Source organism: Leptotrichia buccalis C-1013-b, assembly GCF_000023905.1.
Taxonomy (GTDB): domain Bacteria; phylum Fusobacteriota; class Fusobacteriia; order Fusobacteriales; family Leptotrichiaceae; genus Leptotrichia; species Leptotrichia buccalis.
In genome coordinates, this window is the sequence record NC_013192.1 from 632,675 (window position 1) to 748,017 (window position 115,343).

Below are 115,343 nucleotides of genomic sequence, written 5' to 3' on the forward strand. Positions count from 1 at the left end.
CTATCTATGGATATAACATAAAAACTGGTGCAAAACTTGATGGAACTGAAGTTGTATACAAAATTAATAGAAACAGCAACGGTATCTACTCTGGAGATGGAAACGTTGATATTCAAAAAGGAACAGTACTTAAAGTCGGAAATGACACAGTTTTAGGACATGTTAGACCTACACAAGTGGTTAATGGAATTACAATGCCATCTAGACAACCAGATACTACAGGAACAGGCTATGCTGACCCTGATGACTTATTATCAGGTTTAGATAATCCAAGAGAAAGAGATTCTGCAGTTGGGGTTTATATTAATAACAACAGAGGATTGTCGGATGAAGCAAGAACTATTAATGTAGCTGCTGATATGGATATTGATAGATTCTCACATGGAATTGTGCTTGCTGAAAAAGATGGTGGAGCAGTAACAACTGTAAATATGGGAACTTCAGCTGCAACTGCACCAAGAATTAAACTTGCATATTCAACAGCTAATAATCCAGGTGGACAAGTTCATTCAACTAAACCGTATGAACCAGAAATCTTCTCTGAAGAAGTTAATGAACAAGGAAATGCAGTTTACTACTACTCAGCTGATACTAACTCAAAAGCTAAATCATATGCAAATGTAACAATGGACGGAGATTACAATACAGCTTACTTCACAAAAGGTAGTGTTACTAACTATGGAAATATCGATCTAAGATCTCAATATGATCTTGAACTTCGTAATAATGATCCTGACCATATACCAGTTGGATATGGAAGTGTAGGTATTATCTCAGAAAATACTACTGATCCTTCAATCAATGAAGGAAAAATTATAACAGGATTATCTGATACTCAAAATATGATGTATTCAGTAGGAATGGGAGCAGGACGTAACTTCTACAGAATAGATCCTAGTACTAGAGAAAGAGTTTATGATAGAACTGAAGGACAAGGATACGTTGTTAATAACGGAGAAATTGTTGTACAAGAAGAAAACGGAATCGGTATGTTAGCAACTGGTAGAGGTTCGAGAGCTATCAATAACGGAACAATCAGATTAGTAGGTAAGAATGGTGTTGGTATGTACATCGATAGAGAAGCTATCGGGGAAAACCATGGAACAATTACAGGAGATGCTGAAAATCTTAAAGGGGTAGTTGCAATTAATGGTGGATACATTAAGAACTACGGAACTATTAAGGTAGAAGGTACAGGATCATACGGAATTGTAACAGACAGCTCTAAATTTACTTTAGATGCTAATGGAAATCCTATAGCTTATCATACTGATACAAGTTCAGCTGAATACAGAAATGGAACAACAGCTGGACAAGCTAATGGACATGGTGGAACAGATCTTTACGGTGGTACAGAAACTTCAATTGAAGAAGGAACAACTGGAAATCCTAAGACAACTGGAGTTGGAACAACTATTACAAGACCTAACATTGTACCATTAACTTCAGTAACAATTGATGGAGTTGAACAACCAATCTTTAACTTCAACAACGATGCTGATGTAGTTGGAAAACAAGCTGAAAATATTCTAGTAACAAGCAGTATTCAAACTGTTGCAACTGGTGCAACTGAATTACAAATTCCAATTTGGTTACGTGCTAAAGACGAATATGGAAATCCTGCTTGGCCAAGATATAACAGTCCACAAATGTCTGAAGTTACACGTATAGGAATGTATGTAGATACATCAGGAGTTAGATACACTAATCCTATTGATGGAATTGAAAAATTAACTAACTTAGGAAAAGTTAACTTATACTTCGGACCTGAAATTACAGAATACACAAATTCTAAAGCAATTAGAATAGCAAACAATAAAAAAGAAGTTGCACCTGGTCAATATGTAGTTGAAGAAAATAATATTCTTAAACCATTTAACGATGCTTTAAGAAGATTGCCAGGAGGAGCAACAATTAATCCATTATCTTCAAGCTTGACTTGGCAAGTTTCAGCAAACATTGATGATAATAACCAAATCACTGAACTTGTAATGAGTAAAGTACCTTACCACTCATTCGCATTTGATGGTGATAAACGATTAATTAACTTCACAAACAACTTGGATAACATTTATGAAATCGCAAGACCTGGAAGTGAAGAAAAGATGATCTTCAACAAACTTAATAGCATAGGAAATGGAGAAGGACATATATTAGCTCAAGCATTCGATCAAATGAGAGGACACATTTATGGTGGAATCCAACAAAGAACAAATGCTACATCTAACCTTCTTACAGATGAATTAGCTCAATTAAGAAGTGAAAATAATGCTTCTAAAGATTCTAACAAGATTAAAGCATTCGGAAGAAGAGAAGAATACAAGACTGATACAGCAGGATTACCTGACTGGCATAGTAATGCAGGAGGATTTGTATATCTTCACGAAGACGAAACTGTTAAACTTGGTGACCGTTCTGGATGGTATGCTGGTGTTGTAAATAACTACTTCACATTCAAAGACTTAGCAAGATCATATGAAAATCAAGCTATGTTGAAAACAGGAATATTCAAACAAACACCATTAGATGAAGATGGAACATTCACATTCACAATCGGTGGAGACGCATTCTTTGGTAAAACTAATACTAAACGTAGATTCTGGGTAGTTGACAAAGAGTTCAGAGCTAAATCTGATTACTACACTTATGGTGCAGATATTAATGCCAAACTTGAAAAAGAATTCAGACTTACAGAAGGATTCAGCATTGTTCCTAACGTAGGATTAGATCTTCAATACGGAAGATTCTCTACTGTAAATGAAGATGGAGATATGGCATTGAAGATTAAGAGCGATGACTACTATTCTGTTAAACCAAGAGCTGGTGTTGACTTCAGATATTCACAACCAGTATTCAAGAAATCTAACTTCGTAGCTAGCGTAGGATTAGCTTATGAAACTGAATTAGGAAGATTGAATGATGTTGATAATGAAGCTAAGATTAAAGGTGCTTGGACAGATTATTACTCAATCAAAGGTGATAAGGAAGACAGAAAAGGAAACTTCAAATCAGATCTTAAATTAGGATTAGATAATGGAAGATTAGGATTCACAGTAAACACAGGATACGATACAAAAGGACATAACTTCAGAGCAGGTTTAGGATTAAGAGCATTATTCTAATAACAGTTAGTTGAAGCAATTAATTTTAAAACTTAAAGAAGAAAAATGTTATAACGGGTTACACAAATAGCTTAAGAATGGAAGGCTGCCAGAAATGGCAGTCTTTCTTTTTGTATAAATTTTCATAAAAATTCTCTCTTTTTAAAAAATCAAATGGAAAAATTTAGAAAAAATTGTTATAATCTAATTAACTTAAAGAATAAAGGAGTATTTGGTGTGAATAAAAAAATTATTTTTTCATTTATATTTTTATTGGGAGTTTTTTCATGTACCCCGCTTTCAAAAGGGCTTTCAATGAAAAGTGAAGTTTATAATGCTGACAATGTAGAGTTTTACTATGATTTGACTTATAAGAAGGATGGGGAGACACAGTATGAGAGGCAGATTTGGGATCAGGCTTATGATATTTTAGATAAAGCACAAGATTTTTTTCTAATGGATATTTTTGTGTTTAATGATTATGTTGGAAAAGGTGTCAAAGAGAAGTTGCAGCCGTTACCAATTGCAGAAGAATTTGCTCAAAAAATATTGGAAAAAAGGGAAAAAGATCCGAATGTGGAAATTTATTTGATACTTGATGAAAGTAATACTTTTTATGGAGCATTTGATAATAAGACGCATAAAAAATTAGAACAGGCTGGTGTAAAAATTGGATACGTAGATTTGACAAAATTAAGGGATCCAATGCTTATTTATTCGACACCATGGCGTCTTTTCATACAACCTTTCGGAAATCCAAAAAATCGTGGAAAACTTAAAAACCCCATTTACGAAGGAACTGATAAAATAACAATCCGTAGTCTTTTAAGGGCATTAAATGCAAAAGCAAACCACAGAAAATTAATTATGAATGAAAATACCGCAATGCTGACCTCGGCAAATCCACATGCGGAAGGTTCAAAACATTCAAATGTAGCATTTAAATTCTCGTCACCAATAATAAAAGAAATTTATGAAGCCGAAAAACCTGTTGCCCAGATTACTAAAAAAGACGGAAGTTTAAAGAAAAAATTGCCAAATAAGGATTTCAGTAAAATTCCAGTTTCTAAAAATGAGAAGATAAAACTCCAATATTTCACTAATGATGTAACAGTAAAAGATATTTCACAAGAGTTAAAAAATGCACAATTTGGTGAAAAAGTAATAATTGCTCAATTTTTCTTATCTGACAGAGGAATAATCAACGATATTAGAAAAGCCGCAAGACGTGGAGTAAAATTTGAAATAATCCTAAATAATTCAACTGCAGGATTTCCTAACAAAGCTGCCGCTGGAGAACTTATGAAATATGCAAGAAAGCACAATTATGATATAAACGTCAAATTTTATAATAAAGGAGAAGAAATGTATCACGTGAAAATGCTTTCTATTTTGAAAAAAGACTATTTGATAACTTATGGAGGCTCAACAAATTTTACGAGAAGAAATATGCGAAACTTTAATCTGGAAAATGAACTGAAAATTATATCAGCTTATGACCAAAAAATTTCAAAAGATATTTTGGATTATTATGACAGATTATGGACAAATAGAGACGGAGAGTTCACACTTCCTTATGATGAGCATAAAAATGAAAAATTGATGAATGATTTATTGTTTAGATTTATGGAAATAAATGGTTTTGGAATATTTTAAAAAATAATTTGTTAAATTTGTAGAAAATGAGTGATTTTTATGGAAGGTAAACTTAAAGAAGAAAAGATTAAAATAGAAAAAATAAATGAAAATGATTATAATAAAATTTTTGTTATTTCTGATCTTCATGGACAATATGATTTATTTTTAAAATTATTGGAAAAAATCAATTTGAAAAGGGAAGATTTACTTGTAATTATGGGGGATATTTGTGATAGAGGTGAAAAATCATATGAGATTTATATGAAATGTATGAAAATGATAAAACTTGGGTATAATTTAAAGTTTATTTTGGGAAATCATGAGGATATGTTGTTGGAAGATTTAGAAAATGATTATCCATTAAGATATGAAACAGAATTTTCAATTTATAGAAATTCTAAATATTTCAATAAAAAAAGTATGGAAGAGTGGTACGAAGAAAATTTTTTTAAAGAAATAAAATGGCTTGTAAAATGGCTGAAAAATTGTCCATTAATAATTTCTGGGAATGAAAGTATATTTGTGCACGCGGGACTTGATTTACAGACGAAGCTAGAGAAGCAGGAGAGAGAAACTGTACTTTGGACAAGAGAGGAATTTTGGATAGATGAAGAAAGTGTGCTTGAAGAATATAGAAGTAAAAACATATATTTTGGGCATACTCCTAATATAAATGGAAGAATTTCTGAAAAAACTGATAAAATTTGGGATATTGACTGTGGAGCTTTCTTTACTCATTTTTTGGGCTGCGTGGAAGTGAAAAGTAAAGAGAAAATTTATGTTTTTGAGAATGAGTTTATCCAGTTTAGTGAAGTTTCGGGCAAGGTATTTTTGGAACTTTGGAATGAGGAAGTGGCGGAGTTTATAAATTCTGAAAAGTATAAGATTAAAAGTGGGAAAGGGGAAGTAATAATTTTAGAAAAATTAGATAAAAATGAAAAAAAATTTTTAACAAATTTTTGGAAAAAATATGAAAAATTATTCGGAAAGAATATTGCAAATTATATTAGGGCATGTCTGAAAACTCTTTAAATGATGAATTTTTAACAAATTTTTCTAAAATCAAAAATAATAAACACTGCTTTTATCGTGATTTGTATAATTTATAAAATCAAAAAAACATTAAATATAACATAGATTTTGAGTTTTCAGACACAGCCTAAAAAGAAAAAATTATAAGTTAAAAAATTTTTGGGGATTGACATTTTTATAAAATATGCTATAATAAAAGTGTAAAAGTCCCTAAGGGTAACTTTGTATAATATTTAAAAAAAATGTGCTATAAATTAGACTGGAAAAATCCAGTCTTTTTTGTTATAATATTTTAGGTGAGTTTTAGCACAACTTACAAAATATTATACAAAGGAGGTAGTGAGATGGTAGATTTCATTGCGATATTTATTCTTTTTGTAATTATTTATTACAGCTTGAATAGATAGAGCATGAATTTCATCTCTACTTCTCGCCCTTAGGGAGACATTTTAAAATTTAAGGAGGAAATATTAACAATAAATTTGTTAAAACAAAAAATGAACAAAATTAAAAACATTGCAATTATTGCACACGTAGATCATGGGAAAACAACTCTTGTCGATGCTTTATTAAAGCAGGCAGGAACATTTGGGGAACATGAAAAAGTAGATGAAAGAATAATGGATAGTAATGATTTAGAAAGAGAAAGAGGAATTACAATTTTTTCTAAAAATGCTTCATTTCATTATAATGGTTATAAAATAAATATTGTAGACACTCCGGGCCATGCGGATTTTGGTGGGGAAGTGCAGAGAATCTTGAAAATGGTGGATTCGGTTTTACTTCTGGTAGACGCATTTGAGGGTGTTATGCCGCAAACTAAATATGTATTGAAACAGGCACTGGAGCATGGGCTTCGTCCAATTGTGGTAGTTAATAAGATTGACAGGCCAAATTCAGATCCTGATGCAGTTGTGGATTCTGTTTTTGATTTATTTGTGGATTTAGGGGCAAATGATATTCAGCTTGATTTTCCAGTAGTTTATGCGTCTGCAAAAAATGGATTTGCTAAACTGGAACTGGAAGATGAAGATAAGGATATGAAACCGCTTTATGATAAAATTATGGAGCATGTAGAAGATCCTGAAGGAGATGTGAATGAGCCGCTTCAAATGCTTGTTACAAATACTGAATATGACGAATATGTAGGAAAATTAGGAACTGGAAGAATTTATAACGGGAAAATCGAAAAAAATCAGGAAATTACATTGATTAAGAGAAATGGTGACTTGGTAAATGGTAAAATTACTAGAATTTATGGATATGATGGACTGAAAAAAGTTGAAATGGAAGTAGCGTTTGCTGGAGACATTGTAACAGTTGCGGGAATTGAACAAATTGATATAGGAGAAACTGTGGCAAGTAAAGAAAATCCTAAGCCATTACCATTAATTGATATTGATGAGCCAACCCTTGCGATGACTTTTATGGTAAATGATTCGCCATTTGCAGGGCAAGATGGAAAATTTGTAACTTCGAGAAATATTTTGGAAAGATTGCAAAAGGAAGTAAATCATAACGTGAGCATGAGGCTTGAAATGACAGATTCGCCAGATGCATTTATTGTAAAGGGAAGAGGAGAGCTTCAATTATCTATTTTGCTTGAAAATATGAGAAGAGAAGGCTACGAAGTAGCAGTTTCAAAACCTGAAGTTATTTTTAAAGAAGAAAATGGACAGAAACTAGAGCCAATCGAACTTGCAATTATCGATGTTGCTGATGAGTTTGTAGGAGTTGTAATTGAAAAATTAGGGCTTAGAAAAGGTGAGATGGTAAACATGAATCAAGGAAGCGACGGCTATACAAGACTTGAATTTAAAGTGCCATCACGTGGATTAATCGGATTTAGAAATGAATTCTTGACGGAAACAAGAGGAACAGGAATTATAAACCACTCATTCTTTGAATACGGACCTTTCAAGGGAGAAGTTACAGGACGAAGAAGAGGAGTTTTAATCGCAATGGAGCCTGGAACAAGTCTAGGTTACTCATTAAATAACTTACAGCCACGTGGAATCCTATTTATAGGACCAGGAGTAGAAGTTTACGAGGGAATGATAGTTGGAGAGCATTCAAGAGAAAACGACTTAGTTGTAAATGTATGTAAAGGTAAAAAACTTACAAATATGAGGGCCGCTGGAAGTGATGATGCTGTAAAATTAGCACCTCCAAAGGAATTTACACTGGAATTGGCACTTGAATATATTGAAAATGATGAATTAGTGGAAATTACGCCTAACTTTATCAGACTTAGAAAAAAATATTTGAATGCTAATGATAGAAAGAAATTTGAAAATTCTAAAAATTAAATATTAATATAAATAAATTAATAGTGATGTGATTTTTATGGATAATATAAAACTGGAAGAAAAGTTAAAAGCTGAGTTATCAGAAGAAAAAATAAAATTTATTGAAAAATATAGCTTGGAAATAAATTCTAAAAGGCAATGGATAACTAGAAGAAATAATACACCTGAACGATTGTATTTTTCACATAAATTTATTTTAAGAAATAATATCTTAGAAATAGTTTTTAGAAAATATCAGCTTTGTTTTGCAAAATTAAAATATTTTAGAGCGAATATTGAAAAATATGATTTTTATAAATATACTCCCAAAGAAGGTTTTATAAAGACACAATTGTGGGATGTAGAATTTTTTTATCATAAAAAATCAGAAAAAATAATAGATTTAAGATATTTGCAGCAAATAAGAAAAGTGGAAGATTTTTTGGAACTTATCGAATGGCTTGATAGTTTTGAAAAAGAATAAAAATAAATTATTTAAAACTTTATTTTAAATTATAAAAAAATTGCTATAAAAATAAAATTCAAGTTATCTTTTATATTTGAAATCTTAAATTTTATAGCAAATCTTTTCTTAATTTTTCTTCCCACTTTTTTTTACATAAATATTACATTTGTATACCTAATGTTACTACTTTTTGAAATTTAGCATTCTTTTCAGAGTTTAATTCCCAAGTATTACCTTTTTTCGTATAGATTACATCAAATGTTTCCTCATTGTATTTCAAATCAGGGCTGTTCAATTTTTGTGAAATTACTTCTGATAACATTTTTTTACTTTCTTCTTCTAATTCTTTTCCAGATTTTCCCATCAAGTTTTTGGCATTTTGCATAGATTTTTTTTGCACTTTCTGCATTACTCCTGTTAAGACAGGAGATTTCATTGTAACATTTAAAATGGATTCATTGTCATTTACAGTAACTTTATTTATTTTATATGTTATTTTTTTGTATGCGTCAGAAAAAATTTTCAGTGCTTCTGCTGTTTCACTGTCGTTTCCTGCCAATATTGAAGTATCTCCTCTCTGTAATACATTCATTGAATTTTCAAAATCTTTTTGAGTAATGTGTTTTCCACCACAGCTTACAATTGTCAAAAAAATTAAAATTAATACTGATAATATTTTTTTCATAAAAACCATCTCCTTCAAATTTTTTTTAATGTTTTAGTAATACCCTCCAATTATATGATACCTTGAAAAATATAAAAAACTTATCATAAATTGTAAAAACTTAATTTTTATAAAAAATTTTTTATTATTAACTTAAAAATAAAAAAACATGCTAATTTTATGTGGTATAATAATAGGAGAATAAAATATGTTAATTAAAATTTTAAGCGTATATTATTGTTAAAATAAAAAATTTAAAAGAAATGAGCTGATAAAATGAAAATAGAAGAGATTGCCGAGTATATGAGGAAGAATATTGAAAAAAATTGTACTGTTGAAGGTATAGCAAAAGAATTTGGGTACAGTAAATTTGAATTTAGTAAAAAATTTAAGAGAAAAACAGGATTTTCGGCAAGTCGTTTTCTTTCATTTCTAAAAATTGAAAAAGCTTTGGATATAATAATTAACGAGAATGAGGATATTATCACTTCTCAAATAAGGACAGGTTACAATAGTTCAGGTACTTTTTCAAATATTTTTAAAAAATATACTGGAATTTCACCATCAAATTATAAAAAAACTATAAAAGAATTTTATAAAATTATAAGAGAATATGTAAATTCAAGTGGAATAGAAGAAATTTCTTATGGTCGAGGTTTAAAAATAAATGGAAATAATACTAGAAATTTTTTGTGCGTAAATTTAGTTTATCCAGAAAATTATGAAAGTGAAATTACATTTTTAGGACTTTTTAAAAATTGTATTCCTGATGATTTGCCTGATTTTGGAAAAGTTTTAATTTCGGATAAAACAAAAAGTAGGTGTATTTTTGAAAATATTCCTGAGAGAAAATATTGGCTTATGGGCTGTTCGATAAAAAAAGGAAGTGATCTGAAAGAATTTTTTTATCTCAAAGATTCTATACGGGCAAAAGAAAATAAAGCCATTGTTTTACCAACGGATAATGAATACACATTAAAGTTTAGAAAACCAGTGTCTTCTGATTTTCCAGTTCTAATAAATATTCCAAAACTTGTAAAAGAAGTAACTGAAATTAATACAGATTCAATTTTATCAGTTTCGGATAATGAATAATTTTTAGTAGTTCTATTTTTTATGGATTCGAGTACATTTAGAATTTAATAAATTAAATATTCTGAAACAAAAGATCTCGTCACTTGTAAAAATAAAAAACTGAAGCCTCATAAATTTTTGAAGCTACAGTTTTTTTCTTTAAATTTATAAAATTTATTAATTATTTTTTAGTTTCTACCATTTTAGCCTGTTTTAAGATGCTATCTGGTATTTTTATTCCCAATAATTCCATATTTTGCTTGTTAATTTCAATTTGCAGGTTTTTAACTGTTTCTATTGGAATTTCACTTGGTTTTTTACCTTTTAGTAAAATTTCTGCTGCGATTTCTCCAGAACGATAACCGATATTGTAATCTGTAGTTCCTTGTGAAATTAGCCCTCCTGCATTTGAGTAAACGTCATTTGTGGCTAAAACAGGGATTTTTGATTTATTAAATACATCTAGCAATGCTGCGAAGTATGATGCCACTGTATTGTCTTGAATAGCGTAATAAATATCAATATCTTTTGCTATCAAGTTTGCTGCTGCAACCATTTCCGTTCCGTTTGTAACAGCTTTTTCAACTACTGTAAATCCATATTGTCCTGCGAGTTTTTTCAAATTATTTACTTCAGAAACTGAATTTTGTTCAGATGAATTATAAATTATTCCTATTTTTTTAGCTTCTGGTAATAATTCTCTCATTAATTTCAAGTTTTCATTTACTGGTGCCGCTCCGCTTGTCCCTGTAACATTGGGAATTCCCTCAAGTCCTGCACTTTTTGGATCCGTAACTGATGCAAATACAACAGGTGTATTCCCCGTAACCTGATTTTTAGCCGCCTGTGCTGTCGGTGTCGTAACCGCAAATACCAAATCTTTCTTATCTGCTTCAAACTGCTGCATAATCAATGTTTGATTACTCATGTCATTATTTGCAATTTTATCATCATAATCAGCCTTTATCCCAGCCTTTGCCAAAGCATCCTTAAAACCTTGTTTTGCTGCATTTAATGCTGGATGATCCACAATTTGTGACAATCCAATTTTATAAATCTTTTCACTAACTTGAGAATCTTTTTTTCCGTCTTGAGAATTATTACTTTTTTTATTTCCACAAGACAAAAGCATTCCTCCTAACATACCAAATAACAGTACACCTCTCATAATTTTTTTCATCTGTTTTCCTCCTAAAATAAATAATTTTGAATTTTTATAGTAAAATTTTTAAAGACAAATTTCAAGCTATGTCACTAATATAAAATTGATAAAGATTAAACGCATATAGAGTTTAGTTCCAACTTTGAGTTTGATTTTAAACTGATTTTACTATGTCAGTATTTTACCATATTTTTGTAAAATTTTCAGTAATATTTTGAAATAAAATTAAAAAATTGAGTTATAGTTATTATAAAATTTTTTTTATTAAATTATTAAATGATTTATAAAATTGAAAAATTTGCATTAAAAAAAAGTTTAGTAAAAATTTTTATAATTTTACTAAAAAAACTAAAAAATTATATCATAAAACAAATCAAACATTAAGAAAAGTATAGTATAAGAAAGTAAATTTTAAGTTTTCAAAGAGAGGAAAAAAATGTCTACAATTAGAGATGTTGCAAAGCATGCGGGAGTTTCTATTGCTACTGTTTCCAGAATTTTAAATAATGATGAATATTTTGGTGTAACGCGGGAAACAAAACAGAAAGTATTGGAAGCGGTTAAGAAGTTAAACTACAAGAAAAAAAATACAAAAAGAAAAAATGCACAGTCAAATGTTTCAATTATAAAGTCATTTGATGAAAAGATAGAAAGCGAAGATCCATATTTTGTGTCATTACGGCTGGATTTGGAATATGCATTGAAAAAAAAGGGGATAAAAAGCAAGGTTTTTGAGTTGCAGATGTTTGAAAAAGATGAGGAAATTTTAATGAATTTTATTGTTTGCAATGCAATTATTGTGATTGGAGAAACAAAAAGAAGCCAGTTGGATTTTTTAAAGTCATTGAATGATAATATTATTTGTGTGGATGCTTATAATTTTGATAATTCCATTGATTATATAAAATTTGATATGAAACATTCAGTAAAAATTGTAATCGATTATTTACTGAAATTAGGACATAAAAAAATTGGATTGTTAGTGGGAAGAAATCAGATTGTTAGAAATCTTGTAGATTTTCGGGAGAAGTATTTTATTGAAATTATGAAGGAACTTGAATTGTATGATGAAAGATTTGTAAAAGTAGATGAATTTTCGCCTGAATCAGGATATGAAATGATGAAGGAAATACTAAAACTGGAAGATAGGCCAACTGCGATATTTTGTGCAAATGATTCGATTGCAATGGGTGCTTATAAAGCAATAAGAGAGCATAATTTAAAAATATTTGACGATATTTCAATTATCGGATTTAATGATTTAAAAATTTCTCAATATATGATACCTCCTTTAACAACACTTAGAATAGATACTAAAATTATTGCACAAGAAACAATAAATGTACTTATGGAACTGTTAGAACATAACAGAAGTTACAGGAAAAAAGTTTATTTGCCTGTGGAATTAATCGAAAGAGAAAGCTGTGGAAGCATTTGATGGGGACAAAAAGCGTCCTCATTTTTTAATTCATAAATTAATTTAAATAATTTTGGAGTTTGAAAAAAATAGTTATATCTTTATATTTTATTTAAAAAATACAATAAAAAATATTAAATTTTAAGTCAAAAAAAATATCTTTATTTACTTAAAATAATTTTTTTAATAAATATAAAATCAAGACAAAAAAAGTTTGTTTACTAAACAGTGGTTATTTTTAGCCAGTTTGATGTATTGTAATTTCAGTATTTTGAGGGTATATTTCAATTGTGAGATAAATAATATATTATTTGAAAATTTGTAACTACGTAGTAAAACGAATTAAAAAATGGAGGAAAAATAATGAAAATTATATTAGGTTCTGATGTGGATGGTAATGAATTAAAAGATTATATTAAAAATTATTTGCTGGAAAATGGATATGATGTAATTGATAAATCAGAAAATAAGGATTTTGTTGAAACAACGTATTCTGTCGCTCAAACTGTGTTAGCTGATGATGACAGTCTGGGGATAGTGTTTGATGCGTATGGTGCGGGAAGTTTTATGGTCGCTACGAAAATAAAAGGAATGATTGCGGCGGAAGTTTCGGATGAAAGATCAGCATATATGACTAGAAGACATAATAATTCTAGAATTATTACAATAGGTTCTGAAATTGTTGGAAAAGGACTTGCTAAAAATATCGTAAAAGATTTTTTAAGCGCTCCTTATGACGGTGGAAGACATCAAATTAGAGTGGATATGTTAAATAAGATGTGTTAGTTTATTTAGTTTAAAAATAATAAAAAAATGATGAAGGATGGGAAAAAATATGAAAATTGCAATTGGATGTGATCACATAGTAACCGATGTGAAAATGGCATTATCGGATTTTTTGAAATCAAAAGGTTATGAAGTTTTAGATTGTGGAACTTATGATTTTACAAGAACACATTATCCAATTTATGGTAGAAGAGTTGGAGAAGCTGTAGTAACTGGAAAAGCTGACTTGGGTGTTTGTATTTGTGGAACAGGAGTTGGAATTAATAATAGTGTAAATAAAGTTCCAGGAATCCGTTCAGCTCTAGTAAGAGATATGACTTCAGCACTTTATGCAAAAGAACATTTGAATGCAAATGTAATTGGATTTGGTGGTGCAATAACTGGAAAATTATTACTATTTGATATTGTGGAAGCCTTTATAAAAGCAAAATACAAAAAAACTGAAGAAAGTGAAAAATTAATTGAAAAAATTAAAGCGGTGGAAACTGTGAATCCTGAACAAAAAAATGAAGATTTCTTTGATGAATTTTTGGAAAAATGGGACAGAGGGGAATATAAAGACTAGAAAAATTTAAAATTTATTTTCAAAATTTTTTGATTGTATAATGAAGTTTAAAATCGGACTTAAAAAAAACCTGTTAATTTATAATATTTTCTCTTCTTAAGTTCGATTTTAAGAAAGGAGCTAGTTAAATGATTTTGACGGTAACGATGAATCCGTCTGTGGATATTTCATATCCCTTGGAGAAATTTAATTTAGATACTGTAAATAGAGTAGTTAAAGTTAGCAAAACACCTGGTGGAAAAGGGTTAAATGTTACAAGAGTGCTAAAACAGTTAAATGATGAAGTTGTTGCAACTGGACTTATAGGTGGTGCTTTAGGAACAGATATTCAAAAGAAATTATTAGAAAAAGGGATTAAAAATAATTTTTTTGAAATTTCAGGGGAAACTAGAAATTGTATTGCAATTCTGCACGAGGGAAATCAAACTGAAATTTTAGAAAAAGGACCGACTATAACAAAATCTGAAAGTGATAATTTTTTGGAGCATTTTGAGAAATTAGTGAAGAGTAAAGAAATTAAAATTATCGCTATTTCAGGAAGTTTACCAGATGGATTGGAAATCAACTATTATTCAAAAATGATTGAAATTTGTGAAAAGTATAAAAAATCAGTTGTATTGGACTGTTCTGGAAAAGCACTGTTAGAAGTTTTAAAAAATGAATATAAACCAAAAGTAATAAAACCTAATACAGAAGAGTTATCACAATTAATTGGAAAAGACGTATCTAAAAATCCAGATGAATTAAAAAAAGTTTTAAAAGATAAATTATTTGAAAAAATTGAGTGGATAATCGTTTCGCTCGGAGCAGATGGAGCTTTTGCGAAACACAATGATAAATTTTATAAAGTAAATGTGCCTAACATAAAAGTTGTAAATCCTGTAGGTTCTGGAGATTCAACTGTTGCAGGAATAACATCTGCAATTCATGAAAATGCGAGTGACCAAGATTTATTGAGAAAAGCAAATGTCCTTGGAATGTTGAATGCAATGGAAAAATTGACAGGATTTGTAAATTTGGAAAATTATGACAAATTATTTAATGAAGTAGAAATTTTAGAAATATAATTTCAAAAATAAAAAGCAATTAACAAAAATATTTATAGAGCAAGGAAGAAAAATCTCTTTGTGAAAAAGTATAAAAAAACGGAGGAAAAAATAATGAAATTATCAGCACAAAAAAGAAAATATTTAGAAAATTTAAGTGATAAAAATGGCTTTATATCGGCACTAGCAATTGATCAAAGAGGTGCCTTGAAAAAAATGATAAATAAAAATCAGGAAAAAGAAGCAACTGCTGAACAGATAAAAGAATTTAAAGTATTAGTTTCAAAACATTTAACAAAATATTCTTCTTCAATCTTGTTAGATCCTGAATATGGATTGGATGCAGCAAAAGCTAGAGATAAAAATGCGGGATTATTGCTAGCTTATGAAAAAACAGGATATGATGCGAATGCAGTTGGAAGATTGCCAGACTGCCTTGTTGAATGGTCAGCTAAAAGGCTAAAAGAAGAAGGGGCAGATGCAGTAAAATTTTTATTGTATTATGATGTAGATGAAAGTGAAGAAATTAATATTCAGAAAAAAGCATATATGGAAAGAGTAGGAGCTGAATGTGTTGCAGAAGACATACCTTTCTTTTTGGAAATTTTAAGTTACGACTGTAAAATTGACGACAACAGCACAGCAGAATTTGCAAAACTAAAACCAAGAAAAGTTATTGAAGCAATGAAGGTGTTTTCAGATCCGAGATACAATGTTGATGTTTTAAAAGTGGAAGTTCCTGTAAATATGAAATTTGTAGAAGGGTTTAGCGATGGAGAAACTGTTTATACAAAAGAAGAGGCTGCAAATTACTTTAAACTTCAGGAAGAAGCAACATCATTGCCATATATTTACCTAAGCGCTGGAGTAAGTGCAAAACTTTTTCAGGATACATTAAAATTTGCTCATGATTCAGGTGCTAAATTTAATGGAGTATTGTGTGGAAGAGCGACTTGGGCTAATGGAGTGGAAGTGTTTGCCAAGGAAGGTGAAAAGGCGACTGTGGAATGGTTGAATACAATTGGAAGAAAGAATATTGAAGAACTGAATGAAGTGGTTGAAAAAACAGCAACATCTTGGAAGGAAAAATAGATTAAAAAATAGTAAATTTAAAAAACAAAATCAGGAATTGAAAAAATATAGTTAGAAAAATAAAAATATTATGTAAAAAGGGAGAGAATTATGACTAAAGAAGATGTTACAATGATTGGATTTGAAATAGTAGCTTATGCAGGAGATGCAAGATCTAAATTAATGATTGCATTAAATAAAGCTCAAAATGGAGAGTTTGAGGAAGCAGAAAAGTTAGTAAAAGAAGCTGAGGAATGTCTGGTTGGTGCTCATAATTCACAAACAGATATTTTAGCTAAAGAAGCGGCTGGAGAAGATTTAGAAATGAGTTTTATTATGATTCATGGACAAGATCATTTGATGACAACAATATTATTGAAAGAATTAATGAAACATTTAATAGAATTATATAAAAGAGGAGCAAAGTAAATGAAAAAACTGATTGAATTTATAGAAAAAGGAAAGCCTTTTTTTGAAAAATTATCTCGGAATATATATTTAAGAGCAATTCGTGATGGTTTTATAGCTGGTATGCCAGTTATACTATTTTCTAGTATTTTTATCTTAATTGCTTATGTTCCAAATGCTTTTGGATTTTTTTGGCCAAAAAATATAGAAGCTTTATTAATGAAACCATACAGTTACTCTATGGGAATCTTAGCATTTTTAGTAGCAGGAACAACAGCTAAATCATTAACAGATTCTGTAAATCGTTCTATGCCAGCAACTAATCAGATTAATTATCTTTCTACACTGTTAGCCTCAATGGTTGGATTGCTGTTATTAGCGGCAGATCCAACTAAAGATGGAATTTCAACTGGATTCTTAGGTACAAAAGGACTTTTAACTGCATTTTTAGCAGCATTTATAACTGTAACAATTTATAAATTCTGTGTAAAGAATGAAGTAACTATAAAAATGCCATCAGAGGTTCCGCCTAATATTTCACAAGTTTTTAAAGATGTAATACCGTTTACTTTATCAATAGTGTTGCTTTATGTTCTTGAGATTCTTGTGCGTCACTTTATTGGAACAGGAGTTGCAGAAGCAGTAGGTAAACTTTTTGGACCGTTATTTTCAGCGGCAGATGGATATGTAGGAATTACTATTATATTTGGAGCTTATGCTTTCTTCTGGTTTGTCGGAATTCATGGGCCTTCAATTGTAGAACCTGCTATTGCAGTTGTTACTTATGCTAATATAGATGCAAATTTAAACCTTATGAGAGCTGGACAGCATGCAGATAAAATTTTGACTTCAGGAACACAAATGTTCATAGTTACAATGGGAGGAACTGGAGCTACTTTAATTGTGCCATTTATGTTTATGTGGCTTTGTAAATCTAAGAGAAATAAAGCTATTGGACGTGCTTCAGCTGTACCGACATTCTTTGGGGTAAATGAACCAATTCTATTTGGTGCTCCAATTGTATTAAACCCGGTATTCTTTATACCATTTATCTTTGCACCAGTAGTGAATGTGTGGATTTTTAAAATATTTATAGATGTACTTGGAATGAACAGTTTTACTGCTAATCTTCCATGGACAACTCCAGGACCATTGGGAATAATACTGGGAACCAATCTTCAGGTATTATCGTTTATTTTAGCGGCACTTTTAATTGTTGTGGACTTTATTATTTATTATCCATTTATAAAAGTATACGATAAACAAATTCTCGAAGAAGAACGTCTAGGAACTACAAATAACGAATTAAAAGAAAAAGTCGCCGCAAATTTCAACACTAAAAAAGCAGATAACATTCTTGAAAAAGCTGGTGTTGAAAAAACTGGTGCCGTTAAAAATAATATAACAAAAGAAACAAATGTGCTTGTATTATGTGCTGGTGGAGGAACAAGTGGACTTTTAGCAAATGCTTTAAATAAGGCAGCAAAGGAATTTGATGTTCCTGTTAAAGCCGCAGCAGGTGGATATGGTGCACATCGTGAAATACTTCCTGAATTTGATTTAGTTATTCTTGCGCCACAAGTTGCATCAAATTTTGAAGATATGAAAGCAGAAACTGATAAGTTAGGAATTAAATTAGCAAAAACCGAAGGGGCTCAATATATTAGTTTGACCCGTGACGGTAAAGGTGCATTAGACTTTGTGCAAGCACAATTTCAAGATTAATTAATATATTTAATACTAAGTAATAGTTTTATATAATTATGGAGGTTTAATTATGTCAAAAAAATTACCAGAAGATTTTATCTTTGGAGGAGCAACAGCGGCATATCAGGCTGAAGGCGCAATCAAAATTGATGGGAAGGGACCAGTTGCATGGGATAAATTTTTAGAAGAAAATTATTGGTATACGGCAGAACCTGCGAGTGATTTTTATCATCAATATCCAGTCGATTTGAAACTTTGCGAAGAATTCGGTATAAATGGAATAAGAATTTCAATAGCATGGTCAAGAATTTTTCCAAATGGCTATGGAGAAGTAAATCCAAAAGGAGTAGAATTTTATCATAAATTATTTGCAGAATGTAAAAAAAGAAAAGTAGAACCTTTTGTAACTCTTCACCATTTTGATACACCAGAAGTTTTGCACTCCAACGGAGATTTTTTAAATCGTGAAAATATAGAGCACTTTGTAAATTATGCGAAATTCTGTTTTGAAGAATTTAGTGAAGTAAACTATTGGACAACATTTAATGAAATAGGACCAATTGGAGATGGTCAATATCTTGTTGGGAAATTTCCTCCAGGAATAAAATATGATTTTGAAAAATTGTTTCAGTCACATCATAATATGGTTTTAGCACACGCAAAAGCAGTTAATTTATTTAAGAAAAATGGCTATCACGGAGAAATAGGAATGGTTTGTGCTTTGCCAACAAAATATCCCTATGATCCAAATAATCCAAAAGATGTTAGAGCCGCTGAACTGGACGATATTATCCATAATAAATTTATTTTAGATGCAACTTTTAAAGGTGAATATTCAAAGAATACAATGGAAGGTGTAAATCATATTTTGCAAGTTAATGGCGGAAAATTAGATTTAAGAGAAGAAGACTTTGAAGAATTGAAAGCTGCAAAAGATTTGAATGATTTTCTTGGAATAAACTATTATATGAGTGACTGGATGGCTGAATATGATGGCGAAACTGAAATTATTCACAATGCAACAGGAAATAAAGGAAGTTCCAAATATCAGATAAAAGGGGTAGGGCAAAGAAAAGCCAATGAAAGTATTCCAAGAACTGACTGGGACTGGATAATTTATCCGCAAGGTCTTTATGATCAAATCTCAAGAGTTAAAAAAGATTATCCAAATTACAAAAAAATCTATATTACTGAAAATGGTTTAGGCTATAAAGATGTTTTTGAAGATAATACAGTATATGATGATGCAAGAATAGATTACATAAGACAACATTTGGAAGTAATTTCAGATGCAATAAAAGATGGAGCGAATGTAAAAGGATATTTCTTATGGTCATTAATGGATGTATTTTCTTGGTCTAATGGTTATGAAAAAAGATATGGATTATTTTATGTTGACTTTGAAACACAAAAACGTTATCCGAAGAAAAGTGCTTACTGGTATAAAAAAGTATCAGAAACAAAAGAAGTCTAAAAAATTTATATATTTGAATTTTTGTGAGAGTGTAAAAGCTCTCACATTTTAATTTATTTTTGGGTGGTGAAACCCGTAAAATTATTATAACAAAAAAATACTTGACAAAAAACGATTACTATTGTAAACTATATAATATAAAAAAAGATTACAAACGTAAACATTTAAAGGAGGTAAGAATGTGAAAGAAAACTGCAAAATTGATAAAAAACAGCATATAACCGATGCAGAATGGGAAGTAATGCGAGTTGTGTGGGCAAATAGCGAAGTTACGAGCAAGTTTGTGACAGAGGTGCTTTGTGAGAAAATGAACTGGAAACAGGCTACAATAAAGACGCTGTTGAATCGGCTGCTGGAAAAGAATATTTTGAAAAAGAGGGAAATTGGGAACAAGTATATTTATTCGACGGATTTTACGGAAAAAGAAGTTGCTAACAATTATATATTGGGAACTTTTGATAAAATTTGTAAAACGAAAGTTGGAGAAATGATTGGGAAAGTTATTGAGAACAGTGAACTGAGTTTTGACGACTTGGATTTGATTTTAAAGGCTGTAGAGGAAAAGAGGAAAACGGCTGTGGAAGAAGTTTTGTGTGATTGTGTTGAAGGGCAGTGTAATTGTGAACATAATGGGCATAAGCATATTTAAAGATATATTGTACTAAATGAAGGAGGAAAAGATTATGACAGAGAAAAATTATACAGTAACTGGAATGAGCTGTGCAGCTTGTGCTAATGCTGTGGAAAAGGCACTTAATAAAAATAATGATATTAACGCTTCGGTTAATATTGCAACTGAAAAATTGAATATTGAATATGATGAGAAAAAATATGATTTTGATAAAATTAGGGAAATAGTGAAGTCGGCTGGGTATGGGCTGGTTGAGGATATGACGGAAGATAAAAAGTTGGAACTTTATCAAGAAAAAATAACAAGTTTGAAAAATCGATTAATTTTGGCAATTATTTTTGTTGTTCCGCTTTTGTATATTTCGATGGGGCATATGCTTGGGGCAACACTTCCTGAATTTTTGAATCCCAAGGTAAATCCGCTTAACTTTGCGTTGGCACAGTTTGTGTTGACTTTGCCTATTATTTATGCTGGGAGAGATTTTTTTTCGCATGGATTTAAAAATTTAGTAAGAAAATCTCCAACAATGGATTCGTTAATTGCGATTGGAGCGACAGCGGCAGTACTCTATGGAATTTACGCCACTTTTAGAATTGTAACTGTAGATCCTGAAGCACATATGGATTTATATTATGAATCGGCTGGTACAATCATTACGTTAATCTTGTTTGGAAAACTGCTGGAGGCGAAAACAAAAGGGCAAACTTCATCGGCGATAAAAAAACTTATCGGACTTCAGCCTAAAAAAGCTAAAATCATTGAAAATGGAGCGGAAAAGGAAGTTCTGATTGAAAAATTGAAAGTTGGAGATATTGTAATTGTGAAGCCGGGAGAAAAAATTGCGGTGGATGGAAGGATTGTGGAAGGGGCGACTTCTGTTGATGAGTCAATGTTGACAGGAGAAAGTTTGCCGGTAAGCAAAAAAATTGGGGACAAGGTTGTTGGAGGAAGTATTAATAAAAATGGAAGTATCAGATTTGAGGCGACTGAAATTGGTAAAAATACAGTTTTGTCGCAAATTATAAAACTGGTTGAGGAGGCACAGGGATCAAAGGCTCCGATTTCTCGAATGGCAGATATTGTGGCGGCATATTTTGTACCAATTGTTATTGGGATTGCGATAATTACAGGAATTGCTTGGTTTCTGAGTGGAAGTGGATTGGTTACTGCGTTGTCGTTTTTCATTGCTGTACTTGTAATTGCGTGTCCGTGTGCATTGGGACTTGCAACACCTACATCGATAATGGTTGGAACTGGAAAAGGGGCTGAGAACGGTATTCTTATAAAAAGCGGGGAAGCTCTTGAAACAGCACATAAAATTAAAACTATTGTCTTTGACAAGACTGGTACGATTACGAAAGGAAAGCCTGTACTGACTGATTTGATTGCTTATGGAAATTATAACGAGAATGAATTGTTAAAAATTACTGCAAGTGTAGAAAATGATTCAGAGCATCCATTGGCAGAAGCAATCGTAAATGAAGCAAAAGAGAAAAATATTGAAATTAAGCCGTATGAAAAATTTAGGGCAATGCCAGGTTATGGTATTCGTGCTACATTTGAAGGCAAAGAAGTGCAAATTGGAAATAGAAAACTTATGGAAAATCGAAAAATTAATGTGGAAATTTCTCAAAAAGATTATGATATTCTGTCGAATGAAGGAAAAACACCAATGTATATTTCAATTGATAACGAATTGGCGGGACTTGTTGCAGTTGCAGATGTTATCAAGGAAACAAGTAAGGAAGCTATAGAAAAACTGAAAAAAATGGGAATTAAGACAATAATGCTAACTGGAGATAACGAAAAAACTGCGAAATTTATCGCAAAACAAGTGGGAATAGATGATGTGATTTCAGAAGTACTGCCTTATCAGAAATCTCAAAAAGTAAAGGAACTTCAAGAAAAAGATGAATTTGTTGCAATGGTTGGAGACGGAATTAACGATTCACCAGCACTGGCTCAGGCAAACGTTGGAATTGCGATAGGAAATGGAACGGATGTTGCGATAGAATCGGCTGATATTGTCTTAATTAGAAACGATTTGAGAGATGTTGCAGGTGCAATAGCATTAAGTAAAGTGACAATCACAAATATAAAGGAAAATCTGTTTTGGGCATTCTTTTATAATGTACTGGGAATTCCATTTGCCGCTGGAATATTTTATGCATTTTTCAATGGACCAAAATTGGATCCGATGATAGCGGCTTTTGCAATGTCATTTAGTTCAGTGTCTGTTTTGGGAAATGCTTTGAGATTGAAATTTTTTAAAGTGAAGTAATATTTCGAAAAATAGGTTGAATTTATCCTATATTTATGATATTATACTTTACAAGAGGTGAGTAATATGAAAGTAGAATTAGACAACTTAGTTTCGATGAAGGAAGCTAATCAAAATTTTTCTAAAGTAGCAAGAATGGTCGATAAAGATGGAGCTGTTGTTATTTTAAAGAATAATATTCCAAAATATATTTTAGTCGATTACAATTTAACAAAAGAAGTTGAGAAAAAGCCAGTAAAATTTGCGGAAGATAATGAACTGGAAATGGTTTCTTCTAAGATTTTAAAAAAATATAAAAAAACATTTGAGGAATTGGCGAAATGATTCTTTTGTCCAAGAAACAAATAATAAAACTTCATTCTGAATTAGTAAAAGAGTTTGGAGGAATTGACGGTATTAGGGATAAAGGTTTAATTGAGAGTTCGATAAGTAATGTTTATCAATCTTACTTTGGAGTTGAGAAATATCCAACAATAGAAGAAAAAGCTGCAAGATTATGTTATAGTTTTATCAAAAATCATGCTTTTTTAGATGGAAATAAGAGAATCGGAATTTATGTTATGATGGTTCTCCTTGAATTAAATGGAATTAGTTTAAGTTGTTCTGATGATGAACTTACAGAATTGGGATTAAAAATAGCAGATTCTAGTATAGGATATTCTGAAATTCTTGAATTTATCTATAGATTTCAATGATGATGATAAATAATATTAAGTATTTTTAAATAAGGCTGTTCTGAAATGAGCAGTCTTTTTATTAAATTGAAAATTTACTATTGACAATTTTGAAAATTTATATTAAAATAAATTGTAATGATTACAAAATTAAATATATTATTATAAAATTAAATAAAATTTGGAGGTAGGAAAATGGATTTTAGCTTGAATCTTGGTGCTTTGGATGAAGGGAAACTGGTAAAAATTGATGAAAATAAACTTTATGATGTGACTGTGATTGGTTCTGGACCTGCGGCTGTTTCTGCGGCAATTTATGCAGCTAGAAAGGGTCTTAATGTGGCAATGGTTGGAGTGAAAATTGGAGGACAAGTTCTTGATACAAATGAAATTGAGAATATTATTGGAACTGTTTCGACAACTGGAGCTAAATTTGCAGAAACATTGGAAAAACATTTAAAAGAACATGAAATTGCATTTAAAGAAGGGCATCTAGTAAAAGAGATTAAGGAAGATGGAAAAGATAAACTTTTGATGACTGATGATGGAAAAAGTTATAAAACAAAAACAGTTATTGTAGCAACTGGAGCAAAACCTAGAAGTTTGAACATTCCAGGAGAAGCTGAATATGTTGAAAGGGAGTTCATTACTGCTCGACTTCGCGACGGACCTTTTTATAAAGGATTGAATGTAGCTGTAATTGGTGGAGGAAATTCAGGTGTGGAAGCGGCACTTGACTTGTCTGGAATCGCAAAATCAGTTACATTAATTGAATTTATGCCTGAATTAAAGGCGGATAAAGTTTTACAGGAAAAATTGGCTGAACAATCAAATATAAAAACTATTTTAAATTCCGCAACAGTTAAAGTAAATGGAAATGAATTTGTGGAAAGTATTGTTTATAAAAGTAGAGAAACTGATGAAGAGAAAACATTGAATGTGGAAGGGATGTTTGTAGAGATTGGACTGTCGCCAAGAAGCGAAGTTGTAAAAGACTTGGTTGAAACAAATAAAATTGGAGAAATTGTAATTAATCCTGAAAATAATTCAACTTCTGTAGCTGGAATCTTCGCAGCTGGAGATGTTACTAGTATCAGACAAAAACAAATAATTATCGCAATGGGGGAAGGTGCAAAAGCAGCACTTGGAGCGTTTGAATATTTAATAACAAAGTACTAATAAAATAACATAGATAAAATATTTTAAAAATGAATAAAAAAAGAAGTTACTTTTATAATAGCTTCTTTTTTTGTTTTTATTAAAATAGGCTGTGTCTGAAAACTCGAAATCTATGTTATTTTTAATGTTTTTTTGATTTTATAAATTATACAAATCACGATAAAATCAGTGTTTATTATTTTTGATTTTGAAAAAATTTATTAAAAATTCATCATTTTGAGAGTTTTCAGACACGCCCTAATTTAAAACTTAAAAATCTTAGACTTGAATTATTTTTTAAAGTTTTAAAAATGTTGTAGCAAATTTAAAGTAAATAACAAGTGTTACAGCATCTGAAATAGTCGTTATTAAAGGAGTTGCCATAACAGCTGGATCTGATTTTAAAATTTTTGCACCAAGTGGAAGCAATGCTCCTACTATTTTTGAGATTATTATTGTAAATACAAGAGTTATTGAGACTATAAAAGCGATTGTCGGATTTATTTTTTCTAAAGTAATTAGTCTTATAAAGTTCAAGATTGACAAAACTATTGAAACCATTATACCAATTGAAATCTCTTTTCTAAGTACTTTGAAGGCATCTTTTGGAGAAATTTCTCCTAGTGCTAATGAACGGATTACAACTGTTGACGATTGTGATCCTACATTTCCTCCGCTTGACATTAGCATTGGAATAAATGCTGTCAGGATAATTGATTTTGCAAGTACCTTTTCATAGCCTTGTATTATATTTCCTGAAATTGTGTCAGAAATCATAAGAACTGCAAGCCATCCAATTCTTTGTCTTGCCATTGTGAAAATATTTGTCTTTAAGTAAGAGTCATCAGTGGGGGAAGTAATCCCTGCCATTTTATGAAAATCTTCTGTAACTTCCTGATCTACTACATCCATTACGTCATCTATTGTAATGATTCCTAAAATTCTGCCTTCATGATCCACAACTGGCATAACGATAAAATCATACTTTTTGAACAAATCTGCAACAACTTCCTGATCATCATCAGTATGAACACTTATAAAATTTTTGTTCATAATATCTTCAATTGCTATATTATCTTTTTTTGCAATTAATTCTTTGAGTGAAAGTACTCCCTCAAGTTTTCCATTTTCGCTTGTAACATAGCATGTATATATATTTTCTTTATCTTTTCCTGTTTTTCTCAATAATTCAATTGCTTCTGAAACAGTCATGTTTTTTTGAAAATCAACGTATTCAGTTGTCATAATGCTTCCTGCTGAATTGTCAGGATATTTTAATAGCTGATTTATTAGATGCCGATCTTTTTTGTCAGTATTTTTCAATATTTTTTTTACAACATCAAAAGGCATTTCCTCAATAATGTCAACAATATCGTCAAAGTACAGCTTATCAAATATTTCACGTGTCTCAATATCAGTTGATGTATGAATAATCATTTCTTGATGTTCTGAATCCAAATAAGGAAACACATCTGCCGCTTTATCTTTCTTTAGCAGTCTAAAAATCATTATTACAAGTTCAGGTATTTTGAACTGGTTTAATATATCAGAAATTTCAACTGCATTTAATTCGTTTAACTGTTTTTTTATTTCAAAATATTTTTTTTCTTTTAAAAGAGTTTCAATTATTTCTTTCATTATTCCCTCCTTACTTAATCATATTGCTTAAAAATATAGTTGCAAACTTAAAATAAATAGAAAGAGTCAAAGCGTCTAAAATTGTAGTTATTAGAGGGCCTGCCATAATTGCGGGATCCATTTTAAACGTTTTTGCAACAACAGGTAAAAATGCGCCTATTATTTTGGAAATCATAACTACAAAAATGAGGGTAATTGAAACAGTTAAAGCAACATTTAAAGGTGTTTTTGTCAAGGTCATAATTCTTAGAAAATTAATTGCTGCCAGAACGACGGCTACTATAAACGAAATAAAAAACTCTTTTCTTAATATCCTAAAAGTATCTTTTGCATTAACTTCTCCTAATGCTAAAGCACGTATTACAATAGTTGAAGATTGCGCTCCTGCATTTCCTCCAGTATCCATGAGCATTGGGATGAATGAAGATAAGATAACTACTGATTGCAGCACATCTTCATAGCTTTTTATAATTCTTCCTGTAAAAGTTGCAGAAATCATAAGTATAATAAGCCAGCTAATTCTTTGTCTTGCCATGGTAAAAGCGCTTGTTTTGAGGTAAGATTCCTCAACTGGTGTAATTCCCGCCATTTTGTGGAAATCTTCTGTCGCTTCTTGTTCTACAACGTCCATTATATCGTCAATCGTAATTATTCCGAGAAGCCTATTTTCTATATCTGTAACTGGAAGTACAATCAAATTATATTTTTTAATTATTTCAGCAACATTTTCCTGATCATCATTTGTATGAACACTTACAAAATTACGATTCATAATATTTCCCACAATTGTATCATCTTCGTTTGTAATTAATTCTTTTAGGGAAATTACTCCTTCCAGTTTTCTGTCCTCGCTAATTACGTAACAAGTATAGATATTTTCCATATTTTCCACAGTATCCCTAATTTTAGCAATCGCTTGAGATACTTTCATATCCTTTTTCAAATCCATATATTCAGTTGTCATAATACTTCCAGCTGAATTGTCAGGATATTTTAACAAAAGATTTATTGTATGTCTATCTTTCGCATCAGTATTTTTCAAAATCTTTTTTACTACATTTGATGGCATTTCTTCAATAATATCAACAATATCGTCAAAATAAAGCTCATCAAATATATTTTTTGTTTCCACATCAGTCATAGTGTTAATAATCATTTCCTGATGCTCTGTATCTAGATATGAAAATACATCCGCTGCCCTATTTTTAGAAAGTAGTCTAAAAATCATTATTAATTCAGAAGATTCAAACTGATTTAACAGTTCCGAAACTTCAACAGTATTTAAATTGTTCAAATATTTTCTAATTTCAAAATATTTTTTTTCATTTATAAGTTTTTGAATGGTGTTGTTTTCCACTGTTATCTCCTTTCTTTTATACTTTTTTATTTTATGCAATTTCAAAATAAGAAGAATAACAGTAACGAAGATATTCCCCTCATCCATTGCATATATTTGTACAATCCAATTTTTTTAGTTTCTGACTCGGGACTTCCTCGTTCAAAACATTCACCTCCATAAAATACAAAATTAGCATAAATTTAAAATTTTAGTTCAAAGCCAAAGATACCTGACTAAAAAACAATTTTATGCCTATAAAATTTTATCAAACAAAGCAGTTATTGTCAATAAATTTCTTAGAATAGACTTTTTAAGTTTTTATGAAAATTTTTGAAAAATACAAAAAGACTTCTCGAAACTAAAATTAAATCTCAATTTCAAAGAAATCTACTGTAAATTTTTTTTTATGCAACTACATAGATTTTTCCATCAGGATTTCCAGTCCATAGTGGCTGTAATCCTACAAATACGTGATTTTGAAATAAATATGCTTTTGCATTTTTCTAAAAGTATGTATATTTTTTGTCTATCTCGATAGAAAGATTTTTCATACAGTTGTTTCGTTTGAATAGAATTATTTATGAAAATAATTAATAAATGTAATATTTAAAAATATTATACTCTAAAAAAATTAAAATTCTAGTTTAAATAAAAAAAATACCAAAATTTCTTTTTATACGATAAAGTGTATAATTTGAATCCTCATAAAAATACAGGTAAAATAGGTCATAAAATTTTTGAAAGTATGATAAAAATGTATAATTTTGATGAAATAAATAGATAGACAAGGAACAAATGCCTCTTGAGTACAGATGGATTTCGAGGGTATATTTTTCATGCTGTTGAAAATATAAAATTTCCTCATAAAAATGAAGAATTAACAATGTTTTTGGTAAATAATGCCGGTATATTGCTGAAAGCTGAAAATATGTTTATTCAAAATGCAGACTGCTTTATTAAGGTTGAATTTGGCTTATTTAAAAGGTGTATTATCGGAAGGACTGAAAAAGATTTGGGAAGCTATGAATAAAAAATAAAATATTAATAACTAGATTTGTGTTTTCTGAAATGATATAATTTAATAACAAAAAGTTGAAGGGAAAATAAATTATGAATATTAGAAAAGCAAAAATGAACGATTTAGACGAAATAACAGCAATAGAAGCAGAATGTTTTCCAGCAAGTGAAGCTGCAACTAGAGAATCTTTTGAAGGGAGATTGTTGATTTATCCTAATTATTTCTGGATCCTTGAAGAAGAAGGGAAAGATGGAAATAAAAAAATTGTGAGTTTCGTGAATGGAATGGTGACAGATAGTCCTAATTTGGAAGATGAAATGTATGAAAATCCTCATTTACATGATGAAAAAGGAAATTGGCAAATGATTTTTGGAGTGAATACGCTGCCTGAATATAGAAAGAGAGGATATGCTGAAAAATTAATCAATGAGCTTATTTTTGAGGCAAAAAGTAAAGGTAGAAAAGGGGTAGTCTTAACTTGTAAAGATAAACTTGTTTCATATTATTCAAAATTTGGTTTTGAAAATGAAGGAGTTTCAGAGTCTGTTCATGGCGGTGCTGTCTGGTATGAAATGAGATTGAGATTTTAAATTTAATTTTTCAAAATTAATACTAAATCCCATTAAAATAACAAATTTATTATAAACTTTTTTAACAAAAGATAAAAAGTTAGTGTTTCCAAATAGTTAAAATATAATTTTACTGTTATTAAACAAAATAATCTAATACTAAATCTTATTTAGAAAATAGAAATTATGTTAAGTTTTAATTTCTCGCTAAATAAAATTTAAGTATAAATAATAAAAAATGTAACTAACAATCAAGTTAATTACATTTTTTTATTTATTTAGATGAATTTAAATGAAATTAGTGTTTGTGTCCACAACCACAAGAATGTGAGTGCATATCGATTACCATACGCCCTTGAATTGTTCCTTCTTCCATTTCTTTAAAAATTTCAGGAGCTTCGTCGATATTTCTTGTTTGAACTACTGGAACAACCAATCCTTCTGCTCCAAATTGGAATGCTTCTCTTAAGTCTTCCCTTGTTCCAACAAGCGATCCGATTACTTCGATACCATCTAATACTGTTTTTACGATTGGCAAGTCCATAGTTTCTGATGGAAGTCCAACTGCAACAACTTTTCCAGCGGCTCTTACTGAATCAATACCTTGATTAAATGCAACTTTTGATACAGCAGTAACTACAGCAATATGAGCTCCAAGCCCACTTAATTCCTTAATTTTTGCAACAGGATCTTCTTTTGCACCATTTATTATATAGTCAGCTCCAACTTCTTTAGCAAGTGCTAATTTATCATCGTTTATATCAACAGCGATTACATGAGTATTAAATACTTTTTTAGCATATTGAACTCCCAAGTTTCCTAATCCTCCAGCACCGTAAATTACTACCCATTGTCCAGGTTGAGGTTTTCCAACTTTTATTGCCTTATAAGTTGTAACTCCTGCACAAGTGATGCTGCTAGCTTGAGCTGGATCTAATCCTTCTGGAACTTTTACTGCATAATCAGCTGTAACAATACATTGTTCAGCCATTCCTCCGTCAGCAGAATATCCTGCATTTATTACATCTCTACACAATATTTCTTGTCCATTGATACAGTATTCGCATCTTCCGCATCCTTCAAAGAACCAAGCAATACTTACTCTATCTCCAGGTTTTAAAGATGTTACACCATCTGCAACTTCTCTCACAATTCCAATTCCTTCATGTCCCAAAACTCTTCCTGGAACTTTTCCAAAATCTCCATGAGCCACATGTAAATCAGTATGGCAAACACCGCAATATTCCACATCAACTAACGCTTCTCCTGCTTTTAGCCCTCTTAATTCTTTTTCTACAACTTCTATTCCAGTTCCTTCTTGATTAACTACTACTGCTTTCATTATATTATTTCCTTCCTATAGTTTAATTTATAAATTTAATTATGTGAATAACTGTTCATATAATAATATATACCTCATAAATTTAAAAAAGTCAAATATTTTTTAATAATTTTTTATAAAAAAGAAAAAATTGATTTTTATTAGGGCGTGTCTGAAAACTATCAAAATAATGAATTTTTAACAAGTTTTTCCAAAATCAAAAATAATAAATACTGATTTTATCGTGATTTGTAAAATTAAAAATAACATAGATTTTGAGTTTTCAGACACAGCCTAATTTACAAGGCATAATTGAATAAAAGATTTAAAGAAAATGAGGAGAAAAGAGAATGAGAAAACTTCCTATTGGTATTGAGGATTTTAAGTAAATTACTAAAAGTCAGTTGTAAATAAAAATAAAAAAATTAATCAGTCTTATTTTTATTTGCTATAAAAAAAGAGAAACAGATTTTCTATTTCTCTCCTAAAACTTTGTTATTTTTGATTTTAACACTTTTTATAGAATTAAATTTTTTGTTGCTTCCTAAGTAGAGTAAAGGTTTTTTATATTGCAGTTCGTAGGATATGGTACTTATAAGAGTAAGAGCGTATTTGTCTGGCTTGGTATCTTTTCCATCTTTTGTTATTAATTTTTTTAAATTAAAATTCCAAAGATAAAGATTTGAATTTTTATATTCTAATTCACTTTCAAATTTGGCTTTTCCAGTAGTCAGTTCAGAAGTAGCTCTGTCTTTAAATTCATAATCAGCGTCAATTATAAGTTTATCATTTTCAAAGTAGACTGTCGGGTTGGAAAGTTTCATATCTCCAAGTGTATACATTGATTTTTTGATTGGAAAGTGTGATTTAACAGCAGAAATTATCATTTCTTTTGGAATTTCTATTTGATTTTGTGTAAATATATAGGTACTGATGGCAATTATGGAAAGGATGGCTCCTAAAATTATAAAATTAATAGATTTTTTCATATTATTTCCTCCAAATTCAAATTAAAATAATATTATCATACAAGGCTTTTAAAGTACTTAGAATAGGTATTTAAACAATAGATGAAAAAATAAAGCAGTAAAATAATTGTTACTAAAATATTTCAAAAATAATTTATGTAAATGAAAAATTTATGGTATAATTAACAAAGAAAAATATAAAAAAAATGGGATAATAATAAAACGAGAGGGAGTAAGATGACAATGGAAGATGAAGGAGAAAAAAAAGAACTTGTTATAATAACAGGAATGAGCGGTGCAGGAAAATCGGAAACAATGAATTTTTTTGAGGACAGGGAATATTTCTGTATTGACAATTTTCCGATAAGTTTGTTTCAGTATCTGAATGAAATATTTTTGAGCAACAAAAAAAGAAATAAAGTTGCGGTTGCAATAGATATAAGAAATCAGGAATTTATAGAGCAGTTTTTAAAACAGCTTGAGTTTCTAGACAAAAATGAAATAGACTACGAAATTATATATCTGGATGCAAGAACAAATGTACTGCTTAGCAGATACGAACTTTCCAGAAGAAAACACCCTTTAAATTTATATGATACACTTCTTGAAAATATAGAGGCTGAAAGGAAAATAATCAAGGACTTTATGCTAAAGGCGGATTTGGTTATAGACACGACTAAAACGTCTGTAAAGGAACTTCAGAAAATACTGGAAAAGGAATATTCAGGGAAAAAAGCAAAATTAAGTGTAAATCTCACTTCTTTTGGATTTAAGAATGGAATACCGCTGGATTTGCATTTGATGTTTGACTTGAGATTTTTGCCAAATCCTTATTATGTCGAAGATTTAAAGCGTAAAACTGGGAATCATAAAGATGTACAGGATTATGTAATGGGACTTCCAGAAAGTCAGGAATTTTATAAAATGCTTCTTGATATGCTTGAATATCTGATACCGAAGTATGAAAAGGATGGGAAGTCGCATTTGCGTATAGGAATAGGATGTTCAGGAGGGCAGCATAGATCTGCAACTTTTGTAAATATGCTATGTAAAGATTTGTCTGAGAGGCTGGAATATAAGATAACAAAATTCCATAGGGAAATAGGTGGTAAAACGGAGGTATAAAAAGGCGAAATGGAAGAAGAAATAAAATCACCGATTAAATATAAGGATATTCCCACTCATCCTGGAGTTTATCTGATGAAAAATGAGCGTGGAAAGATTATTTATGTGGGAAAGGCAAAAAATTTGCAAAATAGGGTAAAATCTTATTTTATGAATATAAATTCGCATAACCAGAAAACGATGGAATTGGTTAAAAATATTAAGGATATTGAGTTTTTTATCTGTAAATCAGAAGTCGAGGCACTTATTCTAGAAAATAACTTGATAAAGAAGAATAAGCCAAAATACAATATTTTATTAAAAGATGAAAAGACTTATCCATATATAAAATTTACAAAAGAAAAATTTCCTAAAGTGGAAATTGTGAGAAGTACGAAAAAATTAAATGAAAATGCAGAATATTTTGGGCCTTATCCGATGGGAATATTTTTTGCAATGAAAACTTTACTGAAAATATTTCCAATGAGGGATTGTAATCGAAGTATGGATAAAATAACAAAACCTTGTTTAAAATATTATATGAAAACTTGTCCAGCACCTTGTAAATACAAAGATATCGAAGATGAGTACAGTACAAATGTCAAAAATTTCAAGAATTTTTTGAAGGGACATTCTGACAAAGTTATTGAAATGCTGGAAAGCCGAATGAAAAAGTTTAGTGATGAAATGGAATTTGAGCGTGCAATTAACGAGCGTGAAAAGCTGGCTGTGCTGAAAAGAATGCTGGAAACACAGATTATTGAATACAGCAAGGAAATTGATGAAGATGTGTTTGTATTTGAGGAAAAAAGGGAAAATGTGTTTTTGTGCGTGCTTAATATTCGGGAGGGAAAAGTTATTAATAAAAACGATATAATAATTTCGCTGGAAAGAAGCCAAGAAGAAAATCTGTTCGAGCGGTTAATTACTTCGTATTATGAAAAAAGGAATATTCCAAAGCATATTATTTGTGATGAACGATTTATGTCAAGCGAACTTTTGATAAAAGAATGGGCAAAAATTGAAAAGCATAAGGAAATAAAACTTCATTTTCCAAAAATAAACAGCAGAAGATTGCAGCTTTTAGAAATGGGGTATCTAAACCTGCGTGAAGAGGTAGATAAATACTATAGAAAACGGCGTATGGTTCAAGAAGGATTGCGTAATTTAAAGAAAGAATTACGGTTGAAAAGTTTGCCTTACAGAATAGAATGTTTTGATATTTCAAATATTCAGGGAAAAGATGCAGTTGCAGCGATGACGGTGGCACTTGATGGTGAAACAACACCAAAGGAATACAGACATTTTAAAATTACTGTAAAAGATACGCCCGATGATTTTTTAATGATGAGAGAAGCATTAACACGAAGATATTCAAAAATAGAAAATGATAAAATGCCCAATCTGATTTTAATTGATGGTGGAAAAGGGCAGCTTGGAGTGGCTGTGGATGTGCTGGAAAAACTTGGGAAAATAGAACATACCGATGTAATTGGAATTGCAAAAAGAGAAGAGGAAATTTTTAAAAGTTATGAAAGTGAGCCGTATTTATTTGAAAAAACAGACGAAACATTGAAAATTTTGCAAAGATTACGGGATGAAGCCCATAGATTTGGAATTACACATCATAGAAAATTACGAAGCAAGCGAAATGTAAAAAGTGCATTGGACGATATTACAGGAATCGGACCAAAACGTAAAAAAGAATTAATAAAAAAATTTGGATTGATAAAAAATATACGAAATGCGACATTGGAGGAACTAATGGAAGTTGTGCCAGAAAATATTGCTATTTCGATAAAAGAAAATTTATAAGATTAGGAGGGAAACCTTGAAAAAATTAATAATTTTAATATTACTTGGGTGCAGTATGACGAGTTTTGCTCTTTTTGATAAAATAAAAAAGGAGATAAAATGGAAAGAAGAGGAACAGCCACGATTTAAACCGGTAAAAGTGATGATTGATGGGGAAGAGAAAATGCGGAAAGTTATACCGGGACGATATGAGATAAAATTGTTTGAAATTACATATCCGACTGATTTGTTTGGAAAAAATAGGTTTTATAATGAATTTAACACTTTTTTGAAAAATATAAAGGCAGGGAAAAAGTATTCATTGCTTTTGGAAAATAGATTTTACCAGGAAATGCAAGATATAAAAGTGGATCAGTTGTCGGAAGAGGAAAAAATATTGGAATTACCGGCATCTTCTCTTGATGACTATTATAAACAACAAATTGTTGCAATGTCAGGGGGTGCCAATTTGAAAGAATACATTGGAACAGATCAGGAATATTTGAATAGACAAATTTTTGTGTTGTATGAGCTTCTTAACAAGCTAGATTTTAATCCAAGTAATGTTTACTCTGAACTGGATAAGGAGTTTTTAATTGAAGAATTGAGAAATCTTAGAAAAGAAGTTGTAGAAAACTTTGAAAAATCGAATGTTGAATTTTTTATAAAAGAAAGTTATGAAAATTCAGGATTAAATAAATTTAAAGATGATTCTGTGTACAAATTTGACAAAGATATTGTACTTTCTGATAAAATAGAGGATCAAGCGGTATTACCAGAGCTTCAGAGAAATATCTATTTAACAGGTTTTCCTGATGAAATTATTGAAAAACTTGCAAAAAATCAATTAAAATTAAAAAAAACACCATTGTTACTTGAAAATAACGAATATAGGGGGTATACTTATAACGAAGACAACGTAGTTGTCTTTATTGGAGGAGAAAATCCTAAGTATTATTATAAGGATTATAAGATAAATGTGGTTAAAAAACATATAGCAGTGCTTGATTTGTTAAAAACAAGTTCAAATTATTATGTGTCAGATTTTTTTTAAATAATTAAATTGAAATAAGTTTTAATATAATGAATATTATATAACTGAAAGACACATTGTGCGTCAAAGAACATTACAAAAATTGCTAAATGAAAAAAGAAAGAAGTTGGGTGGAATGGATTAAAAGCGATTGTTTTATGAAAATAATAAAATATTATATGATTATGTTGTGACAATCTTTTTTTGGATAACAAGCATTATTGGATTTTGATCAATAATTTTGGAAAAGACAGGCAACTTGGAACAAATACTTATGTTTGGCGTGATTTTTGTATTATTTGTTTTTAAGTTGCTATATCTTAATTAAAAAAGAGAAGCACAATATATTTTTTTTTAAATTGTTTTATAATATGTTATAGATAAATAAGTGGAAACAAATTTAACATAAATAATCTTTATAGAAGGAGGAAAAATGAGCGGTTATATTTTGGAAATGAAAAATATACGGAAAGAATTTTTGGGCGGAAAAATTGTCGCAAATGATGATATTACGCTGAAGGTGAAAAAAGGGGAAATTCATGCGATTGTTGGGGAAAACGGAGCTGGAAAGTCTACGCTTATGAAGATTTTGAATGGGCTTTATTCTCCAACTTCTGGTGAGATTTTTTATAAAGGGGAAAAAATTGATATTGATAGTCCTACAACTGCCGCAAATTTAGGAATTGGAATGGTTTACCAGCATTTTATGTTAATAGACACGTTGACAGTTGCTGAAAATATGGTTTTGGGATTTGAACCTAAAAAGAATGGGGTATTTTTTGACTTAAATACTGCGAGAAAGCAGGTTAGGGAAGTTTCCGAAAAATATGGGCTGAATATTGATCCAGATGCGAAAGTATCAGATCTGTCAGTTGGGATTCATCAGAGAATTGAGATTCTAAAGGTATTATTTAAAGGTGCAGAACTATTGGTATTTGATGAGCCAAGTGCAGTGCTTACGCCACAGGAAGTAAAAGAGCTTTATGAGATTATGAGAAATCTTATAAAGGAAGGAAAAACGATTATTTTTATTTCACATAAATTACAGGAAGTGCTTGATTTATCAGATAATATTACAGTTATTCGACGTGGAAGCGATGTTGGGGGATTGAAAACTAAAGAAGCAACAAAAGAAAAAATTGCAAATCTTATGGTTGGGCGTGTAGTACTGTTTGAAGTGAAACGTCCAGATGTGAAACTAGGGAATGTGGTTGTAAAAGTTGAGAATTTGACTGTAAAAAGTGGAGGCATTGAGAAAGTTAAGGATGTTTCGTTTGAAATCCGTGAAGGTGAAGTATTAGGAATAGCTGGAGTGCAGGGAAATGGACAGACTGAGCTTATTGAGGCTTTGGCAGGCCTTGCAAAAGTTGATAGCGGAACTTATTTTATAGATAATGATGAGCTGGAAAACAAGACGCCAAAACTTATTAAGGAAAAGGGGCTTTCCCACATACCTGAAGACAGACATAAAAGGGCGACTATTGATGATTTTACAATGGAAGAAAATATGGCTTTGGGACTTCAGGATCAGTATTCTAAAGGGGTATTGCTTAATTATAGTGAAATTGAAGGAAAAACTAATGAATATATAAAAAAATATGATATTAGACCGACAGATGGAAAAATCAAATTTGGTGGGCTATCTGGTGGAAATCAGCAAAAAGTCGTTGTAGCAAGGGAATTGGAACGTGAAAACAAATTTATCATTGCGGCACAGCCTACGAGGGGAGTCGATATTGGTGCAATTGAGATGATTCACAATACAATTTTGAATGAAAAAACTAAGAAAAAGGCGATAATGGTTGTTTCGGCAGAATTATCAGAAGTAATGGCATTAAGTGACAGGATTGCAGTAATGTATTCAGGAAAAATTGTAGGGATTCTGGATAGAAAAGATGCAACAACAGAAAAATTAGGAATATTAATGGCAGGAGGAAAAATAGATGATTAAAAATAAGATAAGGGATTTTCTACCATCTATAATTGCAGTATTAATCGCATTAGTTATTGGTGGAATAATAATGATAACAAAAGGTGTAAATCCATTTATGGCTTACATTGATATGATGCGAGCTGCTTTTTATCAGGCTTCTCCAAGATCTCCATTCTTTAGTGGACTTGCAAAAACGTTATTTATTGCAACGCCATTAATATTTTCGGCACTTGCTGCAATGGTAGCCTTTAAAGCGGGATTATTTAATATCGGAATGCAGGGACAAATGATTGCTGGAGGACTAGCAGCGACTTTCTGGGCAATTACATTTAAAAATTATGTTTTTGGAAATATATTTATTGTAATAATTGTAGCTGTAATTGCAGGATTTTTATGGGCTGGAATAGCTGGGCTGCTACGTGCAAAGTTTGGAGTGAATGAAGTAATTAGCACAATTATGTTAAATTATATTATGATTGAAATACAAAATTTCATGTTAAACGGAATTTTAAAAGATCCAACTACACAAAATACACAATCTCCGCGTGTTTTTGAAGGGGCAAGACTGCCGCTGCTTTTTGCAAAAGTTACAAAGCAAAATTTGAATTTTGGTTTCATAATTGCAGTTCTTTTGACAATAGGGTTGTTTTTCTTTTTCAAATATTTCAAAAAAGGATACGAGATAAAAGCAGTCGGGCAAAGCGACACAGTTTCTGAAAATGCAGGAATTAATCCAAAATATATTATGTTTTTGGCAATGGGAATTGCTGGAGCGTGTGCTGGACTTGGAGGAGCTGAACGTGTTTTAGGTGGAGCTTCAGAGTACACATATACAGAGCTTATTATGGGAGATTATGGATTTACAGGACTTGCGGTGGCGCTTCTTGGAAAAAACAACCCATTTGGAATATTAGTTGCGGCAATATTTTATGCGGCACTTGAAGTTGGGGGACAAATGTTACAACAAAGATATCAGATTGACAAGGATATTGTATTTATTGTACAAGCGTTAATCATAATTTTTGTAGCATCAGAAAATTTATTTAAATTTATGCTTAATAAAAAGAAGGCAGCATAAATTTAGTTATTAAATAAAAAATATTGAGTCAGAAAGGAAAAATAAAATGAATATATTACAGCAAATATTTAATTTATTACAGCAAACAATAATAATAGCACCTCCAATTCTAATAACAGCCGTAGGAGCGTGTATTTCTGAAAAAAGTGGAGTTGTTAATATCGGACTTGAAGGAATTATGCTAAGTTCAGCATTTGCAACAGCAGTTGCTAATATAACTACAGGAAATCCATATTTAGGAATAATTTTTGGAATGGTAGTGGGAGTTTTAATTTCACTGATTCATGCAGTAATCAGTATCAACCTTAGAGGAAATCAAATTATAAGTGGAGTTGCAATAAATCTATTTGCAGCTGCAATAACTTCATATTCAATAAAAACTATCTTTAAAACTGCTGGAAGCACTCCGTTAGCAAAGTCATTGGCAAATCGTCCATTAATGATAATTGTAATCTATGGAATCGGCATAGCAATGTATTTCTTCTTGTATAAAACTGTTTTAGGTTTGAGAATCCGTTCAGTTGGAGAACATCCATTAGCGGCTGATACAGTTGGGATAAGTGTTTATAAGACAAGATATATCGCTGTACTTATATCAGGTGCATTAGGAGGACTTGGCGGGGCTTATCTTACAGCTGTACTGCTTCCGTCTTTTTCAAACAACATGTCAGCAGGGCGTGGATATATCGCCTTGGCAGCAATGATTTTTGGGAAATGGAATCCGATAGGAGCGATTTTAGCAAGCCTGTTATTCGCTTTTGGACAAGCATTCGCCGATGTTTCCAAAACCATAGGACTCCCAATATCTCAGCAATTTTTGACAATGATACCGTATATTTTGACATTGTTGGCGTTGGTTGGATTTGTAGGAAAATCGAAAGCACCGAAGGCATCAGGATTGCCATATGAAAAATAAAATTTGATAATTAAAAAAAGGAATAAAAATGACAAAATCTTATCAGGAAATAAATGCAGAAACAATTAACCGATGGATTGAAGAAGGCTGGGAATGGGGACAGCCAATTAGCCATGAAACTTATTTAAACGCTAAAAATGGTAATTGGAATGTCCTCTTAACACCAGTAAATCCTGTACCTCACGAATGGTTTGGAAACTTAAAAGATAAAAAAATATTAGGACTGGCTTCTGGTGGTGGACAGCAAATACCTATATTTACAGCTTTAGGTGCAAATTGTACTGTGCTGGATTATTCAGACAAACAGCTAGAAGCTGAAAAAATGGTTGCAAAACGGGAAAAATATGAAATAGAAATTATCAAAGCCGATATGACAAAAAAATTACCATTTGCAGACAACAGTTTTGACATAATTTTTCATCCAGTAAGCAACTGCTACATCGAAAAAGTTGAACCAGTTTTTAAAGAATGTTACCGGATCCTGAAAAAAGGTGGAATTTTATTGTGTGGTCTGGATATTGGAACAAATTATACTGTAGATGAAAAGGAAGAAAAAATCATTAATAGTCTTCCGTTCAATCCATTAGTCAATGAAGAGCAAAGAAAACAACTGGAAGAACAGGATTGTGGAATTCAATTTTCTCACACAATATCAGAACAGATAGGTGGACAATTAAAGGCTGGATTTAGACTAACAGATATTTATGATGATACAAATGGATTTGGAAGGTTGCATGAACTTAATATTGCAAGTTTTGTGGCAACAAGAGCAATAAAAGAATAAAAATGAAAAAGCTGTTTTGTAAGTTTTTCAAAAATAACTGACTTATGAAGCAGTCTTTTTTTGTGTAAAAATTTTTATAGACTGGAGTATGAAAAAATGGTAATATTAGATGACGAAGAATATAATAAAGTCTGGGATATAGTTTATGATAGATTTAATTTTAATCCTAGTGTTGATAAAAAAGAAATAGCGTTTGAATTTAAAGAGCCATATATAGTTTATGATATTAGTTATCATTATGAAAATTTAGAAGAAATTAAAGGGTCTGTAGTTTGGGGATTTAAAAAAGAAGTTCGGGATAAAATAACGGAAATCTTTTTAAAATGTACTAAGGAAAATGAGGAATTGTATGCATTGGATTGGCAACATTCTTGCTTTAGATATAATCCTCGTATCAAAGATGAACCTAAATTTATAGAAGTTAAAGATGAACGCTACTGGGGTGGTGGTTATACTGCGTATTTTCCAACATATTCTCCAAATGGGGATTATTATTTTTTTATTGATGTTAATTTTCGTTTTGGATATTTAGGACATCCATGGCAACAAAAAGTTTGGATATATGGAAAAAAATTGATTGAAGAATTTAAAAAAGCTGATTTAGAGGGATTTAAATTAATTGAGGAAAAAAATTAGAGAGGAACATCGAAAAGAATGAAAGACAACAAGATAAAAATTATTGGAGCAAGAGAGCATAATTTGAAGAATATTGATATTGAGATTCCTAAGAATGAGCTTGTGGTAATTACAGGGGTTTCGGGGAGTGGGAAATCTTCGCTTGCGTTTGATACGATTTATTCGGAAGGGCAAAGAAGATATGTGGAGAGTTTGTCGGCTTATGCGAGAATGTTTATTGGGCAAATGCAGAAGCCTGAATTGGATAGTATTGAGGGGCTTTCGCCGGCGATTTCGATTGAGCAGAAAAGTGTTTCGAAAAATCCTCGTTCAACTGTTGGGACAACTACGGAAATTTATGATTATATGAGGCTTTTATGGGCACATATTGGAGAGGCACATTGTCCGATTTGTCATCAGAAGGTGGAAAAACAGTCGATTCAGGAAATTGTGGATAATCTTGTGAATGGACGGAATGAAAAGGATAAGTTGATAGTGTTATCACCTGTTGTTATTGATAAAAAGGGGACTCATAAAAATTTGTTCTTGAATTTGCAGAAAAAAGGATTTCAGAGAGTTCGGGTAAATGGTGATATTTTGGATTTGAATGATACAATTGACTTAGATAAGAATAAAAGACATAATATCGAAGTTGTTGTAGATAGGCTTGTTGTAAAAAAAGATGACAAGGAATTTTTGAGCAGAATTACAGAAGCTATCGAAACAGCGAGTGAGCTTTCTAATGGAAAAATTATTGCAAATGTGAATGGAGAAGACAACAAGTATAGTGAAAATTTTTCTTGTCCAAATCATCCCGATGTGATTTTTCCAGATGTTGTGCCAAGACTGTTTTCATTTAATGCACCTTATGGGGCTTGTGAGGTTTGTAACGGGCTTGGTTCAAGGCTGGAAGTGGATGAGAACAAATTGATTGTAGATGAAAATTTGTCAGTTAATGAAGGTGGAATTGTTTTTCCAGGAGCGACTACGAAAAAAGGGTGGAACTGGGATTTATTCACAGCAATGGCAAAAGCACATAAAATCGACTTGGATAAAAAGGTGTCTGAATTGACTCGGAAAGAGAAGGATATAATTTTTTATGGAAGTAATAAGAAGTTTAAGTTTTCTTGGAGCGGGGATAGTTTTAGTTATAATGGAAATAGAGAATTTGAGGGAATTGTGAATGGTATTGAACGTCGATATAGAGAAACTGCTTCGGAATCGGCAAAGGAAGAGATGGAAGCTAAATATATGACGGAGAGAACTTGTAAGACTTGTAAAGGAAAAAGACTGAAAGATGTTGTTTTGGCGATAACTGTAAATGATAAGAGCATTATTGACTTGACAGAGGTAAGCGTTGTTGATGCACTGAAATTTTATGAAAATATTACGCTTACAGAAAAGCAAATGCAAATTGCAGCTGAGATATTGAAGGAAATAAAAGAGCGGTTAAAATTTATGATAAATGTGGGGCTTGATTATTTGAGTCTTTCCAGAATGACAAAAACCCTATCTGGTGGGGAATCACAGAGAATAAGGCTGGCAACTCAGATTGGAAGTAGGCTTACAGGCGTGATTTATGTGCTGGATGAGCCAAGCATTGGACTTCATCAGAGAGATAATGATAAATTACTTGCAACATTGAAGGATTTACGTGATATTGGGAATAGCCTGATTGTTGTTGAGCATGATGAGGATACGATGAGGGAAGCTGATTATCTGATTGATATAGGACCGGGAGCTGGAATTAACGGTGGAAAAGTTGTTGCGCAAGGTACTCCAAAACAAGTTATGAAAAATAAAAAATCATTGACTGCACAATATTTGAATGGGAAAATAAAAATAGAAGTACCTGAAAAAAGAAGAAAAGCCACTAAAGAAATTATTTTGAAAAATGCGAAGGGAAATAATCTGAAAAATGTTACAGTACACATTCCATTGGAAGTATTTACTGTGGTTACAGGAGTTTCTGGAAGTGGAAAATCTACATTGATAAATCAGACTCTTTATCCAGAACTTCACAACAGGCTGAATAAAGGAAAATTGTATCCGCTAGAAAATAGTGGGATAGAAGGTCTTGAACATTTGGAGAAAATTATTGATATAAACCAGTCGCCAATTGGAAGAACTCCTCGTTCAAATACTGCAACTTATACGAAAATATTTGATGATATAAGAGATTTATTTGCTCAGACAAATGATGCGAAAGTAAGAGGATATAGCAAGGGAAGATTTTCGTTTAATGTGAAAGGTGGAAGATGTGAAGCTTGTAGCGGTGCTGGAATTAATAAAATTGAGATGAATTTCCTACCTGATGTTTATGTGGAATGTGAAGTTTGTAAGGGAAAACGTTATAATAGAGAAACGTTGGAAGTGCATTACAAGGGTAAAAGTATTTCGGATGTGCTGGATATGACGGTTGAGGAAGCATACGAATTTTTTAAGAATATTCCGGCACTTGAGAGAAAATTGCAAACATTAATTGATGTGGGAATGAACTATATCCAACTGGGACAACCTGCAACAACACTTTCTGGAGGGGAAGCTCAAAGAATAAAACTTGCTACAGAACTTTCTAAAATTTCACGTGGGAAAACAATTTACGTACTGGATGAGCCTACAACTGGACTTCATTTTGAAGATATTAGAAAACTGCTGGAAGTACTGAATCGTCTTGTGGAAAAAGGAAATACAGTACTTGTAATTGAACATAATCTTGATGTTATAAAATATGCTGATTATATAATAGATATAGGGCCTGAAGGTGGGCATAAAGGCGGACAGATTATTGCACAAGGTACTCCAGAAGAAATAATAAAATCTCGAAAATCACACACAGCAAAATTTTTAAAAAAATATCTGAAATAAAATTTAGATTTAAGGTAAAACTAATTTTAAAAATATGAAATAATAAATAAAGTTTTGTATTATTTAAATAAATAAAGGAGTTTATTAAATTAAGAAAAAGGAGAAGATTGGTTATGAAAAAGAAAAATTTATTTTTAAAAACATTGTTTCTAATGTTAATAATAATGTTTGGAGTAATTTCCTGCGATTTTTTGGCAAATAAGACGATTCGTGTGCCAAAATCAGTAATTGAATCGAAAGCAAAAGAAAAATTTCCAATTACAAAAAACTTTCTAGTAGGGAAAATTACTGTAAAAAATCCTAAAATATCATTTAAGGATAATAGAATTTATATAGAAACAGATTACGATGCCTCACTGTTGGCAAACAGATCAGAAGGAGTTATTGGGTTAAATAGTGAAATCAAATTTGATCAGAAAACAAGCCAGCTTTATTTAGTGGATTTACAGGTGGACAAAATATTGGATAAAAACGGAAAAGATATGATAAGCACACCAGCCGCAAAATCATTAAAAGCTTTAGTTTCAAATTATTTGGAAACAAATCCTGTTTACAAGTATGATCAGGAAGGAAAGAAAAAGAAGGTTAAGGTAAAAAATATGTTTATAAAAAATGGGAAGCTATTTGTTCAAACCTAATAAATATTTTTATAACATTGACAATAATCAGAAAAAATGATATACTATTTCAGTCATACTAGCCGGGGAGTTAGCGGTGCCCTGTATCTACAACCCGCTTTAGTAGAGGTGACGTCAAATTTGAGGGAAGTTTTAGTGTCAACGTCTTATTTTAAAAGTGTTGAGAAAATAGTCCTGTATTGTAGAGGGCTAGCGAAATGTGTCAGGTCGGGAACGAAGCAGCACTAAGTTAGTTTCTTTAGGTTTACAGGGTAGCTGTTTTTGAGCTTTTAGATTAAGAAACGGATGGTAGAATGTTTTCGAGAATTTGACGTATGACTTTTTATTTTTTAGTTTAAAAATTCAAAGTTTTAATTTCTTTTGCTACAAATGGAGGCTTTATAATGAAAGTAGTCGAATGGGATAGAAAGGAGAATATTAGAAAATATATAATAGATGCATTGGAGATAGATCCGAAATTTTCTTTTGATAAAGAAAACGAAGATATATTTTTTTTATACAATGGAAAAAAACTATACGGATATGCAGTTTTTATTCTGAATGATACTGCAAAATTAAAAAAAATATTTATTAGTTCAAAATTGAGAAATAACGGATATGGAACATTTTTTTTAAAGTATATAATTAATCGAATTACAAAAAAGAATTTTGACTCACTAATCATAACACATCATAAAAAAATGGATAATTTTCTTGAAAAACAGCGATTTATCAAAACAGAAGACGGATATGTATTAAATAATTTGGCAGAAGTGAAAAAACAGGAAAAAAATATGATGTCTGTATCAAAATTTGCGATTTGTGTCAATATTGTTTTAGCTTTACTAAAAATTATGGCTGGAAGAATATTTAGTAGTATGTCGTTACTTTCTGACGGGTTAAATTCGCTTTCAGACTTGATTACAAATGTTCTGGTAATTGTGGGACTAAAGGTTGGTAGCAATCCTGAAGACAAGGAACATCCATTTGGGCATGGGAAAATAGAGTCGGTTTTTAGCGTGATAATTGGGACTTTTATAATGATAACAGCTTTTGAATTAATAAAAGATAACTTTTCAAAATTAATTTCCTTTAGCAGTGAAAATAATCTTAATATTTCATTCATTCCAATAATTATAACAGTTCTTGCAATTTTGATAAAAATCTTCCAGTTAGTTTTTATGAAAAAAAGAGCAAAAAAATATAATAATGCTTTGATAAATTCATTACTTGCCGACTACAATACGGATATTATAATTTCCACTTCCGTTCTGGTTGGACTTCTTTTATCAAAAATTCATCCAGCATTTGATACAGTTGTAGGATTTATTGTGTCAATTTATATCGTAAAAAGCGGTTATGAACTAATAAAGGAAAATGCATTGATATTGCTGGATTCACAAGATGATGAACTGATTGAAAGAATACGTTCAGAAATATTGCGATTTGAAGAAATTGAAAATGCCCACGATTTTCGCATGACTACTTCTGGAAAAGATATTTATATGTTTGTGGATGTGAGAATGGATAAAAATAAGACGATTGAAGAAGCACATGATATTACAAATAAAATTTCAAAAAAAATTAAACACAAATATAAAAATATAAAAAGACTTTTGATTCATATTGAACCTGTTTATGAAGATGATTAAATTTTTTGAAATAGAAATTAAATAAGTTACTAATTTATAAAAATATAAAGGAGATATAGTAAAATGATAGAAAAAATAAAACATGAGAAATACAAGATTTTAAAAAGAAATATTATTGAAGATTCTGATTTTACAAAGGAAACAATGTTTATTCTGATTTGTGCAATGATTATAGCTTCAATAGGATTAAATACAAATTCTGTTGCAGTAATTATTGGAGCAATGTTGATTTCGCCACTAATGTCGCCAATTCAGTCGCTAGGATTGGGATTATCAAATGGAAATTTAAAAAGAGTTTATGTGTCACTTTTTAGATTGGGAATTTTTATATTAATAAGTGTAGTAAGTTCCACTTTTTATTTTTTAGTAAGCCCTATAAATGATGCAACACCACAGATACTAGCAAGAACTTATCCTACTTTATGGGATGTTTTAATCGCAATTTTTGGTGGAACTGCAGGAGTAATTGGAAAAACTGAAGAAGATGGTGGAAATGTAGTTCCTGGAGTAGCTATTGCAACAGCATTAATGCCTCCTTTGTGTGTAGTAGGATTTGGGATTGCTCATGGGAATCTGAAAATTTTTCTTGGAGCAGGATATTTGTTTATAATAAATGTATTTTTTATAATGATAGCAACATTAGTTGGTTTGATGGTTTATTCTGGAAATATTTTTGAAGCAAGAAATAAAATTTCAATAAAAAAACAAATAATATTTTATATAGTAAGTTTAATCATAATTATTCCAAGTATATATACAGCAACAACTTTAGTTCAAGATACAGCGAGAGAAAATTCATTAAAAAAATTTATTTCAAGGGAATTAAAAAATCATTATGTTTTTGATAATTCTATTAATAAAAAAGATAAAACTGTTACTTTAAAAATTGTAGGAGATGCCTTTAAAAAACAGGATATTGAGAAATTAGAAAAAAAACTGGAAAAATATAAATTGAAAAACTATAAATTAAAAATACAGCAGTTATCCAATGAAAAGTATTTAACAGCACAGGACTTATCAAAATATCTGAACGAAGAAAAAATAAAAGAAAATGCTGAAGATGTTTCATTACCGCTAAAAAATGAAAATCAAACAATTTTGGAGAATGATTTAAAAACTGTTGAAAATATTTTATATAAAAATTTTTCAAATAATATTAGTACAGTTAAAATTGGAAAATTGATAGATGCAAATAATAATGAGAACTTTGTTGTTTTAGTTGTTGGGAATGAAACAATGACAGATGAAATTTCTGAAAAAATAAAAAATCTTGAGTTTAATACTGAGAAAAAATATGAAATTATTATTGAAAAAAATAAGCAAGAGAAAGTTAATGCAATATCTAAAGAAAATCAAAAATAAATTTTTGAAAAAAGTAAAATAATAGAAATTCAATAAAAGTTAGAAAAAATAATAAAAAATCTTGTGAATAAATGGAAAAAATAGATTAAAGTCTTGACAAATAGTTTTAGATTTATTATAATAGTTTGTATAATGTGAAAAAATTATGAGTTTTTATAATTCTTTTTACAATGTTAAATTGAAGTGTTAATAATATAAAAATTTGAAAGGAGTCGATAAATAATGGCAGTACCTAAGAAAAGAACTTCTAAAGCAAAAAGAAATATGAGAAGATCACACGATTCAATCAAAGCTCCAAACGTTATTGTAGAAGCTGATGGAACGATAAGAAGACCACACAGATTAAACTTAAAAACAGGAGTTTACAGAGGTAGACAAGTGTTACCAAATGATGAAGCAGTTAGTGCTGAATAGTTTATTGAAGCAGGATTTATGTCTTGCTTTTTTTTTGCAGAAATATTTTTTTGAAAGAAAAATTAAAAAATGAGAATTTTCTCTTTAAATAATTCACAAAACATAGTACAATTATGATAGGGAAAATAAAAATTATAAAGCATACTTAGATGCTTTCAGAATCAAAATAGTAAAACTAGATCAATTAAAGGTTTTAGTAAAATATTTATATCTTTAGGTCCAGTTATTATTATGAAAATGGAGCGGAGAAGAATAGTCAAGGAGGAAAAATGAGAACTTTAAAGCAAATAAAAGAAATGTTGGCAAAGGGGGGAGCAACCCATTTTTGGGGGACAAAGCGGGAAGTAAAGGAGCTTCCAAAAATTATTACGGATAATGAAGTTGTTACTTATGCGACATCAGGTTATTATGAAAGCCATACATGGTTAATTGTTTCAACAAGTAAAAGAATCATATTTTTAGACAAAGGAATGTTTTTTGGATTAAAACAAATTGAAATACCGCTTAATAAAATTAATTCAATAGTGTATAAAAAAGGATTTTTCTTAGGTGAAATAGAGATATGGGACGGAGCAACCATGATGAAGGTAACAAAGATATTAAACAAGACGCTTGTTCCGTTTGTAAATGCTGTAAACAAGGCTAAGGAAAAATTTGAAAGAGCTCAGCAGACTTCTGTTGCTGATGAACTGATAAAATTTAAAGGGTTGCTAGATCAAGGAGTTATAACTCGGAAAGAATTTGAGAGGAAGAAAAGGGAACTTTTGGATGAAGATCAATAGTCATAAAATAAGACGAGAAATAATATTTTACAGTTGTATTTTTATTGGAATTATGATAGACTTTAATAGAGTAATTTTAAGTTTGAATTAACATAAAATTATAATGATACGAAAAATAGAATAATAAAAAAATTTGAGGTGAAATATGAAAGTTGGAATACTGGGAACGGGATCTTATGTACCTGAAAAAATATTGACAAATGATGATTTATCAAAAATAGTTGATACAAATGATGAATGGATAACAGTGAGAACTGGTATTAAGGAAAGAAGAATCGTAGATGAAAATGAAGGAACATCTGATTTAGCCTTTAGAGCAGCGCAAAAAGCCATTGAAGATGCAAAAATAGATAAAAATGAAATAGATTTAGTTATAGTCGCAACTATGACTCCTGATTACGGAACACCTTCAACAGCGGCATTAGTTCAGGATAAATTAGGAATAAATGCGGCGGCATTTGATTTAGGTGCAGCTTGTACAGGGTTCGTTTATGCTTATACAGCGGGGCATAGCTTTATAAAAGCAGGAATTTATAAAAAAGTGCTAGTTATTGGTGCAGAAGCAATGTCAAGAGTAATTGACTGGACTGACAGGGGAACTTGCATATTATTTGGAGACGGTGCGGGAGCTGTTGTACTTGGCGAAGTAGAAAATGGAGGATACATGGCTAGCCACTTAGTAGCTGATGGATCTGGTGCAAGTGAACTATTAGTGCCTGCTGGAGGTACAAAAGAGCCTGTATCAAAAGAAAAAATTGACAATAAGGATATCTATTTAAAAATGAACGGAAGAGAAATCTTTAAATTTGCAGTAAGAGTGTTCCCTGAAACAGTGGAAGATGTACTGGGACAAGCCGGAATAACCGCTGACGATGTTGATTTGTTTATTCCACATCAGGCAAATATCAGAATAATTGAATCAATTGCAAAAAGATTTAAGCAACCATTGGATAAATTTTTTGTGAATTTGAATAAATATGGAAATACTTCGGCAGGTTCGATTCCAATAGCACTTGATGAAGCGATAAAAGAAGGAAAATTGAAAAAAGGCGATAAATTTGTTGCTACAGGATTTGGCGGAGGATTGACTTACGGATCAATTTTGGTTGAAATATCTAAATAATATAAGTTGTTTAGTATAATTTAAAATTTATAAAAATAAATTGAATAATAAAAAATATAAATGATAGGAGGAAATATTATGAACTCAAAAATATTTTGGGGATTAGTAATAGTTGTTTTAAGCTTGTTCAAATTTGTACCTGAGGAGATTATAAAGTACATTGTTAATTATCAGGTAATAATTGTTCTTGTAGGTGTTTATTTCTTGGTTAAAAAGAAAAAACAAGGGTGGATATTTGTATGTGTAGGTTCTTACTTATATGTTACTCAGTATCTATGGGAAAATGTGTCATTATTTGTAATTCCGTTAATTCTAGGACTAGTTGTTGTAGGACTTGGAGTAAAGGAAATTTTGGATAAAAAACAGCTAACTAAATTTAGTGGAAAACCAAAAAATTCTTCAAAAGATGAGGAAGTTATTGAAGCAGAAGAAATAAAAAAATAATAAAAGATGAGAAAAAATTAGAATTATTTAAATTTATTCAAAAATTTAAAAACAAGAGGAGATTAAAAAATGTCAAAAATTGCTTTTGTATTTCCAGGACAAGGGACACAGTATGCTGGAATGGGTAAAAAGTTATATGATGAAGTGGATGATGAAAATAAAAAAATAATTGACAAAATTTTTGAAAATAATGAAGATGTGAAAAAAGTTATTTTTGAAGGAACTGATGAAGAATTAAAAAATACAAAATATGCACAACCTGCAATTGCACTATTTTCTGTAATTTTAACTAAATTATTAAAAGAAAAAGGTATAAATGCTGATTTTGTGGCTGGGCACAGTTTAGGAGAATACAGTTCCTTATATGCTGCTGGAGTTTTAAATGAAATTGATACACTGAAATTGATTTCAAAAAGAGGGGAAATAATGAGCAGTGCCAATATTGATGGAGGAATGGCTGCGATATTAGGACTTAGTGCGGCAGATGTGGAAAGTATTTGTAATGAAATTGATGGAGTAGTGGAAGCTGTAAATTATAATGAGCCGAAACAGACTGTTATCGCTGGAGAAAAAGAAGTAATTGCAAATAATCTTGCATTATTCAAGGAAAAAGGTGCAAGAAGAGCATTACCATTAGCAGTTTCAGGACCTTTTCATTCATCATTAATGAAACCTGTTGCCAAAATTCTAAAAAAAGAATTTGAAAACTATACTTGGAATAATCCAGAAACTCCAATTATTGCCAACACTACAGCAAATATTCTAAATTCTGCTGATGAAGTTCAAAATGAATTGTACAATCAGACATTTGGACCAGTAAAATGGGTTGACACAATAAATAAACTGGCTGAAAATGGAGTTACAAAGATTTATGAAATTGGACCTGGAAAAGTATTGGCAGGACTTATTAAAAAAATTAATAAGGAAATAGAAGTTATTAATATTGAAAATGTAGAAAGTCTATAAATTTAAAAATTAAACAATTTAATTAAGTAATTTAAATACACTGAGACAGTTTGTAAAATCTGATTTTTCAGTGTATTTTTTTTGTATTTCAAAATATACTCGAACCCATTTAAAACCGAGTTATTGAAAATTATATAAATTTAGGGTTTGAGTAAAATAGTCATAGCTTTTGAGTTCGGCTTTAAAGCAGTTTTACTATAAAAGTTATAGTTTATAAAACAATTATTTTATTTAATTTAAAAAATTTTTAATTTTATATTGACATTTATTTAAAAATATAGTATAAATAATTAATATAAAATTAATAAAAGAGGTGGTTAATTATGGATAAGGTTGAAAAAAAAGAAAAAAGTAAAATTGAAAAAATGCAAAGAAGGGAGGAAAATAAGAAATTAAGGGAACGCGAAAAAGGGTTTACACTTGTGGAAGTTATTCTGGTGGTAGCGATTATTACAATAATATCAGCGATTGCTGTGCCGCAAGTTGGGAAATATTTGAATAAGGCTAATCGGAGTAAAGTTGTGGGAGCTGTTGCTGAACTTAATAATACGACAACATCCTGGAGCATTGACCATAGTGGAGATGCACCTAAGAATCTTCAGGAAATTTTGACGGAGCAGGGGAATTTGAGTAAGCTTGGAATTGGACTTGATAGTAGTGGAAAATTTAAAATTGGGAATATTCAGGGAAATGTGATTTATCAGGAAGGAGAAATTTTTGCAAAAGTTGATGCAAATAGTAAGGCATTTGCTGGGGAAGAGATTAGAAAATAATGAATATTATAATTGAAATAATAAAATGCTGTATTTTTGCGAGAATTGTATGGATTGATTTAAAAAGAAAAATTATTCCAGAGAAATGCGTAATAATTTTGCTGATTATCGGATTGATTTTAGCATTGCAAAATCACGATTTAGAAAGATATTATTTGGGAATTTGTGCTTATTCGATGCCGATGATTGTTCTTTATATTTTAGAAGATTATGTAAATAAAACTTTAATTGGTTTCGGGGATGTAAAGCTGATGATGGGGATTGGGGGACTTTTGAAATATACAGGGATGGAAAATGTTATGAATTTTTATATAATATTGTATTCTTTTTCTGGAATAGTCGCTTTTCTGTTTTTATTTTTAAAAAAATGGAAAAAATATGAATATATTCCATTTGCACCGTTTATTGTGATAAGCTATGTAATTTTTGAAATATTTTTTTATAAAGTTTTTTAAAAGTTTGGAGAAAAAATGAGAAAAAATAGTGGGGAAACGTTAGTTGAAAGCTTGATTTCAATGTTTTTTGTAACAGTTGCCATTGTACCAATTTCAAATTTATTTTTGAAGACATTTAGGACAGATGTGAGAGTGGATGATTTGAATGTGAGAAGTGTGAATATTGAAAATATGATTGAAATATTGAAGGCAAAAAAATATAATGAAATCTTGAATTTTATTGGGAAACATGAAATTTTAAAAGTTGAGGATTTTTATAATAAATTTTCAGTTGAAAAAAATTATCAGATTTTAAAAAAGTTGGAACAAAGACAGGACAAAAAGGGGAAACTAGAAAATGATAAGGTAAATATTGAAATAAAAAGGACGGAGGGATATTTTGTAAATGAATTGGGAGCGAAGGAATATATTTTTGAAATAAATGTTGATAAAATTAAGGATTATTATTTTCCAGATTAATAGTTTTCATTTGAATTTTATAAAATAAAGAAAAATGATTATTGATAAAAAATAAAATAAGATTTAAGTTGTATTGAAAAAATTTAATTTTTAGGAGAAAAATGTTTGAAAAGAAAAAAAATAAAAAATCTGGATATTTGCTTGTTGAAATATTAATAAGCCTATTTATTTTTTCCGTTCTTGTACTTGTAGTTTCAGTTTTTTTAAAGCGTGTAGTTTTAATTGAAAAAGCGAAGAAAAATAATCAGAAAATGTATGAAAATATGTATTTTTCAATGGATAAAATTATTATGGATATAAAAAACAGAGATATTCAAGACTTTTTATATGAAAATGAAAGTAATAATATTTTTATCAAGGAAAATAAAATTATTTTTAAATTGAACGATATTTTTTATAAAATTGAATCTGCTAATGGCAAACTTTATATTTCTGATGCTGAAAATATAGGAAAATTTGGAAGCAGAGTGGAAATAGGGAAATTTAGGGAAATAAAATTTGAAAAGATAGGCAGTTTGCTAGTAATTACGCTGAATGGGGAAAAAAGTGAAAGTATAAGAGTTGTGAGAATTTAATTTTTGAGGTTTTAGATAATGGGGAATAGATATTTATGAAAAGGGGAAATGTAAATAAGGAAAATAAAAATACGGGGGCGAGTTTGGTTTATGTAATGGTTATTTTATCAATAATTTCGGCATTTTCAATTAATTTTGTGTATTATGTTCATCAGAAAAAGGAAATGGTGTTTTTGAAAAACCAGAAAGAGAATAAATTTGAAAAAAAGTTTTTAATTCAGAAAGAAAATCAGAATGTGAAAAAAATTATGGATAATGGGATTTATTTTAATGAAAATCTGGTTACATTAGAGAAAAAGGAGCAGTATTTTGATAGCAGATTGGAAAATGATGGACAGGAAATTAAAATGGAAAAGTTGATTTTTTTGAAGAAAGATAGTGAAAGTATTGGAAATTATATGGTTAAGTCAATAAAAGATAGCAATGAAAATGAATATTTTTTACCGCTTGAAGAAAATAAGGTTTATGGGGAGTTAAAAGTTGTTTTTGCAAGGAAAATTTTAGATAAGGAAATTTTGTTTCAGGAAAAAATTGAGTTTAGGAGAATAAATCCAATGGAAGTTGAGATGAAAGTTTTGGAATCGCAATTTTTATAGATAAAATAATAAAGGGGGAGTGATGGAAGAGAAAATAAAAATATATGTGCGAAGTAAAAATAAGATTTATATTTTTTTTAAAGATGAAATATATTTTTTTGAAAATCAGGAGCTGGAATCAGTTCTGGAAAGTTTTGTTGAAGAAAATAATATTGAAAAAAATACAAAAATAGCGGTAATTTTACATTTTTCATATTTTTGGTTTAATGATTTTAAGGATTTTGATAAAACAGATGAAAATTTTGAAAAAGAATCTAAAAAAACAAAAAATATTTCAGAAATTTTAAAGAAAAAAATTAATTTTGTGAATAAAAAAATGATTATAAATCATTTGGAAAATAAATTTTTGGATATTGAAATGGATAAAAGAGAAATTTTAAAATTAAAAAAGTATGCAAAAAAATATTCGCTTTTACTTACTGAAATAAAGATAGATTTTGATGCGGTTTATAATTATTTTAAGGATGGAAATTTTGAAATTAGTCAAAATAAGGAAATTGAATTTGAAAATAAAAATGAACTTTTGGAAAATAAGAATGGGAATTTTCAAGAAGAAATAGAAATTGTCGAAGAAGTGCAGGAAATTGGAGCTGTAAAATATAATAATGTAAATCGTAATTTTGGGGAAATTGAAGAGATTGATATAAATGAAGAATTAGGAAATAGTGAGAATTTTGGAATAGAAAATGATATAAATATTCTTAGAAAAAGTAGGACTGAAATTTTACAGCTGGGAGAAGAAAGTAGTATCAGGATTTTGATTGAAGATGAGAAAATATCGGAAATTGAAAAAATTGATTTGAAAATTGAAGATGTAGATGATATTGAAAATTTTGATTTTGGAGAGATGATTGTAGTTGGAGACAGTGAAAATGATATAAAAACGGTATTTGCGGGTATGGAACTTTCAGATAATCCTAATTTTATAAAGCAGAATGCTGTTTTTGATAAGGAAAGCTTAAAAAACATAAAAATTTCTGATGTTGTTATTGCAGGTATTGTCGCAACTGGATATTTTCTTGGATATAACTCAATTCCAATGGAGAAGAAAACGTTGGAAAATGAAATAATTCAGAAGGAAATAAAAACATTGGAAAAAGATTATTTAAAGAAAAAGGGTGAAGAAATCCCAGATTATTCCAAAGAGCTTGCAGTACTTCGTGAAATTGATATGGCGATGAAAAGGCGTGAATATTACTCGTTTATAAAATTTTTAGTTGAAAATAGTAAAAATGGAATTGATTATACGAAAATTAATTACGAAAATGCAAAATGGGTTGTTCAAGGGGAAATGGAAAATTTTAATAATTTTGAAAAGTTTGAGAATAATATCTTGAGAAAATATTCTAATTCGGAACTGGGATATTTGAAGGATAATGATACGGCAACACTTTTTGAATATAATATTTTGGAGGGAAAATAGTTTAAGCAGTTAGGATAAGGAAAAATGATTAAATTAAATTTGAAGTTATTAATTTTTACAGTCGGAATTGTACTGGCGTTGGTAAATATTAATAAGAAATATGGAAAATACAAGGAAGTTTTAAATAATAGGAAAATTTTGATTGAAAATAAAAGAAATTTGGAAAGTAAAATTGTGAATGTAGTAGAACAAAAAAATTTAGAACGTAGAAGGATTATGAATGAATATAATCAGATAACGGCTCTTACGAAAAAATTATCATTTTTATCAATGAAAAGCGAATCCGAATTTAAAAAGATAATTTATGTTTTTTCACACGACAGCGGACTAAAAATGAAGGAAATCTCAAAATCGGAAAATATCTGGGAGAGAAACGGCTACAGACTTAAATATATTCATTTTACAATGTACGGAAGCCTGAATGATTTTGGAAAATTTATATATTTTGTGAATAAAAGTAAAAGATATATTGACACTTCTAAAATGTTTATGGAGCTGACGAGTGATGGGTTTAAAATTTCATTAGGATTTATAGAAAAAATTGAGGATAAAAAAATTAAGGTGGAAATTTAGCTAGTATAATAACTGAAGGGGGGATTTATGGAAAGGAAAAGAAAAAATTTTAAATTGTTTACGGTTTTATTTCTGATTTTTTATATTGTTGGAAATAATAGTTTTGGAGCTAAAACATCTGATTATGTGAATAAAATCGATGTGGAAAATGCAAAGAAAATATTTATTTATGAAGTTCCAAAAAAGGTTCAGACAGAAAAGAAGGAAAACAGTAATAAAAGTTCAAATAATAATCAGAATAATAAAAATTCAAATAAAAATAAAAATTCAGCAAATGTATCAAAAAATAATGAAAGTACAAGTAACAACAATAAAAATCAAGTACAGAATCAGGTTCAGCCTGTTAAGGAAAAGAAAAGAACTGGAGAAATTGATTTGGAATACAGAAATGTGAAAGATATTACAGAAAAATTGAATGGTTTTTTTGGATTTGAAGTGATTGGAATTGATAATAAAATTATTTTTAATGGAGATGAAAGTAAAATTGAGGAAATGAGAAGGATTATAAAGTCGCTGGATAAGGAAAAGGAACAAGTTATAATAAAGGGAACTATAATTGATACAAGCTCAAATCTGTTTGAGCGGCTTGGAATTGACTGGAGCATAAATAGTGATAATGCGAATGCGACTAAAGATAATCTAGTGGCAAAATTTTTGAATGGAGAAGTTTCAATTGCGTCTATTTTTTCAAAAGGAGGGAGATTTTTAGGAATAGATTTTAATTTATTGAAGGAAAATGGAGATATACGTATAGAAGCAATGCCGACACTTATGATTATGGAAAATGAAGAAGGTGAATTAAAAGTTACAGAAGAAGTTTTGGTTGGAGAAAAGAAGACTACGAAAAAAGATACTGAATATGTAGAGCCAATTTTTTCTGAAGCAGGAATAGTCTTTAAAATTAATCCTGAAATTAGAAAAATTAACGGTATAAAGAAAATTTTACTAAAAATAGATACAGAAATAAGCAATTTTAAGCTGACATCGAGCTACAATGCATCTTCTGGGGCAAAACAGAAAAATCAGACTAAAACGACAATAACGTTAAATAATGGCGGCTCGACGTTTATTGGAGGATTAAAGCAGGATGTGAGCAAGGAAACGATAAGAAGAGTGCCAGTATTATCAAAAATTCCAATAGTTGGTCCGCTTTTTAAATATAGAAGGACTAATAGAGAATTGCGGGATATTTATATTGAAATTGAAGCTGTTATTCAGGAGAAACTTTAATAAAAAAAATCACTTTGATTTTAGAAAAATTCAAGCATAATTCAAATGAAAAATTTTACAAATTATAGTGGAAATTTTAAAAATATGTAGTATAATATTAAATAAAGGCTAAATTAAAAAATATAATTTAAAATTGTAAATTAATGAATTTGGATTAAGGAAAGGAAAAAGATGATTTCGATTCAGAGGCTTGAAGAACTAATAAAAAAATTTAGTAATGTGAGAATTGCGGTTGTTGGTGATATGATGCTGGATGAGTATCTAATAGGAAAAGTTAATAGAATTTCTCCTGAAGCACCAGTTCCTATCGTAAATATTGAAAAGGAAAGATTTGTACTTGGAGGAGCTTCAAATGTGGCAAATAACTTAACATCACTTAAAGGAAAAGTTTTTGTTTACGGTGTCATTGGAGATGATGCGAATGGTGAAAAATTTATAAAGGAACTTGAAGAAAAAAATATTGATTCTAATGGAATTGTAAAGGATGAAACGCGTCCAACAATTATTAAAAGTAGAGTTTTGTCACAAGGTCAACAGCTACTTAGATTAGACTGGGAAAAAGATACTGATATTTCAGAAGATATTCAAAATCAACTTTTGGAAAATTTTGAGAAAAATATTGAAAATATTGATGCAGTATTGATTTCTGATTACAATAAAGGGTTACTTACAAAACATTTATCAGAAAGAATTATAGAAATAGCAAAAAAACATAATAAAAAAGTAATGGTTGATCCAAAACCGCAGAATTTTAAAAATTATGTGGGAGCAACTTCAATGACTCCAAATAGAAAAGAAATTTTGGATTATTTTGGAATGAAAAAATTTACTAGCGAGGAAGAAATTGCTGAAAAAATGGCTCAGTTAAAGGATGATTTAAAACTAGACAGCGTTGTGCTTACTCGAAGTGAAGAGGGAGTTTCGCTGTTTAGAACAAAACATAAGAGAATACCGACTGTGGCAAGGGAAGTTTATGATGTTACAGGAGCTGGAGATACCTTTATATCGACATTTTTACTTTCGATATGTGCTGGAGCGGATTTGTATGAGGCTGGGGTAATTGCGAATATGGCGTCTGGAATTGTGGTAGCAAAAATAGGAACGGCTACTGCAACACAAGATGAAATAATAGAATTTTACAAGGATAATGACAATATATTAAAAAATATATAAAAATGAAATGTCATTTGATTTAAAGATGTTATAAAATAAAAAAATACAAATAAAAATTTAAAAAGAAAAGGAAGTGAAATTATGGCAATTATTGCGGCAGTTGAAGCTGGGGGAACAAAATTTATATGTGGATTGGGAACTGAAGATGGGAAAATTATCGAAAGAGTAAGTATTCCAACTACAACTCCTGAAGAAACAATGGCACAAGTTATTGAATATTTTAAAGACAAGGAATTTGATGTAATGGGTGTTGGGAGCTTTGGACCGATTGATCCTGTAAAAGGCTCTAAAACTTACGGATATATTACAAAAACTCCAAAGCCTTACTGGAGCGATTATAATTTAATTGGAGAGTTGAAAAAACATTATGATGTTCCGATGGAATTTGATACTGATGTAAATGGAGCGGCGCTTGCGGAAAGCTGGTGGGGTGCTGGAGAAAATCTGAAAAATGTTATGTATATTACTGTTGGAACTGGAATTGGGGCTGGAGCAGTTGTTGATGGGAAAATGCTTCAAGGATTGACTCATCCTGAAATGGGACATATATTCTTGAAAAGACATAAAGATGATAAGTTTGAAGGAAGATGCCCTTTCCATAAGGACTGTATGGAAGGAATGGCAGCAGGGCCTGCAATAGAAGACAGATGGGGTAAAAAAGGATTTGAACTTGCCGATAGGAATGAAGTTTGGGACATGGAAGCATATTATTTGGCTCAGGCTGTAGTAAATTATACTTTGATTTTATCGCCACAAAGAATAATTATGGGTGGGGGAGTTATGAAACAAAAGCAGCTGTTTCCATTAATTAGAAAATATGTGTTGGAATTTTTAAATGGGTATGTTCAAAAAGAGGAAATTTTAGAAAAAATAGAAGACTATATTGTTTATCCAGGACTTGGAGATGAAGCAGGATTTGTCGGATCAATCGCATTGGGGAAAATTGCATTGGAAAATAACAGAAAATAATAATTGATTTATAATTAATCAAAGGGGAGGGTTAATTAAAATGGCAAGTATTATAAAGAGCAAGGAAAGTGAAATTAGTGAAAAAGACTTGCTATCGTTTACGAAAAGTGTATATTATTTATTAAATGGTAAAATTTCGCTAATTGATACACTTGGAATTGTTGCACAGAATTATAGTGGAGATTTGAAAAGTAAGATAATTCGTACAAAACAGCAGATTGAAAAGGGAGTTTCTCTTCATAGGGCTTTTTCAAAGATTACTGCAAATAAAGAATTTATGGAAATGGTAAAAATTGGGGAAGAAACTGGAAATTTGGAAATAGTCTTTAAGAATCTGTATGAAAAATACGAGTTTAATCAGAAAATAAAAAAAGATGTGAAAAATTTGAGCATTTATCCAATAACAGTTATAATTACAGCATTAGTAATTGTGTTTATATTGTTAAAGTTTGTTGTACCTAAATTTGTCCTAATTTATTCTGACATTGGGCAGGAATTACCGAGAGTTACGCAAATTGTGATAAATATTAGTAAAATAACGGATAAATATGGTATTTTTCTTTTAATTGCCATAATTTTTTTATTTTTTGGATTAAAAAATTGGAAAGGAAAAAATGAAAAGAATTTTGAAAAAATTTTTTTAGAAATGAAACTGGTTGGGCAAATGTATAAAAATATTTGCATATTGAATTTTACAAGAAATATGTATTCTCTGACAGATGCCAATGTTCCATTGATTCAATCCTTAAAAATGTGTACAAATTCCAAAAGTTATATTTTAAATGAGGAACTGAAAAAAATTATTTTAAAAATAGAAAAAGGTGAGAGTATTCAAAAATCCTTTAAACATACGACTTTTTTTGATAATGAATACGTAAGTTTCCTTGCAATTGGAGAAAAGACCGGCGAAATGAAAATATCATTTTTTAATTTGAATGAAATTTATTACGAAAAAGTTAGCGAGAAAATAAAATGGTTTTTAAAAATGTTTGAGCCGCTTTCGATAATTTTTATCGGAGTAATTATTGGGCTTATTGTATTTTCAGTTATGCTGCCTATTTTTAAAATGGGGGAAATGCTGTAAATATTAAATTAAAAATATAAAAAATTAAAGTTGGAAACTGGAATTTTAGATTTAACACAAAAATTCTATTCTTTATTAAAATACAGGATTTATTAGGAACTATTATTAGTAAAGGGGAGGAAAGGCTTCTTATAAGCGAATAAATAAAATGTATATTTTAAAAAGGGGAATAAATTGTTTGGTTTTTCTAAAATAATTTAGATTATAGCAAAGATAGTTTAAAATTTGACTCAAAGATTACAAACATGCTGCTAAAATTTTGGAGGTTTAATTTTAAATGAATATCAATATACAATAAAAGAAAAAAGGAAAATTTATGATAGAAAATTTTATGGAATCATCGAAATATGCACAGAATTTGTTTAAAATAAGGAATGAAATTATACAGGATATAAAAAACGAAAGTTTAGATGAAAATGTGCCGATTATTACAGATGAAGTGCTAAATTATATGATTTTTACTGCTAGAAATATAAAGGCTCGAAATATTTTGGAAATTGGTACAGCGACAGGTTATTCAGGACTATTTTTAGCACAAATCGCTAATGAAAATAGCGGGTTTTTGACAACAATGGAAATTGATGAAATTCGTTATGGAAAAGCTGTGGAAAATTTTAAGAAACTTGGATTATTTGAAAAGAATAAGATGATTTTTGGAGATGCTTTGGAAGAAATTCCGAAACTTGATAAGAATGTGAAATATGATTTTATTTTTATTGATGCGTCGAAAGGTCAGTATTTGAAGTTTTTTGAAATGAGTTATGAACTTCTCAATGAAAATGGAATTATTTTTATTGATAATCTAATGTTTCGTGGACTGGTTGCGGCAGATAAGGAAGAAATTCCAAAAAGATATAAGACAATTGTAAGAAGGCTCAAAGAGTTTATAGAAAAGTTGAATGAAGAGTATAATTTTGTACTGCTGCCGTTTGGAGATGGAGTTGGGATAGTAAAAAAATAAATCCTGTTAGACAATTTGGCAATTATAAATATGGAAAGTATTACTCAAGAAGTCAAACATCTTGTCAAAAATAAAAGAAAAGTATTAAAGTTGTCGAATATATTTATTTAATAGATATGTTCGATAACTTAAGTTTTTTATCTATACAAGGGGTCAAGACCCCTTGCTTCAAGATATTTATTTTATTAAATTCTAAGTTTGTATAGTTATCGAACAGGTCTAATGTTAAAGTGATTTGTATAATTTTGTGAAGATACAAGAAAGAGAAGTGAGGAGAAATGAAATTTCTTTTGTATAATATTCGATATGGGACTGGAAAATATTTGAATCAGCCGTTTAAGCATATGCGAGGGTATTTGGGACGCTCTGTAAGGCATATATATCGCATTGGTAAATTTATTAATAAATATAAGCCTGATATTGTGGGACTTGTAGAGGTTGATCTTGGCTCATTTAGAATGTACAGCAGAAATCAGGCTACGCTTCTTGGGAGAATTACGAGAAATAATAATGTTTATCAGTATAAATATGAGGAAGATTCTAATTATATGAAATTTCCGATGGTGAGAAAGCAGGGGAATGCTTTGCTTTCTAAAAAGCCTGTTTTACGAGAAGAATTTCATTATCTGGATATTGGAATGAAAAAATTGATTATTGAGGTGGAAACGGAAGATGTTGTAGTATTTCTAGTTCATTTGGCACTTGGTGGAAAAACACGGCAGAAACAGATTGTGCAGCTTTACAATTTTGTGAAAAACTGCAAAAAGCCAGTTATAGTTGCTGGAGATTTTAATGTGTTCTGGGGAGAAGAGGAAATTGAAATGTTTTTACAGGCTTCCAACCTGCGAAATATAAACATAAGAAAAGATCCGACTTTTCCGAGCTGGAATCCAAAAAGGGAACTTGATTTTATACTTTGCTCAAAGGAAATAAAAGTAAAAAGTTATGAAGTTATACAAACTCAGCTTTCGGATCATCTGCCGATATTAGTTGATTTTGAAATTGTAAAATCAGAAAAAAGATAGTTTTTTGTTCATAAAATCTATATCATTAATTCTATTAATGTTATCATTAAAAACTTATATATTTAATATATTGATTTTGTATTATTTTTCTGCTATAATAGATTTATCAAAAAACAAATTAAAATGATGGGAGGAAAAGATTATGAAAATGATAAGAAGGATAAGGGATAATAAATTTACATAATTTAATTATAAACCCTTGTCAGATGGTGTATAGTCATTTTTATAATGGATTCCTGTTTTATATAAAAATTTTATTTTTGCCAATGACTTTTGGGTTATTGGCTCTTTGTTTTTATATACAATTTGTATAATTTTATTTAGAGCCTGTAAAAAAGGGCTTTTTTTTTTATAAAAAATTTAAGGAGATGGTAATTATGATAAAAGTTGGAGTTATTGGAGCGACTGGATATGCTGGACAGCAGTTAGTATGGATATTGAATAACCATAAAGAAGTGAAAATTGAGTTTATTTCTTCGTATTCAAATGCTGGGGAAAATATGGGGGATGTGTATGCGAATTATAAAAAATATTTTGAGAAAAAATTGATTTCTCAGGAAGAGGCTGAAAAGAGTTTTGGAAAAATTGATGTGTTGTTTTTGGCATTGCCGCATGGATTGTCGGAAAAGATGACTAAGAAGGCACTTGAAAATGATGTAAAAGTTTTTGATTTGGGAGCAGATTTCAGGCTGGATGATTCGGAAACTTATGAAAAATGGTATGATGTTAAGCATGAGTTTCCTGAAATTAATCAGAGTGCAGTTTATGGCTTGCCTGAGATAAATAGGGGAAAAATAAAGGAAAGTCAAGTTATTGCATGTCCGGGGTGTTATCCGACATCAGCGATATTGGGAGCAGCGCCACTTTTAAAAAATAAAGTTGTAAAAACGGATAAAATAATAATTGATTCAAAATCTGGAGTTTCAGGAGCAGGGAGAAGTGCCAAAATAGATACAATTTTTACAGAAGTAAATGAAAACTTTAAGGCTTACGGAGTTTTAAAGCATAGACATACGCCTGAAATAAAGCAGGAAATGGATAAATTATCAGAAAGCGATATAAACGTAGTGTTTACTCCGCATTTATTACCGATAAATAGAGGGATTCTTTCAACAATTTATTTGGAAGTAAATGAAAAATGGAAGGAAAGTTTGACGGAAGAAAAGATTTATGAAATTTATAATGAGTTTTATAAAAATGAGTATTTTATAAGGGTTACTGAAAATTTGCCTGAGATAAAAAATGTGAAAAATAGTAATATTTGTGAAATTGGTGTCCGTTATGACTCAAAAAGTGGGAATATTATTGTAATTTCTGCGATTGACAACCTTATAAAAGGAGCAGGAGGGCAAGCTGTTCAAAGTATGAATATTATGTTTGGGTTTGAAGAAAATATGGGACTGGAATTTTTATCAATGTATATTTAAAAAAAACTAACTGTTAAAAGGAGTGATTTTTATGAAAATAATAAAAGATGGGACAATTACTAATGTTAAAGGGATAAAGGCGGCAGGAATATCGGCACAGTTGAAAAAAAGCGGAAAAAAAGACTTGGCATTGATTTATAGTGAAAAAAAGGCAGTTTCAGCTGCGGTGTTTACAAAAAATCTTGTAAAAGCGGCTCCGATTATTTTGAATATGGAAAATATAAAAAATGGAAACACACAGGGAATTATTGTAAATAGCGGGAATGCTAATTCGTGTACTGGAGAAACTGGACTTGAAAATGCTAAAAAAATGACGGAATTTGCAGCAAATGAACTGGGACTCAAAAAAGAGGAGATTTTGGTGCAGTCTACTGGAATTATTGGAGTTCAGCTGGATATGGAAAAAATAGAAACTGGAATTAGTAAAATTTGCAAGGAAATATCGAAGGATGGAGGAAATGACGCAGCGTCGGCAATTATGACAACGGACACTTTTACAAAACAGATTTGTGCAGAAATTGAAATAGATGGAAAAACAGTAACAGTTGCGGGAATGGCAAAAGGTTCTGGGATGATACATCCAAATATGGCTACAATGCTGGCTTTCACAGTAACGGATGTAAATATTGAAAAATCGTTGCTGCAAAAAATATTTTCTGAAATTACAGACAGCACATTTAATATGATTTCAGTTGACGGAGATACAAGTACAAATGATATGGCTTGTGTTATTGCTAATGGAGCTTCCGAAAATAAAAAAATTATCGATGAAAATTCTGAAGGATACAGCAAATTTAAAGAGGCACTTCATTTTGTGAATCAGGAGCTGGCAAAGTTGATTGCAAAAGATGGAGAAGGGGCGACAAAATTAATTGAAGTTACTGTAACTGGGGCAAAAAGTAAAAAAGACGCACAAAAAGTTGCAAAATCAGTAATAACTTCGAGTCTTTTCAAAGCGGCTGTATTTGGGGAAGATCCAAACTGGGGAAGAATCCTTTGTGCTGTAGGTTATTCTGAAGCGAAACTTATTGTTGATAAAATAAATATTTTTCTTGGAAATGATATTAATGCTTTACAAAAAGGAGTTCAAGTTGCAAAAAATGGCATGGGAATAGAATTTGACAACGAAAAGGCTGTTAAAATTTTGAAAAATGGGAAAGTTGAAATTTTGATTGAACTGAATGATGGAGAGTTTTCTTCGACTGCGTGGGGATGTGACTTGAGTTATGATTACGTGAAAATAAATGCTGAATATCATACATAAGAAAATAATCTGGAGGATAGAATAATGGTATCAAATTTACAGAAGGCTAAAATATTGGTAAATGCCTTGCCATATATAAAAAAATATTATGGGCAGACAATAGTTATAAAATATGGTGGAAGCGCCATGGTTGACAAAACTGCACGAAAACAGTTTATTAAAGATGTTGTACTTATGAAATACATTGGTATAAATCCTGTAATTGTACATGGTGGCGGCCCTGAAATTAATGAAATGCTTCAAAAAATTGGAAAAGAAAGTAAATTTATTGCGGGAAATCGTGTGACTGATGGGGAAACTGTGGAGATTGTGGAAATGGTTCTTTCTGGGAAAGTAAATAAGGGAATTGTTGCAGATATTAATAAATATGGCGGGAAAGCTGTTGGAATAAGCGGAAAAGATGATAATATGATTTTAGTTAGGCAAAAGTATATTGAAGAAAAAAGTGAAAATAGCGAGGAAACAAAGAAAATTGATATTGGATTTGTGGGAGAAATTGAAAATATTAATACTGAAATTATAAAGGTGCTTGAAAAAAGTGACTATATTCCAGTAATTTCGTCAATAGGAACTGATAAAAATGGACAGACTTATAATATAAATGCCGATTATGTGGCAGGGGAAATTGCGGGAAAATTAAATGCAGATAGAATGATATTTTTAACGGATGTTGATGGAATATTGCTTGATTATCACGATAAGCAGACGCTTATTGATGAAATTGACGTTTATCACGTAAATAAATTAATTGAAAAAGGTATAATTAGTGGAGGAATGCTACCTAAAGTGAATACTTGCCTAAAAGCCATTGAAAAAGGGGTGGAAAATGTGATTATTTTAAATGGGAAGCTGGAACATTCATTATTATTGGAGTTGTTTACAGAGGAAGGAGCTGGAACTTTAATAAAAAAATAAATTAAATTTTAGAAGGGAAGCAAAAAAATGTTATTAAATGTATATAGTCGATATAATGTAATTTTTGACAAGGGGGAAGGAAGCTATATTTTTGATATCGAAGGGAATAAATATATCGATTTTGTATCGGGAATATCGGTAAACTGTCTGGGGCATGCAAGTCCAGTAATTATAAATGCTCTAACTGAACAAAGTAAAAAATTGATACATATTTCAAATCTTTATTACAGCGAGCCTCAATTAGAGCTGGCAAAAAAACTTACAGAAAACAGTGCGATGGAGAAAGTATTTTTTACTAACAGTGGAACAGAAGCAATTGAACTGGCAGTAAAAATTGCTCACAAATATGGTAATAATTTATCGTATGATGAAAATGGAAATAAAATTATTGACAAAACTGAAATAATTTATATGAAAAATTCATTTCACGGACGCTCAACAGGAGCATTAGCAATAACAGGACAGCCTAAATACCAGAAGCCTTTTGAGCCTTTGATTTCTAATGTTACACAATGTAATTTTAATGATGTGAAAGATTTGAAGGCAAAAGTGAGTGAAAAAACGGCAGCCATAATTTTGGAGCCAATTCAGGGAGAAAGTGGGCTGGAAAGTGCAACACCCGAATTTATGCAGGCGATAAAGGAGTTGAGTGAAAAATATAATGCACTTGTGATTTTTGATGAAATTCAATGCGGGATGGGAAGAACTGGAAAATTGTTTGCTTATGAAAATTTTGAGATTATTCCAGATATTGTCACTGTGGCAAAATCGCTTGGTGGCGGTGTTCCAATTGGAGCAACTCTTACAAAGGGCAAGGCAAACGATGTTTTGAAGCCTGGAGATCATGGTTCGACTTATGGGGGAAATCCGCTAGTTTGTGCTGTTGCAAATGCTGTTTTGCATGAATTGATTGACAATAAACTGGTTGAAAAGGATGTTGTGGAAAAAGGGCAGTATTCTCTTAAAAAATTGGAAGAATTGAAGGGGAAATATAATTTTATTGATGAAATTCGTGGAAAAGGGCTGCTTTTGGGAATAAAATTTGACGAAAGCAAAGTTTTGGCAAAAGATGTAGTTTTAAAGGCATTGGAAAATGGGCTGCTGCTAGTTGGAGCTGGAAATAACGTTGTGAGATTTTTCCCGCCATTTAATGTGAAAACTGAAGAAATTGATGAAGCAGTATCAATATTGAGCAAAGTTTTGGAAACGTTTTAGTCTTTTTTATAATATTGTAAATTAGAGGTTATTGAGGTAAAATTATAATGAAGGAATAAAAAAATTATAAATAAAGGTGAGACTTATGAAAATTTTTAGAAAAATTGCGATAATAGCTGTTTTGTTAAGTTTGATAAGTTTTGGTAATTCAAATATTGAAAGTAAGATTGCTCAAATTAGGAAAGATTACAAAGGTACTAATGCTATAAAGAATTATATTGTGAAGGAAATTGAGGATGATGAACAGAGTATAGAGGGTGGTGTTATAAGATATTATTTTCAAAATAGAATTGTTAAGAAAATTGTAACTGAATATTTTGGTGAAACCTGGAGAGGAACGACGGAGTATTACGTGAAAAATGGAAAAGTTTATTTTATTTTTAATAGAACTGAAAAATATAATGTTCCATATTATATAAATGCTGATTGGTACAGAGAAAATGATGTGGAAATTGGAGAAGTATTTGACAGTAAAAAGTCGGAAATTTTTGAAAAGAGATACTATTTTGATGAAAATATGAAATTGATCCGATATACTGATGAAAATAAAAAAAATATTGAAAATGTACAAAAATTGAAAGAAATTGAAAAAGAGATTTTAAATGAATATTTTAGAATAAAAAATAGAAATTAAGGAGAAAATATGTTAAAAGGAAAATCATTTTTAAAATTATTAGACTTTACAACAGAAGAATTACAATATTTACTAGATTTGGCCAAAAAATTGAAGGAAGATAAGAAAAATAAGACTGAGAAAAAAAAATTGACTGGTAAAAATATTGCATTGATTTTTGAAAAGACTTCGACACGTACTAGATGTGCTTTTGAAGTTGCGGCTTATAATCAGGGAGCAAATGTTACGTATATTGGGCCTTCTACTTCTCAGATGAATGATAAGGAGTCGATCGAGGATACTGCAAAAGTTCTGGGAAGATTTTATGATGGAATTGAGTATCGTGGATATGGACAGAATTTGATAGAAGCATTGGCCAAACATTCTGGCGTGCCTGTGTGGAATGGACTTACGACTGAGTTTCATCCAACACAGGTTTTAGCGGATTTTTTAACTATTTTAGAGAAAAAGGGAACTTTGAAGGGAATTAAGTTTGCGTATCTTGGAGATGGAAAAAATAATATGGCAAGTTCACTTATGATTGGTGCAGCAAAATTTGGGATGGATTTTAGAATTGTTGCTCCGAAAGAATATTTTCCAGATAAAGAATTGGCTGAAACTGCATTGAAACTGGCTGAAGAAAATGGAGGGCGTGTTTCATTTACGGATGATAGAATTGGGGGAGTGAAAGATGCGGATGTGATTTATACGGATGTCTGGGTTTCGATGGGAGAATCTTATGATGTGTGGGAAGAAAGAATAAATCGACTTTCATATTATCAGGTAAATAGTGAGCTTATAAAACACGCAAAGGATGACTATCTGTTTATGCATTGCCTGCCTGCATTTCATGACTTAAATACAAAAGTTGCAAAGGAAATTGAAAAGAAGTACGGAATTAAGGAAATGGAAGTTACTGATGAAGTGTTTAGAAGTAAAAATTCAGTGGTATTTGATGAGGCGGAAAACAGAATGCATACGATTAAGGCAGTTATGGTAGCAACTTTAGGTGATATTTAATTTTTAAATTTTAAAAAATTGTATTAATTAAATTAAAACTGTGAAAAAAAGCTAAAAATAAGGATAATATATTGAAATATTAGAAAAAATATACTAAAATGATATTGAAGATTAAACATTCAGAAAGGAGAAATTGGTGAAGTCAATTTTAAAGAAAATATCATTATTAGCAATTACAGTTTTAACGGCAGCTACATTGAATGCCTCGAATATTATAGTGGGAAGTAATAACAATGCAGCAAAAGTTAGTAATCAAAAGGTTACAAAAAATAAAGAATTAAGAGGTGTCTGGGTAGCAAGTGTCAGCAATATCGACTGGCCTTCTAAAAAAGGACTTAGTGTGGATCAGCAAAAAAGAGAATTTTTGACAATCCTTGATAATGTGAAGAAGTGGAATATGAATGCAGTATTTGTACAAGTAAAACCTGCTTCGGATGCTTTTTATCCATCTAAATATTCACCATGGTCTGAATATTTGACAGGAACTCAAGGAATAAATCCAGGATACGATCCATTAAAATTCATGGTAGAAGAAGCTCATAAGAGAGGTATTGAATTTCATGCATGGTTTAATCCATACAGACTTTCAACTTCAGGTTCAAGAGATAGATTATCAAGTGATAATATTGGACGTAAAAAACCTGAATGGACAGTAGCTTACGGAGGGCAATTATACTTAAATCCAGGAATTCCTGAAGTTAATGATTATGTTGTGAATAGTATTGTTGAAGTTGTAAAGAACTACGATATTGATGGTGTTCATATGGATGATTATTTCTATCCATATAAAGTTAAAAATCAAGAATATCCAGATTCTGCACAATTTAAAAAATATGGAAGTAAATTTTCTTCAATTGGAGATTGGAGAAGAAATAACGTAAATACTTTAATTGAAAAATTACATAATTCAATTAAAAAAGAAAAAGAAAATGTGGAATTTGGAATAAGTCCATTTGGTGTATGGAGAAATGCGTCTACTGATCCAGTAAGAGGTTCTCAAACAACTGCAGGTGTACAAAATTATGACGATTTGTATGCAGATATTTTACTTTGGATGAATAAAGGATGGATAGACTATGTAGCGCCGCAAATTTACTGGAATCAAGGACATAAAGCCGCTGAGTATAATACGCTTGTAAAATGGTGGAGTAAATATGCAGCACAAACAAATACAAACTTGTATATTGGACAGGCAGCATACAAAATAAATGAGTGGAAAAATGCTAAAGAGTTAATAAATCAGATAAATTTCAACAGAAATTATCCAGAAGTGAAAGGAAGTATTTTCTTTAGCTACAAATCATTATTAACAAATCCTAAAAATGCTACAAACGGTTTAGCACAAGGGCCTTATGCTAACACTAATATTGAAAATTAAGAGTTTAGATTTTTTAGAAATTGAAAAAAATAAGAAATAAAAAATTAAAAAATCAGTATTATTGAAGTAAAATGCAACTTTAATAGTGCTGGTTTTTTTATAGGGAAATTAAAATAGTGCTTTAAATATTTATAGTAATAAAATTTGCAAAATGAATTTAATTGGAGTATAATAAACATATGTAACAAAGTTTTTTTAATCTTTACTCAAAGTTGGGAGAAAGGAGGGAAATAATGAAAAGTAAAATTTGGAAATTTTTGGGATTCCTGTTTCTTATGATGATTGTTGTAAACTTGATTTTATCAATTATTTCGACAATTTTACCAGTAAGATTTGAATCACCAAGTTCCGTTGTAGAAGCACCGCATTATTTTAACTTTGTTCTAGGAAACTTTAGATTTTCACTTAGTCAGACAGTGCTTGATACTTGGGTAATTATGCTTATAATTATATTTCTTGTAAGAAAAGGGACAAAAAATATAAGTGTTGAAAATCCAAGTAAGATGCAGATTATAATGGAAGAGTATTACCATTTTATTGAAAATACATTTTTGACTACATTTGGAAAACATAAAAAAAACTATATACCATTTTTTTCGGCATTGTTCATATTTATAATGTTCTCAAACTTAAGTACATTTTTATTTCCATTCATTATGATGGGAGTAACAGAAAATGGAGTTAAAACGATAAAACCATTTTTTAGAACTCCGACAGCCGATCCAAATACAACAATAGGATTATCACTTATAGTAATTGTTATTTTCTTAGCAGTTTCTATAAAACAGCATGGATTAAAAGGGTATATAAAAACATTATTTGAACCAATGTGGTTTATGTTCCCGCTAAATGTAGTAGATATTTTTTCAAAAGTGTTAAATACATCAATGCGGTTATTTGGAAATATGCTTGCAGGACTTGTAATTGTTGGGCTTTTATACAGTCTTGTAGGACGTGGAATGCTTCAGTCATTGACACATGATATGCTGAAGGGAAGTTTTTCATTTTCAGTCGGATGGCCGATGCTTATACAGCTTTATCTAGATTTATTTATTGGGATTGTACAGGCATTTGTATTTACAATACTTTCATCAGTCTATGTAAGTGAAGCGTTGGGTGAAGAAGAGTAAAAATTTTAAAATAAAAATTATTAAATCAATAAAACAGGAGGATTAAAGAATGAAGGAAATGATTCAAGCAGCAGCTTTATTAGGAGCAGGTATTGCAGCAGTAGGAGGAATTGGAGCAGGATTAGGACAGGGAATTGCAACTGGATATGCAGTAGAAGCAGTTTCAAGACAGCCTGAAGCTAAACAGGATATTATGCAGACATTAATTACAGGATTGGCAATTACTGAGTCATCAGCGATTTATGCATTGGTTATAGCATTCTTGTTAATTTTCTTAAAAGGATAAAAATAAAAAATTAAGAAGAGATAGGTTGGAGCAATGAAGAATTTAAAAAAAATAACGGTAACTTTAACAGCTTTATCTGGAGCAATGTTTTCAAATTCAGCTTTTGGTGCATCAAATTCAGATAATTCCGATACAGGAGCAAAAACTACAAAAAAATCGAATACTCAAACGAAAAAAAATAAAAAAACATCAAATTCAAAGAAAAAAAGTTCTAGTACTCTAAAGGAAAGTACTTTAAAAGCAACAAAGTCAACTTCATCTAATAAAATTGCTGGTAAGATAACAGCAAGACCAGCTACAGAAAAGAAAAGTAGAAATAAAAATAAAAAATTGCGAACTAAATCTTCAGCACAAAAATCTAAGGAAAGTTCTAAAATAATTAAAAAAATAAATAAAGAAATTGCAAAAAAAGAAATAAATGTAAATTCTAAGAAGATAATAAAAGATAAGAAGGATGAAATTGAAAAAGCTTATGCAAGCCAAAAACTAGAAGATTTTCAAAAACCGACTGACAAAAATGATTCGGAAAATAATTCAGAGCTTGTAAAACAAAATGAAGAAATTGAAAATGATGTTAAAGTGGAAAAACCTGTAACAGAAGAAAAAGAAGAAGAAAGAGTACTTTCTACCGCTTCGCCAGTGTCTACTCAAAATTATAAGGTTTCTTATATTGAAATTAACAGTATTGATACTAATAGTAATGGAAAACTGACTAAATCTACTAAAATGGACATCAGCTTTGGTGTAGAACTGGAAGTAAAAAATCCTGAAATTGAGCTTGAGAATGTAAAGGTATATTTAGTAACTCCAGGAAAAAGAGAAAAATTGATTATCGATTCTAAAGTTCCAAAAGAAAGAACTGTAAGAAGTGAAAATGAAGGACTTTTTGAAGCATGGATTACTAATGTTGGTATGAAATCGAATATTAAAAATTTTGATAACGAGAAAATTGATAATCATATAAGATGGAATGGAACATCTGGAATAATGGGAAGTGTATCATTTAAAGATTTGATAAAAACACCAGCAGAAAAAAATGAAATGGATAAAAAAAGTTTTTTTGAAAAAATAAAAAGTTTGGTTTCACCAGGTAATCAATACAGTTATTTATTTAAGTTTGTAATAAAAGCAAAAGATAAAGAAGAGGAACTAATTTATCAACCAGCCATTTTCAATGTTAAATTAATGGGAGCTAAAAAAATATAAAAATAAAAGGAACAAAAATAGAATTAATAAGGAGTAAAAATGAATGAAGGAGCAAAATTAGTAAACATAGACTTTACGATGGCTATTCAAATAATAAACTTTATAGTATTAGTCTATTTTTTTTCACGAACTTTTGCAAAAAAAATCGGCAAAGTGCTTGAAGATAGAAAGAAATTAGCTTTATCTGAAATGGAAATTGTCGAAAATGAAAAAGAAAAATTAGAAGAACAGAAAAAAACAATGGAAAAATTGAAAAAAGAATCCAAAAGACGTGCAAACGATATTCTGATAAAAGCCGAAAGACAGGCGGATGATAGAAAAGATCAAATTATATCGCAAGCTATGAGTAATCGTGAAAGAATGATGATGAAAGCAGAAGCCGATATTGAAAAAATGCGTCAAAATGCCAAATTTGAACTTCAAAAGGAAGTTGGAGAAATGGCAGTTGAACTTGCAGAAAAAATTATTAAGGAAAATATCGACGAAAAACAAGATGCAACTATTAATAAGTTTATTAATGAGATAGGAGATTAAAATGGCTAATGATGAAATTGCAAAAAGATATGCAGGAGCAATTTATAATATAGCAAAATCTTCTGACAGTGTAAATGAAGTTAGGGAAGTATTGAATATTCTTATGGAAAATTATGAGGAAAGTGAGGAATTTAGAAAGATTCTGGAAGATCCTTTAAAAAAGTTTTCTAAAAAAGAAAAGTTTTTGGAAAAATCTTTTAACCATACAAGCAAGGAATCACTTGGAGTAATAAAATATATTGTAAAAAAGCAAAGATTATCGTTAATCGGAGAAATAAAAGATTATTTTTTAAAACTTTATTATGAAGAAAATAATAAACTTCCAGTAACTGCTATATTTGCAAAAGAGCTATCAGAAAAACAAAGAGAACAGTTAGTACAGAAATTAGAAAAAAAATACAATAAAAAGATTGTCTTAAATGTCAAAGTTGATAAGGAAATAATTGGCGGAGGAATTTTAAAAATTGGTAATGAAGTTATTAACGGTTCTATAAAAAATCAAATTGAGGAAATAAAGAAAAATTTTTAGAAACGGAGGTGCTTTTCTTTGAGAATCAAGCCAGAAGAAATAAGTAAAATAATCCGAAGCGAAATCGAAAATTACAAAAGTTCACTGGATATTTCCAATACTGGAACGGTTTTGGAAGTAGGAGATGGAATTGCCAGAATCTACGGATTAAGCGACGCTATGGCAGGAGAGCTTCTGCAATTTGAAAATGGAACTGTCGGAATGGCACTAAACTTGGAAGAAAGTAACATTGGAGCAGTAATTTTTGGAAAAACACAAGGTATAAAAGAAGGAAGCATAGTAAAAGGATTAGGAAAAGTAGCTGAAGTTCCAGCTGGAAATGAGCTGCTTGGAAGAGTAGTTGACGCACTTGGGACTCCTATTGATGGAAAAGGCTCTATAACAGCTGATAAATATATGCCAATTGAGCGACAGGCTTCAGGAATTATCGCAAGAAAACCTGTTACACAGCCTATGCAGACAGGAATAAAGGCAATAGATGGAATGTTTCCGATTGGAAAAGGGCAGAGGGAATTAATAATTGGAGATAGACAAACTGGAAAAACAGCAATTGCAATTGATGCCATTATAAATCAAAAAAATAACGATGTTTTATGTGTTTATGTTGCAATCGGTCAGAAAAGATCAACTGTTGCACAAATTTATAAAAAATTAGAAGAAGCAGGTGCATTAGAATATACAATTATAGTTGCAGCAACTGCATCAGAATCAGCACCACTTCAATATTTGGCACCATATTCAGGAGTTGCTATGGGTGAATATTTTATGGATCAAGGGAAAGATGTACTGATAGTTTATGATGATTTATCAAAACACGCTGTGGCTTATCGTGAAATGTCATTGTTATTGAAACGTCCACCAGGAAGGGAAGCATATCCAGGAGATGTTTTCTATCTGCATTCAAGACTTCTTGAAAGAGCAGCAAAATTAAGTGATAAATTGGGTGGAGGTTCAATTACCGCACTTCCAATTGTAGAAACACGTGCTGGAGATATTTCGGCATATATCCCAACAAATGTCATTTCGATAACAGATGGACAAATATTCTTGGAAACAGATTTGTTTAATTCGGGATTCAGACCAGCAATAAATGCGGGAGTTTCTGTATCACGGGTTGGAGGAGCTGCACAAATCAAGGCTATGAAGCAAGTTGCTTCAAAAGTAAAACTGGAACTTGCCCAATATAACGAACTTTTGGCATTCACACAATTTGGCTCAGATTTGGATAAAGCTACAAGAGATCAGCTTAACCGTGGATCTAAAATTATGGAAGTGTTAAAACAGCCGCAATACAGTCCGTACAGAGTTGAAGAACAAGTAATTTCATTTTATTGTGTAACAAACGGATATTTTGATGATGTTCCAAATGAAAAAGTGAGAGTATTTGAAAAAGATTTAATAGAAGCAATTAGAAATGATTCAAATATCTTAAATGAAATTTTGGAGAAAAAGTCGTTGGATGATGACTTGAAAAATGGGCTTGACGAATTTATAGTTAATTATAAAAAAGAATATGTCTGGTAAAGCAGGTGAAAATATATGGCAGCAAATATGAAAGAAATAAAGGAACGTATTGACAGCGTAAAAAGTACCAGTCAAATCACAAATGCGATGAATATTGTATCTTCTACCAAATTTAAAAGATTTCAGGTATTAACTTTAAAATCAAGAAATTATGCACGTGCTGTAGATGAGGCTTTTGATAATCTGGTTGCAAGTCTTACAGGAAATAAATTTGTAATTTTTGATGGAAAATCAGAAGTCAGAAGAGTCGGTATCATTGTAATGACATCAGATCGTGGGCTTTGTGGAAGTTTTAATTCAAATACTTTTAGAAGACTTGAAAATATGAAAAAGCAGTTTGAAAAGGAAGGCAAGGAAATTTCTGTTGTGACAATAGGAAGAAAAGCGAAGGAATATTGTAAAAATAGAAATATAAATGTTGACAGTGAATATACACAAATGATTCCCGAAACAATGTTTGAAACTGGGAAAAAAATTAGTGAAGATGTGGTACAATTTTATTTAAATGATTTTTATGATGAAGTTTACATGATTTATTCAAAATTTGTATCAGCAATTGAATATAATATTCAAATTGAAAAGTTACTCCCAATTGAGAAAAAAGAAGGATTGCCAACAAAGGAATATATCTTTGATCCATCAGAGGAGGAAGTGTTAAACTCATTTGTGCCACAAGTTCTGAATATAAAACTGTATCAGTCATTACTGGAAAATTCAGCGAGTGAACATTCAGCCAGAATGTCTGCAATGAAACAGGCTAACGACAATGCTTCTGAAATGATAAGAAATCTGGAAGTGCAGTATAATCGTGAAAGACAAGGACAAATAACACAAGAATTGACAGAAATTATAAGCGGTTCTTTAGGAGTACAATAATTTTTATACAAAATTAAAGAATCAAAAGCAGAAAATTAAGAAGGAGGTCAAACTTAGCTGATGAATAAAGGTAAATTAGTTCAAGTAATTGGACCAGTTATAGATGTAAAATTTGAAAAAGAATTACCAGATATTTACAATGCACTTGAAGTGTACAACGAAAAAGGTGAAAAGTTAGTAGCTGAAGTTCATGCACATAATGGAAATAATGTTGTAAGAGCAGTTGCAATGTCTGGAACAGAAGGATTACGACGTGGACTGGAAGTTGTAGATACTGGAAAACCGATTCAAGTTCCTGTTGGAAGAGCGACACTTGGAAGAATTTTCAATGTTCTTGGAGAAGCAGTTGATGAAGGCGAAAAACTGGATGAAGATGTTTTAAGAGAATCTATCCATAAAGATGCACCGTCATTTGAGCAACAAGGAACTGATTCTGAAATACTAGAAACAGGAATAAAAGTGGTGGATTTATTGGCACCGTACTTAAAAGGTGGAAAAATAGGATTGTTTGGAGGAGCTGGAGTTGGAAAAACGGTTTTAATCCAAGAGTTAATTAACAATATTGCAAAAGGGCATGGAGGACTTTCCGTATTTGCAGGAGTTGGAGAACGTACACGTGAAGGACGTGATTTATACAATGAAATGACTGAAAGTGGAGTTATTGACAAAACAGCATTAGTGTATGGACAAATGAATGAACCGCCTGGAGCAAGATTAAGAGTTGGACTTACTGCACTTACAATGGCAGAATATTTTAGAGATAAGGAAGGACAAAATGTACTTTTATTTATTGACAATATATTCAGATTTACTCAAGCAGGTTCGGAAGTGTCTGCACTACTTGGAAGAATGCCGTCAGCCGTAGGATATCAACCAAATTTGGCAACTGAAATGGGAGCTTTGCAAGAAAGAATAACATCGACAAATACAGGTTCGATTACATCAGTGCAAGCTGTATACGTGCCAGCAGATGACTTGACAGATCCAGCACCAGCAACAACATTTGCCCATTTGGACGCAACAACAGTATTATCAAGACAAATTGCGTCGCTTGGAATTTATCCAGCAGTAGATCCGCTTGATTCAACTTCAAGAATATTAGAACCTGAAATTGTTGGAAATGAGCATTATAAAATTGCGAGGGAAACTCAGAAAGTATTGCAAAGATATAAGGAATTACAGGATATTATAGCAATTCTGGGAATGGATGAGCTGGATGAAAATGATAAATTAACAGTAAACCGTGCTAGAAAAATTCAAAGATTCTTTTCACAGCCGTTCTCTGTTGCAGAACAATTTACAGGAATGAAAGGTAAATACGTGCCATTAAGAGAAACAATTCGTGGATTTAAAGAAATTTTAGACGGACTTCACGATGATTTGCCAGAACAAGCATTCTTATATGTTGGGACAATAGACGATGCAGTAGCAAAAGCTAGAGAATTAATGGCAGAATAGTTTTTATTGATTTTAGAATAATAATATTTTTATATACAATTTTAAAAATATAATATTATTTTCAATAAATAATTAAATTAAATAAAAAAATTTCCACTTATACTTAAACTATACTCAAACTGCTTAAAAATCGAACTGACTAAATAAAATGAACTTGCTGTTCGAGTAATATAGTCTAAAATTTTGAGTGGAAAGGAGGATTTATGGCACTGGAATTTATTTTGCAAGCAGTGACTCCAGAAAGACTTGTTTTTGAAAAACCTGTTGAATTTGTGAAATTACGTACTGAAAGCGGGGATATTGGAATACTCGCCAAGCACATTAATTATATAACTCCAATTGGTGCGGGAGAAATGCTGGTTCGTGAAAAGGATAAGGAAGATGTCACATATTATCTGGAAGGCGGATTTCTGGAAGTTAGGCAGGATAAAGTTGTCATTCTAGGAGTAAATATAGTTGAAGCAACTAAAGCTGAAGCGGAAAGAATGGCGAGGGAAGTCGCAATCGAAAGGGCAAAGAGACAGAAAATAAAAGAAGAGCAGAATATTTTGGGAACTAAAAAACGGATTCAAAGTAATTTAACTAGAAAATAAATAATTTAAAAATTAAAAAAAATATGGTATAATAAGTGAAATTATAGTAATACGTACTTAAATAAATTTTAAAGTTAATTTAAAAAATTCAAAATTTATATTTAATCAATATACTTTGGAATTTTATATTTATTTCTAATGTTTTATTAATTATTTTTAATTAAAGATTAAAAAAATAAGTAAAAATATTACTATCATTTTAATAATCAAAAAATAATGTAAAGGTGGAAATGGGAATGGAGCAATTAAAAAAGAATAGAAAAAGAAGTTATTACAGAAATTATGCTAACGAAAAATTAATCAGAAATCAAAAAAATAGAAGTGCACTTAAAAAATTAGAAAATCTTATTTCAATGGAAGTTATTGAAAAAGAAATTATCGAAAAAACGTTAATTAAATATTTCATAATGAAAAGAAACAGAACGTTTTATAGAAATTTTATCAATAGAAAGTTATTAGGAAATTTAGGAAAAAGATACAGAAGAATTTTTAGAACCTTGAATTTTAATTATGAAAAAATTTCACCAGACCAAATTAAACGTAGATACGTGGAAACAGAAATTAATCGTTCAAAATTTGCAAAAGGTGTAGAATTTGACGGAAAATCAAATCATGAAGATATTTACTTTGACAAGGCTCCATTACCGGCAGCATATTTTGTAGACGAAATCGTATTAATGCCAAAAAATCCTACAACATTATTTATATACTGGGAAATACGTGACGATACATTTGAAAGATTGACATCAAATAATGGAATAGTTGACAATGTTATCATAAAACTTTATAAAGATGGATATGAGTACAGAAAAATTATAAGACATGAAAGAATAGGGTCACATTATATAACTGAAATTGATGTAAATCAGAATTATGAAGTATCTATCGGATATGAAGATGCATATGGAAACTTCTCTGAAGTTGCACATTCTGTAGAAGCTATTTCCCCAAATGATAAAGTTTCTGATAATATAGATTTATTATGGGGAACTGTAAGATTAGATGGGAATACAAATCAATTAATAAAATATATAAATACGCCAGTTTCTACGCCTGAAGGAAGAGAAGCATTAGGATTGCCTGATGCACGTCTGGATGAAGATGACGAATTTATAATTGAAGTAATAGAAAGATTGACAAAAGTTGGAGCTTCAGAATCAATAATTGAAAGAAAAGTAATAAAAGGAAAACTTCCTCATCTTAAACTTGATATGAGCGGTTCAAGAAGTAGTTAAAATTTTAACAATTAAATTTTTTCATTTGTGAAAAAATCGAAGGAGATAAAATGGGAATTATAGCATGGATAATACTTGGTGGTCTTTCTGGGTGGATAGCTAGTATAATAATGAAAAAAAATACTTCAATGGGAGTAATAGCTAATATAGTAACAGGAATAATAGGAGCTTTTATTGGAGGAGTAGTTTTTAATTTTATAGGAGCTGAAAAAGCTACAGGATTAAATCTTCACAGTATTCTAGTATCTGTAGTAGGAGCTTGTATTTTACTTTGGATTATTGGAAAAATTAATAAATAAGATAAGTATTTTTAACAAGGATATTAGGTCTAGTATAATATTTTTTACTATTTATTAGGCCATATATTAAAAAAAGTAAAAAAGGAGACAAAAATGGCTGTGTTACATATGCTGCATGCTTGTTTGCGTGTAGAAAATTTAGAAGCATCTATTGAATTTTATGAAAAAGCATTTGGATTTAAGGAAGATCGTCGTATGGATTTTCCAGAGCATAAATTTACTATTGTTTATTTGACTCTTCCAGGAGAAAGCTTTGAAATTGAATTGACTTACAATTATGGTCACGGTCCATATACAATTGGTGATGGTTTCTCACATCTTGCAATTGCTTCGGACGATCTTGAAGGAGATAATGAAAAACATAAAACATTAGGGTATCCAACAACAGATCTTATGGGCTTACCTGGAAAACCAGGACATTATTATTTTGTGACAGATCCAGATGGCTATCGTATGGAAGTAATTCGTGCAAAATAAAAAATTTGGAAGTTTTAAATATGTTTTATATTTAAAATAATAATAAAAAATAATATGAGAAAAGACCGAAATTTTCGGTCTTTTATAGTAAAATCGCTTTGAAGCTGAACTAAAAAATTATAAGGAGAAATCGAATGAAAATAATAGTATATGGTGCTGGAGTTATGGCTCAGTATGTAAAAGAATCAGTAATAAATTCTGGAAATGAATTTGTTGGGCTGGTTGATCCGCTTGGAAATGGAGATTTTGAAAATTTGAAGGGAAATAATATAGATTTTGATGCGATTATAGATTTTTCACATTTCAGTCTGCTAGAGGATGTGCTAGAAGCGGGAATTAGTAAAGAAGTTCCAGTATTAATCGCTACAACTGGACATTCAGAGGAGCAGCTTGTAAAAATTGAAGAAACAGCAAATCAAATACCGATAATTAAGGCAACAAACACTTCAGTTGGAGTAAATATTGTAAATGAAATAGTAGCTTTTGCGACAAAATTATTGAAGGATTTTGATATTGAAATAATCGAAAAACATCATAATCGAAAAATTGACGCACCAAGTGGAACAGCAAATACGTTGCTTGAAGTTGTAAAGGAAAATCTGGACGATAATGGAAAAGACTACAGAACAATTTATGGAAGGGAAGGGCACAGCAAACGTGCTGAAAAAGAAATAGGAGTTCATGCCATACGTGGTGGGAACATTGTTGGAGAACATACAGTGATTTACGCAAAAAATGATGAAATTATTGAAATAAAGCACGAAGCATTGTCTAGAAAGATGTTTTCAGATGGGGCGGTTAAAGCTGTAGAGTTTCTTTTTGGGAAAAAAGCGGGATTGTACACAATGAAAGATGTACTTGGATTATAATAAAATTAAAAACTCTAGTTTTATTTATACTGGAGTTTTTTTTTGATATATGCTATACTAGTAATACTTCTATAAGCAAATTATTTTAAAATCAAAGTATTGTTTGTTTCATACAAAATAAAATTGCTAGAAATAAAAAAATTTAGAATATGGATAAACAATAAAATTAGTTTTAAACTGGTTTTATGTAATATTGTTATATTTTACGGAAGATTATTTACTAGGAGGATGTAAATGGAAAAAATTACAAATGAAAATTTATTAAAAATGAGTACAGAAGGATTTTTGGATAATATAAAAAAAGCATTTAATGATGTTTTTTCAAATGGAAATATTGAAAAAATAAATTTAATGAACTATCTTTCAGAAAGTAAATGGAGTAATATTAAAAAAAATGGACTTTTATTACCTTTTCTTTCTGAGAAACTTGGTGGAAGAAAGGACAGTCAATTTGAAATTCAGGAAACATTGAGAATTGCTGGAAATTATGGAGTTCCTATTACACTTAGAACTGGAATTGAAGGAGCGTTGGTTTTGCAGCCGCTTGTTGAATATGGAAATAAAGAGCAGATTGAAAAGGGACTTGAAATGATATTTAATGGTGAAGGTGGCGGATTGGCTATAACAGAACCTAATACTTCGGGATCTGCTATTGCAAAGGAAATGCAGTCTTACTACGAATACATTGATGAAAATACAATTCATGTCAAAGCTGATAAATATTGGCAAGGAAATTCCCAAAGTGACTTTTTGTTAATTGCGGCAAAGGAAAGAAAAGATGGAAAACTTTCAAAAGTAATTAGTCTAATTTTAGTTCCAAGAGAATACATAACTTATGACGTGTTAAATTCAGAAGGTTTGAAAGCAGTCAGATATGCTGTAAATCACGTGGATACTGATATTCCTGCAAAATATGTAATAAAACTTTCGGAAAGCAAGGCAAATTGTCTTAGAGAATTTCAAAATATATTTATCCGAAGTAGATTGCAGTTAGTTGGGATGACACACGGGATTATGGAATACATTGTGAAAAATATAAAAAAATATGCAAAAGTTAATATTCCGTTTGTAAAAAAGGAATTGGATGAGATAGAAACAACGTATGGTGTATCAAAAATTATGTACAAATATGTTTGCAATAATATTTGTCCTGAAAAATCGGTATCAGATAAACTTATGGAAGCAAATATTATAAAAAGCCTTGCCACTGAGTATACTTACAATGCTGCGAAAACAGCTCAAAAGTTGTTAGGGGCAAAAGGATTTGAAGTTGGGCATCCGATGAGCAATGTAGCGATTGACTTTAGACCATTTACAATTTTTGAAGGACCAAATGATATGCTGTATGCAGAAATTTTTGATCAGTTTTCAAAAGCTACGGCTGTGGAGAAAAAGGAAGGAATACGAATTGACAAAAATGCAACAGTTTATGAAAGATTTATTTCAGATAAAAGATTTTCAAATATTTCTGTTAATAATTTTCTAAATAGAGCAGATGACTTGATAAACTTTTTAAAAGAATATACTTTGAATGAAATGGATCAGATAAAAAAGGTTTTTGTTGGAAAAATATTAGCAAGATTGTTTCTTTTGATTCAGACGGAATCGGATAATTTGATGAAATTTTTGATAAAGGATATTAGAAAAGATATGTTGGAGTTTGAGGACTGTATTTAAATAAAAAAAGAAGAAAAGCTTAAATTATTGAGTTCTTCTTCTTTTTTTTAGTTATTTGAAAAATTGTGTAAATATCGTGATGATGCTGATGTTTGCAAAATCAATGAAAAGTGAGCCAACTATTGGAATTACAAAGAATGCCATTTTTGAATAAACATATTTTTCTGTTACAGCTTTCATATTGGAAATTCCGTTTGGAGTTGCTCCCATTCCAAAACCGCAATGTCCTGAAACCATTACAGCCGCATCATAATCTGATCCCATTGCTCTAAATGTTACAACATTTAAGTAAATGTAAATTAACACAATTTGTGCAATCAATAGAATAAACACAGGTAGTGCCAAGTCAATTAATTCCCACAATCTTAATGTCATTAATGCCATTGCTAAAAATAAATTAAGCGCCACATCTTCAAGAATACTTATTTCTTTTGTTGGAGCATTCATAAATTTTATGTTATCTGATAAATTTCTTATAATTGCCGCAACAATCATTGGTCCAATGTAAATTGGAAAATGTGCCTCTATTTTTGTCATACTCATCAGATAATCAATTAACATTGATAAATAAGAACCAATTCCCATAGCTATAAGGATATAAAAAAATGCCATTGAAAAACGTTCTCCGTCAAGATAAGGTTTTTGTCTTTTCAATACTTCTTCATCAATATCTTCATTTTTATGTTTTATTTTATCTTTTGTAAAATGTTCAGGAAGAAGCTTATGTTTATTAATAAGCCTGTTGGCAATAGGCCCTCCCAATGCAGAGCCAGCAATAAGCCCAAAAGTTGCAGAGGCGATGGCAATAGCATTTGCCCCTTTGTATATAGGTCCAAGAGCTTCAATAGTAGGAGCTACTGCTGCCGATGTACCGTGTCCCCCAGTCATAGGAGTAGAACCTGTCATTAATGCTAATAATGGTGGAATTCCTACGAATCCTGAAAGTGCTACTGCAACTAAATTTTGCATAACACATAATCCTGCGGCAACAAATAGAAAAATAACAACTTTTTTTCCACCTTTTTTCAAGACTTTAAGACTTGCATTAAATCCTACGCTTGTGAAAAACATTACCATAAAGAATTTTTGAAGTGTATCATCAAATTTAATTTCCGCCACATTTGTCTGTCTCAGAATAAACACAATTATTGAAAATAAAAATCCACCGATTACAGGTGCAGGAATACAATATTTTTCAAAAAAATTAACTTTCTTTCTAAGTTTTATCCCAATTAATAATAAAATAACAGCAAGTCCAATTGTTTGAATCATATCCATATCAATTTTAATCATAAAAAATCCCGTCTTTCTATACAAAATTTTACAATATACCATTATACTATGAATTCTAAGAAAGTGTAAATTTGAAAAAAATAAACTATTTTAATAAATTTTTTCAAATTTTTCCCAATGTTGACAAAAAAAAATATATGTGATATAAATAACTGTCTAATAGAGACGCCCCATCTCTACATTTAGACTTCTTTCATACAAAAAAACGAGCACACGGCTCGTTTTTATTTTATAAACTGGCTTTTAATTAGGTAATTAATAAAAATATTAAAATTTATTATAATAAATATTTAGGAGAATGGAATCATAAGATGAAAAGAGAAATAGCGATAATTGGAGGTGGCGCTTCAGGTTTTTTGACAGCCATTACTGCAAAGAAAAAGGGAAAAGATGTTGTCATTCTGGAGAGAAAGGACAGGGTTCTGAAAAAAGTGCTGACAACTGGAAATGGACGATGTAACTTGACAAATGTGAATGCTTCAAATCAAAATTATTTTGGAATTGAAAAAATGAAGCAGCCGATTGAAAAGATTTTAGAAAGTTTTACTTCACAGGATGCAATGAGATTTTTTGAAGATGAAATCGGAATTATTTGTAATGAGGAAAATCGAGGGAAAGTTTATCCACTTAGTGGACAGGCTGCATCAATTGTGGATGGACTCAGATTTTATGCACAAAGTCTTGGAATAGAGATAATTACAGATTTTTATGTTACAAAAATTGAGAAGGAAATGTTTGATTTTAAGATAATTTCTGAGGATAAAAAACAGATAATTGCCAAAAAGGTAGTGCTTGCAACTGGTGGAAAGTCGTACCCTGAACTTGGTTCAAACGGGAGTGGCTATGAGCTGGCAAAGAGCTTTGGGCATACTGTTACAGAATTAACGCCTGTTATTGTACAGCTGAAGGCAGAAAAAGAAAAAATTAAAGGATTAAAGGGTATTAAGTCGGATGTGGAAGTTACAGCTTTTGGAGAAAATGAAAGTGGAGAGAAAATAAAAATTTGTACTTACGACGGAGAACTTCTTTTTACAGATTTTGGAATTTCTGGAAATGTAGTTTTCAATATTTCATATGTTTTCCCAATTTATAAAAATGTAGAATTTGAAATTGACTTTATGCCAAAATTTACTTATAATGAAATTTTTGAAATTTTGAAAAAACGTCGGACAATATTAAAGGATTTTACAATGGAACAATTTTTTAATGGAGTTGTCAATAAAAAACTGGGACAATTTTTGACAAAGTCGGCAGGAATAGAAAAGTTATCAAAAAGTATAAATGAACTTACAGACAATGAAATTCGTAAAATCTGTACAACTTTAAAAAAATATAGAATAAAAATTATTGATACAAATGGCTTTAAAGCAGCCCAAGTTACCGCTGGAGGTATTCCGTTAAGTGAAGTGAATCTGGAAAATTTGGAATCAAAAAAAGTTAAAAATCTGTATTTTGCTGGAGAAATACTGGATGTTTACGGTGAATGTGGCGGATTTAACTTGCAATGGGCTTGGACATCGGGATATTTTTTAGGAAAAAATCTTTAAAAAAACAACTGTATAATTTAATACCAAATCCCATTTAAATAACGAATTTATTACAAATTTTTCTAACAAAGGATAAGAACCTAGTATTTCAAAATAATTAAAATATAATTTTTTGTTTTTAATAAACCGACGGAGCTTTTATTTGTTCAACTACGACTGTTTGACGACTGGAAGGAGAAGTTTCGGAATTGAGCAAATAAAAGTCGTAGTCTAGCCATAGGTATTGCGTAGCAATCTTGCCATAATTTTAATTATCAGGATAAACCTTTACTGCAAGATAAGGATTTGCGGCAATGAGCAACCCTGCGAAAAAAAGGAAAAAACGAATAAAAATAGAAAAAAACTGATATTAAATAAAATAATCCAATACTAAATCCCATTATAAAATAGAAACTATGTTAAGGACCAAAAGTTTTAATTCTTTACTAACAATAGTATGTAATTCAAAATTTATTAAAAATTCGCTATTTAAACGGGGAATAGTATAAAATGTTACTATAAATATAAATTTTAGTATTTTATTTACTTGATAACAAGAAAATTTGACTCCCTTGCTAAAATGGATTTATAGCAAAATTACTATATTAAATGAAAAACAATGTTCCAAACTTTTAAAAATAACTAAACTAATAAGGAGAAAAAATGATTAGAATAAATAATATAAAAATGCCTGTAAAACACAGCGAAAATGATTTAAAAAAAACAGTTTACAAACTTTACAAAATCAATGAGAATGAGATAAAAAGTTTTGAGATTGCAGGACAGGCGATTGATGCGAGAAAAAAAGATAATGTTGTATTTGTTTATGCGGTGGATATTTCCTTTAAGTTTGATGAGGAAACGGAAAAGAAAAGATTTGGAAATGTAAAAAATGTGCGAAAAATTGAAAAAAACCCTTATTCTACGGAAAAAATTGAGAACTTTACAGAAACTGAAAATGTGAAACGTCCTGTTATTGTCGGAAGTGGTCCTGCGGGAATTTTTGCTGGACTTGTGCTTGCCGAAGTTGGATTGAAGCCGATTATCATTGAGCAGGGGAAAAATGTGAATGAACGTGAAAAGGATGTTTATAATTTTTTCAAAACTGGAAAATTGGACAAATATTCAAACGTGCAGTTTGGAGAAGGAGGAGCCGGAACATTTTCAGATGGGAAATTAAATACAAATACAAATAATTTTCGGATTCAGAAGGTTTATGATGAATTAATTCTCGCTGGTGCTGATCCCAAAATCAACTATATGTCAAAGCCGCATATTGGAACTGACAAATTAATCGAAATAATGTGTAAAATTAGGCATAAAATCGAAAGTCTTGGAGGAGAATACCGTTTTAGTACAAAACTTGTAAAAGTAAATTATGAAAAATCTGATTCTGAAAATAACAAAATAAAAAGCATTTTGGTTGAAAATATAGAAAATTCTGATGAAAATAAATTTTATGAAATCCCAACAAACATTGTAGTTCTCGCAATCGGGCATAGTGCAAGAGACACTTTCTTTATGCTGAACGAAGAAAATGTGACAATGGAACGGAAGACTTTTTCGGTAGGAGTCCGAATTGAGCATCTTCAAAGTATGATAAATTATTCGCAGTATGGAAAATTTGCTGATAAATTGCCAGCCGCAGAATATAAATTAAATGTAAAGACAAGCAATGGACGTGGAGTTTACACATTCTGTATGTGTCCTGGCGGTGTAGTTGTACCATCTTCAAGCGAGGAAGGAAGACTTGTTGTGAATGGAATGAGCTATTCACAAAGAGATTTGGAAAATGCAAACTCGGCAATCTTAGTAAATGTATTTCCTGAGGATTTTCCAGGAGAAAGCGTTCTGGCTGGAGTCGAATTTCAAAGAAAACTGGAAGAAAAAGCATTTGAACTTGGCGGAAAGGATTACAAAGCTCCTATTCAATTATTTGGCGATTTTGTAAACAATAAAATCTCAACAAAATTAGGAAAAGTAAAGCCAAGCTATCTGGCAGGCTACAAATTTGCAAACTTAAATGAAATTTTTCCACAATTCATAAACGATTCCATAAAAGAAGGAATTACCTTAATGGATAGAAAAATAAAAGGATTTGCCAGTTATGATGCAATTCTGTCAGGTGTCGAAAGCCGTAGTTCATCCCCAGTGAAAATTCCTAGAAATGAAAGATTTTTCTCAAATATCGAAGGGCTTATGCCTTGCGGAGAAGGTGCAGGATATGCTGGCGGGATTATGTCGGCGGCAGTTGATGGGATAAAATGTGCGGAGTATGTGATTGATTATTTTATTGAAAAATAAAAAATCCACTACTTAACTTTTTTTTACTAAAGTGCTATAATGAAAAGGAAATAAAAAAGAATGATTAGATTTTGTTTGAATTAATAAAAAAAATGGCTACTTTTCCGTAGAAAGGTAACCTGATAAGAACTCCGTAGAGCCTAAATTCTTATCGTTAATTCCTAAGATTTCTGTTATACTAGCATTAGAACACATATCATTTCTCCTTGTTTTTTATTTTGTGCGATTTAAATTATACACGAGATTTGATGTGTGTTCCTATTTTTTTGCAAATATTTAGCGTTGGGAGAGAATTTTTTCTCTCACCAACGCTAAATATTATACAACCACTTTTCCTTAAAATAAATGTATGAATCTATCTATCTTATCTACTCAAATAACTAATGTATGCATATTGCTACTACAAGAGGACCTAAGACTGTAAGTAAAATATTTCCCATTGCATATCCTGGTGTATATGCTATAGCAAAAATACTTGAATCATATTCCTCCACAACTCCGTTAAGTGCTGCTGTACACGTTCCAGCACCACATAGAGCACCAATGATATCTACAGCATCCAACTTTAACACAAATCTTCCAAAGTAAACGGAAGCAATATGAGGCAAAATGGTTACCAAAATACCAATTAATAGTACCTTTAAGCCCATAGATTGCAATGCAGATATGAAGGAAGCTCCAGAAATAAGTCCCACAATGGCTATAAAGAGATTTAATCCAACACTCTTACAAAACCATCGGGTTGCTTTCGGCATCAGTCCATAGTTAGAATGTCTATCTTGATAATATCCGAACAGAAGTCCTCCAATTAAAGCTCCTCCACCAGATCCAAGTGTAATCGGAATTTTGGATACAACGAAGCTGATTGCACCTATTAATAGACCAACTACAAGCCCGATGCTGATAAAAGATATATCTGTCTCAGTTCCTGTATCCTTCACATACCCAAGTTTCTTTACAGCCTTAGAAATAGCAGCTTTTGGTCCCACCAATATCAAGTGATCAAGAGCCTTTAACTCCTCCTCTTCAGGGAGAATATTGTTATCTCTCATCCTTTCTGAAATGACGATTCCATTTTCTGAAAGATTCTTTATAACATCTAGAGAGAAATTGTTAGTTAAAACTATTTCTTGCTTTACCACATCTAGCCTAAGAGCTTCTGAATCATTAGTTTCCTTCATGCCAGAAGCTTCAAAATTTAATACTGCATCAAGAAGTCCTATAATCATAACTGTATCCTTCTCAAGAAGCTGCACATCCGGTGCAAGATTCACCTGTTTACCATCTCGAAGAATCTGAATTATTGTAAGAGAATCATCGTACTGTTCTTCAATGGAACCGATTGTTTTGCCAATAAGTTCTGCACCTTTTTCTAAGCAAAATGCACGTGCTTTAATATTTCCAACCACAGTGTTTTCCGAAGAAGACTCATGGAAATTTGTTTGCTCAATTTTCTTCTTAACTGTATCTGTCAAATTTGCACCAATTAACTTCGATGCACCATTTCTCAAAAACACAACTACCCCAATCGTTCCAAAAACATAGGTAAGTGCATATGCAACTGCCATTTGACTTTCAGCCGTTTTCAGTTCTGTTCCTGAAAGCATACCCTTCATAGTAGAATCCGCTGTTCCTATGATTGCTGACTGTGTAAGACTACCTGCCAAAATTCCGCCAGCTTCTCCAGCTCCAATATTAAAAGTCTTAAACAAAACAATCGAAACTGCAAAAGCTACCACGGCGAAGAATATGGATAGGACAATAATTTTAAGGCCAGATCTTTTTAAACTTGCGAAGAATGAAGGTCCAACCTCATATCCGATAGTAAAAATAAATAGTGAGAAAAAGATTGTCTTCACCGTTCCGTCAATTTCGTAAGTTCCTGCCCCCTTCAATATTAGGGAAATGAGAAGTCCTACCAACAAAGTTCCTACAGTGGCACCTACCGTAAAGGATTTTATCTTTACCTTTCCAATAAAATATCCAAGTGCAAGACATATAAAGATAGAAATGACTGGATTAGCAATCAAATAATGGGCTATATCAGAAAAGCCTGTTACCGTAATACGTTGTGCTGTTTCCAACACTTCATGTGAGATTAAACCTATATTCATTTTAAATTCCTCCATACTATAGCTTTTTTTTCTCTTTTGTATACTTTTCGTAATATTCTTTCAAAAGGGATATAATACGGTTTGCTATTTTCTTATAATCATTGTCCTCTAGGTTTGCTTCTGAAATTCTAACTGTACCAGGAGTTGCTCCAAAACCAACTCCTTCCATCAACACAACACCATCTTCCTTTGCTAGATGTAAAAGAAAATCTATTTCCTCAAATTCATTTCTAAGCCATGTTGCGAAGTTCTTATCATAATTTGTCTCTGCAAGTTGATATATGTCAATCAGTGTATAATATTTAGCATTGGAATCACTGTTATCCTCAGGTAAGCCTAATGTAGACATTAAATTGTGGTAACGAATCGCTATAATTTCTTTACAAGCTTCAATGTATTGATCCTTTTCATTTTCAAGAACCAAATGAGTCATAGAGAAAAGAACCATCATAATCTGCTGTGGTGTAGATAGCCCGCTTGTATGATACAATCCAATAGATCTGCTGTCTGCACATATCCTTTCAACAAAGCCCATTTCCGAAGGATTAAATGTAACGATAGAATAATCGCTTTCTAGTTCTTTCTTCTTCTTCTCAGGAAGCTTCTTAATCAGTTCATCAAAAACATTATCTTCATTAATTGCTATAACTCCGAGTCTCCATCCTGTAACACCATAAAGCTTTGAATACGAATAAACCAAAATAGTGTTTCTTGGGCAAACGGAATAAACAGTGCGGAATCCATTTACAAAAGTACCGTATACATCATCTGTTATAATAATAAGATCCGGACGCTTTACAACTACCTTTCTTAACTGTTCCAAATTCTCATCTGTAAGACTACGAGAACCCGGATTTGATGGATTCACTAAGAAAAATGCCTTGACAGAAGGGTCCAAAAGCTTTTCAAATTCAGAATCTGGAATATGCCACTGATTTTCTTCCCTTGCTTGAAGATCGACCTCTGCTAAATCAAAATTTGATAGTCTCGGAATCTGAATATAAGGAGTAAATACCGGTGTGTTGATTGCAATGCGGTCTCCCTCATTAAGTAGTCCATTATGCTTTAAGGAATCAAATATATAAACAATTGCAGCCGTACCGCCTTCTACTGGAAATACCTTAGTATTTTTTCTTAAATTAGCCTTCCCATATAGAATGCTTTGAAGAAATGCATTGATAATGTGCTCCGTATTCTCCAAACAACGGCTAGGAACCGGATAATTATTTCCTATAATGCCATTTGTAAGCTCCAAAATAAGGCTTTTCTTATCTAAATCTAGATGGTCTACACTATACTCCACGATCTTTTTAAGAAATACATCCACCTCATCGTCACGATTTAAAAAAGCATTGTACCTCTCCTCAATTCCATTGGAGTCAACATATCCAGCTAAATCTCCTTTATCTAGAGTTCTTTTGCATTCTGACACGCCAAATTCCATCAGTCTTGCAAAAGCTAATCTTCCCAAGGTATTAATCCAATTAGGATTTCCTCTTCCTGCATTCAAAAATTTCAAATGTTTCTCATTCTTTTCTGATAATTTCAACATATCAAAGCTAATTTCAAATGCACCAAGTTTTTCTAATTTTCTTTCGAAGCTCTTTGTAATCATCTTTAATTCTCCTTTCCTTCTAACTGCATAAGTTTTTCTAACCACAATACAAAAAAACCCTCAACATCTTTTATATTTAAATTATATCATTCGCAAGCCATTTTGTAAATTATTTTTAGTTTAATAGACAGAGTAAAAAATATAGGGGCAAATAAATTTAATTAAATTTCAAATTAACAAAAAAGAGGAAACCAGTTACAATATAATCGCCAAATCCTATTGAAAGGTGGTTCCCTCTATGATTAGAATATCAAATTTTTCTTCACTTGTAAAGACTTTTTTTACAAATATTTTTTCTTTCAGACTTCCGTTTGAGCAGCAGTTTAAGCTGTTTGTCACAAAAGCTTTTGAAACGCTATTTAGAGTTTATGTCAAAAGAGTTGATGATTACTTCTTTCATTCCAACGAAAGAAAAGATAAGTTTAAAAGCAAAGGATTTGTTAAAAGAACTGTTATCACTGCCTTCGGGGATGTAACTTGAAAATATGTAAACAAAAAAACAGGCATTCATTATTACATTGATGAAAAAATTGGACTTAAACGGTATAGACGGCTTTCTGAGGAGATGATTTTTACTATACTTTTGAGTATCAATATGCCACGGCTTCATTTCTTGCAAAAACTTACGGTATTTCAAGGGCTACCGTGTATAATCTTGTCAATTCTTTTCAAATGCCGAAACTTGATATTCAAAGATTTGAAAGAGATGACAATTCGCCAGTATATATGGAGATTGATGAAGATCATATGAGGTGTAGAAGAAGTAAAAATACATATATGAGGATGGTTGTAATATATATCGTGGAATTGAGAAAATCTGCAGAAACAGGAACAAACTCATTGACAAGCACACAATAATGTTTCCTACATCCGTATCGCTTGAGGAAGTGTCGGAGTATGTACTTAACTATCTTGAAAAAAGATACAATATGGACAAAAAGAAACTAATTGTGAACTCTGATGGAGGAATATGGATAGACAGCTTTGTAAGAGAGCTTGGAATTTACAAGCCAATACACATATATGACAAGTTCCATTTAGTAAAAGCCATAGCTGAAATTTCTAAAAGGGACAAGGAAATATCAAAAAATCTTTACAAATGGCTAAAGGGAGACGATTTTAAAGAACTTGAAAATTTTTATAAAAATTTCAAGGAAAAGGAGAATGTAAGTCAGAGAAGAAAAGATCATACGAAGATGCTGTTTAACCAGTATGAGAAGATAAGAAGAATATACACGAAGGAGGACTACATAGGCTTAAGGATGGAAGCCCTTGTGTCCCACGAATGCTCAAGATTTTTGTCAAGCAGGCCGAAAGCATTTTCAAGAAGAAAGATAAAGGCAAGAGCGCTATACCACACTTTCTTTGAAAACTATGGAAAAAACAAGGAAAAAGCGTATGAATTGTACTTTAGCGGCAAAAGAACGAGTTCACTAGAAAAGGTAATAGAGATGGAATGCTTGCCAGAAATTGTTAATGAAACAGGAAAAAGCACAAATATGCCATATTTGAGAGGAGGAGAATGTCCGATTAGGGAAATTTTGAAAGAAATATCACAAAGTAAAATATTTTAAAAAAAGCAGTCAAAAAAGATTTGTTGTGGTATTTAATGATTGCCCCTATATTTTTTACTCTGTCTTATTAAGTTAAAAATTTTGATTTTTGCCATTAGATATGCTATAATTTCAACATCTTTAAGATATAATTTAAATAACTTTAAAATTTTAATAATTTGAAAATATGGAGTTGTTTAAATGAAGGAGGAAATTATGTTTTGTACTTTAGTTTGTTGTATGGATGGGAGATTTATTCATATTGTGAATAAATATATTAGAAGTAATTACAGATATACTTTTGTAGATACTATTACTGATGCAGGAGCTGTGAATAAAATTGTTAGTGATGAGGATTATTTAAAGAGTATAGAAGATAAGGTTGTTTTAATTTCGGTTAATAAACATAAATCTGATCATATTTTTGTGGCAGGGCATAGCGACTGTGCTGGATGTCCTACTGATGATGAAACGCAAAAAGGGTATATTCGTCAGGCTGCCGAGAAAATGCACAAGGATTTGCCTCATGAGGCTGTGACGGGACTTTTTGTCTATGAAAATGGAGAAATTGAGGTTTTAGCTGATTATGATATAAGTGATAATTAATTTAATTAGGGCGTGTCTGAAAACTCAAAATCAATGATATTTTTAATGATTACTTAAATTTATTTTATTAAAATTATTATGCATCCTATATAAATAAAATTTATGAATGTGCTTGCCAGCTTATCATAGCGTGTTCCTATTCTGCGGAACTGTTTAAGCTTATTAAAAAAACATTCCACAAGATGTCTTTCCTTGTAGATATGGTAATCGCATTCCCATTTGTTTACTGCATTTGACTTCGGAGGTATTACACATTCTCCCCCGTGTTTTCTTATGTACTCCCGAACTTCCTTTGTTCCGTATGCCTTGTCTGCCAGTATGTTGCTGTCTTTTATGCTTAGCTGCGACAATATTTTAATTGCTTGCGTACTATCATGAATCTGTCCTGCAGTAAGTTTTATGTACAGCGGATTTCCAAGTCCATCAACAACTGCATAGATCTTAGTTGTCCTTCCACCTGAGCTTCTCCCGATGTGCTGATTCACTTCTGAATTTTTTGCCCTTTTTTAGCTCCTGCACTGCTCTGGTGGGCTTTAACTACTGTAGAGTCAATGCTCAAGTTCTCATAGTCGGCATCTTCCCTTAAATGCTCAAATATTTTAAGCAGAGTCCCCTCGTCACGCCATTTGCAGAAACGAGAATAGACCGTCTTCCATGAACCGAAACGTTCAGGAAGGTCTCTCCAAGGTGCACCGCTGCAGGCAATCCATAGCACAGCATTAAACATCAGGCGTAAATCCTTGCCTGGACGTCCTGTCTTAGCTTTGGGAAACATATGCTTTATTTTATTCCACTGTTCATCTGATATTTCATATCTTCTTTGCATGATAGAAGCCTCCTGTGCTTTTCTTTTATTGTATCAGACTGAGAGCAATGTTTCAACTCATTGATTATGGGTATATTATTTGATAATCATTAAAAATATTATTGATTTTGAGTTTTCAGACACGCCCTAATAAAAAAATAAAGGAACTGTCTTTAATTGATAGTTCCTGTTTTAATTTAAAGAAAAAATATTCTTAATGTTTATAATTTTTTTTATTTTTATTGTAAAATTAATAATAATGTTTAGCATTTAGCATTTTTTCAGCAATCTTGTAATTTGACATATATCGTTCGACATAATTATAGAAACCTTTCCCGTGATTTGGATACTTCAAATGAGTTAATTCATGTAAAACTACGTATTCTATCTCAAAAGGTGTCCTTTTTATAAGCTCCGTATTAAGAGTTATATATTTTTTTACATAATTGCACGAGCCCCATCTAGTTTTCATCGGCTTTATTGCCACTTTCTCCACATTCTGGTCCAATATTTTCAGCCATTTTTCCATAAATTGTGGAAATAACTTTTTTGCATTTTCAAAATACCATTTTTCCATAATTTTTTTCTTTTCGTCAATATTTTCCAAAATATTTTCATTTACTGTTAAAATTATATTCGGCTTTTTTTCATTATTTACTAAATTTACGCCATTAAAATTTCCTGTTTTCACAGTTAAATTGTATTCTTTTCCCAAAAATTTATGAATTTCGCCAGTTTTGTACTCAAAGCCCTTCTGTTTTTCCTTCACATTCTCAACTTTTTTCAAAACACTTTTTATCCAACTTTCTTTAGAACGGATAAAATTTTCAATGTAATCACGATGTAAATTCATTGGCACAGAAATATAAACTTCCATATTGGGCTTTATCCGTAAATTTATATTTTTTACTTTTTTCCTGTGAACTTCGTATCCTAAAATTTTCTCAGTTTTCATTTCTTATTTTAGCTATCCTTTTATACAATATTTCATTTTTCTGTTTTATGAATATGTTCCATAATCACTTTTCTTGATTTTTCTAGTACATCTTTCTGCAATTTATAAGTAACTAATTTTAATGCTTCTTCGTAGGTACACCATTTAAAATCTTCTATTTCGTGAGTTTCTACAATGACATTTTCTTCTTGCGTTATTCCTGCAAAAAATGTGACTTTTTTAATTGTATTTTCATTTGGAATGTATTTTATTTCACGTTCAAAGTTTGGAATTATTTTTATTTTTATATTAGTTTCTTCAAAAACTTCGCGGATTGCAGTTTCTTCTTTTGTTTCGTTACTTTCGATGTGTCCTTTTGGAAAGCCCCAATTTCCGTTGTGCATTTTCACAAGTAGAACTTTTTCTGTATTTTCATTAAAAACAATGGCTCCGCAGGAATTTTCATATTTAAAATTATTTTCTAGCTTGTAGTAATTTACAACATATTTTAACAATTCTTCCTTTTCATTTTCTAATTCATCACCTAAAACAAGGTCATATAGCCTATTTTTAACTTCTCCGATTTTTCGGTTATCAAATTTTAAATTTATAAGGTCAATTCCTGTTATATCCAAATCGTTAAACTGGAGTATTTTTCCTTGTTTTTTTATATTTTCAATTTTGTCCCAGAAATTTTTTAAAATTTGTTCATTTTCTTTTTTAGATTTTATTCCTTTTGAATTTAAATCAGCATAAAATAAATTAAATAGTCTTTTTAAATTTTTATCTTCCATTTCAATAATTAATTTTTTCAAAGTCTTGTCTGAAACATCTTCATAAATTAGCATATGATTTTTTATAATTTTTTTTACAGAGTTTATGGTTTCATTGGAAGCTTTAAGCATTCTTAATTCTTCTTCAGCAATTAATGCACTTTCCTTTTCATGCCCATAAAAATGGAAAATTCCTTTTGCATCAATAATTTTTGCGTTGATTTTTCCCAAGTCGTGAAAAAGTGCAGCAAATCTTGTTATTAAATCGTAATCGCAAAGATGGATGACTTTTATTATGTGATTGAATAAATCATCGGTATGAATAGGATTATTCTGGTCAAAGTTATAGGCATAACGAAATTCTGGAATTATCATTTCCAGAACCCGCAATTTTTTCATTTCAATAAGAGCCTTTTTAGCAAAATTTCCCATAAGAATTTTACTTAGTTCGTCAAAAATTCTTTCTTTTGATATTTTGGTCAAAAATTTTCGTTTGTTGCAAATAGCTTCAGCAGTTTTTTTATCCAAATTGAATCCTAATTTTGAAATAAATCGAAAAGCCCTTAAAATTCTAAGAGCGTCTTCTTCTATTCTCAGCTTTGGCTTCCCTACAAATCTTATTACTTTCCGTTTAATATCCTGCTTTCCGCCATACAAATCAACTATTCCAGTTTCCTCATTATAAGCCAGCGAATTTATCGTAAAATCCCGCCTTGACAAATCTTCTTCGATTGTCTTTACAAATTTTATTTCCTTTGGATATCTGCTATTATAAACTCCTGTTTCTTTCCGAAATTTTGCTATTTCATAACTTTTTCCATTCACTTTTATCATAAGAATTCCAAAGTGAGCTCCCATTTCCTTTGGGTTATAATCAGCAAAAATTCTTTTCAGCTCTGAATATTCTATATCAGTTGCAAAATCATAATCACCGGGATCTTTATTTAGAATCTTATCTCTAACTGCTCCTCCGACAAGAAATCCTGTTCCGTTTTTATTCAGTTGTTTCAATATGAATTTTACATCTTTATCCAAATCAAATCGCATTCCAAATTGTCCTTTCAATTATTTTTTTGTGCTTTTATAGAATAATTTGTTTTCAAATTTATTAATTTTTCTTTTATAAATTTACTTTAAAATATTAAGTTTGGTTATTATTTCTAATTTCATAAAATATACTAAAATCTTTTTTATTTTTTTCTTAATTTTGCAATATAAAATCCATCTAGATATTCATTTTTATACGAAATGTATACTCCTCCAAATTCATCTCTCACAGTTTCAATATTTTCAGGAATTACCACTTCCAAAATTTCCAAATCCTCATATTTTTCCAAGAAATACTGAATATTATTTGTATTCTCATTTTTAGAAAACGTACAAGTGCTATAAATCATTTCTCCACCATTTTTCAAACAATTATATGCACTTTCAAATATCTTTTTTTGAAGTTTCTTCAAACTTTTTATATCATTTGCAGTCAGTTCATATATTTTCTCAGGTTTTTTACGAAGAACTCCAAGCCCACTGCAAGGCATATCCAGTAATATTTTATCAAATTTTGTATTCAAATTTTCAATTTGTGCAGCATCATTTAATTTCACTTCAAAATTGCTGTATCCATATTTATTTTTAAGTTCATTCAATAATTTCACTTTATGCTCGTGAATATCAGTAGAAGTCAGTTTTTTCGGATTAAACAGCTGTAAAATCGCAAGAGATTTTCCGCCAGGAGCAGAGCAAGCATCAAGTACAGTTTCTCCATCTTTCACGCCTAAATTTTTCACAGCTAGATAAGATGAAGCATCCTGAATCACAACATTCCCATTCTTATAAATTTCCGTATCAAAAATATTTGCATTTGATAAATAATAAACTTCACCAACAGAAAATAAGACATCTGTCTTAATATTTTTCAGCAATTCCTCAAATTTCTCACTCGTAATTTTATTTTTATCAAATCTAACTGACAAATAACTTCTTTTTTTATAAGATTTAAGCATTTCTAAATAATCATCAGGATAATCAATTTTCATCTTATTCACAAACCATTGCGGGTACGACAAAACAATACTTTCCCTATTGTCTTTTGGAATTTCCTCATTAAATTTTTCTTTATTTTTCAAAATCGTCTGCAAAGCTGCATTCACAAATCCAACTTGATGTGCATTCAAAATTTTTGCAATCTCTCCAGCCTCAAAAATAACTCCCGCATTATCCGATTCCATAAAAAACAGTTGTGCAACCGAAATTCTCAAAAGCTGCTTTATTTTTCGTTTTTTCACATTTCTAACACTTTTCCCAATCAGATAATCAATATAAATCAAATTTTTTATCACAATATTTACTACATTTGTAATAAACATTTTTTCTTTTTTTGTATAATTTTTTTTAGAAAAATAGTAATTTAACTGGATATTACTGTATTTCCCATTTTGAATTTCATCCAGTAAATTTACTATGTCTAATTTTATATTCTTTTTCTTTGCCAATTTCTTCCTCTCTTATTTAAAAAAACTTTACTTCCATTCCCATTTTTCTATTTTCACATTTACATCTTTATCAGCAAATACACTTATTCTATCTGCATCTTTTTCTGGGAATATTCTTGATGAAAATACTTCCTGTCCGCTATTAATAAACACTTCCACAGAAGAATTATCCACAAAAACAGTAAGTTCCAGCTCTGAAATATTTCCAAGATAAACTTTTCTTAATCTTTTATCAGGTTGCTCACCTTTTGTTCTGTCTAATGCAAATTTTTTGTCATTGTAATCAAATTTTAAAACTGTTTCACTATTTTTACCAGTTCGTAATTTTAATCCAAAATCAGAATTAAAATCACTAAATTTAGCTTTTAATTCATAAGTTGCTCCTGTTCCAATTTTCACTTCTCCAGCTACTTTTCCACTAAATTCAATTTTTTCTCCACGGATACTTTCCATTTCCTTTATTGGCACTTGATAAAGTTTTCCATCGATTACTTTTAATTCTCTTGGTAATGTTAGGCAGTGAATCCATTCATTTTTTACAGTTGGAAAATCTTCCTCTTCTGGAATTCCCATCCAACCCACAATAATTCGTCGCCCTTTGTCGTCTTCCATTGACTGTGGCGCATAAAAGTCGTGTCCTCTGTCAATTTCCACAAAGTCTGATAAAATTTCAAATTCAGTTTTTTCGTAATCTAATTTTCCAAATAGATATCCTGTCTGATATTTGTTATTGTATAAATCTCCTTCTGGCTCTAATCCTTGCGGAGAAAATACGAATAAATCCCTGATTTCTCCAGTTTTTTCATCTTTTAGCTGAAAATAGTCAGGGCATTCCCACATAAATCCAAAGTCTTTAATTTTTCCGTGATTTGCTCCTGCAATTTCTCCTTCAAATTTCCAGTCTTTTATATTTTCTGAACTGTAAAGAACTGCCTTTCCTTCCAAATTTTCACTTTGAATACCAATTACAGCATAAAATTTCCCGTCTTTTTTCCAAATTTTTGGATCTCTTATGTGCCGTGTATATCCATCTGGCTGATTTACAATGCTTGGCTCCCATCTCTCAAAATTTTCTCCGTCGTTGGAAACTGCTAGGCATTGGTAAGATTCTCTATTTCCTTCAGGATCTTTCACATTTCCAGTATAAAATAAATAAAGTTTTTCATCATCCACAATCGCACTTCCAGAATAAACTCCATCCTTAGAATACCAAGTATCAGGACGCAAAGCTGTTTTCATTCTTTCCCAATGTAATAAATCACTGCTTACACTATGAGCCCAAGTTTTGTTTTTATGATTAGTTCCTAGTGGATTCCATTGATAAAACATATGGTATTTCCCTTTAAACTGCGAAAATCCATTTGGATCGTTAATTAGCCCCACAATTCCTTGAATATGATATTTTTGTCGCCAAAAATCTTTTTCAACAATTTCTTTTTTCTCTAAAATTGATTTTTCCTCATTTTCTTTAACTTTAGTAAAATCCATATTTTATCCACCTTTCCTATTATTAAATTTCTTTTTAGTTTCATAAGATTTTATTTATAGTTCTGTATTTTTATTTTTCATTACATTTTACCATATTTTATTGCTTTTTCCAATTAACTTGACTGAAAAATATTATTTTGTTATACTCGAAATAAATAAAATATAGAATGTAGGCGATAAAATGAAACATAAAAAAGAAAAAATAGCTAAAACTAATGCATTGCGGCAACTTGAGCAGCAGAAAATACCATATATTATTCACACTTATGAATGGAGCGAAGATAAAAGTGGTGGGCTTGGTGTCGCTGAGAAATTTCCTGAATTGGCAGAAAGAGTTTTTAAGACGATTGTTCTGAAAGGAAAAAGTAAAAGTTTGTATGTTTGTGTAATTCATGGGGAAGCACATTTGGACTTGAAAAAGGTAGCGAAGGCTTGTGGAGAGAAAAATATTGATTTATTGCCGCTTTCGGAGCTGGAGAAGGAAACGGGATATATTCGTGGAGGATGTTCTCCTGTTGGAATGAAAAAATTGTTTAAAACTTTCTTTGACAAGGAAGTGAAAAAATTTGAAAAAATAATGGTTTCAGCTGGAAGACGAGGGTTACAGATGGAAGTTGAAACAGAAAAGCTAGTTGAGATTGTGAAAGGGACGATTGCGGATTTGACGATGGAAGAAATTTAAATTATATTATGAAAGGATAGTGATTTTTATGAAAGAGAAAGTGAGAATTGGGAAAGAAGAAATTGAAAAAATGATGGAAAATAGTAGAGAAGTGATGAAATTTACTCTTGAACTTAATACAAAATATAATTCAGCACAGGAAATTGTGGAACTAATGTCAAAAATTACAGGAAAATCAGTAGATAAGAGTTTTGCATTATTTCCGCCATTTAATACAGATTATGGAAAAAACATTACTTTTGGAAAAAATGTGTTTATAAATTCTGGATGCAAGTTTCAAGATCAAGGGGGAATTACAGTAGGAGATAATGTTTTAATTGGTCATAACGTTGTTCTTGCTACATTGGATCATAATATTTGTGTAAGCAAAAGAGCGGAATTGTTTGCAGCACCGATTGTTATTGAAGATAATGTATGGATTGGGGCAAATGTTACGGTTACTTCTGGAGTTACTATTGGGAAAGGTTCAATTGTGGCAGCTGGAGCGGTTGTCACAAAGGATGTGCCTGAGTATAGTATAGTTGGTGGAGTTCCAGCTAAAGTGATACGGGAATTGACTGAAGAAGAAAGAAAGTAAAAATATCTTTTGGGAACCTTTTTTTAAAGTCGAATTTAAAAGTTGCGACTATTCTGTTCAAGCTCCTTAAAATATTTTTTTATAGTCTGATATTATAGAAACTCAAATATATAGTCAAAATTATTATTATATTTAAATATACAGTAATAAAAAACAGTGAAACTTTAAATCTCACTGTTTTTATTTTTACAAATTAATTTTTTAGCTTTTGTTTATGATTAAAATTAATAAATTGCCCTAAACCCAATACCACCTTGTATATTTTTACCTTTAGTTTCATATCCAGTATTTACAGTAACTCCAAATTTAGTATTTTCAACTCCTATATTTAAATTAATTTTACCATTTCCACGTTTATCTTCTTTTTCTTTTTCCAAGTTATATTTTCCAGCTCTTGTATATCCTACTCTTGCTTGATTTTTATCTTGAAGTTTACCAATTTCATTTTCGTAAGACGCTGTTAAGCCTACTGATAAATTAGTTTTTACTTTTAATGGTTGAATATATTTAAATTCCATTCCGATCTCAGGTTTTACAGAAAAATAGTCATTTCCTTTTACTTCTAATCTCATTTGCCCTGTTTTCTCTTTTATGTCATTAAATTTTCCATATTCCATTTTTAATGCTCCATACGGACGTAAGTGCGTTCTCTGGCTCATTCTTATGTTATAACTTAATTCATTTTTAACAGCTGTACCATAAGAATGATAAGTTGATTTAGCTTCAAAAATATTATCAACTATTAGAAATTTACGTTTCATATTATTAACTCCAGCGGATATATCTCCTGAAATTGTCCATTGTAATGCTCCATTATGATCTATTTTTGGTGATATTGTTTTGAATAATCCAAATTTAAGCATTGTCTGATTTTCTTTTGATTTTCCAATATCCTTGAATTTGAATTTATTTGTTATTGCTCCAGCATACCATCCGCTTGAATTACCCATCTTGACTTCTTCATCTTCATGAATGTAAGCCACACCATAGGCATTGCTTGTATAGTCAATGATTCCCGCAGTATTAGTTTTATATTCATCTCTTATTCCAAATGTCTTTATTTTATTGGATTGTTTAGATTTTGTATCCCATTCTTTGAATAAGTTGAAAATTTCCTTGTCAATCAAGTTTCCAGTTTCGTATAATCTTTGTTGAATATTGGCATATTGATGTCCCATCATTTCATCAAATGCTTGTGCCAATAATGTTTTTTCATTTTTCCCAATATTGTTTAATTTGTTAAACAATTCTTTCTCCCTTGAACCAAGAGCATTCATATTGTATCTTTGTTCCAGACCATCTGAAAAATTATATACGTCTTTATTTTTAGCAAAGGAAGTATACGGTATTTTTGCTAGATAAACTGATTTTAACTGTTCGCCGTCTACATCTGTTTGAACGGTTCCTACCCAAGTCAATGAACCTGAATAAATGTTCCATTTCTTAATCTGAGGATTTGAGAAAATTGTATTATTATATGGCTCTAATATATTTTCCTTGATTTTTATGGCTTTAGAATTCGTATATTTTGAAGCTTCTGTTCCAAGTATTAAATCAACTTCTGTTTCTTCTGAAAGATAGTTTAAACCTTGGATGGGATTAGTGAATTTTATCCCTGAAGTATCTATATACATTCCAATTTTACTAATAGGTCTGTTTGTGTTCTGGTCGTTATTTTCTGGATCTGTAATTTGGGTAACGGAATTACCTTCAGTAATAAGTTTTGTTGCTGACGAATTAGTATCTATATCAAGCTCTACAGGATTTACCGTTCTTCCGTTGATTTTTATCTCTGGTATCTGGTCTCCTGCTGGAGATATGATCTCAACACTTCCATCAGATATTTCTTTCCCAGTTTTTGGAAGTTTTGGTCTTAAAATTCTTACTTCGGCTGTAATATTAGAACTTCCTTCCTGTGGTACAGTTGCCGAAGGGGATGAATATTCTTCCAGAACTCCATCTCTCTTAACTAGGACTCCAACTCCTGCTTTTGGAAGAATACGAATTGTTCCATAATTTTTAAAGACTGCCCTGTTTGTGACAACTGCTCCAGTAGCTCCAATTGCCTCTGCTGTAGCTGTAATTAATCCATTGTTAATTCCAACTGCTTCCTGATCTAAAAACATACCTATGGAATTTTTTCCTGATAAATGAATTTCTCCGTTATTAATGGCAACTGAACCATTTCCAACCGCGTACATTCCAATTCCATGCTTTCCAGTCACTTCAATTTTTCCAGTATTTGTATTCTCAATTTTTCCAGTATAAACAGAAACATCATTATCTTTATCATAATATCCCGCAGCCATTCCGATTGAATAAAGTTTTTCCTTTACTTTTGATTCTCCGACTTTTATTATTGAAAAATTATCTACAAGTTGTCCTCCCATACTGTAAGTTCCGACATTTCCAGTACCTTGTCTCAAATCAAGTTCGGCTTTATTTGATGCAGTTCCGGCTGTGTAAATTGCATAATTTTGATTTCCTGTTGTTTTAATTTTTGTGTTGTTTATTATGTTTCCTGTTGATTTTTCAGAATATAAAAATATATTTTTATTTTTTAGGGAAACATTTGGAGTATTAGAGATTATCTGGTTATTGTTTCCAGTATTGATAAAAGCAAAGGAATTATCATCTAAATTAATTACAGATAAATCATTGTTTACTGTCTGGTTATCTCCAGTTATAAGAACACCTTTTGCTTCATCTGTTCCAATCGTTAATTTTCCCTTTAAATTTAAGTTTCCACCTAGAGAATAAATTCCTGTCCCAGCTTTTCCAATTGAAATATTAGACGTATTTTGAGTATTTATAGAATATCCGTAAATTCCAAGCGATTTATCTCCACCAGTTATGCTTCCAGTATTTTCTATCACGCTGTTTTTGTTGTTTGTATAAATTGCCATTGTAGGGCTATTTGCTGATGCGGCAGAGCTTACTGTAATTTTCCCAAAATTTTTAATATTGTAGTTTCCAGTACCCAAAGCAAATATTCCAACTGCATTTTCTCCAGTCAGTTCAATTTCTCCTGTTGTCCCATTTACTACTTCCTTAGAGCCAAGTGGACTTTCAAAATTCATTCCAATTGTATTTTTAGAACTGGAAATTATTTTTTTATTATTGTATAGTCCACCCGTCAAGGATGAATATGCTCCAGTTGTATCTGCTCTGTAAAGCATACCGCTTGAACCTTCTCCCAAAGTTATAAGTCCATTATTATAGGCTTTTCCAGCATCTGAAGCTCCCCTGTTATCTTCTGTCAGATAAAGTCCCACTGAATTTTTTCCTATGGAAATATCTCCATTATTTAGGATTTCTCCTCTTTTTGCATAAATTCCTGTAGATTCTTCCCCTGTTAAAATGATTTTATTGTTATTTATCAATTTTACTTTGGAAGCTGGTCTGTTGTTGTTATTTTCCTGACCAATAGCTAGCTGTCTATTTTGAGTTCCTGTCATAACTTTGGAATTCGTAATGGAAGAACTAAGAATTTCCAGTTTATTGTAAGAGTCTGTACTATCGTCCAGATTGACATCCTGATCCAATTCCAAATTACTGTTTACCATTGCTGCAGGAATATAGCCAGTTCCTGTAATTTCAATTGGACCAGATGATGACAGGTTTGTTGGAATTCCAGACAGGACTAGGTTTCCATTTGCTAAGAATAGGAGTCTTGAGCCTTCTTCCATATTTAATTTTAACTTGCTTCCACTATTATTCACAAAGTTGTTTCCATACCATGAAGAAAAGTTAAAAGTTCCAACTGGTGCATTATTCAAGTCGTAATAGAATACTGTTCCTTGATTTTTTATGTTTGCCGTTACATCGTTTTCAAAAATAATTTTTCCACCAGGATTAAATGGAGTGTATGCTGTGTAGAATGTAAGAGAATCTTTCCCTGTGGTTAATATAATATCATTTTTTAATTTTACTTCCCCACCTTTATTTGCAAAAATATTAAAAGCACCATTAGTTGCTGTAATTTCTGCCTTAGATATCTCTATCTTTGAAGTGTTTAAGTAGCTGGCATTATCTCCTCTATTTTCAGCAAACAGACCTACTGACTTAGGTTTTGAAACTTTAATTTTTGTAGTTTCATCAGATTCAATTATACCGCCCTGATTTGCATACATTCCAGTCGAACCTTTAGTGCTTTCAGTAGTATTTCCATCAAACACAATTTTTGCATGATTTTCAATTTTTCCATTTTTTGTTGTAAACAATGCCCTTACTCTGTCTCCAGAAACAGTCATTTTCCCTTTATTTTCAACTTCACTTCCAGCAGAACTTACAATTCCAGTGGCATTTTTACTCTCTCCGTTTGCACTTTCCTTAATTGTAATTACACCTTCATTAACCATTCCAGTACTTGCCTGAACATTAAGTCCAATATTTCCATCTCCACCTTCTATTGTTAATTCTTCGTTATCACCATCTTTTGAAAATTTAATGCCATTTTGCTTATTAATTCTTAAAAGTGTATTTTTTATACCGTCAATAGATTTCAATTTAAAGTTTTTAAATTCTATTAATCCACTTTGAGCAGTAGTTCCATTTCCAATTTGCATACCAGTATTAGATTGTCCATATAATTCAACATTAAAGAATGATTTTTCTGAATTTCCATCAATAGTTGCTTCAAATAATCTTCCTCTAGATAATTTATCAAATTTAAATCCTCTAGAATTTTTACCTTCTATAATAATTGGATTATTTAATTTAAATATAGAAATTGGATGTTGAGTATGTGAGATTCCAGATGTAAAATGTATACCAAGATTATTTGATCCATTTAGTTTTATATTTCCATTATTTGTAAAAATAAAATAATTCAAATAATTCATAAAGTTATAAACCACACGAATGATCGTTGCCATCAAGTATTATGTCACCATTATTTATAAAACTTGAAATAGCTGTATTTCCACCATAATTTGCAAAGTTTACTACAGAACCATATCTTTTTGTAGATTTTATTAGCCCTTCATTTATAAATTTTATAGGTTTACTAGCACTAGCATAATTAGAAAGAGAAACTGCAGAGGTATTTTCAGCATCTGAAATAATTGTTGAGCCTTGTTTTAGAGTCGCGGTGGTAATTCCATTTGAACTTCCATTTATCATAACAATGTTAAGTAAGTTTCTATATTTAGAATGTAAAAATTCATTTGGAGCTGTTCCCGAAGAAATAATGTCCATATTTTCAATGTTAAAATTATGACCTCCTCCCATTCTTACTCCTACTGCCCCATAATCTTGATATCTAAAATTCTTATTAAGATTGTTGTTGTAGTTAAAAACTATATGATGGTCATTACCTTCTATTCCTGTAAAAGTTGTATTGTCTGTTTTAATAGTAAATGTATTGTTATTATTATGCAGTACTTCCATTTTTCCTCTTCCGCTTGTTCCTTTAACATGAGTTTGAGAAATAGGACCTGTGTCTCCAGCATTTGTTCCTACAAGTATATTTGGAATTATACCATTTTCATTTCTAATGTTACTATAATCTTGCTCGTTAACTTTTATAAAATATCTTGTAGAAAAGATATTAGTATTAGGAATTACTGGAGGTGGAGTTACTTCCACATCTCCATCTGGCACTTCAAATGCAGGTAATTCTGGAGTTTGGAAATTAATCCCAGGTCTTGATGCCAGAACTAGCGGCTCAATTCTTGCAATTCTTCTTGGATTTACATTTGGTGATATTTCCCATTCTACTATAGGTTCTTCAATGTCCTGCAATTCTACGTTCCCATATGAGTTTTCCTTCATTTTTGAAGAAACTAGGCTGTACTTGGAACTCAAAGGGGAAACTGTTCTGCCAAAAATATCCTTGCTTCTTGTAAGATTTCTGTTAAATTTACTTGCTTTGTCTCCCATTCCATTATAAGGAATTCTCCAGTCGTTATACTGATAACTGTTTCCAAATTGCCATGAACTCCAAACAGGTTTTATCACGTGATCTCCCTGTTCCATTAACTGGATTATCTCAAGATTTAATTGACCTATTGATTTGTTATTCTCATTTTTAGTTTTCTTCAAATTTTGTCTGAGTTTGTCAGTTGATGTCTTTATTGCTTTTACTTGATTTTCTATATTGTCTGCCTGTGCAGAAAATAGATTAACTTTTGTTCCTATTGAACCTGTTAATAAAAATACGACTAATATCCTGTCAGTATATTTAAAATTCTTCACTCTTTTTGCAAAAGATTTTAAATCTTTTTTTAATCTTATAAAATTTTTATTCATGGTGTTTATATTCTCCTATTTTTTGTATTAAAAAGTGAATTTTAAAATTATTTATAAATTATATTGAATTTAATTAGAATAATAATTATAATTCTTTGTATTTTATTTAAAATAATTTTGTTATAAAATAGTTTATTTAAATTCACACGAAACACTATTATATCAGAAATAGCTTGAAATAAGCAAGTACTTTATTTAAAATAATTTTCTTTTTAATTTTATTTAATAATCTTAAAGGAATTTTATTATAAATTAGTTGTATCTTTTAATTAATACAAAAATGGTGTTATTATAAAAATAAAAAAAATATTTAAAATTAAGTTTTTTCTTAAATTATGATATAATTATATCATTAGTTTAAGTTCGTAAATGAATCAAAAAAATCGGAATTTATAAAGTGGAGTAGAAAAATGAATTATAAACTTGTATTAATAGATTTGGATGATACGCTTTTTGATTATCCAAAGGCGGAAAATTCAGCATTTAGGAGTACATTTGAAGAGATGGAATTTTTTAAGGAAAATAGATTTTTGAAAAATCAAAATAGTGAAGAATTTTATACAGAAATTAAAAGGGAATATGAAAAAATAAATTCACAGTTGTGGAAGGACTTGGAAAAGGGAATAGTAAACAAGGAAGAATTAAAAGTTATAAGATTTGAGAAAATTATTAAAAAATTTAAGCTGGAATATGATTCTCAGAAAATGAGTGAAGTTTATTTGAAAAAGCTGGGAGAAGGAATTTTTCCATTTAAATCGACTGAAAAATTATGTAAATATCTACATTCAAAATACAAAATTGGAATTGTAACAAATGGAATAAAAGAAGTTCAGTATTCTCGGATAAAAAATTCATCAATATCAAATTATATTGATAAAATCATTATTTCAGATGAAGTTGGAGTGAATAAGCCTGATAAAAAAATATTTGAATATGCAATGAATTATTTTGAAATATCAGATAAAAAAACAGTTATAATGATAGGTGATTCTCTAGAAGCTGATATAAAAGGCGGACAAAATGCTGGGATTGATACTTGCTGGGTAAATTTGAGAAATAATGTGAATGATACAGGGATTGTTCCAAAGTATGAAGTAAATAAATTGGAAAAATTATTTGAAATATTATAATTTACTCAAAACTTTAGTGAATTTATAAGAGAAAAAAATTTTTCTTATAGTAAAATGACTAGAGAGTCAATTATTTAAAAAATTAAAAAAATAAATAAAAAAGTAATTATTAAACCAAACAATCTAATACAAAATTAAAAAAGGGAACTGCATTAATGATTATAGATAAATTTTTATAAATTAAATTTAATAAAAAATCAATAAAAGAGGAGGATGACATAAATGACTGAAAAAAGAAAAAATTTTTTGTTTTTAATTATTTTTCTTTTGGTAAATAGTTTTGGGATTTCTGAAAATTTAAAAGATGAAAATTATTTTGTGCTAAAAAAAGATGAACAAAATTTGCAGGAAAGCAAAAAAGACAGCAAAAAGGAAGTTTTGGAAAATGAGCCTAAAATAGAATCGGATAGGGATATTTTAAATAAAGAAAAAAAATTAGAAAATAAAAAAGAGATAACTTCTCAGGAGAATAAGAGAATTGGGCTGGTACTTAGTGGAGGAACAGCGAAAGGACTTGCTCATATTGGGATATTAAAGGTGCTGGATGAAGAGAAGGTGCCCATAGAATATGCAACTGGAACGAGTATGGGAAGCATTATTGCGGGAATGTATAGCGTCGGATATACTCCGCAGGAAATTGAGGAAATTGCAATTAGCATGGATTGGATGGGACTTTTTAGCGATAAAATCGAGAGAAAGGACAAGGGAGCTATAAGAAATTCAATTGAAGATAGGAATAGTACGGCAATTCCAATGAAAAACTTTATGCCGAAATTGCCTAGCGGAGTCGTTGGAGGAAAAACTGCTAGTCAAAGGCTAAATGAAATTTTTTATGGAGCAATTGGAATACAGGATTTTAGAAAGTTTCCGAGAAAGTTTGCAGCAGTTGCTACTGATTTGGAATCTGGAGAAGGTGTTATGATTGATAAAGGCTCGATTGCAACGGCAATTAGAGAAAGTTTGTCATTGCCATCAATTTTTGCACCGATTCGGGATGGAAAAAGGCTTTACATTGACGGGGGAGTTACACGGAATTTGCCTGTGCAGGATGTGAAAGTGCTTGGAGCAGATTATACAATTGGAGTGAATGTAGGAGACGGATTTACAAAAAGAGATGAGAATAAAATGAATTTGGTTGACGTAATTACAGATTCGACAACAATTGCTGGAAGGCAGGAAGTGGAGCGTCAAATTCGTATGCTTGACTTATATATGAAACCAGATTTGGAAAAATTTGAGTCTTATGATTTTTCAAAGGTAAAGGAGCTTATTGAGGCGGGAGAGAAAATCGCAAGGGAAAATATAGATGAAATCAGAAAATTATCAAATCCTGAACTTTTTGAAAAACTGGAGGAAAAACGGAAAGAGTTTAGGCGTACTTGGAGCGATGAGTACAATATTACAGGAATTGTGATAGAAGGCAACCAAAAATATAAAAAAGCGTATTTTGATAAATTTTTGCCTAAAAAACTTGGTGTTTTAAGCAGGCTGGATATGGAAAAAATTGTTAATAATATTTATCAGAACGGTGATTTTACAACGGTGTATTACGAAGTGAAGGACAATGATTTAGTAATAAATGTGCAGGAAAAACCAAGTGATTATCTGACACTTTCAGGAAATATAAATAATGAAGACTTGGCAACAGTAAATGTTGGTTTTCAGGGAAGTAAAATTATAAATAATACAAATGTAAGATATTCAGTAACTGGAACGTTTGCAAATGAATACGGGGCAAGAGGTAAGGCTACCGCTGAACTTGGAAAAGATTCAAAAGCCTTGATTTACAGCGAATTTGAATACAAACGTGATATTATAAAAAATCAGAAATACAATAACGGATATTTCAACTTTGAAAACAGAAAATTCAAAATTGGAGCAGGAATTGGATTTGAAATGTATAAAAATCTGTTATTCTCAATTGGTGGAGGCTATCAGATTTCAGATGTGACAAAACATCAGAATAATGCTGAAAATGTAAGAAAAACCTTTCCATATTATGAAGCTAAGCTAAATTATGATACAAGAGACAGCCTTAATTTTGCAACAAAAGGTATTTACTTTTTCTCAAATTATACTTTAGCAAACTCAAAAGAGGCTAAATTTAACTCATTAAATGCAGGTGGAGAAATTAATATTCCGATTGGAGAAAAAATAACAATTACTCCAAGAGTATCTTATTTGACAACAGACGGAAGCGATATTCCGGAAACTTACAGGCCCAAAATGGGAGGAATACGGACAGCTGACAATTCATTAGAATTTGCTGGAATGCCAGCAGATAAAATTCGTGGAAACAGTATCTTTATTGGAAGCCTGAAAGCTCAATATAATGTTTCAAAACTTGTATATTTAGATACAACTTACTCAAGGGCAAACATTTCTCAAAAAGCCTACAGCTTCGGAACTGAAGAAAAGGAAAGCTATAAATTTGGGCTTGGAGTGAAAGCCTTGTCAATTCCACTTTACTTTGGATTTGCAAAAGTTCCGGGAGAAAGCTGGAGATACATTATAAACTTTGGATATTCGCCAGAATAATAATTTTGGGAATAGTAAGCAAAGTGAAAGAAAAATCTTTTTGATATTGAAAAAATATGATAGAATAAAATTGTAAAATTTAAAAAATACGAAAAATTAGGAGGAAGAAATGAAAAAAATACCAGAAGCAGTTGGACCATATTCAGCCTTTAGAAAAGCAGGCGACTTTTTGTATATCTCAGGACAAATCGCAATAAATCCTGAAAATCAGCAAATTGAAGCTGTTACAGTAGAAGAGCAGGCAAGACAAGTTCTTGAAAATTTAAAGGCAATTTTGGAAAACAATGGATTAACAACAAAAAATGTAATAAAAACAACAGTTCTGCTTGACAACATCAACGACTTTGTGGCAGTAAACGGCATTTATGCAGAATATTTTACTGAGCCGTATCCAGCAAGATCGGCTTTTGCGGTGGATAAATTACCAAAAGGAGTTTTGGTGGAAATTGAAGCGATAGCTTATTTTGGAGAATAATTTTTAAATGAAATAGATGACTTTGGGGAAACTTGAAGTTATCTTTTTTTTATTTTTATTTGAAAGGAAAGTGTAGTATTAGGACAGAAAAAATATATAAAAAAGTTGGTTGTTTTCCCAATCTTGAGACACGTTTGAAATATTAATGTCAAATAACACAAATTTCCTAAAATTTTTTAATTCAAATAAAAACAGAATGATTGAAAATCTTTGATAAAAATGATAAAATTATAAGGAATAGTATTAAATTTAAGAGAGTTATTAATTTAATAAAATTGAAAAATAACGAAAGGAAAAATATGATACATGAACTAATTGTAATTTTGTCCACATGGATAATTCCGATTGAGAGGATACATTACTTGTTAATTGCTATTTTACTGGTTTCAGTGTTGTTGTCGGATAAATCGCCGAATGCGATGCTTGCCTGGATTTTTACGATTTTTACGTTTCCGCTTGGTGGGGCGGTTTTGTATCTTTTGTTTGGAATAAACTGGAGAAGAAATAAGATAATTTCTAAAAAAATGGCTGGTGAGGGTCAAAAATTATATTCAAGAATTTTTAATTTTATGCAAAGAGATGTATCGGATATTTTCAGGTCAAAAGACTTTTTTTATTATAATAATTTAGAAAACGTGGATGACATTGAAAAAAATAAAATGAGTGAAAATGAAAAAAAGGAAAAAATTCGGCAACAAATTAACACAATGATAAAAAATATTAAGCTGGACAATCAAGAAAGCGAAATTGTAAAAATGCTGTATGAAGCGGAAGGTACATTTTTAACTAACAACAATTCTTATAAACTATTTTTTAATGGAAAGGAAGCCTTTGATTCAATTCTGGAAGATATAAAAAATGCTAAAAGGACAATTTATATGGAATATTTTATCTGGAAAGCTGATGAACTGGGAGAAAAAATTAAAAATGCGCTTGTGGAAAAAGCCAGGGAAGGTGTGAAGATAAGATTATTATTTGACGGTGTAGGGACTTGGAAATTGCCTAAAGAATATAAGAAGGAACTTAGAAATGCAGGAATTGAGACAAGATGGTTTCTGGATGTTAAATTTTTTATGTCAAAGATGAATTATCGGAATCATAGGAAAATTGCCTTATTTGACAATCAGATAGTGCACACTGGCGGTATGAATGTGGGACAGGAGTACATTGATGGCGGAAAAAGATTTGAAAGCTGGAGAGACACAAATATTCGGATTACTGGAGAAATAATCGGACAATATCTTGCGATTTTTGTTACGGACTGGCTAAATAGCGGCGGAAAAGATGATTTTATTGAAGATATAAAAAAGGAAGCAGTTCACGAGCTGGAAGTTCAAAAGCCGATAGACAAGCAGGAAAAACTGAAATATTTAATGCAAGTCTCTTCAAGTGGTCCAGATACAGAATGGACAACTTTAAAGTATCTGTATTCTAAAATGATTGCAACTGCAAAAAATGAAGTATTAATTCAAAGTCCATATTTTGTGCCAGATAGTGCTCTAGTTTCTCAATTAAAAATGGCAGCTCTTTCAGGAGTTAAAATTAAAATAATGGTAACGGGTGTGCCAGATAAGAAAATGCCATACTGGATAGCGGAAACTTACTTTGCGGAACTGATTGAGGCGGGAATAGAGATTTTTCGATACAAAGCTGGATTTTTACATAGCAAGGATATTATTGTAGATGAAAAAATATCGACTGTAGGAACTTGTAATTTTGATATGCGTAGCTTTGAAATAAATTATGAAGTGAACGCCGTATTTTTTAACGAAGAAATTAGCAAGGATTTGAAAAAGCAATTTATAGAGGATTTAGGAGTATGCGAAAAATTTGATGAAGTTAGATTAAAAAAGGTTACATTTAGAAAAAGACTGAGAAATTCTATATTTAAACTGATTTCACCAATAATGTAAATTATAAGGAGTAAAGGAAGTGAAGTAGGATGGAAAGAAATTTTACAAAAGATGGAATTATTCTTTTAAATAAGAGCAAAGGAATAAGTTCATTTAAAGCAATAGATGAGCTAAAAAGAAAAATAAAGGCTAAAAAAGCTGGACATGCAGGAACTCTTGATCCAATGGCAGAAGGTCTAATGGTCGTTATGATTAATGATGCTACAAAATTTTCAGGCGATTTAATGAAAAAGGACAAAGAATATTACGTAGAAATGGAACTTGGCTATAAAACTGACACTTATGATTCAGAAGGAAAAGTTATAGAGGAATACAAGTCTGAAATCGAACTAAGTGATTCCCAAATAATAAGAACAATACATAGTTTTAAAGGAAGAATAAAACAAGTTCCACCAATGTATTCTGCAATAAAAGTTGAAGGACAGAAACTTTACGATTTGGCAAGAAAAGGTATCGAAATTGAAAGAATGCCAAGAGATGTGGAAATAATGAATATTTATAAAATCAAAATTCATAGACCTAAAGAAAATTCTTCAAGAATAAAAATTTCCTTTTACGCCCACGTAAGCAGCGGTACGTATATTCGTTCATTAGTTCACGATATTGGAGAGAAATTAAAAGTTTTTGCCACGATGACAAAACTTGTAAGAACTAAAATTGGAAGATTAAGTATTGAAGATGCAGTTTCGCTGGAAGAAGTTCAAAGTGAAATTGGGAAATTGAAGGAACTTGTGGAAGAAAAGAGAGAGAATGAATCTTTCTGGGCTACAAAAAGTGATGCTGCGATAAGAGCTGAAAAAATTCGAGAGATAGTCTGTTTTGTGGAAATAGAATATATCTTGGATTATTATGGGATAAATGTTTCCAATGAAAAATATGGAAAGCTGAAAAATGGAATGACTGTTATAGATACATTTAAAAAGTTTGAAAACATAGGTAAGGACATTAAAAGACAGGAACATATTAGAGAAAATCAGAAGTTTAAAATTTATGTGAGAAACAGGGATACCCAGAAAAGAGAATTTAAAGGGATTGTAAAAATCGTAAGTATTCGGGGAAACAGGATTTATTTAAAGAGGGATAAATATTTTTTGTAATTTTGGGACTGAAAAGTGGTGATATTGATATATGAAAAAATCAAATAAATATGTATTTGATATTGAAGTTTTTCCCAATTATTTTTGTATCGTGTTAAAGAAATTAAATGACAGTAAAATTTTAATTATTGATTCAGATAATTTTAACCGTCAAAAGAAGCTCCTTTATGACATAATTTCTAAAAATGTACTAATTTCATATGCAGGACGTGGATTTGACGATATTGTCATTAATAATCTTCTAAAATACAGAAATTCAAATGTAAATAGGAAAAAATTAAACAGCGAATTAAAATTAATAAGGAATATGCCAAAAGATGAGTATAAAAATGAAAACCATGAATTTTACTCATACGATTTGGCTTATGAATATA

99 protein-coding genes, 1 other RNA gene and 1 pseudogene (2 of these 101 running past the window's edge) are annotated in these 115,343 nt (G+C 30.6%); 85 read left to right on the forward strand and 16 right to left on the reverse strand.

What is annotated here, in order from left to right:
- From LEBU_RS02920 to LEBU_RS02940, 5 genes are all read left to right on the forward strand, one after another.
- A protein-coding gene (locus tag LEBU_RS02920) for an autotransporter-associated N-terminal domain-containing protein (RefSeq protein WP_012806666.1) crosses the window boundary here: on the forward strand, positions 1–3,122 show its 3' end. 6,748 nt of this gene lie to the left of the window's left edge; only the last 3,122 of its 9,870 coding nucleotides appear in the window; the start codon falls outside the window, past its left edge; it ends in the stop codon at positions 3,120–3,122.
- A gap of 216 nt (positions 3,123–3,338) precedes the next feature.
- Entirely contained in the window at positions 3,339–4,757 is a 1,419-nt protein-coding gene (locus LEBU_RS02925; protein ID WP_012806667.1) for a phospholipase D-like domain-containing protein, read from the forward strand.
- Between the two features lie 39 nt (positions 4,758–4,796).
- The gene (locus LEBU_RS02930; protein ID WP_012806668.1) at positions 4,797–5,771 is read left to right on the forward strand and encodes a metallophosphoesterase family protein; all 975 of its coding nucleotides are present in this window, start codon (positions 4,797–4,799) and stop codon (positions 5,769–5,771) included.
- Between the two features lie 497 nt (positions 5,772–6,268).
- Positions 6,269–8,080 (forward strand): translational GTPase TypA, encoded by a 1,812-nt coding sequence (gene typA / locus LEBU_RS02935; protein ID WP_012806669.1) that lies wholly within the window; start codon positions 6,269–6,271, stop codon positions 8,078–8,080.
- 37 nt (positions 8,081–8,117) lie between these two features.
- Complete coding sequence (locus tag LEBU_RS02940; RefSeq protein WP_012806670.1) at positions 8,118–8,543, forward strand: hypothetical protein; 426 nt, start codon at positions 8,118–8,120, stop codon at positions 8,541–8,543.
- A gap of 142 nt (positions 8,544–8,685) precedes the next feature.
- Here the strand turns inward: LEBU_RS02940 and LEBU_RS02945 are convergent, their stop codons facing one another.
- On the reverse strand, positions 8,686–9,210 hold the full coding sequence (locus tag LEBU_RS02945; protein WP_012806671.1) for a hypothetical protein: 525 nt from the start codon (positions 9,208–9,210) through the stop codon (positions 8,686–8,688).
- Positions 9,211–9,465: 255 nt separating this feature from the next.
- Here LEBU_RS02945 and LEBU_RS02950 point away from each other — a divergent pair, with 255 nt between their 5' ends.
- A complete protein-coding gene (locus LEBU_RS02950) occupies positions 9,466–10,284 on the forward strand; it encodes a helix-turn-helix domain-containing protein (protein ID WP_012806672.1) in 819 nt (272 codons plus the stop codon).
- Positions 10,285–10,444: 160 nt separating this feature from the next.
- Here LEBU_RS02950 and LEBU_RS02955 read toward each other — a convergent pair whose 3' ends face one another.
- The gene (locus tag LEBU_RS02955; protein WP_012806673.1) at positions 10,445–11,443 is read right to left on the reverse strand and encodes an ABC transporter substrate-binding protein; all 999 of its coding nucleotides are present in this window, start codon (positions 11,441–11,443) and stop codon (positions 10,445–10,447) included.
- Between the two features lie 418 nt (positions 11,444–11,861).
- On the opposite strand from LEBU_RS02955, the gene LEBU_RS02960 reads away from it, so the two are divergent.
- The 13 genes from LEBU_RS02960 to LEBU_RS03020 all read left to right on the forward strand — a co-directional run bounded on the left by LEBU_RS02960 (position 11,862) and on the right by LEBU_RS03020 (position 24,664).
- The gene (locus LEBU_RS02960; RefSeq protein ID WP_012806674.1) at positions 11,862–12,863 is read left to right on the forward strand and encodes a LacI family DNA-binding transcriptional regulator; all 1,002 of its coding nucleotides are present in this window, start codon (positions 11,862–11,864) and stop codon (positions 12,861–12,863) included.
- Positions 12,864–13,205: 342 nt separating this feature from the next.
- Positions 13,206–13,628 carry a galactose-6-phosphate isomerase subunit LacA gene (gene lacA, locus LEBU_RS02965; protein ID WP_012806675.1) on the forward strand — a complete coding sequence of 141 codons (423 nt, stop codon included), beginning with the start codon at positions 13,206–13,208 and terminating at the stop codon, positions 13,626–13,628.
- Positions 13,629–13,677: 49 nt separating this feature from the next.
- On the forward strand, positions 13,678–14,193 hold the full coding sequence (gene lacB / locus LEBU_RS02970) for a galactose-6-phosphate isomerase subunit LacB (protein ID WP_012806676.1): 516 nt from the start codon (positions 13,678–13,680) through the stop codon (positions 14,191–14,193).
- A gap of 128 nt (positions 14,194–14,321) precedes the next feature.
- A complete protein-coding gene (locus LEBU_RS02975; protein WP_012806677.1) occupies positions 14,322–15,260 on the forward strand; it encodes a tagatose-6-phosphate kinase in 939 nt (312 codons plus the stop codon).
- A 60-nt stretch (positions 15,261–15,320) separates the two neighbouring features.
- Positions 15,321–16,331, forward strand: a complete 1,011-nt coding sequence (gene lacD, locus LEBU_RS02980) for a tagatose-bisphosphate aldolase (protein ID WP_338034388.1) — start codon at positions 15,321–15,323, stop codon at positions 16,329–16,331.
- Between the two features lie 90 nt (positions 16,332–16,421).
- Complete coding sequence (locus LEBU_RS02985) at positions 16,422–16,739, forward strand: PTS lactose/cellobiose transporter subunit IIA (protein WP_012806679.1); 318 nt, start codon at positions 16,422–16,424, stop codon at positions 16,737–16,739.
- Positions 16,740–18,443, forward strand: coding sequence for a lactose-specific PTS transporter subunit EIIC (locus tag LEBU_RS02990; RefSeq protein WP_012806680.1), 1,704 nt, complete (start codon positions 16,740–16,742; stop codon positions 18,441–18,443). It abuts the gene before it with no gap.
- 52 nt (positions 18,444–18,495) lie between these two features.
- Positions 18,496–19,899: a 6-phospho-beta-galactosidase gene (gene lacG, locus LEBU_RS02995; protein ID WP_012806681.1), complete on the forward strand. Its 1,404-nt coding sequence runs from the start codon at positions 18,496–18,498 to the stop codon at positions 19,897–19,899.
- A gap of 181 nt (positions 19,900–20,080) precedes the next feature.
- Positions 20,081–20,548 carry a CopY/TcrY family copper transport repressor gene (locus LEBU_RS03000; protein WP_012806682.1) on the forward strand — a complete coding sequence of 156 codons (468 nt, stop codon included), beginning with the start codon at positions 20,081–20,083 and terminating at the stop codon, positions 20,546–20,548.
- A gap of 34 nt (positions 20,549–20,582) precedes the next feature.
- On the forward strand, positions 20,583–22,811 hold the full coding sequence (locus tag LEBU_RS03005; protein ID WP_012806683.1) for a heavy metal translocating P-type ATPase: 2,229 nt from the start codon (positions 20,583–20,585) through the stop codon (positions 22,809–22,811).
- Positions 22,812–22,877: 66 nt separating this feature from the next.
- Positions 22,878–23,135, forward strand: a complete 258-nt coding sequence (locus LEBU_RS03010) for a type II toxin-antitoxin system Phd/YefM family antitoxin (protein WP_015768851.1) — start codon at positions 22,878–22,880, stop codon at positions 23,133–23,135.
- Positions 23,132–23,506, forward strand: a complete 375-nt coding sequence (locus tag LEBU_RS03015) for a type II toxin-antitoxin system death-on-curing family toxin (RefSeq protein ID WP_015768852.1) — start codon at positions 23,132–23,134, stop codon at positions 23,504–23,506. The genes LEBU_RS03010 and LEBU_RS03015 overlap by 4 nt, the downstream gene beginning before the upstream one ends.
- A 174-nt stretch (positions 23,507–23,680) precedes the next feature.
- Positions 23,681–24,664, forward strand: a complete 984-nt coding sequence (locus LEBU_RS03020) for an FAD-dependent oxidoreductase (RefSeq protein ID WP_049756098.1) — start codon at positions 23,681–23,683, stop codon at positions 24,662–24,664.
- Between the two features lie 276 nt (positions 24,665–24,940).
- Here the strand turns inward: LEBU_RS03020 and mgtE (LEBU_RS03025) are convergent, their stop codons facing one another.
- Both mgtE (LEBU_RS03025) and mgtE (LEBU_RS03030) read right to left on the reverse strand, forming a co-directional pair.
- Positions 24,941–26,281: a magnesium transporter gene (gene mgtE / locus LEBU_RS03025; RefSeq protein WP_015768853.1), complete on the reverse strand. Its 1,341-nt coding sequence runs from the start codon at positions 26,279–26,281 to the stop codon at positions 24,941–24,943.
- A 10-nt stretch (positions 26,282–26,291) separates the two neighbouring features.
- On the reverse strand, positions 26,292–27,638 hold the full coding sequence (mgtE, locus tag LEBU_RS03030) for a magnesium transporter (RefSeq protein ID WP_015768854.1): 1,347 nt from the start codon (positions 27,636–27,638) through the stop codon (positions 26,292–26,294).
- A gap of 784 nt (positions 27,639–28,422) precedes the next feature.
- Here mgtE (LEBU_RS03030) and LEBU_RS03035 point away from each other — a divergent pair.
- Together LEBU_RS03035 and LEBU_RS03040 are read left to right on the forward strand one after the other, a co-directional pair.
- On the forward strand, positions 28,423–28,650 hold the full coding sequence (locus LEBU_RS03035) for a hypothetical protein (protein WP_015768855.1): 228 nt from the start codon (positions 28,423–28,425) through the stop codon (positions 28,648–28,650).
- Positions 28,651–28,730: 80 nt separating this feature from the next.
- Entirely contained in the window at positions 28,731–29,228 is a 498-nt protein-coding gene (locus LEBU_RS03040) for a GNAT family N-acetyltransferase (RefSeq protein ID WP_015768856.1), read from the forward strand.
- Positions 29,229–29,505: 277 nt separating this feature from the next.
- Here LEBU_RS03040 and adhP read toward each other — a convergent pair whose 3' ends face one another.
- A complete protein-coding gene (gene adhP / locus LEBU_RS03045; protein ID WP_015768857.1) occupies positions 29,506–30,549 on the reverse strand; it encodes an alcohol dehydrogenase AdhP in 1,044 nt (347 codons plus the stop codon).
- Between the two features lie 452 nt (positions 30,550–31,001).
- The gene (locus LEBU_RS03050) at positions 31,002–31,517 is read right to left on the reverse strand and encodes a hypothetical protein (RefSeq protein WP_015768858.1); all 516 of its coding nucleotides are present in this window, start codon (positions 31,515–31,517) and stop codon (positions 31,002–31,004) included.
- Between the two features lie 216 nt (positions 31,518–31,733).
- Here LEBU_RS03050 and rapZ point away from each other — a divergent pair, with 216 nt between their 5' ends.
- From rapZ to LEBU_RS03305, 52 genes are all read left to right on the forward strand, one after another.
- The gene (rapZ, locus tag LEBU_RS03055; protein ID WP_015768859.1) at positions 31,734–32,621 is read left to right on the forward strand and encodes an RNase adapter RapZ; all 888 of its coding nucleotides are present in this window, start codon (positions 31,734–31,736) and stop codon (positions 32,619–32,621) included.
- A gap of 9 nt (positions 32,622–32,630) precedes the next feature.
- Positions 32,631–34,415: an excinuclease ABC subunit UvrC gene (uvrC, locus tag LEBU_RS03060; protein WP_015768860.1), complete on the forward strand. Its 1,785-nt coding sequence runs from the start codon at positions 32,631–32,633 to the stop codon at positions 34,413–34,415.
- Positions 34,416–34,431: 16 nt separating this feature from the next.
- Entirely contained in the window at positions 34,432–35,448 is a 1,017-nt protein-coding gene (locus tag LEBU_RS03065; RefSeq protein ID WP_015768861.1) for a hypothetical protein, read from the forward strand.
- 412 nt (positions 35,449–35,860) lie between these two features.
- Positions 35,861–37,378 carry an ABC transporter ATP-binding protein gene (locus LEBU_RS03070; protein ID WP_015768862.1) on the forward strand — a complete coding sequence of 506 codons (1,518 nt, stop codon included), beginning with the start codon at positions 35,861–35,863 and terminating at the stop codon, positions 37,376–37,378.
- The gene (locus LEBU_RS03075) at positions 37,371–38,438 is read left to right on the forward strand and encodes an ABC transporter permease (RefSeq protein ID WP_015768863.1); all 1,068 of its coding nucleotides are present in this window, start codon (positions 37,371–37,373) and stop codon (positions 38,436–38,438) included. The genes LEBU_RS03070 and LEBU_RS03075 overlap by 8 nt, the downstream gene beginning before the upstream one ends.
- A gap of 46 nt (positions 38,439–38,484) precedes the next feature.
- Entirely contained in the window at positions 38,485–39,354 is an 870-nt protein-coding gene (locus tag LEBU_RS03080; protein ID WP_015768864.1) for an ABC transporter permease, read from the forward strand.
- Positions 39,355–39,382: 28 nt separating this feature from the next.
- On the forward strand, positions 39,383–40,138 hold the full coding sequence (locus LEBU_RS03085) for a class I SAM-dependent methyltransferase (RefSeq protein WP_015768865.1): 756 nt from the start codon (positions 39,383–39,385) through the stop codon (positions 40,136–40,138).
- A 96-nt stretch (positions 40,139–40,234) separates the two neighbouring features.
- On the forward strand, positions 40,235–40,774 hold the full coding sequence (locus tag LEBU_RS03090; protein ID WP_015768866.1) for a DUF2716 domain-containing protein: 540 nt from the start codon (positions 40,235–40,237) through the stop codon (positions 40,772–40,774).
- 18 nt (positions 40,775–40,792) lie between these two features.
- Positions 40,793–43,621, forward strand: a complete 2,829-nt coding sequence (uvrA, locus tag LEBU_RS03095) for an excinuclease ABC subunit UvrA (RefSeq protein WP_015768867.1) — start codon at positions 40,793–40,795, stop codon at positions 43,619–43,621.
- Positions 43,622–43,734: 113 nt separating this feature from the next.
- Positions 43,735–44,259: a DUF1439 domain-containing protein gene (locus LEBU_RS03100; RefSeq protein ID WP_015768868.1), complete on the forward strand. Its 525-nt coding sequence runs from the start codon at positions 43,735–43,737 to the stop codon at positions 44,257–44,259.
- A 53-nt stretch (positions 44,260–44,312) separates the two neighbouring features.
- An RNA gene (ffs, locus tag LEBU_RS11680) (signal recognition particle sRNA large type) lies at positions 44,313–44,577 on the forward strand.
- 65 nt (positions 44,578–44,642) lie between these two features.
- Positions 44,643–45,890 (forward strand): cation diffusion facilitator family transporter, encoded by a 1,248-nt coding sequence (locus LEBU_RS03105; RefSeq protein ID WP_015768869.1) that lies wholly within the window; start codon positions 44,643–44,645, stop codon positions 45,888–45,890.
- 63 nt (positions 45,891–45,953) lie between these two features.
- Complete coding sequence (locus LEBU_RS03110) at positions 45,954–47,252, forward strand: TIGR00341 family protein (RefSeq protein ID WP_015768870.1); 1,299 nt, start codon at positions 45,954–45,956, stop codon at positions 47,250–47,252.
- A 222-nt stretch (positions 47,253–47,474) separates the two neighbouring features.
- Positions 47,475–47,666, forward strand: a complete 192-nt coding sequence (gene rpmF, locus LEBU_RS03115; protein WP_015768871.1) for a 50S ribosomal protein L32 — start codon at positions 47,475–47,477, stop codon at positions 47,664–47,666.
- 269 nt (positions 47,667–47,935) lie between these two features.
- Positions 47,936–48,448: a PH domain-containing protein gene (locus LEBU_RS03120; RefSeq protein WP_015768872.1), complete on the forward strand. Its 513-nt coding sequence runs from the start codon at positions 47,936–47,938 to the stop codon at positions 48,446–48,448.
- 145 nt (positions 48,449–48,593) lie between these two features.
- Positions 48,594–49,571: a beta-ketoacyl-ACP synthase III gene (locus LEBU_RS03125; RefSeq protein ID WP_015768873.1), complete on the forward strand. Its 978-nt coding sequence runs from the start codon at positions 48,594–48,596 to the stop codon at positions 49,569–49,571.
- Between the two features lie 78 nt (positions 49,572–49,649).
- Complete coding sequence (locus LEBU_RS03130; RefSeq protein WP_015768874.1) at positions 49,650–50,015, forward strand: hypothetical protein; 366 nt, start codon at positions 49,650–49,652, stop codon at positions 50,013–50,015.
- Between the two features lie 69 nt (positions 50,016–50,084).
- Positions 50,085–50,981, forward strand: a complete 897-nt coding sequence (gene fabD, locus LEBU_RS03135; protein ID WP_015768875.1) for an ACP S-malonyltransferase — start codon at positions 50,085–50,087, stop codon at positions 50,979–50,981.
- A gap of 323 nt (positions 50,982–51,304) precedes the next feature.
- Entirely contained in the window at positions 51,305–51,754 is a 450-nt protein-coding gene (locus LEBU_RS03140) for a type II secretion system protein (protein ID WP_041760510.1), read from the forward strand.
- Positions 51,754–52,209 carry a prepilin peptidase gene (locus LEBU_RS03145; RefSeq protein WP_015768877.1) on the forward strand — a complete coding sequence of 152 codons (456 nt, stop codon included), beginning with the start codon at positions 51,754–51,756 and terminating at the stop codon, positions 52,207–52,209. The genes LEBU_RS03140 and LEBU_RS03145 overlap by 1 nt, the downstream gene beginning before the upstream one ends.
- Positions 52,210–52,224: 15 nt before the next feature.
- A complete protein-coding gene (locus LEBU_RS03150; protein ID WP_015768878.1) occupies positions 52,225–52,668 on the forward strand; it encodes a type IV pilus modification PilV family protein in 444 nt (147 codons plus the stop codon).
- Between the two features lie 101 nt (positions 52,669–52,769).
- Positions 52,770–53,243 (forward strand): prepilin-type N-terminal cleavage/methylation domain-containing protein, encoded by a 474-nt coding sequence (locus tag LEBU_RS03155; RefSeq protein ID WP_015768879.1) that lies wholly within the window; start codon positions 52,770–52,772, stop codon positions 53,241–53,243.
- A 35-nt stretch (positions 53,244–53,278) separates the two neighbouring features.
- Complete coding sequence (locus LEBU_RS03160) at positions 53,279–53,839, forward strand: hypothetical protein (protein ID WP_015768880.1); 561 nt, start codon at positions 53,279–53,281, stop codon at positions 53,837–53,839.
- Positions 53,840–53,861: 22 nt separating this feature from the next.
- Positions 53,862–55,262, forward strand: a complete 1,401-nt coding sequence (locus LEBU_RS03165; protein ID WP_015768881.1) for a hypothetical protein — start codon at positions 53,862–53,864, stop codon at positions 55,260–55,262.
- A gap of 24 nt (positions 55,263–55,286) precedes the next feature.
- Positions 55,287–55,835, forward strand: coding sequence for a hypothetical protein (locus tag LEBU_RS03170; RefSeq protein WP_015768882.1), 549 nt, complete (start codon positions 55,287–55,289; stop codon positions 55,833–55,835).
- 27 nt (positions 55,836–55,862) lie between these two features.
- The gene (locus tag LEBU_RS03175; RefSeq protein ID WP_015768883.1) at positions 55,863–57,065 is read left to right on the forward strand and encodes a type II secretion system protein GspD; all 1,203 of its coding nucleotides are present in this window, start codon (positions 55,863–55,865) and stop codon (positions 57,063–57,065) included.
- A 171-nt stretch (positions 57,066–57,236) separates the two neighbouring features.
- The gene (gene rfaE1 / locus LEBU_RS03180) at positions 57,237–58,238 is read left to right on the forward strand and encodes a D-glycero-beta-D-manno-heptose-7-phosphate kinase (protein ID WP_015768884.1); all 1,002 of its coding nucleotides are present in this window, start codon (positions 57,237–57,239) and stop codon (positions 58,236–58,238) included.
- Between the two features lie 81 nt (positions 58,239–58,319).
- Positions 58,320–59,207, forward strand: coding sequence for an ROK family protein (locus tag LEBU_RS03185; RefSeq protein ID WP_015768885.1), 888 nt, complete (start codon positions 58,320–58,322; stop codon positions 59,205–59,207).
- 40 nt (positions 59,208–59,247) lie between these two features.
- Positions 59,248–60,291: a type II secretion system F family protein gene (locus LEBU_RS03190; RefSeq protein WP_015768886.1), complete on the forward strand. Its 1,044-nt coding sequence runs from the start codon at positions 59,248–59,250 to the stop codon at positions 60,289–60,291.
- A 316-nt stretch (positions 60,292–60,607) separates the two neighbouring features.
- Positions 60,608–61,252, forward strand: a complete 645-nt coding sequence (locus LEBU_RS03195) for an O-methyltransferase (protein ID WP_015768887.1) — start codon at positions 60,608–60,610, stop codon at positions 61,250–61,252.
- 278 nt (positions 61,253–61,530) lie between these two features.
- Complete coding sequence (locus tag LEBU_RS03200; RefSeq protein WP_015768888.1) at positions 61,531–62,277, forward strand: endonuclease/exonuclease/phosphatase family protein; 747 nt, start codon at positions 61,531–61,533, stop codon at positions 62,275–62,277.
- 377 nt (positions 62,278–62,654) lie between these two features.
- The gene (argC, locus tag LEBU_RS03205) at positions 62,655–63,704 is read left to right on the forward strand and encodes an N-acetyl-gamma-glutamyl-phosphate reductase (protein ID WP_015768889.1); all 1,050 of its coding nucleotides are present in this window, start codon (positions 62,655–62,657) and stop codon (positions 63,702–63,704) included.
- 31 nt (positions 63,705–63,735) lie between these two features.
- Positions 63,736–64,968: a bifunctional glutamate N-acetyltransferase/amino-acid acetyltransferase ArgJ gene (gene argJ, locus LEBU_RS03210; RefSeq protein ID WP_015768890.1), complete on the forward strand. Its 1,233-nt coding sequence runs from the start codon at positions 63,736–63,738 to the stop codon at positions 64,966–64,968.
- Between the two features lie 24 nt (positions 64,969–64,992).
- The gene (argB, locus tag LEBU_RS03215; protein ID WP_015768891.1) at positions 64,993–65,883 is read left to right on the forward strand and encodes an acetylglutamate kinase; all 891 of its coding nucleotides are present in this window, start codon (positions 64,993–64,995) and stop codon (positions 65,881–65,883) included.
- Positions 65,884–65,910: 27 nt separating this feature from the next.
- Positions 65,911–67,098 carry an aspartate aminotransferase family protein gene (locus tag LEBU_RS03220; RefSeq protein ID WP_015768892.1) on the forward strand — a complete coding sequence of 396 codons (1,188 nt, stop codon included), beginning with the start codon at positions 65,911–65,913 and terminating at the stop codon, positions 67,096–67,098.
- An 85-nt stretch (positions 67,099–67,183) separates the two neighbouring features.
- Positions 67,184–67,732: an LptF/LptG permease family protein gene (locus LEBU_RS03225; RefSeq protein ID WP_015768893.1), complete on the forward strand. Its 549-nt coding sequence runs from the start codon at positions 67,184–67,186 to the stop codon at positions 67,730–67,732.
- 9 nt (positions 67,733–67,741) lie between these two features.
- The gene (argF, locus tag LEBU_RS03230) at positions 67,742–68,731 is read left to right on the forward strand and encodes an ornithine carbamoyltransferase (RefSeq protein WP_015768894.1); all 990 of its coding nucleotides are present in this window, start codon (positions 67,742–67,744) and stop codon (positions 68,729–68,731) included.
- A gap of 136 nt (positions 68,732–68,867) precedes the next feature.
- On the forward strand, positions 68,868–70,109 hold the full coding sequence (locus LEBU_RS03235) for a glycoside hydrolase family 10-like protein (RefSeq protein ID WP_015768895.1): 1,242 nt from the start codon (positions 68,868–68,870) through the stop codon (positions 70,107–70,109).
- A 233-nt stretch (positions 70,110–70,342) separates the two neighbouring features.
- The gene (gene atpB / locus LEBU_RS03240) at positions 70,343–71,239 is read left to right on the forward strand and encodes a F0F1 ATP synthase subunit A (protein ID WP_015768896.1); all 897 of its coding nucleotides are present in this window, start codon (positions 70,343–70,345) and stop codon (positions 71,237–71,239) included.
- A gap of 49 nt (positions 71,240–71,288) precedes the next feature.
- On the forward strand, positions 71,289–71,525 hold the full coding sequence (gene atpE, locus LEBU_RS03245; protein WP_015768897.1) for an ATP synthase F0 subunit C: 237 nt from the start codon (positions 71,289–71,291) through the stop codon (positions 71,523–71,525).
- A 33-nt stretch (positions 71,526–71,558) separates the two neighbouring features.
- Positions 71,559–72,731 (forward strand): hypothetical protein, encoded by a 1,173-nt coding sequence (locus LEBU_RS03250; protein WP_015768898.1) that lies wholly within the window; start codon positions 71,559–71,561, stop codon positions 72,729–72,731.
- A 39-nt stretch (positions 72,732–72,770) separates the two neighbouring features.
- Positions 72,771–73,265: a F0F1 ATP synthase subunit B gene (gene atpF, locus LEBU_RS03255; RefSeq protein WP_015768899.1), complete on the forward strand. Its 495-nt coding sequence runs from the start codon at positions 72,771–72,773 to the stop codon at positions 73,263–73,265.
- A gap of 1 nt (position 73,266) precedes the next feature.
- A complete protein-coding gene (gene atpH, locus LEBU_RS03260; protein WP_015768900.1) occupies positions 73,267–73,794 on the forward strand; it encodes an ATP synthase F1 subunit delta in 528 nt (175 codons plus the stop codon).
- Positions 73,795–73,812: 18 nt separating this feature from the next.
- Positions 73,813–75,318, forward strand: a complete 1,506-nt coding sequence (atpA, locus tag LEBU_RS03265; RefSeq protein WP_015768901.1) for a F0F1 ATP synthase subunit alpha — start codon at positions 73,813–73,815, stop codon at positions 75,316–75,318.
- Positions 75,319–75,333: 15 nt separating this feature from the next.
- Positions 75,334–76,194 carry an ATP synthase F1 subunit gamma gene (gene atpG / locus LEBU_RS03270; protein ID WP_015768902.1) on the forward strand — a complete coding sequence of 287 codons (861 nt, stop codon included), beginning with the start codon at positions 75,334–75,336 and terminating at the stop codon, positions 76,192–76,194.
- A gap of 60 nt (positions 76,195–76,254) precedes the next feature.
- Positions 76,255–77,652 (forward strand): F0F1 ATP synthase subunit beta, encoded by a 1,398-nt coding sequence (atpD, locus tag LEBU_RS03275; RefSeq protein WP_015768903.1) that lies wholly within the window; start codon positions 76,255–76,257, stop codon positions 77,650–77,652.
- Positions 77,653–77,855: 203 nt separating this feature from the next.
- A complete protein-coding gene (gene atpC / locus LEBU_RS03280; RefSeq protein WP_015768904.1) occupies positions 77,856–78,245 on the forward strand; it encodes an ATP synthase F1 subunit epsilon in 390 nt (129 codons plus the stop codon).
- 236 nt (positions 78,246–78,481) lie between these two features.
- A complete protein-coding gene (locus tag LEBU_RS03285; RefSeq protein WP_015768905.1) occupies positions 78,482–79,480 on the forward strand; it encodes a DUF4912 domain-containing protein in 999 nt (332 codons plus the stop codon).
- Positions 79,481–79,530: 50 nt separating this feature from the next.
- On the forward strand, positions 79,531–79,779 hold the full coding sequence (locus LEBU_RS03290; protein WP_015768906.1) for a GlsB/YeaQ/YmgE family stress response membrane protein: 249 nt from the start codon (positions 79,531–79,533) through the stop codon (positions 79,777–79,779).
- A gap of 93 nt (positions 79,780–79,872) precedes the next feature.
- Positions 79,873–80,256 (forward strand): lactoylglutathione lyase, encoded by a 384-nt coding sequence (gloA, locus tag LEBU_RS03295; RefSeq protein ID WP_015768907.1) that lies wholly within the window; start codon positions 79,873–79,875, stop codon positions 80,254–80,256.
- Between the two features lie 134 nt (positions 80,257–80,390).
- Positions 80,391–81,125, forward strand: a complete 735-nt coding sequence (gene dapB, locus LEBU_RS03300) for a 4-hydroxy-tetrahydrodipicolinate reductase (RefSeq protein WP_015768908.1) — start codon at positions 80,391–80,393, stop codon at positions 81,123–81,125.
- 234 nt (positions 81,126–81,359) lie between these two features.
- Complete coding sequence (locus LEBU_RS03305; RefSeq protein WP_015768909.1) at positions 81,360–82,802, forward strand: acyl-CoA dehydrogenase family protein; 1,443 nt, start codon at positions 81,360–81,362, stop codon at positions 82,800–82,802.
- A gap of 51 nt (positions 82,803–82,853) precedes the next feature.
- On the opposite strand, the gene gltS is transcribed toward LEBU_RS03305, so the two are convergent.
- Positions 82,854–84,095 carry a sodium/glutamate symporter gene (gene gltS / locus LEBU_RS03310; protein WP_015768910.1) on the reverse strand — a complete coding sequence of 414 codons (1,242 nt, stop codon included), beginning with the start codon at positions 84,093–84,095 and terminating at the stop codon, positions 82,854–82,856.
- Positions 84,096–84,406: 311 nt separating this feature from the next.
- Here gltS and LEBU_RS03315 point away from each other — a divergent pair, with 311 nt between their 5' ends.
- Together LEBU_RS03315 and LEBU_RS03320 are read left to right on the forward strand one after the other, a co-directional pair.
- Positions 84,407–85,642: a BaiN/RdsA family NAD(P)/FAD-dependent oxidoreductase gene (locus LEBU_RS03315; protein WP_015768911.1), complete on the forward strand. Its 1,236-nt coding sequence runs from the start codon at positions 84,407–84,409 to the stop codon at positions 85,640–85,642.
- A gap of 642 nt (positions 85,643–86,284) precedes the next feature.
- A complete protein-coding gene (locus tag LEBU_RS03320) occupies positions 86,285–87,925 on the forward strand; it encodes an NAD(P)/FAD-dependent oxidoreductase (protein WP_015768912.1) in 1,641 nt (546 codons plus the stop codon).
- A gap of 380 nt (positions 87,926–88,305) precedes the next feature.
- Here LEBU_RS03320 and aspT read toward each other — a convergent pair whose 3' ends face one another.
- Together aspT and LEBU_RS03330 are read right to left on the reverse strand one after the other, a co-directional pair.
- Positions 88,306–90,039, reverse strand: a complete 1,734-nt coding sequence (aspT, locus tag LEBU_RS03325; RefSeq protein ID WP_015768914.1) for an aspartate-alanine antiporter — start codon at positions 90,037–90,039, stop codon at positions 88,306–88,308.
- Between the two features lie 16 nt (positions 90,040–90,055).
- Positions 90,056–91,699 carry a bifunctional aspartate transaminase/aspartate 4-decarboxylase gene (locus LEBU_RS03330; RefSeq protein ID WP_238974505.1) on the reverse strand — a complete coding sequence of 548 codons (1,644 nt, stop codon included), beginning with the start codon at positions 91,697–91,699 and terminating at the stop codon, positions 90,056–90,058.
- 193 nt (positions 91,700–91,892) lie between these two features.
- Between LEBU_RS03330 and LEBU_RS03335 the strand changes: the two are divergent.
- Positions 91,893–93,228 (forward strand): annotated as a pseudogene (locus tag LEBU_RS03335) (ISLre2 family transposase).
- Positions 93,229–93,423: 195 nt separating this feature from the next.
- Entirely contained in the window at positions 93,424–93,813 is a 390-nt protein-coding gene (locus LEBU_RS03340; protein WP_015768919.1) for a carbonic anhydrase, read from the forward strand.
- 59 nt (positions 93,814–93,872) lie between these two features.
- Here the strand turns inward: LEBU_RS03340 and LEBU_RS11685 are convergent.
- The 5 genes from LEBU_RS11685 to LEBU_RS03370 all read right to left on the reverse strand — a co-directional run bounded on the left by LEBU_RS11685 (position 93,873) and on the right by LEBU_RS03370 (position 100,305).
- A protein-coding gene (locus tag LEBU_RS11685) for an IS5 family transposase (RefSeq protein ID WP_238974506.1) occupies positions 93,873–94,639 on the reverse strand; the annotation gives its coding sequence in 2 pieces (ribosomal slippage) (positions 93,873–94,315 and positions 94,315–94,639; 768 coding nt in all).
- A 229-nt stretch (positions 94,640–94,868) separates the two neighbouring features.
- Positions 94,869–95,573: a M48 family metallopeptidase gene (locus LEBU_RS03355; RefSeq protein ID WP_015768921.1), complete on the reverse strand. Its 705-nt coding sequence runs from the start codon at positions 95,571–95,573 to the stop codon at positions 94,869–94,871.
- A 32-nt stretch (positions 95,574–95,605) separates the two neighbouring features.
- Positions 95,606–97,372, reverse strand: coding sequence for an NUDIX domain-containing protein (locus tag LEBU_RS03360; protein WP_015768922.1), 1,767 nt, complete (start codon positions 97,370–97,372; stop codon positions 95,606–95,608).
- Positions 97,373–97,515: 143 nt separating this feature from the next.
- On the reverse strand, positions 97,516–98,817 hold the full coding sequence (rsmB, locus tag LEBU_RS03365; protein ID WP_015768923.1) for a 16S rRNA (cytosine(967)-C(5))-methyltransferase RsmB: 1,302 nt from the start codon (positions 98,815–98,817) through the stop codon (positions 97,516–97,518).
- A 27-nt stretch (positions 98,818–98,844) separates the two neighbouring features.
- Complete coding sequence (locus tag LEBU_RS03370) at positions 98,845–100,305, reverse strand: glycoside hydrolase family 32 protein (protein WP_015768924.1); 1,461 nt, start codon at positions 100,303–100,305, stop codon at positions 98,845–98,847.
- A 181-nt stretch (positions 100,306–100,486) separates the two neighbouring features.
- Between LEBU_RS03370 and ybaK the strand changes: the two genes are divergently transcribed.
- Complete coding sequence (ybaK, locus tag LEBU_RS03375) at positions 100,487–100,987, forward strand: Cys-tRNA(Pro) deacylase (RefSeq protein WP_015768925.1); 501 nt, start codon at positions 100,487–100,489, stop codon at positions 100,985–100,987.
- Between the two features lie 28 nt (positions 100,988–101,015).
- Positions 101,016–101,564: a sugar O-acetyltransferase gene (locus tag LEBU_RS03380; RefSeq protein ID WP_015768926.1), complete on the forward strand. Its 549-nt coding sequence runs from the start codon at positions 101,016–101,018 to the stop codon at positions 101,562–101,564.
- A gap of 224 nt (positions 101,565–101,788) precedes the next feature.
- Here LEBU_RS03380 and LEBU_RS03385 read toward each other — a convergent pair whose 3' ends face one another.
- Together LEBU_RS03385 and LEBU_RS12130 are read right to left on the reverse strand one after the other, a co-directional pair.
- Positions 101,789–106,441, reverse strand: a complete 4,653-nt coding sequence (locus LEBU_RS03385; protein WP_015768927.1) for an autotransporter outer membrane beta-barrel domain-containing protein — start codon at positions 106,439–106,441, stop codon at positions 101,789–101,791.
- Positions 106,413–107,816 carry an autotransporter-associated N-terminal domain-containing protein gene (locus LEBU_RS12130; RefSeq protein ID WP_015768928.1) on the reverse strand — a complete coding sequence of 468 codons (1,404 nt, stop codon included), beginning with the start codon at positions 107,814–107,816 and terminating at the stop codon, positions 106,413–106,415. The genes LEBU_RS03385 and LEBU_RS12130 overlap by 29 nt, the downstream gene beginning before the upstream one ends.
- 410 nt (positions 107,817–108,226) lie before the next feature.
- On the opposite strand from LEBU_RS12130, the gene LEBU_RS03395 reads away from it, so the two are divergent.
- The 6 genes from LEBU_RS03395 to LEBU_RS03420 form a co-directional block, all read left to right on the forward strand.
- Positions 108,227–108,946, forward strand: coding sequence for a YjjG family noncanonical pyrimidine nucleotidase (locus tag LEBU_RS03395; RefSeq protein ID WP_015768929.1), 720 nt, complete (start codon positions 108,227–108,229; stop codon positions 108,944–108,946).
- A 222-nt stretch (positions 108,947–109,168) separates the two neighbouring features.
- Positions 109,169–111,484 (forward strand): patatin-like phospholipase family protein, encoded by a 2,316-nt coding sequence (locus LEBU_RS03400; RefSeq protein ID WP_015768930.1) that lies wholly within the window; start codon positions 109,169–109,171, stop codon positions 111,482–111,484.
- Between the two features lie 109 nt (positions 111,485–111,593).
- Positions 111,594–111,959: a Rid family detoxifying hydrolase gene (locus tag LEBU_RS03405; RefSeq protein ID WP_015768931.1), complete on the forward strand. Its 366-nt coding sequence runs from the start codon at positions 111,594–111,596 to the stop codon at positions 111,957–111,959.
- A gap of 299 nt (positions 111,960–112,258) precedes the next feature.
- Complete coding sequence (gene cls, locus LEBU_RS03410; protein WP_015768932.1) at positions 112,259–113,872, forward strand: cardiolipin synthase; 1,614 nt, start codon at positions 112,259–112,261, stop codon at positions 113,870–113,872.
- A 29-nt stretch (positions 113,873–113,901) separates the two neighbouring features.
- Positions 113,902–114,969, forward strand: coding sequence for a tRNA pseudouridine(55) synthase TruB (truB, locus tag LEBU_RS03415; protein WP_015768933.1), 1,068 nt, complete (start codon positions 113,902–113,904; stop codon positions 114,967–114,969).
- Between the two features lie 31 nt (positions 114,970–115,000).
- A protein-coding gene (locus tag LEBU_RS03420; RefSeq protein ID WP_015768934.1) for a hypothetical protein crosses the window boundary here: on the forward strand, positions 115,001–115,343 show its 5' portion. It continues 1,244 nt past the right edge of the window; 343 of the gene's 1,587 nt are visible here — the first part of the coding sequence; its start codon is at positions 115,001–115,003; the stop codon falls past the right edge of the window.

Excerpts from the sequence above, each read along its gene's own strand:
- LEBU_RS02930 (WP_012806668.1), top strand. The coding sequence starts at position 4,797 with ATGGAAGGTAAACTTAAAGAAGAAAAGATTAAAATAGAAAAAATAAAT.
- typA (WP_012806669.1), top strand. The coding sequence starts at position 6,269 with ATGAACAAAATTAAAAACATTGCAATTATTGCACACGTAGATCATGGG.
- LEBU_RS02940 (WP_012806670.1), top strand. The coding sequence starts at position 8,118 with ATGGATAATATAAAACTGGAAGAAAAGTTAAAAGCTGAGTTATCAGAA.
- LEBU_RS02945 (WP_012806671.1), bottom strand. The coding sequence starts at position 9,210 with ATGAAAAAAATATTATCAGTATTAATTTTAATTTTTTTGACAATTGTA.
- LEBU_RS02950 (WP_012806672.1), top strand. The coding sequence starts at position 9,466 with ATGAAAATAGAAGAGATTGCCGAGTATATGAGGAAGAATATTGAAAAA.
- LEBU_RS02955 (WP_012806673.1), bottom strand. The coding sequence starts at position 11,443 with ATGAAAAAAATTATGAGAGGTGTACTGTTATTTGGTATGTTAGGAGGA.
- LEBU_RS02960 (WP_012806674.1), top strand. The coding sequence starts at position 11,862 with ATGTCTACAATTAGAGATGTTGCAAAGCATGCGGGAGTTTCTATTGCT.
- lacA (WP_012806675.1), top strand. The coding sequence starts at position 13,206 with ATGAAAATTATATTAGGTTCTGATGTGGATGGTAATGAATTAAAAGAT.
- lacB (WP_012806676.1), top strand. The coding sequence starts at position 13,678 with ATGAAAATTGCAATTGGATGTGATCACATAGTAACCGATGTGAAAATG.
- LEBU_RS02975 (WP_012806677.1), top strand. The coding sequence starts at position 14,322 with ATGATTTTGACGGTAACGATGAATCCGTCTGTGGATATTTCATATCCC.
- LEBU_RS02985 (WP_012806679.1), top strand. The coding sequence starts at position 16,422 with ATGACTAAAGAAGATGTTACAATGATTGGATTTGAAATAGTAGCTTAT.
- LEBU_RS02990 (WP_012806680.1), top strand. The coding sequence starts at position 16,740 with ATGAAAAAACTGATTGAATTTATAGAAAAAGGAAAGCCTTTTTTTGAA.
- lacG (WP_012806681.1), top strand. The coding sequence starts at position 18,496 with ATGTCAAAAAAATTACCAGAAGATTTTATCTTTGGAGGAGCAACAGCG.
- LEBU_RS03005 (WP_012806683.1), top strand. The coding sequence starts at position 20,583 with ATGACAGAGAAAAATTATACAGTAACTGGAATGAGCTGTGCAGCTTGT.
- LEBU_RS03010 (WP_015768851.1), top strand. The coding sequence starts at position 22,878 with ATGAAAGTAGAATTAGACAACTTAGTTTCGATGAAGGAAGCTAATCAA.
- LEBU_RS03015 (WP_015768852.1), top strand. The coding sequence starts at position 23,132 with ATGATTCTTTTGTCCAAGAAACAAATAATAAAACTTCATTCTGAATTA.
- LEBU_RS03020 (WP_049756098.1), top strand. The coding sequence starts at position 23,681 with ATGGATTTTAGCTTGAATCTTGGTGCTTTGGATGAAGGGAAACTGGTA.
- mgtE (WP_015768853.1), bottom strand. The coding sequence starts at position 26,281 with ATGAAAGAAATAATTGAAACTCTTTTAAAAGAAAAAAAATATTTTGAA.
- LEBU_RS03040 (WP_015768856.1), top strand. The coding sequence starts at position 28,731 with ATGAATATTAGAAAAGCAAAAATGAACGATTTAGACGAAATAACAGCA.
- adhP (WP_015768857.1), bottom strand. The coding sequence starts at position 30,549 with ATGAAAGCAGTAGTAGTTAATCAAGAAGGAACTGGAATAGAAGTTGTA.
- LEBU_RS03050 (WP_015768858.1), bottom strand. The coding sequence starts at position 31,517 with ATGAAAAAATCTATTAATTTTATAATTTTAGGAGCCATCCTTTCCATA.
- rapZ (WP_015768859.1), top strand. The coding sequence starts at position 31,734 with ATGACAATGGAAGATGAAGGAGAAAAAAAAGAACTTGTTATAATAACA.
- uvrC (WP_015768860.1), top strand. The coding sequence starts at position 32,631 with ATGGAAGAAGAAATAAAATCACCGATTAAATATAAGGATATTCCCACT.
- LEBU_RS03070 (WP_015768862.1), top strand. The coding sequence starts at position 35,861 with ATGAGCGGTTATATTTTGGAAATGAAAAATATACGGAAAGAATTTTTG.
- LEBU_RS03075 (WP_015768863.1), top strand. The coding sequence starts at position 37,371 with ATGATTAAAAATAAGATAAGGGATTTTCTACCATCTATAATTGCAGTA.
- LEBU_RS03080 (WP_015768864.1), top strand. The coding sequence starts at position 38,485 with ATGAATATATTACAGCAAATATTTAATTTATTACAGCAAACAATAATA.
- LEBU_RS03085 (WP_015768865.1), top strand. The coding sequence starts at position 39,383 with ATGACAAAATCTTATCAGGAAATAAATGCAGAAACAATTAACCGATGG.
- LEBU_RS03090 (WP_015768866.1), top strand. The coding sequence starts at position 40,235 with ATGGTAATATTAGATGACGAAGAATATAATAAAGTCTGGGATATAGTT.
- uvrA (WP_015768867.1), top strand. The coding sequence starts at position 40,793 with ATGAAAGACAACAAGATAAAAATTATTGGAGCAAGAGAGCATAATTTG.
- LEBU_RS03100 (WP_015768868.1), top strand. The coding sequence starts at position 43,735 with ATGAAAAAGAAAAATTTATTTTTAAAAACATTGTTTCTAATGTTAATA.
- LEBU_RS03105 (WP_015768869.1), top strand. The coding sequence starts at position 44,643 with ATGAAAGTAGTCGAATGGGATAGAAAGGAGAATATTAGAAAATATATA.
- LEBU_RS03110 (WP_015768870.1), top strand. The coding sequence starts at position 45,954 with ATGATAGAAAAAATAAAACATGAGAAATACAAGATTTTAAAAAGAAAT.
- rpmF (WP_015768871.1), top strand. The coding sequence starts at position 47,475 with ATGGCAGTACCTAAGAAAAGAACTTCTAAAGCAAAAAGAAATATGAGA.
- LEBU_RS03120 (WP_015768872.1), top strand. The coding sequence starts at position 47,936 with ATGAGAACTTTAAAGCAAATAAAAGAAATGTTGGCAAAGGGGGGAGCA.
- LEBU_RS03125 (WP_015768873.1), top strand. The coding sequence starts at position 48,594 with ATGAAAGTTGGAATACTGGGAACGGGATCTTATGTACCTGAAAAAATA.
- LEBU_RS03130 (WP_015768874.1), top strand. The coding sequence starts at position 49,650 with ATGAACTCAAAAATATTTTGGGGATTAGTAATAGTTGTTTTAAGCTTG.
- fabD (WP_015768875.1), top strand. The coding sequence starts at position 50,085 with ATGTCAAAAATTGCTTTTGTATTTCCAGGACAAGGGACACAGTATGCT.
- LEBU_RS03140 (WP_041760510.1), top strand. The coding sequence starts at position 51,305 with ATGGATAAGGTTGAAAAAAAAGAAAAAAGTAAAATTGAAAAAATGCAA.
- LEBU_RS03145 (WP_015768877.1), top strand. The coding sequence starts at position 51,754 with ATGAATATTATAATTGAAATAATAAAATGCTGTATTTTTGCGAGAATT.
- LEBU_RS03150 (WP_015768878.1), top strand. The coding sequence starts at position 52,225 with ATGAGAAAAAATAGTGGGGAAACGTTAGTTGAAAGCTTGATTTCAATG.
- LEBU_RS03155 (WP_015768879.1), top strand. The coding sequence starts at position 52,770 with ATGTTTGAAAAGAAAAAAAATAAAAAATCTGGATATTTGCTTGTTGAA.
- LEBU_RS03160 (WP_015768880.1), top strand. The coding sequence starts at position 53,279 with ATGAAAAGGGGAAATGTAAATAAGGAAAATAAAAATACGGGGGCGAGT.
- LEBU_RS03165 (WP_015768881.1), top strand. The coding sequence starts at position 53,862 with ATGGAAGAGAAAATAAAAATATATGTGCGAAGTAAAAATAAGATTTAT.
- LEBU_RS03170 (WP_015768882.1), top strand. The coding sequence starts at position 55,287 with ATGATTAAATTAAATTTGAAGTTATTAATTTTTACAGTCGGAATTGTA.
- LEBU_RS03175 (WP_015768883.1), top strand. The coding sequence starts at position 55,863 with ATGGAAAGGAAAAGAAAAAATTTTAAATTGTTTACGGTTTTATTTCTG.
- rfaE1 (WP_015768884.1), top strand. The coding sequence starts at position 57,237 with ATGATTTCGATTCAGAGGCTTGAAGAACTAATAAAAAAATTTAGTAAT.
- LEBU_RS03185 (WP_015768885.1), top strand. The coding sequence starts at position 58,320 with ATGGCAATTATTGCGGCAGTTGAAGCTGGGGGAACAAAATTTATATGT.
- LEBU_RS03190 (WP_015768886.1), top strand. The coding sequence starts at position 59,248 with ATGGCAAGTATTATAAAGAGCAAGGAAAGTGAAATTAGTGAAAAAGAC.
- LEBU_RS03195 (WP_015768887.1), top strand. The coding sequence starts at position 60,608 with ATGATAGAAAATTTTATGGAATCATCGAAATATGCACAGAATTTGTTT.
- LEBU_RS03200 (WP_015768888.1), top strand. The coding sequence starts at position 61,531 with ATGAAATTTCTTTTGTATAATATTCGATATGGGACTGGAAAATATTTG.
- argC (WP_015768889.1), top strand. The coding sequence starts at position 62,655 with ATGATAAAAGTTGGAGTTATTGGAGCGACTGGATATGCTGGACAGCAG.
- argJ (WP_015768890.1), top strand. The coding sequence starts at position 63,736 with ATGAAAATAATAAAAGATGGGACAATTACTAATGTTAAAGGGATAAAG.
- argB (WP_015768891.1), top strand. The coding sequence starts at position 64,993 with ATGGTATCAAATTTACAGAAGGCTAAAATATTGGTAAATGCCTTGCCA.
- LEBU_RS03220 (WP_015768892.1), top strand. The coding sequence starts at position 65,911 with ATGTTATTAAATGTATATAGTCGATATAATGTAATTTTTGACAAGGGG.
- LEBU_RS03225 (WP_015768893.1), top strand. The coding sequence starts at position 67,184 with ATGAAAATTTTTAGAAAAATTGCGATAATAGCTGTTTTGTTAAGTTTG.
- argF (WP_015768894.1), top strand. The coding sequence starts at position 67,742 with ATGTTAAAAGGAAAATCATTTTTAAAATTATTAGACTTTACAACAGAA.
- atpB (WP_015768896.1), top strand. The coding sequence starts at position 70,343 with ATGAAAAGTAAAATTTGGAAATTTTTGGGATTCCTGTTTCTTATGATG.
- atpE (WP_015768897.1), top strand. The coding sequence starts at position 71,289 with ATGAAGGAAATGATTCAAGCAGCAGCTTTATTAGGAGCAGGTATTGCA.
- LEBU_RS03250 (WP_015768898.1), top strand. The coding sequence starts at position 71,559 with ATGAAGAATTTAAAAAAAATAACGGTAACTTTAACAGCTTTATCTGGA.
- atpF (WP_015768899.1), top strand. The coding sequence starts at position 72,771 with ATGAATGAAGGAGCAAAATTAGTAAACATAGACTTTACGATGGCTATT.
- atpH (WP_015768900.1), top strand. The coding sequence starts at position 73,267 with ATGGCTAATGATGAAATTGCAAAAAGATATGCAGGAGCAATTTATAAT.
- atpG (WP_015768902.1), top strand. The coding sequence starts at position 75,334 with ATGGCAGCAAATATGAAAGAAATAAAGGAACGTATTGACAGCGTAAAA.
- atpD (WP_015768903.1), top strand. The coding sequence starts at position 76,255 with ATGAATAAAGGTAAATTAGTTCAAGTAATTGGACCAGTTATAGATGTA.
- atpC (WP_015768904.1), top strand. The coding sequence starts at position 77,856 with ATGGCACTGGAATTTATTTTGCAAGCAGTGACTCCAGAAAGACTTGTT.
- LEBU_RS03285 (WP_015768905.1), top strand. The coding sequence starts at position 78,482 with ATGGAGCAATTAAAAAAGAATAGAAAAAGAAGTTATTACAGAAATTAT.
- LEBU_RS03290 (WP_015768906.1), top strand. The coding sequence starts at position 79,531 with ATGGGAATTATAGCATGGATAATACTTGGTGGTCTTTCTGGGTGGATA.
- gloA (WP_015768907.1), top strand. The coding sequence starts at position 79,873 with ATGGCTGTGTTACATATGCTGCATGCTTGTTTGCGTGTAGAAAATTTA.
- dapB (WP_015768908.1), top strand. The coding sequence starts at position 80,391 with ATGAAAATAATAGTATATGGTGCTGGAGTTATGGCTCAGTATGTAAAA.
- LEBU_RS03305 (WP_015768909.1), top strand. The coding sequence starts at position 81,360 with ATGGAAAAAATTACAAATGAAAATTTATTAAAAATGAGTACAGAAGGA.
- gltS (WP_015768910.1), bottom strand. The coding sequence starts at position 84,095 with ATGATTAAAATTGATATGGATATGATTCAAACAATTGGACTTGCTGTT.
- LEBU_RS03315 (WP_015768911.1), top strand. The coding sequence starts at position 84,407 with ATGAAAAGAGAAATAGCGATAATTGGAGGTGGCGCTTCAGGTTTTTTG.
- LEBU_RS03320 (WP_015768912.1), top strand. The coding sequence starts at position 86,285 with ATGATTAGAATAAATAATATAAAAATGCCTGTAAAACACAGCGAAAAT.
- aspT (WP_015768914.1), bottom strand. The coding sequence starts at position 90,039 with ATGAATATAGGTTTAATCTCACATGAAGTGTTGGAAACAGCACAACGT.
- LEBU_RS03340 (WP_015768919.1), top strand. The coding sequence starts at position 93,424 with ATGTTTTGTACTTTAGTTTGTTGTATGGATGGGAGATTTATTCATATT.
- LEBU_RS03355 (WP_015768921.1), bottom strand. The coding sequence starts at position 95,573 with ATGAAAACTGAGAAAATTTTAGGATACGAAGTTCACAGGAAAAAAGTA.
- LEBU_RS03360 (WP_015768922.1), bottom strand. The coding sequence starts at position 97,372 with ATGCGATTTGATTTGGATAAAGATGTAAAATTCATATTGAAACAACTG.
- LEBU_RS03370 (WP_015768924.1), bottom strand. The coding sequence starts at position 100,305 with ATGGATTTTACTAAAGTTAAAGAAAATGAGGAAAAATCAATTTTAGAG.
- ybaK (WP_015768925.1), top strand. The coding sequence starts at position 100,487 with ATGAAACATAAAAAAGAAAAAATAGCTAAAACTAATGCATTGCGGCAA.
- LEBU_RS03380 (WP_015768926.1), top strand. The coding sequence starts at position 101,016 with ATGAAAGAGAAAGTGAGAATTGGGAAAGAAGAAATTGAAAAAATGATG.
- LEBU_RS03385 (WP_015768927.1), bottom strand. The coding sequence starts at position 106,441 with ATGGCAACGATCATTCGTGTGGTTTATAACTTTATGAATTATTTGAAT.
- LEBU_RS12130 (WP_015768928.1), bottom strand. The coding sequence starts at position 107,816 with ATGAATAAAAATTTTATAAGATTAAAAAAAGATTTAAAATCTTTTGCA.
- LEBU_RS03395 (WP_015768929.1), top strand. The coding sequence starts at position 108,227 with ATGAATTATAAACTTGTATTAATAGATTTGGATGATACGCTTTTTGAT.
- LEBU_RS03400 (WP_015768930.1), top strand. The coding sequence starts at position 109,169 with ATGACTGAAAAAAGAAAAAATTTTTTGTTTTTAATTATTTTTCTTTTG.
- LEBU_RS03405 (WP_015768931.1), top strand. The coding sequence starts at position 111,594 with ATGAAAAAAATACCAGAAGCAGTTGGACCATATTCAGCCTTTAGAAAA.
- cls (WP_015768932.1), top strand. The coding sequence starts at position 112,259 with ATGATACATGAACTAATTGTAATTTTGTCCACATGGATAATTCCGATT.
- truB (WP_015768933.1), top strand. The coding sequence starts at position 113,902 with ATGGAAAGAAATTTTACAAAAGATGGAATTATTCTTTTAAATAAGAGC.